Below are 115,343 nucleotides of genomic sequence, written 5' to 3'. Positions count from 1 at the left end.
CGCTTGTGCTGAGGGCCGCTGCGGAACCACCCCGTCAGGGTCGGCCCCCAGTCGGTCAGCAGCAGCGGGCCGGCCGGGTAGCCGCTGCGCGCCAGGAAGGCCCGCAGGGCCGCGGCCGTGTTCCACGCGCCGTTGGAGACGTAGAAGAACCCGGCGTCCGGGTGCGCCTCCTCCAGCGCACGGTACAGCGCCGCCATCCCCGGCACCGCGCGGCGCGACCCGGCCCGGCGCACGAACGTGTTCCAGGTGGCCAGCAGCGGGCGGGGGACACCGGTGACCAGGGTGGTGTCGTCGATGTCGCTGACGACGCCGAAGCGCGTCGTCCCGTCGAGCACGAGCAGCGGCGCCGGGAGCGAGGGCGCCTCCGCCGACTCCAGGCTCGACAGCACCGCCTCCTGACGACCGGGCGGCAGCGGGTCCTCCTCCGGCAGCGAGAGCTCGAGGTCGATGTACCCCGCCCGGTCGGTGACGCTGTCGACCTCGTGCGTGCCGACGCGGACCCGGACCGGGCTGTCGGGTGCCGGGACCGTGAGGAAGTGCCGGAACCCGCGCCGCAGCGGACGACGGTCGTCCCGCCGCGCCGCGCCGGCCGGACCCAGCAGCACGCGCGCCATCACCCGCACCTTCTCCGGCGTGCCGTACCCCGTGTACACGAGCAGTCGCGGGCGCCAGCCGAGCCGGCGCAGCATCCGTCCCACGACGTCGTAGAAGGCGTCCTCGACGACGGCGGCCAGGTGCGGCCGCTGGGACGGGTGCGCCGTCGGCGCCGCGCGCAGGTCGTGGTGCCGTTCGTGCCCCTCGGATCCGTCCATGGCGACATTCGACCAGGTCGGGAGCGACAGCGCGCGTTGCGCTGCGCCGTCGTCGTGCCGGTGGAACGATCGGCGCATGGATCTCGCCGAGCTCACGAAACCGACCTCCACCTCCCTGCCGCGGACGATCGCCCGGGTCTGGCTCGGGCTGACCCTCGCCGGCGCCGGCGTCTCGCACCTGACCGTCGCCCGGGAGGAGTTCCAGGCCCAGGTGCCGGGCTGGTTCCCCGTCGACGAGGACGTCACGGTGCTCGCCTCGGGCGTGGTGGAGATCGTCGTCGGCGGCTCGCTCGTGGCGCTGTCGCGCTGGAAGGTCGCGGTCGGCCTCGTCGCCGCGGCGTTCTTCGTCGTGATCTTCCCCGGCAACGTCGCCCAGTGGCTCGAGCACAAGGACGGGTTCGGGCTCGACACCGACGCCAAGCGGTTCGGCCGGCTCTTCTTCCAGCCGGTGCTCGTGGCGCTGGCCCTGTGGTCGACCGGCGCCTGGTCGGCGACGCGGCGGGCGCTGGACGACGGCGGTCGCTCCGACGGGTGAGCATCCGCCGCCGTGCCTAGCATGCAGCGATGAGCGACAGCGACCTGCCCGACGGCGAGCACACGACGCCTCCCGGCGTCTCCGACGCCACGGTCGAGGCTCTCGGCGCGCTGAGCGAGGCGTTGGAGACGGTCGAGCGCGCCCGTGGCCACCTGTACACGTTCCACCAGCTCACGGGCGAGGCGGACCTGGCGCTCGGCGCCGCCGTCGACCAGCTCCGCGAGGCCGGGCACGACGACGTCGCGCAGCGGATCGCGGAGGACCTCGTCGGCCGCAACGTGCTGCCGGGCCGGTGGACCTTCCAGATCGTCGAGGACTACGACGACGGGTACTGGGAGGTGTTCCGCGACCACGAGCGGCGTGCCCGCGAGGAGCTCGTCGGAGGCGTCCGGCACCTGGCCGAGGCACGGATGAAGCAGGACCGCCGGACCCCGGGGCGCCCGGGGCACGAGGTGTCACCGGCGGACGTCGAGCCCTAACGGCCGGACGCGACGTCCTGACCGGTGACGACGGGGCACGTGGCCAGGTGGTCGTCGACCAGGCCGCACGCCTGCATCGCGGCGTACGCCGTCGTCGGCCCGAAGAACCGGAAGCCCTCGGACTTCAGTGCCTTGGCCAGGGCCTTCGACTCCGGGGTGGTGGCCGGGACCTCGGAGGGGGACGCCGGCCGCCGGTCGCGCGGCGGCGGCGCGAACGACCAGAACAGCTCGTCCAGGCTCCGGCCGGCGTCGTGCAGCGCGAGGACCGCGCGCCCGTTGGCCACGGTCGCCTCGATCTTGGCACGGTTGCGCACGATCCGGGCGTCGTCCATCAGCCGCTCGACGTCGTCGGGCGTCATCGCGGCCACGGCCCGTGGCTCAAAACCGCCGAACACCTCCCGGAACGCCTCGCGCTTGCGCAGGATCGTCAGCCAGGACAGCCCCGACTGGAACCCCTCCAGCGCGATGCGCTCGAGCAGGGCGGCCTCCCCGTGGACCGGGTGGCCCCACTCGGTGTCGTGGTACGCGGCGTAGAGCGGGTCGTCGTCGCCGAAGCAGCGCGCGGCACGGGGGGCGGGGGAGGCCTCGGTCTCTGTCATGCCCCCAGGGTGCCGTACGCCTCCGACGGCTCGGGCAGGGCACCCCATCCCGCGCTGGCGGCGTGCCACCCCAGCTGGAACCGGGTGCGGACCCCGGCGCGTTCCATCAGGTCGCGCACCCGGCGCTGGACGGTGCGCAGCGACGTGCCGAGGAGGTTGGCGGCGGCCTCGTCGGTGTGCCCGGCCAGCAGCAGCGACAGCAGCCGGGCGTCGGTCTCGTCCACGGCGCCGGCGGCCGGGTGCGTCGCGTCGGCGTGCAGCACCACCGGCACCGCGGTCGCCCACCAGGCCTCGAAGAGCGCGACCAGCCCGGCGAGCAGAGCGCCCGAGCGCACCACGAGGGCGGCCACCGCGGCGCGCTCGCGATCGGCGAGCACGGGCAGGAAGGCGACCTCGCGGTCCACGACGATCATGCGCAGCGGCAGCGTCGTCGTCACCCGCGCCTGCTCGCCGGCGTCCAGCGACGCGGCGAACTCGTCGAGACCCCCCGGGAACTCGTCGAGCATCGCGCGTTCCAGCAGCACCTGGTAGCGCACCCCCCGGGCGACGAGCTGGGACTCGACGGCGTTCTCGTCGGCGCTGGTCACGGCCACGGGGTGCTGGACGAAGGCGAGGACCTCGGAGCGTGCGCCGGCCTGGACCCGTCCGAACCAGCGCGCCACCTCGTCCGGGCCGCGTACGACCTGGACGACGTCGTCCGAGCCGCCCTCGACCCCGGCCAGCCGGTACACCTCCTCGAGCGTGTGCAGCTCGGCCCGGGCCCGGCGGACGGCGCCCTCGTACCCGGCGATCCGTTCCCCGAGGGCCACGGACGGCGGCACGGCGACGAACCGGCGCGACCCCGCGCCGTGCGCACCTCCGGCGAGCCGGGTGGCGAACCCCCGCGACGCCAGCGCGTCCAGCCACGTGCGGACCGGGCCGACCGGGGAGTCCAGGACGGCCGCGAGTCCGCGGGCGTCCGAGGACGAGGTGGCCACCAGGGCCCGGTAGGTGCGCAGGAGGTCGGGGGTCAGCCCGACGGCGGCCTCCAGCAGGTCGGGACCGTGGCCGGGACGTGCGGTGTCGGGCTCCACGCGCCTCTCCGTTCGTCGCGTCGTCGTGCGTCGGCGGGTTCGTGTCATGGCGGGCACCCGCCAACCGGGAGTCATTGTGCCTGCTCCGGGCAACTGGCACTGTCCCGACCACCGATGCCAGACCACACGAAAGGCACCACGATGCGATCACTTGCCCGTGCCGGACTCGCCGCGACCGCGGCGGGCGCCGTGCTCGCGGCCGGAGCCTTCCCCGCCCTGGGTGCGGACGGACCCGGCGCTCCGGACGATCCGACCACGACGACCCTCGTCGACGAGACGACCACCGTCACGCTCGTCACCGGGGACGTCGTGCACGTCTCGCCGACCGGTGACGGCCAGCAGGCCGTCACCGTCGACCCCGCGCCCGGCGCGACCGGACCCGCGCGCACGATGGAGATCGGCGGCGACCTCTACGTGGTGCCCGCCGCGGCCGACCCGTACCTCGCCTCCGGGGCCCTCGACGAGGAGCTCTTCAACGTCACGGGCCTCCTCGAGGACGGGTACGACGACGCGAGCGTGGACGGCCTGCCGGTCATCGCGCAGTACGACACGCGCCTGCGCGGCAAGCCGACCGTGCCGCCGGGCGCGGCGAAGAAGCTCGACCTCGCCTCCGTCGACGGTGCCGCCCTCGTGACGGACAGCGACGAGGCCACCGCGTTCTGGGAGGCGGTCACCGCGGCACCGACCAGCCGCGCGGCGTCCGAGGGCCGCCTCCGTGGCGGCCTGTCGAAGCTCTGGCTCGACGGCCGCATGGAAGCCTCCCTCGACGTCAGCGTGCCGCTCGTCGGCGCTCCGGAGGCGTGGGACGACGGTCACGACGGCACCGGCGCCACGGTCGCCGTGCTGGACACCGGCGTCGACGCCGAGCACCCCGACCTGGCGGACGTCGTCACCCTCACCGAGTCGTTCGTGCCGGGTGAGACGGTCGTGGACGCGCACGGGCACGGGACGCACGTGGCCTCGACGGTCGCCGGGTCCGGCGCCGCGAGCGAGGGTGCGAACACCGGCGTCGCACCGGGTGCCGACGTCGCCGTGGGCAAGGTGCTCGGCGACGACGGCTACGGCCAGGACTCGTGGATCATCGCGGGCATGGAGTGGGCCGCGACGACGGCCGACGCCGACGTGGTCAACATGAGCCTCGGTGACTCCAGCCGGACGGACCAGACGGACCCGATCGCCCAGGCGGTCAACGCGCTGACGGCCGAGACGGACGCGCTGTTCGTCGTCTCCGCCGGCAACTCCGGTGCCGTGGGCACGGTGACCAGCCCGGGCACGGCGGACGCCGCGCTCACGGTCGCGGCGACCGACGACAGCGACCGCCTCGCGTACTTCTCCTCGCGCGGCCCCCGCGGGCTCGACGACGGCCTCAAGCCGGACGTCGCCGCACCGGGCGTCGGCATCAGTGCCGCGCGCTCGCAGTTCTCGTCCGGCTCCGGGGACTACCGTTCGATGAGCGGCACCTCGATGGCGTCCCCGCACGTCGCCGGCGCCGCCGCCATCCTCAAGGCGGCCAACCCCGGGTGGGGTGCGCAGCGGATCAAGGACGCGGTCATGTCGTCCGCCACGCCGCTGGACTACACGCTCTACGAGGTCGGCACCGGCCGGCTCGACGTGCCCGCCGCGCTCGACGGCGTCGACGCCACCGGGTCGGTGTACTTCGGCAAGGTCGCCTGGGGCGACGAGGACCCGGAGCCCCAGACCCGCACCCTCACCTACAGCAACGACACCGACACCGACGTCGAGCTCGACCTGACGTCGACCACCGACGGCGCCGCGGACCTCGTCCGGCTGTCGGAGGCCAGCGTCGTCGTGCCGGCTGGCGGGTCGGTCGACGTCGAGGCCTCGGCCGCGTTCGGCACCGTGCCGGACCCGGGCCACTACCTCGGCGAGGTCGTCGCCACCACCGCGGACGGCACCGTCGTCGCGCGCACCGGCACCGGCCTCACCCGCGAGGACGAGCGCTACGACCTGACGGTCAGCGTGCTCGGCCTCGACGGGGAGCCGCTCCCGGCCGAGGTCATGCTGTATCGGTACGGCACCACGGACTTCACCTACGTGACGCCTGACGAGGAGTCCGGCGAGGGCGTGGTGCGTGTCGCCCCGGGCATCTTCGCCGCGTCCGTCGAGCTGCGCTACGTCGACACCGACGGCACCGACCGCACCTACTGGCTCAACGCGCCGCACCTGGCGGTGACCGACGGCGACGTCGACCTCGTCCTCGACACCCGGGACACGAACCCGGTGCAGCTCGAGACGCCGCGGGCGAGCGCCGAGTACTCGGGTCGCGTCGAATGGTTCCACGACGCCGGTCTCGAGAACACGCCCTACACGACGTTCCTGACGTCGGTCTCCGTCACCCCGGGCGTGGAGGTGTGGACCAACCCCACGGGCGAGGTCGCCGGCGAGAAGTACTCGTTCACCAGCCGGTGGTCACGCACGGCGCCGCTGCTCGACCTGCGGGCCAAGACGCCCGGCTCGGTCGCGCTGGACCCCGTCTACCAGATCGGCAGCAGCCGGCTCGACGGCAAGGTCGACCTCGACGCCGTCGTGCTCTCCACGGGCACGTCCGAGGAGATCGAGGCCGCCGACGTCGAGGGCAAGGCCGTCGTGATCGAGGCCGGCGGGACGACCCCGCTGTACTCCGTGAACCGGGACGCCGCCGCGGCGGGCGCCGCCCTGCTCGTGGTCGTCAACGACGGGCCGGGCACGCTCTACACCTACGCCGGTGCCACCGCCCTGCCCGTGGTCTCGGTGTCGGCCGACGAGGGCGCCGAGCTCCTCGCCGCCGGGTCCGGTCCGCGCTTCCGGGGCACGGCCACGGCGTTCCCGGACTACTCGTACGAGATCGCCCACACCTGGGCCGACGAGCTCCCCGCGGACCTGACGGTCGCCCCGCAGGCCTCGGAGCTCGTGCAGGTCACCGACCGGCTCGCCGACCCGGAGTCGCGGCTCGCGTACATCGGCCGGTACGACTGCCCCGACTACGGGCGGTACTGCTTCGGCGGTGTCACGCCGCGGACCACGGGCGGCGAGACGCTCACGTATCTCTCGGCGCCGGGCGAGTCCTCGGCCTGGTACGCCGAGGTGTCCTCGACCAGCGGCTGGTCGGTGCGCGACGACACCCAGCAGTACGCCCCGGGGGAGCGCACGACGATCGACTGGTTCGGCGTCGCCGCGCCGCACCAGGGGCCGGGCTTCTGGAAGTCGCAGGCGTCCGGCGCCTACTTCCGACTCAACGTGCCGTACGCCAGCAGCAACGGCGACCTGACGGGGACCTTCTCCTCGTCGGGCCGCACGGTGACGACCCGGCTCTACCAGGACGACGAGCTCGTCCGGGAGCGGCCTTCGCAGGCCTTCCAGGGCTGGGTGCCGGAGGTCGAGGGGGCGCACACCTACCGGTACGAGATGGACACGACCCTCGCGCCGGAGACGTGGCCGTACTCGTCGTCGACGTCGACCGCGTGGACGTTCGTCCACGACCAGGCGTCGCCCGAGGGGCTCGTGCCGATCATCTCGCTCGGCTACGACGTGCCCACGGACCTGACCGGCACGATCCCGGCGGGCCACCCGGTGGAGATCGCCGTGACGGCGCACCACGAGGCCGAGGCCGTCGGGACCGGCACCCTCGGTGACGTCGCCGTCGAGGTCTCCTACGACGAGGGGGCGACGTGGTCGCCCGCCGTCACCTCGCCCGACGGCGAGGGCCGGTGGACGCTGGAGCTGGACGCCCCGCGCGGCGCCGACTCGGTGTCGCTGCGGGCCGAGATCCAGGACGACGCCGGCAACGGGGTCACCCAGGAGATCGTCCGGGCCGTCGGCCTGAGCTGATCCCCGCCCGCGCCTGACCTGCCGGCACCTGTCCCGCCGGGACCGAGCGAGCCGGTCCGGTGCACCGTCCCCAGGACGATGCACCGGACCGGCTCGCTCGTCGCCTCCCCGGGGTCACTGCCGTCGTTCGAGGTCAGGCGGCCGAGACCACGAGCGAGGCGCTGTGCCCGCCGAACCCGAAGGCGTCGACCAGGGCGTGCCGCGCCGTCGTCGGCCGCAGCGCGGTCACCACGTCCAGGTCGATCTGCGGGTCGGGCTCCTCGAGGTTGAGGGTCGGGGGCACGGCGCCGTCACGCATCGCGAGCAGTGCGACCAGCGCCCCGAGCGCACCCGAGGCACCCATGAGGTGACCGGTCGAGGCCTTGGTGGCCACCACCGGGGGCGGGGTGCCGAACACGCTGCCCAGCGCCAGCGCCTCGTTGAGGTCGCCCGACGGCGTGGAGGTGGCGTGGGCGTGCACGAGGCCGACGTCGCCCGGGTCCAGATCCGCCGACCGCAGGGCCATGCCGATCGTGCGGGCCTGGTTCCCCGGCTCGCCGCCGACGATGTCGTGGGCGTCGGAGGTCAGGGCGCCGCCGGCGACGGCACCGAGCACCGGTGCTCCGCGGGCCCGCGCGTGCCGCTCGGACTCCAGCACGAGCACGACGCACCCCTCGCCCATGACGAACCCGTCCCGGCCCTGGTCGAACGGGCGGGACGCCTGCTGCGGGGCCTCGTTGCGGGTCGACATCGCCCGTGCCCGGGCGAAGCCGGACAGGCACAGGTCGACGATGCTGGACTCGACCCCGCCGCAGACGACGACGTCGGCGTCCCCGGAGCGGATCATCGCCCGGGCCGTGAGGATGGCCTCGACCCCGGCGGCGCAGGCGCTCACGGGCGCCCGCGCACCGGCCCGGGCGCCGAGGTCGATCGAGGTCCAGGCGGCGGGGCCGTTCGGCATCACCATGGTGATCGCGTGCGGGCTGACCCGGCGGTGCCCGCCGGCGCGGAACAGGTCCTGCTGGGAGACGGTGGTCCCGAAGCCGCCGTTGGCCGTGCCGACGGCCACTCCGAGCCGTTCGGGCTCGACCTCGGGAAAGCCGGCGTGCTCCCACGCCTGGCGGGCCGCGACGACGGCGAGCTGCTCGCTGCGGTCCGTCCGGCGCCGCAGGGCGGTACCGAGGGGATCCGCGAAGGCGTCGTCGACCTCCGCGGCGATGCGCACCGGGATGTCCTGTGCCCAGTCGTACGTCAACCGTCCGACCCCGGAGGTCCCGGCCGTCAGTGCGTGCCACGTCTCCTTGGTGGTCAGGCCGACGGGGGTCACGGCCCCCAGCCCGGTGATCACCGTCTCGTGCACGCGCTCCCAGTCCTCCCTGCCCGTGTCGCGACCGCCGCCCGGCGCAACCTTCTGCCACTGTGCCGCATCCGGGCCGGTTCTGCGGGATGGGGCGTCGGCGCGCCGCTGACCTGCAGTTTTATGGAGGACTGGGCGGGGACGGTGCACCAGAGTCGGCACGCCTCGCCCGCTCCAGCGAGGGCTCAGCCTTCCGCGGTGCGGGCGAACGCCTCGCGGACGTCCTGGCTGAACAGCACGAACCGCACCTCGTCCAGCGCCGCCGGGTTCTCGTCGTCCCAGGCGCGGACGGTGTCGACAGCGATCCGCGCGACCTCGTCGGCGTCCCAGCCGTAGACGCCGGCGCTGACGGCCGGGAACGCGAGGGTGCGGGACTTGGCGTCGGCGGCCAGCCCGAGCGACGTGCGGAAGCACGAGGCGAGCAGCTCCGGGTCGGTCTCGCCCTGGTGACGGTTGGGCCCGACGGTGTGCACGACCCAGTCGGCCGGCAGGTCGAAGCCGGGAGTCACGACGGCGTCGCCCACCCCGAGGCCGTCGGGGAGCGTGGAGCGGCGCAGCGCGCGGCAGGCCTCCAGCAGCCGCGGCCCGGCCGCCGCGTGGATCGCGCCGTCCACCCCGCCGCCGCCCAGCAGCGAGGAGTTGGCGGCGTTGACGATCGCGTCGACCTCGACGGTGGTGATGTCGCCCTGCTCGATGGTGATCTGCACGGGTGCGCCTCCTCGGGTGGGGTCCGTCGTCGACACTCTCGACGGTACGCCCTCGGCCCGGCCCCGGTCAGCGGACGCCGGCCCCGGACCGTCCCTGCAACACCGCCGTGCTTCAATACGGCCATGCACGGGGACACGTCGACGACGGCGGTCCCGCGCCTCCACCTCTCGCTCCTCGGCGGCTTCGTGGCGACGCGAGCCGGAGGCGCCCCGGTGGTCGAACGCTGGCGCCGTCCCCGGGCGCAGACGGTGCTCAAGCTGCTCGCCCTCGCCGACGGACGGCGGATGCACCGGGACGCCGTCGCGGCCGCCTGCTGGCCCGACGCCGACGAGACCGCCGCCCGGCGCAACCTGCGCGTGGCCCTGCACGCCGCCCGCCACGCGGTCGAGCCCGAGCTGCCACCCCGCACGAACTCCTCCTACGTCGTCCAGGACGGCGAGCTCCTGGCGCTGCACCCCGACCTCGTGACCGTCGACGTGCACGACGCCGTCCGTGCGGCGCAGGACGGGCTGCGCGGGGACGCCGACGCCCTGGCCGAGGCCGCGGCGCTGCTGACCCGCGAGCTGCTGCCGGAGGACCGGCACGCCGAGTGGGCGGCGGCGGACCGCCTGCGGCTCTCCGACCTTCGCGACCGTGTCCTGCACGCCGTCGCCGAGGCCCGTCTCGACGCCGGACGGCCGGAGGCTGCCATCACGCCCCTGCTCGACGTGCTGGAGCACGCGCCGGCCGACGAGGCCGCGCACCTCGGTCTCATGCGTGCCCACCTCGCCCTGGGCCACCGCCGACGGGCGCTCGCGCAGTACCACCGGTGCGTGCAGGCCCTGCGCGACGACTTCGGGACCTCGCCCGGGGCCGAGATCGCCGCGCTCTACGCCCGGACGGTCGCCCGGCAGGCCCCGTCGGTGACACCGTCCCCGGGGGCGGAGCCCGACCTGCCGGACGCCGCCCGCGCTCCCGACGCCCGGAGAGGCGTCGACGAGGTGCGGGCGGCGTTGACCCCTGCGCAGCACCGGACGCTCAACCTGGTGCTGGCCCCCGGCCCGCGCGTCACGCTGCTGTCCGGCGAGGCCGGCGTCGGCAAGTCCCGGCTCGCCGCCGCGGCGTCGGACGCGGTGCGCGCGGACGGCGGCACCGTGCTGTGGGGGTCGACCGACGACGCCGTCGTCAAGAGTCCCTACGGGCCGGTCGTCGCCGCCCTCGACGCCCACGTCGCCGCTCTCGACGCCGGGTCCCGGACCGCGGTCGCGACGGAGTACCCCGAGCTGGTCACGCTGCTGCCGACCCTCGGCCCGGGGGCGGAGGCCGTGCCGCGCAGCCGACTGTTCCCGGCGGTGGGCGCTTTCCTCGACGACGTCGCCCGCGGGGTCTCGCTCGTCGTGCTCGAGGACCTGCACGCCGCGGACGTCGGCTCGCTCCACCTGCTGTACCACCTCGCCCGGCGGCCCGGGTCGCGCTGGCGCGTCCTGGCCACGCTGCGCGACGACGAGCCCGGCTCCGCCGAGGAGAGCCGCCAGGTGCTCGACGCGCTCGTCCGGCACGGGCACGGCCGGCGGCTGGAGCTGATGCGGCTCGCCCGCACCGAGTGCGACGCCCTGGTGCGCGAGACCCTCGGCGGGCGGGTCGCGGACCCGCGGACGCTCGACCAGGTCTGGGCGCTCTCGCTGGGCAACCCGATGTTCGCCCTCGAGGTGGCGCGGGCGCTCGCGGACGGTACCGCCGACGACGCCGGGAGCCCCGAGGCCGACGTCCCCGACGTCCCGGCGGGCGTGCTCGACCTCGTCGGTGCGCGGATCGACCGGCTCGACGAGACCGTCCGCAGCGTGCTCGCGGCGGTCGCTGCCCGGCCCGGCACGACCTCGCTGCCGGAGCTGGCGGACGTCGTGCGCGACGGCGTCCATCCCGCCCCCGGCCCCGCCGCGCTGGCCGCGGCGCTCGACCGCGCCGCCGACGCCCGGATGGTCGAGACGCGCAGGACGGTCGTGGCCGGACGCCAGGTGCTCGGCTACGCGATGGCCCACCCGATGACGAGGCTGGTGTGCGCCCGGCGCACGGGCGAGGCGACCCGCCGCGCGATCCACGCCGCCCACCTGGCGACGGTCCGTCACCACCGGCCCGACGCCCTCGACCTGATCGCCTGGCACGCGCTCGGCGCCGAGGACCCCGCCGCGGAGGAGGCGCTGGTGGCCGCCGCGCGCCACGCGTCGAGGGTCGGCGCCCACGACGCCGCGGCCGAGCACCTGCGCCGTGCGCTGTCGCTGCCCGTGCGCAGGCCCGCGGCGCGGCAGGCCGACCTGCTCCTCGAGCTCGCGGTCGAGCAGCGGCTGCTCGCCGAGTACACGGCCGCCGCGGCCACGCTGGAGAGCGCGCTCGACGTCGTCGGGGCCGACGACGGCACGACCCGGCTGCGCGCCGTCGCGATGCTCGCCGAGCTGCACGCCCGCGGTGGACGCCCCGAGGAGGCGGCAGCCCTGCTGGCCGACCACCCGGTCCCGGACCGGGCGGCCACCGGCTCCGCCGCGGAGACGGTCGCCGTCGCCGAGCACCACCTGTCCGCGGCGGTGCTCGCCTTCATGACCGGGCGGTACCCCGACGCCCTCGCGTCCGCACGGGCGGCGGGCGGCCTGGCCCGCCAGGTCGGGGAGACCGGGACGGTCGCCCGGTCCCGGGCGCTGAGCAACGAGGTCACCGCCCTGGTGATGCTCGGGGACCTCACCGCGGCGCGCGACGTCGGCCTCGAGGCGCTCGCGGCCGCCGAGGCCTCGGGCGACGCCGAGCAGCTCACCCGGGTGCTCTCCTCGCTCGCGGAGCTCTCGTCCGCGACCGGCTACCTCACCGAGGCGGTGGCCTACGCCGAGCGGGCCCTCGCCGCGGCCGAGCAGGTCGCCGACCCCACCTCCATCGCCTTCGAGCGGGGCAACCTGGCGCGACTCCTGCACCTGCGGGGACGGACCGCCGACGCCGAACGGCTCGCCCGGGCGGCCGTGGACCTCGTCCGACCGTTCGGGGCCACCTGGTGCCTGCGCTACGTCCTGCTCGGCCTGGCGCAGACGCGCCTGGACCAGGGGGACCCGGACGAGGCCGCGGAGCACCTGCGAGAGGTAGACGGGCTCGGCGTCGGCGGGGACCCGCAGGTGGTGGCCGGGGCGTGCCGGACGCGGGCGGAGCTCGAGCTCGCGCGGGGCAGGGCGGGCGCTGCGCAGGAGATCCTCGACGCCGCCGGGCCGGTCGCCGGCCTCCCCGTCCTGGCACCGGTGCGGGTGCGGGTGCTCGCCGGGCTCGGCCGGCACGACGAGGCGGCGACCGCGGGCGAGGCCGTGCTGTCGACCTGCGTCGACCACGCGGATCGGCTCCTGGAGCTCCGGGTGTCGCTGGCGCTCGCCGAGGCCCGCTGCGCGGCGGGCGACGCACGCGGGGCACGGCGCTACGCGACGGCGGCGCGACAGCTCGCCCGGGCGATGCCGAGTCCTCCGCTGCTCGCCCGTGCCGAGCGTCTGACCTGCGGTGATCGGCCGGGGAACGGCACGGTAACGGCCTCCTCCTAGCCTCCCACCACACGACGTGAGGAGGTGGCCGATGGCCACGCAGGACCACAGGACGACGGCGTGCGTCGTCGTCGAGGCGGGGGACGAGCCGTGGGGGCGGCTCATGCCCCTGCTCGCCCGTCGCCGTGCCGAGCTGCCGGACGACGGCGTGCTCGAGGTGCGGCTCAACGGCCTGGACGTCCTGACCGAGCTGGCGGCGTGGTGCGAGGAGCACCCGCCGCTGCATGCCGAGCTCGGTCCGGACGGCGCCGTCGTCCGCCTCCGCACGGCACCCCACCCCACCACCAGGAGAACCGCATGAGACGCCAGCACGCACGGGTCGCGGGCATCGCCCTCGCCCTCGCGCTCGCCGCTCCGGCCGTCACCGCCTCGGCGCAACCCGCCGAGCCGGCCGCGACCGACGCACCCGAGATCGTCAGCTCCGACACCGTCACGCTCCTCACGGGTGACCGAGTCACCGTGAACGTCGACGCCGACGGGCAGACCACCTACGTGGTCCGACCCGCGGACGGCACGGACCGGGAGGTCGTGTTCCTGCGGAGCGAGGTCGACGGCGACACCTATCTGGTGCCGAGCGACGTCGCCCCGCTCACCGGGTCCTTCCTCGACCGTGAGCTCTTCAACGTGACCGACCTGGTCGCCGACGGCTTCACCGACGAGGCGATGGACAGCCTGCCGCTGATCGTCCAGCGCGACGTGAGCGTCCGCTCGACGCGCGGCGCGGGCCTGCCGCTCGACGGCACGCTGTCGCTGCCGGCCGTCGACGGCGTCGCCGGCGACCTCGACAAGGAGGACACGACCCGGCTCGGCGCGCTGCTCGCCGCCCGGGCGGCGGGCGCGGCCGACTCCTCGGCACGCCGTCTGGACCCGCTCGCCGGCGTGGAGAAGATCTGGCTCGACGGCCGCGTCGAGGTCTCGGCCCTCGACACGAACCTCACGCAGGTGGGAGCACCCACCGCGTGGGAGGAGGGCCTGACCGGCGAGGGCGTCGACGTCGCCGTGCTGGACACCGGCATCGACCTCACCCACCCCGACATCGAGGGCCAGGTGGAGCTCTCCGCGGACTTCACCGGCTCCGGGTCGGTCGACGACGTGCACGGCCACGGCACCCACGTCGCCGCCACCGTCGCCGGGACCGGCGCGGGCGCCCCGGGCGTGCGGCAGGGCGTCGCACCCGAGGCCGACCTCCTCATCGGGCGCGTGCTCGACGACGAGGGCTACGGCAGCGACTCGGGTGTCATCGCCGGCATGGCCTGGGCGGTCGAGCAGGGCGCCGAGGTCGTCAACATGTCGCTCGGCGGGGGCGCCTCCGACGGCACCGACCCGGTGAGCGTGGCGCTCGACGCCCTCGCCGAGGACAGCGACACGCTGTTCGTCGTCGCGGCCGGCAACTCCGGCCCCGGCGTCTCCACCGTCGCGACCCCGGCCGTCGCGGACCGGGCGCTCGCCGTCGCGGCCGTCGACTCGGCCGGCAACATCGCCGGGTTCTCCAGCCGCGGTCCGCGCATCGGCGGTGGCATCAAGCCGGAGATCGCCGGCCCGGGCGTGTTCATCACCGCCGCCCGCGCCGCCGGTACCGGCAACGGCAGCGATCCGCTGTACCAGACGATGTCCGGCACCTCGATGGCGTCGCCGCACGTCGCCGGCGCCGCCGCGATCGTCGCGCAGGCGCACCCCGAGTGGACCGGTGAGCAGATCAAGAGCGCGCTCACCGCCTCGGCCACGCCGCAGGGTGCGGTGAACCACGTCGGCGCGGGCATCGTGGACGTCCCGGCCGCGACCGACCAGACGCTGCTGCCCGCGGAGTCGACGCTGGCCCTGGGCCGGATCGGCGCCGACGACGTGCAGCTCGAGCGCACGGTCACCGTCACCAACACGGGGACCGAGACCGTGGTGGCCGACGTCGAGGGCTGGCTCTCGACGATGTCCCACCGTGACGGCCCGGACGGCCTCTACGAGATCACGCCCTCGGTCGTCGAGATCGAGCCGGGCGGCGAGGCCGAGCTCACGGTGAGCGTGGACAGCACCGGTGTCCCCATCGGCATGTACGAGGGTTTCGTGGGGCTCACGCCGCGCGACGCCGACGTGCCCGGCATGCGGGTGCCGATGACGCTGGACCGTGCCGAGATCGTCACGGCCCGGGTGCTGTCCACGGACGGCATGCCGATGGCCTACGCCCCGGTGTCGCTGATCAACCTGGACACCGGTGAGCGCATGGGTGTGCGGACCGGTGAGGACGGCACGGCGAGCGTGCGGGTCAACCCGGGCCGCTTCGCCGCGGTCTCGACGGTCGCCGTCCCGAAGCCCGACGGCTCGCCGGCGGTCGCGATCCTCACGGCCGACGAGATCGACGACTCGGGCGTCGTCGTGCTGGACGCCCGCGACACGCGGGAGTACTCGCTGACGCTCGAGGGCCAGGAGACCCGGCCGGAGTTCCTCGTGGCCGGGCTGGCGCGCGAGGCGGCGAACGGCGCCACGATCGACACCGGGATCCTCGCGGGCGGCAGCTACGGCCAGTTCTCCACCGACGACATGCTCGTCTCGCCCACGGCGGGGCTCACGGAGGACACCGTCATCTTCTCCGAGCACTGGCGTCTGGCCGAGGCCGGCAGCGACAACCGCGCCGGCGACACCGCCACGATGTGGGACCTCGGGTACGTGCACGACGAGGTCGCCGACGAGCCCATGGTCCTGTCGACCCAGGACCAGGCCGAGCTGGCACGCGTCGAGCACCGGTGGGACGGCCCGGGCGTCGAGACGACGGTCCAGGAGCACACGCTCGCGCGGATCCCCGGCTCGGTCGGGATCGACTCGGCCTCGCCGTCGTTCGTCCCACTGCCCACGGACCGTGTGGACTACATGACGCCGGACATCGTGTGGCAGCGCCTGCTGTACCAGCGGATCGGCACGGTCGAGATGAACGTCGACCGCACCTACTCCCAGTACGAGCCGGGCGAGCGGACGTCCCAGGTGTGGAACGGCGGGCCGTTCACGACCCACGCGATCGCCGAGACCCTCGGGTCCGAGATGCGCCTGCGCCTCAACGACTTCGTGGACAACGGCGGCCACCTCGGGCGGTACGCCGACTGGAGCTGGCCGCCGCAGACCACGGCGTCGCTCTCGGTGCTGCGCGACGGTGAGAAGCTCACGACCCGGACCCTGTCGTACGACACCTACTCCGTGCAGCTCCCCGACGAGATACCGGCCCGCTTCGAGGTGCGCCGCACCTACGACGCCGGCTCGGCATTCCCGTCGGGCGGCCGGGTGGACACGACCTGGGGATTCACGGCCGAGGGCGGTTCCGCGGAGCCGGTCGAGTCGTCGGTGCTCAACGTGCGCTACGACGCGAACCTGGACCGCCTCGGGCACGCGGATTCCGGTCGTGCCCTGCAGGTCGACGTCGAGGTGCTCGACGCCGAGGGAGAGGCGACCGTGACGGCCGCCGCGTGGACGACGGACGGCGGGGAGACCTGGACGAAGGTCAACCCGAAAGCCGTGACGTCGTCCGGCAAGCTCGTCATCGGCGAGGAGCACCTCGCACCCGGTGACGTGGTCGGGTTCCGTCTCGCGGTGGAGGACACCGCGGGCAGCACGGTCGACCAGACCCTGCTGCGGGCGGTGCTCGTGGACTGAGCCCGAGGGCTCGTCCACGACGACGGGGCACGGCGGGTCACGACGCCGTGCCCCGTCGTCGTGCCCGCCGTACCGTGTGCCCATGATCGCCGCCTGGTTCACCCGCGCCCGGGAGTCGTTCTGGTTCCTGCCGACCGTCCTGGGCGTCGTCGCCCTGGTCGCCGCCAAGAGCCTCGTCGCCGTGGACCGCGTCCTGGCCGAGGCCGGGGTCACCGACGTGCCGATGCTCGACACCCTCAGCGCGGCCGGGAGCAGGGCGGTGCTCACGGCGATCTCGGGGTCGGTCCTGACCGTCGCCGCGACGTCGTTCTCGATCACGATCTCCGTGATGGCGACGACGTCGTCGGTGTACGGGCCGCGGCTGGTGCGCAACTTCATGGCCGACCGCGCCAACCAGGCGGTCCTGGCGGCCTTCACGGGCACCTTCCTCTACGCGCTGGTGGTGCTGGGAGACGTCCAGGACGACGCCGCGGCTCCCGTACCGACGCTCGCGGTGCACGTGGCGATCGTCCTCGCCGTCGTCAATGTCGCCGTGCTGGTGTTCTTCATCCACCACATCGCCCAGTCGGTGCAGGTCACGACCCACGAGCAACGGGTGCGGCGCGAGCTGGAGGCGGCGGTGGACGACGTGTTCCCGGCGGATCCCGCCGACCACCAGGTCGCCGCGGTCCCCGAGCTCGACGGCGGGCCGCAGGTGCGCGCGCGGAGCACCGGGTACGTCGAGCACGTCGACCTCGCCGCCCTGGTGCGCCGCGCGGGTGCCGGGGAGGGTCGGGTCGAGCTCGTCGTCGGGCTGGGGGACCACGTGATCGCGGGGGAGCCGGTCGCGCGGGTGCGCGGCGACGTCGACGACCTCGCCGAGGCCGTCCGCACCGCCGTGGTGCTCGGTCCGGCGCGCACGCCCCACCAGGACGTCGCCTACGCGGTGCAGGACCTCACCGAGATGGCGGTGCGCGCCCTGTCGCCGGGTACCAACGACCCCTACACGGCGTCCTCCGCGCTCGACGCGCTCGGCGACGGTCTGGTGCGCGTCGTCTCCCGCTCCCCGGCGCCGCGCGGCCGTGCCGACGCCGAGGGCACGGTGCGCCTGGTCGTGCCGTGGCCGACGGCGGAGGAGCTCGTCCGGTCGGTCGTCACCGCCCTGCGCACCTACGGGCTGGGAGCGCCCGTCGCGCTCGACGCGCTGCTCCGGCTGCTCGACCGGCTCGAGGGCGCGGCCCGGCGACCGGGTGTGCGCGCGGCGCTGCGCGACCAGGTGGAGGTGCTGCGGGCCGCCTACCTGGCGAGCGAGCCGTTGGACGCGGACGCCGCCGCGGTGCTGGACCGGCTGGACGCGTTGCGCGGACGCCTCACGACGGCGCCGGACCCGTCGACTCCCGCACGATGAGCTGCGGGCTGATGGCCACGCGGTGCACGGGCCGGGCGGGGTCGGCCAGGCGGCGTGCCACCAGGTCGACGGCGGCGCGGCCCACCCAGGCCCGCGGCGGCCGGACCGCCGTCAGGGCCGGGCTGAACAGCTCGGCCACCTCGTCGTCGTAGGAGGCGACGGACAGGTCGCCCGGGACGGAGAGACCGTGGTCCACGGCGCGCTGCACCACGGCCGAGGCCTCGGGGTCCGAGTGCACCAGCAGCGCCGTCGTACCGGAGGCGATGACGGTCTCGACGACCTCGTCGACGACGCCCGCGAACTCCGGGGTGCGGCGGTCGGGGGCGAGGCGTTCGAAGTGCTCGTCGGTGGTCAGCCCGAGCTCGGCGCAGGCCGCCCGCCACCCCGCGGCCACCTTGCGCGAGGTGGGGGACTGGCGCGACAGCACGAGGCCGACGCGGCGGTGGCCGAGGTCGGCCAGGTGGTGCACGGCCATCAGGGCGCCGAGGGCGTGGTCGGAGACGACCGACTCCAGGGCCTCCCGGTGCGGGGCCAGGGCGGCCTCGCGCTCGACGAGGACGTGCGGCAGCCCGCTGTCGACCAGCCACCGCGCCGCCTCGGTGCCGTGGCCGGCGTCGGTCCGCGGGGCCACGATCAGGGCGTCGGCCGCCACCGACCGGGCCAGCCGCTCCAGCGTGGGGCGTTCGTCCGTCGTGTCGTAGGAGGACCCGCGCAGGACGATCCGCAGGCCGTGGCGGCGGGCCTCGGCCTCCATGCCGCGCACGACTCCGGGCCAGTAGTAGTCGAGCGAGGGCACGAGGACACCGATCGTCCCCGTGCTCGAGGCCGGGCCGACCGTGCCGGGGGTGTCCGACGGCGTCGCCGACGGCGCGGGCCCGGTGCCCGGGGCCGCCGGCGGTCCGGGCGCTCGGCCCGTCGGCGCCCCCGGGGTGCCCACCGCCACCGCGCCGCCGTGCACGCGCCGCAGCAGGCCCTCGCTCTCGAGCTGGCCGATGTCCCGGCGGATCGTCACCGCGGTGACGTCGAGCTCGGCGGTCAGGTCGGCGACGCGGACGACGCCGTCGCGCTCCAGCGCCGCGAGCAGGTGTGCGCGGCGCTCCGCCGGGAGCGTGGAGCGGTGTTCGGTCCCGGAGCTCACACGTCCTCCTCGATCGACGGTCCCGGCCGGCGCGCACGGTGCTGGAGGTCAGGGTGCCACGACCGGGCAGCGAGGGAGACGAGCCCGCGCCGTGATCGGTTGTGATCACCCCCGTGTGATCCGTGGACAGTTGCCGGGAGCGCCCCTAATCTCACTCATGGAGTGCGCACTGACGACCTCAAACGATCAATAACGATCATACCAGGGGTGGCGCACGAGCGGCACCGCGGCCCTCGACGACGTGGCTCGCGGTGCCGGGACTTCAACGGGGAAGGAACGACCATGAGACGACCACGCGCGTCACGCGCCGCCGTGCCGGGTCTGCTCACGAGCAGCCTGCTGGCCGCCACGCTCACCGCGGCGGCTCTGCCGAGCGCGGCGGCCGAGCTGCCCGAGACCGTCGACGCCGCCGCCCACCTGGGTGCCGGCACGGTCGCCGGCACCTCGCTGCCCGCGACGCTGAGCGACGGCACCACGGACCACCCGGTGACCTGGGAGATCGACGACGACACGTTCGCCGTGCCGTACACGACCGTGCCCGTCACCGGCACCGTCGACGGCGGCACCGTGACCGCGCAGGTCGAGGTGCTGGCACCGGCAGCGAACCCGCTGGTCTACTTCGTCGACGCGGGCCGCAACGGCGACTCGCAGGACCGGCCCTACTCGACCGGGCTGACGCCGTCGCGCGCGTTCAGCGCCGTGACCACCCTGGACGACGGCACGCTCGTGAACGACGTGCCCGACCAGGAGTTCGTCGACGGCGAGACGACCTGGGGCTGGACCTCGGACGCCCAGGACAACTACAAGATCTCCGTCACCGGCGGTGACCCCGACCCGTACGACGTCGACACGCTCGCCGCCTACGACAAGTACGAGCTCGGCGCGCGCACCAACGGCGACGCGATCACCTTCCGCCTGGACCTCGACCCGGGGACGTACACGCTGTCCAGCGGCTTCTTCGAGTTCTACACCGGTGGCCAGGACCGCCTGCGCGGCATCACGCCCGTGATCACGTACACGGTCGACGGGTCCGAGCAGAGCACCACCCTCGACGAGGCCACGCTGAGCACCCCGGCCGGCACCGAGAGCCGGCTGCTCGAGACCGACGCCTTCGAGGTCCCCGCCGGTGCCACCGACGTCCGGCTCGCGTACACCCAGAGTGCCGGCGAGGCACCCTCGCTGAGCTGGTTCGCCGTCGCCGCCGGGGACGCCGAGGAGACGATCGACGAGGCCGCGCACGCCGTGCCCGCCGTGACCACCGACATCACCGTCGACGGCGCCGACATCGCCGCCGACAACGTCCACGGCCTCACCTTCAAGGGCTTCGGCGTCCTCAGCGCCAACTCCACCAGCGCCGTCCTGCTCGACTACAAGTCGGAGCACCCCGAGAAGTACGCCGAGATGCTGCGGATCCTCTTCGGCGGCGACCACCCGGTCATGCGCCACGTGAAGATCGAGATGGGCGACGACCGCAACAACTCCACCGGGTCGGACGTCGCCACGATGCGGACCCCCGACGAGCCCGCCAACGTGCGGCGGCACCCCGGCTTCCAGCTGGCCGCCGACGCGATCGCCGTGAACCCGGACGTCCAGGTGTCGATCCTGCGCTGGAACGCCGTGCCCTGGGCGGACACCGACGACAAGATCTACGACTGGTACAAGAACACGATCCTCGCCGCGTACCGCGAGTACGGATACATGGTCGACTACGTGAACCCGGGGGTGAACGAGCACGCCGCCGACCTGGGCTGGACGAAGGAGTACGCCGAGCGCGTGCGCACCGACAGCACGGGCTACGTCAGCGACGACGCCGGGCTCGCCGGCTTCCGTGACGGCGAGGCGGAGCTGTTCCACGAGATCCAGGTCGTCATCTCCGACGAGGTCGGCACCGGCACCTTCGGCGACGAGATGGTCGCCGACGCCGCGCTGCGCGAGGCCGTCGACGTCGCGGGCTTCCACTACAACACCAACGACGACGGCGGCGGGAACTTCACGCGGCTCGCCGAGGAGTTCGACACCGAGATCTGGAACTCCGAGGCGCAGGCGACCTTCAGCAACTCCTCCTTCCGCCAGAACAACAACGTCGCCGACCCGACCTCCGAGGGCACCGGCATCGGCGGCACCGGCAGCTCGCTGGAGATGGCGAACACGATCGTCAAGGGGTTCGTGAACTCGCGGCGCACGCACTTCGTGTACCAGCCGGCCATCGGCTCGTTCTACGAGGGCGGGCAGTACTCCTTCAAGGAGCTCGTCAGCGCCCGTGACCCGTGGTCGGGGTGGATGCACTACGACGCCGGCCTGGCCGTGCTGCAGCACTTCTCGAGCTTCGCGGTCACCGGGTGGGAGAACGCCGACAACACCGCCGGCGTCTGGCGCGCCGTGCCCGAGGCGAGCACCACGACCGCGTCGGGTACCAACCCGGTGAACGGCCGCAACGGCGGTCCGAACTACCTGACCCTGGCCGCCCCGGACGCGTCGGACTTCTCCACCGTGCTGGTCAACGACTCGGAGTTCCCGCGCGCCTACCGGATCACTCCGGAGAACCTCGACCTCGGCGCCGACCCGACGCTCGCCGTCTGGGAGACCCGGGCCGCCGAGGACGGCGAGGCGTTCGACTCCCGCTACAAGCAGCACGTCGCCGACCTGACGGCCGACGTCGACGGCGCGTACACCCTCACCGTCGAGCCGTTCTCCGTCGCCACGGTGACCTCGCTCGACGTCACCGGTGACGCGGGCTGGACCACGCCGCTGCCGGTCGAGGGCGAGCGCACCGTGCTCGACGCGCGCCCCGAGGAGGGCGTGCTCTGGTCCGACGACTTCGACTACACCGGCAAGACCGTGCCGGTCGTCGGGGCCGACGGCACGCTGACCGACGAGACGGAGGACTTCACCGCCTCCCGCGGCGGCGACACCGGCGCGATCCCGCTGTACACCTGGGACCGCAACGGTTCCTTCGAGGCGTTCCTGGCCGACGACGGCGAGCGGGTGCTGCGCCAGCAGGTCGACCGGGAGGGCACCGGCGTCGGCGGCGCGTGGAACGGCGGCGACCCGATCACCGCCGTCGGCGACCGCCGGTGGACGAACTACCGGGCCACCGTCGACGTCCGCTTCGACCGGGCCGCCGCGAGCGACAACTACGCCGTGCTGGGAGCACGCTCCAGCGGAGGCGGCAGCTCGAACAACCTGAACGGGACGCCGTACGCGCTCAAGCTCGTGTCCGACGGCACCTGGCAGCTCGTGCGGTACGGCACGGTGCTGGAGTCGGGCAGCCTCGACGGGTTCGACGCCGCGGCGTGGCACGAGCTGTCGGTCCGGGCCGCGGGCGACGAGATCACCGGCTGGATCGACGGCGACGAGGTGTTCTCCTGGACCGACCCGTCCCCGGTGCTGTCCGGCTGGGTCGACCTGGCCAGCGGGTTCCACTGGACGCAGTTCGACGACCTGACCGTCGAGCGCGTCGACGACGAGGTGCCGCACTACGGCGAGTACCTCGACGGCCTCGAGACGAACGACCTGGCCGACCCGCCTGCCACGGAGCTCGTCTACGACGGCGAGTGGCGGCACGCGAACGGCGGCTCCATGTACGAGTACATGCGGTCCACCTCGACCAGCCAGGGCGAGGGCGCGTCGCTGACGTACACCTTCACCGGCTCCGGCCTGGACGTGCTGGGGCCGAACGACGGCTCCGCCCGCCTCGACGTCACCGTCGACGGTGAGCCCGTGGTGGTCAACGCCGCGACGCGCGACGCCGGGCACTTCCAGCAGGCGTTCGAGCTGCGGGGACTGCCGTGGGGCGAGCACACCGTCACCCTCACGGTCACCTCGGGGACCCTCCTGGTCGACGCCGTCGGCGTGATCTCCTCCCCGGCGTCGGGCTCGACGGACGCCGAGGCGCTCGCCGAGGCGCTCGCGGCGGCCGAGGACGTGGAGCGCAGCGACGACTTCACCGACACCGACTGGGCCGTGCTGCAGCGCAACGTGGCCGACGCCCGGGCGGCCGTCGCGGACCCGGGGGCCTACCGGCTCACCGGCCACGGCGCCGACCAGCTCGTCGACCGGCTCCGGGCCGCCTCCGCGCCCGTCGCGGCACGGATCGTCGGGATCGAGCCGGTCTCGACCGCGACGTACGTCGGCGAGACCCCGTCGGGTCTGCCGGAGACGCTCGAGGCCGAGCTCACCGACGGCACCACGCGGGACGTCCCGATCACCTGGGACCTGGACTCCGTCTCCTTCGACGAGGAGTGGGCCACCGTCCTGGTGCCCGGCTCCTACGGGGTCGCGACCACGCAGGCACGGGTCGAGGTCGTCCCGACCGGGACCGTGGCGTTCGCCGACGTCAACGGCACCGCAGACGGGACCCTCGGGTACGACTCGCCGTCGTACCTCGCGATCGACGGTCTCGTCGGGGGGCTGCTCAACGAGTCGCCCGACCAGGTCCGCACAGACGGGGCGGACTGGGGCCACTGGGGCCAGAGCTCCGGCGGCAACCGCGCGATCAACTACAAGGGCATCGTCGCGGGCGACTACTCCAAGACGTCGACCACGGGGATGTACACCAGCAACCAGGTCGGGGCCGAGGTGTCGTACACCGTCACGCTCCCGGCCGGGTCGCACACGATCGTGGCCGAGTCGCACACCTGGTGGGCGGCCTGGTCCCGCAGCGCCGACGTGTTCCTCGACTACGACGGCGAGAGCCACGAGGTCGGGTCGTTCACCCTCGAGACGGGCAACCCGACCGAGCTGCTGAGCCACGACGTCGAGCTGGCCGAGGACGGGCCGGTGACGATCCGGCTGCGGGCGACGAACAACCAGTCGCCGATGCTGTCCTGGGCGGCGGTCGTCACGCCGCCGGTGGAGGTGACGCCCGAGCGTCCGACCTGGACCGACGAGTGCGGTCCGGCCAACGTCACGGGCGCCCCGCTGCCCGTCGTCGAGGGGGTCGAGTACGTCGAGACCCGCAAGAACGACGGCGGGGTCGAGGTGGTGGCGACGCCGCTGCCCGGCTACGTCCTGACGGACAAGCCCTCGCCGACGAAGAACCCGGACTCGTGGACCTGGACGAAGGGCGACTCCGGGGTGCCGTGCTGGGACGCCGGCACCCGCTACGCGGCGGGTGACCTGGTGGGTCTGGACGGATCGCTGTGGGAGGCCCTGCGGGATTCCGAGGCGAAGCGTCCGGGCGAGCACGCGAACGGCCCGTGGCAGGAGATCGTCGAGACCGCCGACGGCACGGCGGTCTGGACGGAGTCGCGGGTGTTCGTCGCCGGTGACGTGGTGGTGGCCGACGGCGAACGCTGGGTCGCCCTGCACCGCACCCGCGGGCAGGTGCCGGCCGAATCGCCGGACCACTGGGCACCCGTGGAGTGATCCCGGAGGGCCGCCTGCCCTGACCCCGTCGAGCGTCTCTGTTCCTCAGGAATCACCGCTGGATTCCTGAGGAACAGAGACGCTCGACGCGTCTCAGACGATGGGCGTCGGACCGAGCCGGAACCGGGTCAGAACAACGACGTGCCGGTGGCGAGCCTCCGCCGCACGTCACGCAGGCTCCGGGTGAACGGCCGTTCACGCAAACGGCGTGGGGCGAGGCGCATGAAGCGCGTCATGCGCCGGTTGAACCGCGCGAACCTCGCCTCGTCGTCCGGGGTCCACTCGAGGTGCATCAGCTCGCGGAAGCGGGGCTCGAGGTAGCCCGTGACCAGGCGTACGCGCCACCGCATCAGCCACGGCGGGATCTCGCGATCGAGGTACTCCAGGTGGACGACGCGCATCAGGTACTGCCGCGTCGCGTCGTCCATCTCGAGCTCGTCGAGCGAGGCGGACCAGTACGCGTCGAAGTCCTCGCGGGTCGCGGGCCACGCCTCGGCCGGGAGCTGCAGGGTGGTCCCGAACACCATGCCCTGGCGGTAGAAACGCTCCGCGAAGTCACCGGTCAGGGGGCCGTGCACCCGCTGGTAGGCGTGCTCCGCGCCCTTGTACAGGCACGCGGCGACCCAGAGCTGCAGCGCCGGGTCGAAGGCGTCGTAGGTCACCTCGGCACCCTCGGGCGAGCGCACCCGGGCGTGCGAACTGTTCGTGGCGCGGCGGTAGGCCGCGCGTTCCTCCGCGTCGCCGAACATCGCCACCGCGATGTAGCCGATCGTCGTGCGGCGTCGGCGCGCGGGGTTGAGGAACAGGTTGCCCTCGTCGACCGTGCTGTCCTTCACGCCGTGGCCCACGGGTCGTGCCGCGAGCTGCATGACGACGTTCGACGTGCCGGCCAGGAGCTGGAACCAGTTGGCCGACTCGCGCAGCGCCGTCGTCTCGATCGCGTCGAGCGCGTGGCGCCGGTCCGCCTTGGAGAGTCCCACTTCGTCGTCGAGGGCCATGCGGCCCACGATAGCGCACACGTGAATGATTGTTCACTTAGCGAGCGTCCGCCGGGTGCCGGACACCGAGCGACCCCGCTCGACGCGCGTCCGGGCAGGACGGCGACGAGCGGGGTCGCTCGCGGCGCGGTGGTGCCGCCGGTCACGGAGCGGCGACCACCTCCACGGCGTCCGTCGGCGCGACGGTCGTCTTCTTGCCGGACAGCGTGACGTCGAACGTCACCGTCTCGGCGGCGGTCCACGCAGCAGCGGCGGCGTCCGGCAGGGAGAAGGACACCGACGTGCCGGAGTCCGTCACCCGCAGGCTGCGCGCACCGAACGTCTCGCCGTCGTACGCGGCCTCCAGCCGGCCGGAGCAGGCACCGGCACCCGTGCAGTCCACGGCGAAGGTGACCTTGGCCGGTGCCCGGCCCTTCGCCTTGGTGGCGACCGTCGCCGTGGTGTCCAGCACGAAGGCCGGACGCTCGGCCACCGCCTGCGGCAGCGCGGGCAGCGGGTCGACGACCTGGGCCGGAGCGTCGGCGTCGTGCGCGAGCGCCGGCGTGATCTCCGGCAGCACGCGACCGTCCGTGGCCTGGTCGAAGGCGTACGCCATGCCCAGCAGCTCGGCGTCCTGGAACTCCTTGCCCTGGAGCTGGAACCCGATCGGGTTGCCGTGGGCGTTGACGCCGGCCGGGAAGATCGCCGTGGGCACCCCGGCGTACGACGACTCCGGGTTGATCCGTCCGAAGCTCGGGATGATCGAGTCGTTCAGGTGGATGTCGCTGAGCTCGGCCGCGTAGAGCACGGCGTCGACCCCGTGGTCGTCCATCCAGTCACCGAGGTCGGCCCGCCAGTCGGCGCGCCACTGCTCGAACGCCCGCTGGTCCTCGTCGGTCATGCGGCCCGCCCCGGTGTACTCCGAGGTGTTGATGCGGGTCGGGATCCGCAGCGGGCTGCGGGTGATCTCCTCGGGCGAGGTGTAGGGGTTGTCCGGGTGCGCCTCGATCCACTGCGCCCAGCCCTCGTAGTTGGTGTCCCCGCCGAACTCCCGCGGGCCGGCGTCCGGACCCTCCGGGATCTCGATCACGGTCGCGCCGAGGTCCTCGAACACGGAGAACTGGGCGCGCAGCGCGTCGCTGACCACGGTCGTGCCGAACGGGTCGTCGAACGCGCCCTCGGGGACGCCGATGACCTTGCCGTCGAGCACGTCGGGCGAGAAGTACTCGGTCCAGTCGTCCGGGCGGTGGCCGTTGGCGACGTCGTCGAGCACGTCGTCCGGGTTGTCCACCGCGGTGGCCTCCAGCAGGAGCGCCAGGTCCTCGGTGGACTGGCTGATGAAGCCGACGTAGTCCTGGATGATCGTCAGCGGCATGGTGCCCGCGCTGCTCTGCATCCCGTCGGTGCCGCGCAGCGAGAACAGGCTCGCCGCGCCGGCGGGGCCCCACAGCGAGTCACCGGTCTGGGTGCCGAAGCCGGCGGCCGCGAAGCTCGAGGCGACCGCGACGGAGGTGCCGCCGCTGGACCCGATCGGGCTGCGCGACGGGTCGTAGGCGTTCCACACCTGGCCGTAGGCGCTCGGGCTGTAGTGACCGTCGTTCGCGAACTCCGCGAGGTTCGCCTTGCCGAGGATGATGGCGCCGGCCTCGCGCAGCTTCTTCACCTGCCAGGCGTCCTCGGTCGGCTGGTAGCCGTCGAAGACCAGGGAACCGCCCGTGGTGGGCATGTCCTTGGTGTCGATGATGTCCTTGACCAGGATCGGCACGCCGAGCAGCGGCAGCTCCGAGCCGTCCGCCCGGGCGGCGTCGGCCTCCTCCGCCTGCTCGACGGCGGTCGGCGCGACGGCGATGACCGAGTGCAGCCCGAACGGGCCGCGGTCGTAGGCCGCGATGCGGTCGAGGTAGGCCTGGGTGATCTCCGCGGCCGTGGTCTCGCCGGACTCCATGTCGGTGATCAGGTCCGTGATCGTCTTGCCCACGACGTCGTACGAGGTGCTGGTCGTCAGGGTCACCGGGGCGGCGACCTCGTCGATCCCGCCCTGGACCTCGCCCGAGGGCGTCGAGCAGTCGGTGACGCCGAGCGCCACGAGGTCGAAGTTCGCCAGGGAGCAGACCTCGGCGGGGGTGAGTCCCGCGAGGTCGGGGTCCGTGCTCAGCGCGGCGGCCTTCGCCTCCACCAGCTCCACCTGGGAGCCGGGCTCGGGCACCTCGGCGCCGTCCACGACGGCGGACGTCTCGGAGAGGCCCGTGACCACGAAGTGCGCCAGCGAGACGGTCTCGCCCGGGGCGATCGTCAGGCTGTTCACGAAGGCCGGGTGGTTCGCCTCGTCGCCCTCGGTCGGCAGGTCGTTCGTGAACGGGTCGCGGAGGAAGTTGCCCATGCGCTCCAGGGCGGGGCCGAAGCCGGGGCTGCCGAACGCGGTGGCCGAGGGGCCGTTCCGGCTCGCCGACCCCGGACCGTCGCTGGGGGTGTACCAGCTGGCCCACCCGTCGGCGTCGGAGATGGCGGCGTCGCCGTCGGAGGTGCCGGCGATCGCGCTCTGGTTGGTGCCGGTGTCGTACCCGAGCTGGCCGCCGAAGGCGGTCTCGACGGTCACCGGGGCGTCGGTGGTGTTGGTGAAGGAGTCGAGGAACCGGCCGTAGCTCGCGGCCTGGTCGACGCGCAGCTCGCGCTGCACGACGACGCCGTCGACGTCGACGCCCTGCGTGGTGGAGAAGGTGTCCTGCTCGTCGTAGGTGAGCTCGAAACCGCGCAGGAGGATCCCGCCGAGCGGCGAGGTGCCGCCCTCGACCTGGACCCGCAGGCCGCCGTAGCCCATCAGGGCCCGGCTCTCGGTGTCCATCACGCTGCCGGTGTCGACGCCGGGGCTGGCGGCGTCGTGGACGTTCCAGGCGTCCCCGGTGACGACGGGGACGGGGTTGTAGGCGGAGGCGGGGGCGAGACAGAACGCGGCGAGCGTCGCTGTCGTGACCGCGACGCCCGAGGCCTTCCGGCGGACGCGGTGCCGCCGACGGGACTGCTGGTTCATGGGTTCTCCTGCCCGGTCGGCTCACGGAGCGGCCCCGCCGACCGAGCGGCTGGTGGTGTCGAGTGTGCCGCCCGCCGGAGAAACTAAGGTCGTAACGTTTCGATTGCTCGCACGAATTGTTGCGGCGACGTTTCGGATAAGCGCTTTACCTTCCGGGCGCTCTTCCGGTGGCGCCATGCCCACCGCTGCGTTATCGAGTTTCTCCGGGCAGGGTGGAATCCGCAGGAAACCGGGCCGATCGGCCCGTGGTGAGGCGGAGAGATCGTTCGTCCACAGCGATCGACGGCCCGAAATTCTCACACCCTGAGATGGCGTACGGATTTCTTTCTGCCGCGCGTTCTCCCCGCATTGCCCGCTTTCTCCTCCGGGGTGTCGTGGACGAGCGGCTACCGCGGCACCGGGCCGGTGGACTCCCGCACCATGAGCCGCGGGCTGATCGCCTCGCGGTGCACGGGCCGGGACGGGTCGGCGAGCCGCTTGACCAGCAGGTCCACGGCGGCGTGCCCGACGGCGTCCCGCGGGGGGTGCACCGCGGTCATGGCGGGGCTGAACAGGCTCGCCACCTCGTCGTCGTAGGCGACGACCGACAGGTCGCCGGGGACGGACAGCCCCCGGTCCATGGCGCGCTGCGCGATGGCGGAGGCCTCGGGGTCCGAGTGCACCAGCAGTCCCGTGGTGCCGGAGCCGAGCGCCGTGCTGACGACGTCGTCCACCACGCCGGCGAACTCGGGGCGCTTGCGGTCCGGGGCGAGCCGCTCGAAGTGCTCCGCGCTCGTCAGCCCCAGCTCGTGGCAGGCGGCCCGCCACCCGGCGGCGATCTTGCGCGACGTCGGCGACTCGCGGGACAGCACCAGCCCGACGCGTCGGTGCCCGAGGTCGGCCAGGTGGTGCACGGCCATGAGCGCCCCGAGCGCGTGGTCGGAGACGACGGACTCGAGCGCCGCCCGGTGCGGGCCGCGCGCCGCCTCGCGCTCGACGAGCACGTGCGGCACCCCGGAGGCGGCCAGCCACTCGACGACGTCGGGGGCGGTGCGGCCGTCCATCCGCGGCGCGCAGACGAGGCCCCGGACCTCCTCGGACTCGACCAGGCGTCGCAGCGCCGGGCGTTCGTCCGTCGTGTCGTAGGAGGACCCGCGCAGGACGATCCGCAGTCCGTGCCGCCGGGCCTCGGCCTCCATGCCGCGCACGACCTCGGGCCAGTAGTAGTCCAGGGACGGCACCAGCACGCCGATGGAACCGGTGGTCCGCGGGTCGGCGTCCGGGGTCTCGGCGGGGGTGTCCTCGCGGCGGTCCGCCGTCCGCTCCGCCCGGACGGCGACGGCGCCGCCGTGCACCCGGGCCAGCCGGCCCTCGCGCTCCAGGCGCGCGATGTCGCGGCGCACCGTGACGGCGGTGACCCCGAGCTCGGCGGTGAGGTCGGCGACGCGCACGACGCCGTCGCGCTCGAGCACCCCGAGCAGGTGGGCGTCGCGCTCGGCGGGCAGCGGGGCCCGTGCGGTGTCCTGGGTCACGAGCCCTCCCGGGGCGTCAGGGCCACGACCGTGCGCAGGTCGTGTCGGTCGGTGACGTCGAGGTCGAGCCGGGTGAGCCGGTCGCCCCAGACGTCGCGGAGCAGGGGGTCGTCCAGCGGCCGGTCCACGAGCGCGGCCGGCACCTCGGCGGGCCAGGTCAGCTCCACGGGCGCCGCGTCCTCGAGCGGCCGGACGACGGCGCGTCCCGGGGCGAGCGTGACGTCCCCGGCGAGCAGGAACCGCACGGTCGTCGGTCCGTCGCCCGCGTCCGGGGCGAGGTCCCAGGAGTCGGCCACCACGACCCGCGCGGCGCCGTCGGACGGCTCCAGGCGGGCGCTGCGCCGCCAGGACGCGAGCCCCGGTACGGGGTAGGCGCCGGCGAGGTCGAGGGAGAGCCCCTCGACGCGGTCGTCGGTCAGGACCGCGACGTCGCGGGCCGCGAACGCGGGGCCGACACCCTGGGCGGTACCCGCCACCTCGGGCACGCCGTGCCAGGAGGACTGCATCGTCCAGATGTCGTAGCGGTCGGGCCCGAACGTCTGCGCGGTGTACGTGGGGCGGCCGGCGTCCACCACGACCGGGACGCCGTCGGACGCGACGACGACGGAGCCGACGTCGTTGTGGTTGTGCGCCTCGCCGTTGTGGCCGCCCTTGGCGGCCAGCGCCAGCCCGTCGGGCGTGCCGGGGCGCTCGCGGACGAGCAGCACCTGGGTGGACCCCCACCAGGTGCGGCGCGGCAGCGGCGGGTCCGCCCCGGCGGCGACGGCGTCGTGCCAGGCGGTGTCGGTCAGGCCGCGCAGCAGCCGCCCGAGTCCGGCCCCGGGGTCGGCGACGGGGTCGCGGGGACCCACCTGGGCCGCGGCGTAGGCGGCGGCGTCGGCGTCCCCGACGGCGCGGGCGGCGCGGTGCAGCGCGTGCCAGGGGTGGACGTCGGTGGGCCGCGCCTGGGAGTCCGCGACGGACAGGTACCAGGACCCGCCGAGCTGCATGCGGTGCGGGAACGCGACGGTCTCGCGCAGGGCGGGCGGCACGACGGCGGGGTCGAGGGCGTCGAGCGCGCCGCCGGTGGCGTGCCGGAGCACGTCGAGCGCCTCCAGCGTGCGGCACGCGCCGTTCCACCAGTAGCCGTAGCCCTCGTCGATGGCGCCGTCGGCGGGCAGGGAGGCGACGTACCGGTCGATGCCCTGCAGGCACAGGTCGACGACGACGGCGCGGTCGGCGGCGTCGTCGGGGCCGTCGAGGAGGCGCAGGGCGGCGAGCAGCACGTTGCCGTGGATCCACGGGTTCCAGTTGTGCACGTGCCCGTCCAGGCCGAGCCAGTGCCAGTCGCGACGGCGCAGGAACGGCTCGACCACACGGGAGCGGGCCTCGTGGCGCAGGCGGGTGCGCAGGCCGGGGTAGCGGGCGTCGAGGGCCGCGCCGAGCAGGTGGTCGGTCCAGGCGAGCTGGCCGACGACCTCACCGGCCCCGAGGTCGAGGAACGGGTCGGTGACGGTGGGCAGCACGGCGCCGTGGACGGCCCGGGTGTCGTCGTGGGCGGGCCAGCACCACGAGCTCTGCTCGCACAGCATCCACAGGCCGTCGGCGACCTCGTCGGTCCAGGCGTCGTCGCCGGTCACGGCGGCGGCGACCACGGCCCGCGACAGCCGGCGCTGGCGGGTGAAGACGAGCTGTTCGTGGGTGTCGCGGTCGCCGTCGCGGTGCACCCGCACGGCGGTGCTGGCCAGCGGCTGCGGCCACGGGGTGCCGAGGTCGGAGCGGGCATGGTCGACGACGGCCGCGGCGGACGCGCGGTGCACGGCACCGGTGCCGGGTCCCCACACGTCGCGGTCGGTGGCCGGGGCGAGCGGGAGCGCGGTCTCGGGGGAGCGCAGCAGCTCCCGGAGCGCGGTGTGGTGAGACCCGTCGGCGCCGACGGCCGCGGCCAGGGGTCCGGTGAAGCGTTCTGCGGTAGCCATCTCTCCTCGTTGAGATCAGTTCAGCAGCCAAACGATCGGAAACGATCATCACAGTACAGCAACACGGTTGACATGGCGAGAACGTGCCCGATTTACTTCGAACGTGTTCGGTCAGGGATGACCGCATCTGATCGCTTCGGCGACCAGTCCATCGACGAAGAAGGACGAGATGCTCGAGTCGACGACGCTCGCCGCAGGGTCCGCCGCCGCGGACGCCTGGGACCGGGACCGGTGGGCCGCCCACGCGGACCGGATGCTCGCGGCCGTCGTCCCGTTCACCTCTCCCGGTGGCTCGCTGGTCACCCTGCCCGGTGCCGAGGGCGGCTACGGCCGGTCGATCGACGGCCTCGAGGGTTTCGCCCGCACCTTCCTGCTCGGCGGCTTCCGCCTCGCGGGGGAGCGGGGCGCGGACCCCCACGGGTACGCCGACCGGTTCGCCGCGGGCCTGGACGCCGGCACCGACCCGCACCACCCGGAGCGCTGGCAGCGCCTGTCCGAGCACGCCCAGGCCAAGGTCGAGGCCGCCTCCGTCGCGCTGGTGCTCGACATGACGCGCCCCTGGATCTGGGACCGGCTCGACGCCAGGGTGCAGGAGCAGGTCGTCGACTACCTCGCCGAGGCCGTCGGCGACGACACCTACCCCCGCATCAACTGGGTCTGGTTCCGCCTCGTGGTGCAGACGTTCCTGCGCGGCGTCGGCGGGCCGCACTCCGTGGCCGAGATGCGCGAGGACCTCGCCACCCACGACACCTTCGCCCGTCGCGACGGCTGGCTCGCCGACGGCGCGGAGCGGTCCTTCGACCACTACAACGGCTGGGCCCTGCACCTGTACCCGACGCTCTGGGCGCGGATGGCCGGTGCCGCCGACCTGGCCGCCGCGCGACGCGCGGACGACGTCGCCCGGCTCGACCGGTTCCTCACCGACGCCCTGGCGCTGGTCGGCGGGGACGGCTCCCCGCTGGTCCAGGGCCGGTCGCTCGCCTACCGCTTCGCCGCCGCCGCGCCGTTCTGGGTCGGTGCGATCGCCGAGGTCCCCTCGCACGCGCCGGGCCGGCTGCGCCGTGCCGCCTCCGCCGTCGTCGGCCACTTCGCCGACCACGGCGCCCCCGACGACGACGGGCTGCTCACGCTGGGCTGGCACCACGCCTGGCCCCGGATCGCCCAGGCCTACTCCGGTCCCGGCTCGCCGTACTGGGCGAGCAAGGGGATGCTCGGCCTCGCGCTGCCCGCCGACCACCCCGCCTGGACGGCCCCCGCCGAGCCGCTGCCCGTCGAGTCCGGCGACGTGCTGCGCACCGTCGCCGCCCCCGGCTGGATCGTCTCGGGCACCCGCGCCGACGGGATCGTGCGGGTCGTCAACCACGGCACCGACCACGCCCTGCCCGGCGCCGACGTCGGCGACTCGCCGCTGTACGCGCGGCTCGGCTACTCGACGGCCACCAGCCCGTGGCTCGACGAGGCGAGCTGGGCCTCCCCGGCCGAGCAGTCCGTGACCCTGCTGGACGCCGCGGGACGGGCCAGCCACCGCGCCGGGTTCGAGACCCTCCGCGCACCGGACCTCGCCGCCGACGGCGGTACCCCGGTCGCGGTCGCCGCCTCCCGCGCCGCCGCGCACTGGCTCGACGTCGCCCCCGGGCAGCGCGACCACGGCTCCGGACGCCACGGCACGACGGCGCCGGCCGGCACGATCACGACCGTCTCGCTGGTCCGCGGCCCCTGGGAGGTGCGCTGCGTCCGCGTCGAGGAGGTGCCCGACGGCGCCTCCCCGGTCGCGCTGCGGGTCTCCGGCTGGCCCACGGTCGCCGGCGACGGGCTCGACTCCCGCGTCGACCCGCTCCTCGGCGACTGGCAGCCGGTCGTCACCGAACGTGCCGACGCCAGCCCGATGGGCGACGACGCCCGCGTCCCGGCCCTGGACACGCACGTCCAGGTCGGGCGGTGGCTCGCGGCGCTGGTGACCCTGCGCGGCGCCGTCCCCGACCGACCCGACCCCCCGGCGGACGATCCCGCCGCCCTCACGCTCGACGGCACCGACGCCGTCGTCCGATGGCCCGACGGCGTCACCACGACGACCCGGCTGGTCTGACCACCGAACCGATCCCAACACCTGTCACGACGGTCTGACGAGGGACCGTCCACTCGAAGGAGAGAGCACAGATGAAGCGCACGATCCCCACCGCGGCCGGTGCGGCCGCCGCGGTCGTCCTGGCCCTGACCGCGTGCAGCGGCGGCACCGCCGACGAGGCCGGTGGCGGCGGCGGTGACGACACCGCGGCGCCCGCCGAGGACGAGGCCGTCACGTTGTCCCTGGCCGGGTGGAGCCTGTCGACCACGCCGGAGTTCCAGACCCTCGCGGACGCGTTCCACGAGGAGAACCCGGACGTGACCGTCGAGCTCCAGGAGTACGACGCCTCGGAGTACGACACCCAGATGACCGCCGACCTGGCGGCCGGCAGCGCCCCCGACATGTACGTGCTGAAGAACCTCAAGAACTTCTGGACGTACTACGACGGCGCGCAGCTCCTCGACGTCTCCGACGTCACCGCGGAGCTCGACCCGGCCACCGGCGGCGCCGACTTCTACGAGGTCGACGGCGCGAGCTGGGCGGTGCCCTACCGCCAGGACTCCTGGTTCCTCTACTACAACCAGGACCTGTTCGACGAGGCCGGCGTGGACGCGCCGGACGGCTCGTGGACCTGGGACGACTACGTCACCGCGGCGAAGGACGTCACCGAGGGGCTCGGGGACAGCGACGCGCTCGGCGCCTACCAGCACTCCTGGCAGTCCGTGGTGCAGGGCTTCGCCCTGGCCCAGAGCGAGGGGGCCGAGCTCACCAGCGGCGACTTCGGCTACCTCGAGCCGTTCTACGACCGTGCCGTCGAGCTGCAGGACAGCGGCGCCCAGGTCGACTTCGGCACCGTGACCACGAACCAGCTCACCTACCAGGCGCAGTTCGGCACCCAGCAGGCCGCCATGATGCCGATGGGCTCCTGGTACGTGGCCACGCTGCTGGCGCAGCAGGAGTCCGGCGACGCCGACGAGTTCAACTGGGGCATGGCCCCGATCCCGCAGGTCGACTCCTCGACCACCGGCATGGACGCCACCCCGGTGACGTTCGGCGACCCGACCGGTCTGGGCATCAACCCGGCCATCGACGAGGCCAAGGTCGACGCCGCGAAGGAGTTCCTGGCCTTCGCCGCCGGTGAGGGCGGCGCGGACGCGCTCGCCGCGATCGGCATCACCCCGGCCCTGCTGAGCGACGGCGTCGTGGACACCTACTTCGGCCTCGACGGGGTCCCGGGCGACGAGCTGTCGCAGTTCGCGTTCGCCACGCACGACACCCGCCCGGAGAACCCGGTCGACCCGGACACCGCCGCCCTGCAGAACATCCTGGGCGACACCCACTCGGAGATCATGTCCGAGTCGTCGTCCGTGGCCGACGCGATCGCCGGCGCCGAGGACCGCGCCGCCTCCGAGGTCGGCTGACCCGGAAGCGGAACCGCAGGGTCGGCCGAGAGAGCACAGGCTGACCCACAGGCTCCCGGGGGCACCGCGACGACCGCGGTGCCCCCGGGCCACCACACCGCCCAGACACAGGAGTCACCATGGCGACGATCGCCGTCGACGACCGCAGCAGCGGGGCGTCCGGCCCGAGCCCCGCGGCCCCGCCCGGCCCCCGCCGGCGCCGGCCGGGCAGCCGGCTCAAGCTGCGCAACACCCTCATCGGGTGGAGCTTCATCCTGCCGAACTTCCTCGGCTTCGGTCTGCTGACCCTCATCCCCGTCGTCACGCTGTTCTACCTGTCGCTGACGGAGTGGAACGTGTTCGGCGGCGCCGAGTTCATCGGCCTGGACAACTACACGCGGATGATCGGCGACACCAGCTATCACACCGCGCTGTTCAACACGATCTACTACTCCGCCGTCCACATCCCCGCCACGCTGGTGGCGTCGCTGGGCCTGGCGCTGCTGCTCAACCGCAAGCTGCGCGGCGTGGCGTTCTTCCGCACGGTGGCGTTCTTCCCGTACATCACCTCGATCGTCGCCATCGCGGTCGTGTGGAACATGCTGTTCAGCCCGGAGTACGGCCCGATCAACCAGTTCCTGACGTTCCTCGGTGTGGACGACCCGCCCGGGTGGACGACGTCCGCGGACTCCTCGATGCCCGCCGTGATCATCGTCGGCGTGTGGCGCGAGATGGGCTACTACATGCTGCTGCTGCTCGCCGGTCTGCAGACCGTGCCGGGCGAGCTCTACGAGGCCGCCCGCGTCGACGGCGCCGGCGCCTGGGGCCGCTTCTGGAACGTCACGCTGCCGTGCCTGCGCCCCACGATGTTCTTCGTCACCGTGATCCTGACGATCAACAGCCTCAAGGTCTTCGACCTCATCCTCGTCATGACCGACGGCGGGCCCGGCCAGTCGACGCTGGTGCTGAGCCAGTTCATCTACTCCAAGGGCTTCGAGGAGAACCAGTTCGGGTACGCCTCCGCGGTGGCCGTGACCCTGTTCTTCATCTGCATCGCCGTGACGATCTTCCAGTTCTTCTGGAACCGCAGGAAGGACGCCTGATGACCACCGTCTCCCCGACGACCTCCGTCGACGCGTCGACCTCGCCGCTGCGGCCCGCCCAGGTGCGCGCCCGGTGGAAGCGCCAGGCGTCCCGCGCCGTCGGCTACGCCGCGCTGCTCGTGGCCGCCGCCGGCATCCTGCTGCCGTTCGTGTGGATGGTCATCTCCTCGCTGAAGGAGAACAACCAGGTCTTCACCGTGCCGCTGCAGTGGATCCCGGATCCCGTGGTCTGGCAGAACTACGTCGAGATCTGGGCCAAGTCCGACATGGTCACCTGGATCAAGAACACGCTGATCCTGTCCGTGAGCGTGACGTTCCTGCAGGTGCTGACCGGCAGCTTCGCCGCCTACGGGTTCTCCAAGATGCGGTTCCCCGGCCGCGACGCGCTGTTCCTGCTGTACGTGGCGACCATCGCGGTGCCGTGGCAGGCGTACATGATCCCGCAGTTCGTCATGCTCTCGAACATCGGGCTGTCGAACACCCTGTGGTCGATCCTGGCGCTGCAGACCTTCAGCGCGTTCGGCGTGTTCCTCATGAAGCAGTACTACGAGTCGATCCCGGAGTCGCTGTCCGAGGCGGCCCGGATCGACGGCATGAGCGAGTACGGCATCTGGCGGCGCATCATCCTGCCGCTGTCCACGCCGGCGATCGCCAGCCTGACGCTGCTGACCTTCGTCAACACCTGGAACGACTACCTCGGGCCGCTGATCTACCTGCGCAGCCCGGAGCTGTGGACGCTGCAGCTCGGTCTGCAGACGTTCGTCGGGCAGTACAACGCCGAGCACGCGCTCATCATGGCCGGCTCGGTGATCTCGGTGCTGCCGATCGCCGTCATCTTCCTGCTCGGGCAGAAGTTCTTCGTCCGCGGGATCGCCACCACGGGGGTCAAGGGATGAGTGCGAGCACCCGCCACCGGGGCCGCCGCCGGCTCGTCAGCCAGGAGATGTACGAGACGGTGTTCGGCACCGTGTACATCGGGCTGGCCACCAACGTCCTGCTCGTCGCGGCCACGCTGCCGCTGCTGGTGGTGCTGCTGGCCACCGACCCGACCGTGTCGTGGCCGGCGCTCGCGCTGCTCGCCCCGCTGCTGGCCCCGGCCCTGGTCGCCGCCTTCGCGGTGTTCACGGCGTTCTCCACCGACGGCTCGACCGCCGCGGTGCGGACCTTCTGGCGCGCCTACCGCCGGCACGCACGCCGGGCGCTGGCGATCGGTGCGCTGACGAGCGCCGTCGTCGTCGTCCTGGCCGTGGACGTCGTCGCCGTCTGGGGCGCACGGATCGGCGCCGCCGCCATCCCGGTGTTCGCCACGCTGCTGGTGCTGGCCGTGCTCACGGCCCTGGTCGCGCTCGCCGCGACCCCGGTGCTGCCCGGGGTGCGGCTGCGGGACCTGCTGCGCACCAGCCTCTACCTCGCGGTGCGCCGCTGGTACCTCAGCGTCACCGCGCTGGCGGTGCTCGGCCTGCTCGCCGGCGTGGTGGTCACCAGCCCGGCCATCGGGCTCGGGTTCGCCACCGCACCCCTGCTGTTCGTCGTCTGGGGCGGCTGCCGCGTCGCGCTGCGGTCCGTCGTGCCCGACGGCGCCACCCCGGCCGCGCACGGCACCGCCGTCCCCTCCTGAACCTCCCCACGGTGCCCCGGCGCCGGAAAGCGAGACCCACCGATGTCCTCCACCGACGTGCGCGACTCCGCGCCGGGTGCCGACCCCCGACCCGCCGACCGCCCCGGGGCGCTCGCGGCCGCCGTCGACGCCGCCGTGGCCACCGTGCGCCGCAACGCGGCCGCGTTCGGGTCGCTGTACCCCGACTCCACGACCCGCGACGACCGCTACCCGCTGCGCCCGGCCACCGACCGGTTCGCCGAGGGCGCCAACCGCGACTGGACCACCAGCTTCTGGCCCGGCATGCAGTGGCGTGCCGTCGAGCTCACCGGTGACGCCGACCTGCGGGCCGCCGCCCTGGCGCACGCCGCCGACTTCGCCCGCCGCGTGCACGCCGGGGAGGACCTCGACACCCACGACCTCGGGTTCCTGTACACGCTGTCGTGCGTCGACGCGTGGCGGCTGGCGGGCGACGAGGCCGCCCGGGACGCGGCGCTCGCGGCGGCGGACCACCTCATGACGCGGTTCCTGCCCTCGGCGGGGATCATCCAGGCGTGGGGCGACCTGTCCGACCCGGCCCAGCGCGGCCGGACCATCGTCGACAGCCTCATGAACATGCCGCTGCTGACCTGGGCCACGGAGATCACCGGCGACCAGCGGTACGCCGACGTCGTGGCCCGGCACGTGGTGCAGGTGCGCACCCACCTGCTGCGCGACGACGACTCGACCTTCCACACCTTCTACTGGGACCCGGAGACCGGTGAGCCGCTGCGCGGCGGCACCGAGCAGGGTGCCGGCGACGACTCCTGCTGGGCGCGCGGGCAGGCGTGGGGCATCTTCGGGTTCGCCCTGCACCACCGCACCTCGGGCGACCCGGAGTCGCTGCGGGCCTCGGAGCGGTGCGCCGAGTACTTCCTCGCCCACCTGCCCGCCGACGGCGTGCCGTTCTGGGACCTGGTGTACTCCGACGGCGCGGACGCGCCGCGCGACTCGTCCTCCGGGGCGATCGCGGCCTGCGGCCTGCTGGAGCTCGCCTCGGTGTCGCCCGACGCCGACCGCGCGGCCCGGTACGCCGCCGCCGCGCGGCGGATGGTCGCCGACCTCATCGCCGGGTACACCCCGGCCGCGCCCGAGGACGCCGACGCGCTGCTGCTGCACTCGGTCTACGACGCCCCGAAGAACAAGGGTGTGGACGAGGGCTGCCTGTGGGGCGACTACTACTACCTGGAGGCGCTGACCCGCCTCACGCTGCCCGGCTGGGTCTCGCCCTGGTGGCCGGCCGCCGCAGCCGTGCCCACACACGCCACGCTCACCGACACCGCCACCGAACCCGACGGAGGGACCGCATGATCCTCGACCAGTTCCGGCTCGACGGGAAGGTCGCGCTCGTGACGGGCACGAGCCGCGGCCTCGGCCAGGGCGCCGCGGTGGCGCTCGCCGAGGCGGGGGCCGACGTCGCGCTCCTGGACCGCAGCGAGCCCACCGAGACGATCTCCCGCATCAAGGCCCTGGGCCGGCGCGTGCACAGCGTGCAGCGGGACCTCGCCACGGCGACGGCGGAGGAGCTCGACGCCGCCGTCGCGGAGGTCGAGGACGTGCTCGGCCCGGTCGACGTGCTCGTCAACAACGCCGGCACCATCCGTCGGGCGCCGGCCGCCGAGCACCCGGCCGAGGACTGGGACACGGTGCTGGCCGTCAACCTCGACGCCGTGTTCCACCTGTCCCGCGCCGTCGGGCGGGGCATGCTCGAGCGCGGCTCGGGGAGCATCGTCAACGTCGCCTCGATGCTGTCCTTCCAGGGCGGCATCCTCGTCCCCGGCTACGCGGCATCCAAGCACGCCGTCGTCGGCCTGACCAAGGCGCTCGCCAACGAGTGGGCCGGGCGCGGCGTCAACGTCAACGCCGTCGCCCCCGGCTACATGGCCACCGACAACACCGCCCCCATCCGGGCGGACGCCGAGCGGGAGCAGTCCATCTCGGCGCGCATCCCCGCCGGACGGTGGGGCACCCCGGAGGACCTCGCCGGGATCTTCGTCTACCTCGCCTCGCCCGCCTCCGCCTACGTGCACGGTGCCGTCGTCCCCGTCGACGGCGGCTGGCTCGTGCGCTGAGCACCGACCGAAGGAGCATCATGGAACAGCGTTACGCCACCAACCCGGAGCAGATCCCCGGCCTGACGACGCAGGAGCTGCGCGACAAGTTCCTCGTCGAGGACCTCTTCGTGCCCGGCGAGGTCCGGACCGTCTACACCCACCACGACCGCATCGTCCTGGGCGGGGCCTTGCCCGGCGCCGAGCCGGTCGCCCTGCCGAACCCGGAGGAGCTGCGTGCCGAGTACTTCCTGCAGCGCCGCGAGGTGGGGATCGTCAACGTCGGCTCGCCGGGCACGGTCGTGGCCGACGGCGAGACCTACGAGCTGCCGACCCGCGCCCTGCTGTACATCGGCAGCGGAACCCAGGACGTGACGTTCGCGGGGGAGGGCGCGGCGTTCTACCTGTTCTCCGCCCCGGCTCACACCTCGTACCCGACCGTGCTCACGCTGCCCGGGGAGGGCAACACGCTCGAGCTGGGCGACCAGGTCACGTCGAACCGGCGCTCGCTGGAGCAGGTCGTGCACGCCAAGGGCGTGCAGTCCTGCCAGGTCGTCATGGGCGTCACGCGGCTGCACGAGGGCTCGATGTGGAACACGATGCCGGCGCACACCCACGACCGGCGCACCGAGTGCTACCTGTACTTCGACCTGCCCGAGGACGCCCGGGTGCTGCACCTGTGCGGCGAGCCCACCGAGACGCGGCACCTGACCGTGGCCGACCGGCAGGCGATCATCTCGCCGTCGTGGTCGGTGCACTCCGGGGTCGGCACGGCCAACTACTCGTTCGTCTGGGCGATGGCGGGGGAGAACCAGGACTTCACCGACATGGACGCGGTGCCGCCGACCGAGATCCGCTGACGTCGTCGCCCGCCGCGGTGCGTCGTCTCAGGCGGCCACCGCGGCGAGGCCGAGGGCCGCGCCGAGGATCATGGCGGGCCCGAAGGGCAGGTCGTCGCGCAGCGAGGTGCGACGCGCGGCCAGGAGCATCAGCGCGCCGACGGCGAAGACGACGAACGCCGCCAGCGTCCCGTACGCGACGGCCTGCCACCCCCACCAGCCGAGCAGCAGGCCCAGCACGCCGGCGAGCTTGACGTCGCCGAACCCGAGGCTGCTGGGCGAGATCATCGCGAGCACGAGGTAGACGGCGAACAGGGCGACGCCGCCGAGCACGGCCGTGAGCAGCCGGGACCAGTCGTCGCCGAGCGCCGCGGCGACGACGAGCCCGGCCAGGAGCCCGAGAGCGGCCGACCCGACGACGACGTCGGGCAGGCGGTAGGTCACCAGGTCGATCGGGATCAGCAGGCCGGCCGCGACGGCCACGACGGCGACGGCGACCAGCTCCGCCCAGGACGACGTGACGAGCGCGGCGCCGACGCCTCCCAGGCCGGCGAGCGGGCCCGTGACCCATCCGCGGAGCAGCCGGGACTCGCTGACGACGAACCGGCGCGCCCAGGGCGTGAGGAGGGCGGCGAGGAGGGCGCAGCACAGCGCCGTGGCGACCGCGGCGGCAGGGAGGGGGAGAGTCACTGGAGATTCAAGCCTCGGGCAATCATTTGATCGATCTATTAACGATGTTCTGTCCTGTTTTGTCCGCTCTATCCGACCAGAGGGACGGAAGGGGAGCGGGTGAAAACGCGGGAATCAGAGATTGTTCACCCGCTCATCGGTTGATCGATGTGAGTGCATCTACTTAGCGTCTTCACCAACACCTGGGTGACCCGTGGTCCGCAGCATCGAACCAGAATTGGACGAATCATGCACCTCCTGAACCTCATCTCTGACCGTTTCATGACCGTGGCGGCGCGTCGCAGCGACCGCGGCGCCACCGCCGTCGAGTACGGCCTGCTGGTCGGCCTGATCGCCGTGGCGATCATCGCCACCGTGCTGCTGCTGGGCAACCAGCTGGAGCAGCTGTTCGGCCTCGTCACGGACGAGCTTGCAGACGTCGACGGCGTCGTCGCTCCCTGATCTTTCAGCGCGGCGTCCGGCACTAGGGCCGGACGCCGCGTTTGGTTGCCTGTGCTCCTATCCGTTCGGTGGGGGCGAAGACAGTCTCTCGGAAGGGCCATGACCAGCATTCGTATTCGCCCGGCGGATGACCGCGGCGCCGCCGCTGTCGAGTTCGCGCTCGTGGCGCCGGTGCTGATCGCGCTCCTCCTCGGCATCGTGAGCTTCGGGTACGCCTACCACGTCCAGACGGTGCTCGGGAACGCCGCCCGCGACGGGGTGCGCGTGCTCGCGCTCTCCGACGGTGCCGATCCGGCGGCCGAGGCCCGTAGCGCGGCGATCTCCTCAGCCGCGCCCTCGGTGGCTCTGACGACCGGGCAGATCAGCGTCACGCCCGCCGCGGGATGCGACGCGGACGGTGCCCCGGAGAACGCCACCGTGGACATCACCGTGGCCGACGTGTCACTTCTCGGCGGCTTCCTCGCCGTCGACCTCACCGGATCGGGGACCATGCGATGCAACGGCTGACCGACCGACTCCGTCGGCTCCGCGCGACGGCCGACCGCGGGGCCTCCGCAGTCTTGGTAGGCCTGCTGGCCATCCCGCTCTTCGCCGTGGCCGCGATCGCGGTCGATGTCGCCGCGATGCACGCGGACAAGCAGATCCTGCAGACCGGTGCCGACGCCGCGGCCCTGGCCGTCGCCCAGGACTGCGCTCGCGACGAGTGCACGGACACCGCCGCCACGGCCGAGGAGCTGGCCGACGCCAACACCCCCTTCGGTGGTGACCCGACGGCGACGATCACCACGCTCGACACCGCAGCCGGTGTGGTCACCGTGCGGACGGACTCGTCGCGGAACCACTTCTTCGCGCCGGTGATCGGCCAGGACGAGGGCGACATCGCCGCCGTGGCCACTGCGCAGTGGGGATACCCCACGACCGGCGCCGGCATGCTGCCCTACATCCTGTCGTACTGCGAGGTCGTGCATCAGGCCGGGGCCGTCGAGGTGTACGACGACGGCGTCCTGGTCGGGGTCGACTTCCCGCAGGATGCCGATCCCGTGACCTTCGAGTTCACCAAGACCAGCGACTCGGACTGCACCGGGCCGTCCGGGAACGTGCTGCCGGGCGGTTTCGGGTGGCTCGAGGGGTCGGACGACTGCACCGGCCCGGTGGGGTCGGTCGGCGACTGGGTGCCGTCGTCCCCTGGAGCGTCTCCTCCCAACGAGTGCGACCCGAGCGACTTCGACGACATGCTCGGCGAGACGATCCTCATCCCGATCTTCTCCGAGGAGAACGACGCGGGCGGGTCGAACGGCGAGTACCGCCTCCTCGGTTTCGCGGCCTTCACCCTGCTCGGGTACGACTTCACCGGCCAGTACCACAGCGAGGGTGACTCGAAGCTGTGCAAGGACGAGGGCCTCGACCCCTCGGCCCGGTGCCTGCAGGGCACCTTCGAGCACTTCGTGGACGCGACCGGTGGGTTCGATCTCGGCACTGACGGACCCCAGCTCGGCGCCGCCGTCGTCGAGCTCACCCTGACTGAAGACTAGGAAGACCCCTGTGAACCGTCGCATCATCGCGGCCGTCGTGGCCGCACTCCTGGCGCTCGCCGGGGGCGTGCTCACCTACACCTACGCCGCCGGCGCCGACAGCCGGGCCATGGCGGACCTGGAGCCCACCGCGGTGCTGACCGTCGTGGAGACCGTCTCCGAGGGCACCCCGGCCGACGCGTTGACGCTCGACGAGGACGTCGTGAGCACGGAGGTGCCGGCCGGGACGGTCGTCCCGGGGGCGGTCAGCGACCTGGCCGACCTCGAGGGTCTCGTCGCCACCGCCGACCTGCTTCCCGGCGAGCAGGTCGTGGCCGAGCGGTTCGTCGACCCCGAGGACCTCGACGGCCCCGTCGAGGTCCCGGAGGGTTTCCACACGCTGAGCCTCCAGCTCACCACGGAGCGTGTCGTCGGCGGGGCCGTGCAGCCCGGCGACACGGTCGGCGTCTTCGTCTCGATGGAGAGCACAGGGGACGGTGACGACGGGAGCGAGGACGGTGAGGACACGACGTCGTCGACGCACCTCGTCTTCCACAAGGTGCTCGTCACCGACGTCCGGGGCGGGATCCAGCAGCAGCGCACCGAGGACGGCGAGGAGACCGAGACGGCTCCTGAGGACGCCATCATGGTCACCATCGCGCTGTCCCCGCCGGACGCCGAGAAGTTCGTGTTCTCGGCCGAGTACGCCAGCATCTGGCTCTCCCTCGAACCCGAGGAGGCGAAGGAGGGGCAGACGCGGGTGGTCGACCCGGAGGTGATCTTCGAGTGAACAACGTCCTGCTCGCCACCGACTCCCGGGCGCTCCTCGACCGCGTGCACGCGGCGGCCGACGGCGCCTGCATCGGGGTGCACGCCAGCCCGCTGCCCACCGACCCGGCCGTGTTCCTCGGCCAGGTCCGTCGCACCGAGCTGCCGGACATCGTCGTCCTCGACGCCACCCAGGCTCGTCCGCAGGCGGTGGCCCTCGCCGGCAGCTTCGACCGGCTCTTCCCGGGTATCGGGCTCGTGCTGGTCGCCGAGCCGGACGACAGCCTCGTCATCGAGGCCCTACGGGCGGGCGTGCGCGACGTCGTGCCTCCGGACGTCACCGTCGAGCAGATGCGCGAGGTGCTGGCCCGCGTCGGGGACGCCACGCGCGTGCGGCGGGGGGCTGGGCACTCGGGCGAGATGGCGCTCGGCGCGGCGAGCTGGGACCCGGTGGTCGACGCCTCCGGTCCCAGCCGGGTCATCTCCGTCCTGTCCCCCAAGGGGGGCGTCGGCAAGACCACGGTCGCGACCAACCTCGCCGTGGGCCTGGCTGCCGCGCAGCCCGGGTCGACGGTGCTCGTCGACCTCGATCTGCAGTTCGGGGACGTCGCCACCGCCCTCGGGCTCGAACCGGAGTCGACCCTCGGGGACATCGTCACCCACGGCGGCCACCAGGACCCGATCGCGCTGAAGACGCGGCTCACCCAGCACTCGTCGGGTCTGCTCGTCGCCGGGGCGCCCAGCGACCCGGCCTCCGCCGACGTCGTCACGCCCGAGCACGTCGGGGCGCTGCTGGACCAGCTCACCGAGCTGTTCCCCTACGTCGTCATCGACACCGCCGCCGGCCTCGGCGCCCACACGCTCGCCGCCGGGGACCACACGACCGACCCGCTGCTCGTGACGAGCATGGACGTACCGGGCGTGCGGGGACTGCGCAAGGAGCTCGACGCCCTCAACGACCTGGGGATGATGACCGACTCGCGGCGCATCCTGCTCAACTTCGCGGATCCGCGGGCCGGTCTGAGCCTCGGGGACGTCGAGGCGACGCTCGGGGTCCGCGTCGACCTGTCGATGCCGCACACGCGCGCCGCGGTCGTGTCCATGAACATGGGCGAACCGCTGACGACCCGCCAGCCCCGCGACGCCGCAGCGAAGGTGCTCCGCAAGCTTCAGGCGACCTACCAGGGCGCCAACGCCCCGCGGGGCCGCAAGTCCGGCAAGAAGGTGAGGTCCTGATGGATCTGGCATCCCGCCTGGCCGCCGCCAAGCGCGTCTCCGGCCAGACGCCCGTCGACCCCGCTGGCCGCCACCGGCTCGACGAGCAGCCGCCCGCCGACGCCGAGCTGACCGTCCCGCTGCCCCCGCAGCAGACCCCGCAGCCGGCGATCCCGGAACGTCCCGAGCGTCCGGCCGTCGAGACCGGCGCCCGGCCGACCCGTCCGGCGTCCCCGGACGAGCGCGACCCGCTGACGCAGCTCAAGGAGCGGGCCACCAAGGAGCTCTACTCGCGGTTGGGCTCCCGGCTCACCGACCCGCGGCTGGACGAGGAGCAGCTCCACCAGCTCGTACGCTCCGAGCTCGCCTCCGTCGTCGAGGCGCAGCGGTCCCCCTTGTCGAGCGAGGAGCGTCAGCGCCTCATCGAGGAGGTGCGCAACGACGTCCTGGGGCTGGGGCCCCTGCAGGTCCTGCTCGACGACCCGGAGATCAGCGAGATCATGGTCAACGGCCACGACTCCGTGTATGTCGAGCGCGCCGGCCGCCTGCACCGGTCCACGGCCCGGTTCAGCTCGGAGGAGCACCTCCGGCAGATCATCGAGCGCATCGTCTCCCGCATGGGCCGCCGTGTGGACGAGGCCTCGCCGCTCGTGGACGCGCGCCTCGACGACGGGTCGCGTGTCAACGCGATCATCCCGCCGCTGGCCTTCCACGGTTCCGCGCTGACCATCCGCAAGTTCGCGCAGAACCCCTACACCGTCGAGGACCTGCTGCGGTTCAACACGATGACCTCGGAGATGGCCGACCTGCTGCGCGCCTGCGTCGAGGCCAAGCTGAACGTCATCGTCTCGGGCGGGACCGGTACCGGAAAGACGACGTTGCTCAACGTCCTGTCCGCGTTCATCCCGGGCGACGAGCGCATCATCACGATCGAGGACGCGATCGAGCTCCAGCTCCAGCAGGAGCACGTGGTGCGGCTCGAGTCCCGCCCGCCGAACCTCGAGGGCCGGGGCGAGATCACGATCCGCGACCTGGTGCGCAACTCCCTGCGCATGCGCCCCGACCGCATCGTCGTCGGTGAGGTCCGTGGCGGGGAGACCCTGGACATGCTGCAGGCCATGAACACCGGTCATGACGGGTCCCTGTCCACCGTGCACGCCAACTCGCCGCGCGACGCCATGTCCCGCCTGGAGACGCTCGTGCTGATGGCCGGGATGGACCTTCCGCTGCGAGCCGTCCGTGAGCAGATCTCGTCGGCCGTCGACGTCGTCATCCAGCTCAGCCGGTTGCGCGACGGCACCCGCCGGATCACCTCGGTCACCGAGGTGCACGGCATGGAGGGCCAGACGGTCACGCTGCAGGACATCTTCACCTTCGACTACGCCGCCGGGACCGACACGGCGACGGGCCGGTTCCTCGGCCGCGCCCGGCCGACCGGCGTGCGCCCGCGGTTCTCCGACCACATCCAGGAGCTGGGCATTCCGCTGTCGCCCACGATCTTCGGCGCCGACGCGGTCAGGGCGCTGTGAGCCCGGCATTGTGGGGGCCGCTCGCCGTCGGCCTCGCTCTCGTCCTCGGCGGGTTCGTGCTGGTCGCACCCCACCGGGCACACCTGCCGAAGTCTCGGCGTCGCCCGGAGGCCGCCCCTGAGGACGGCGCGCTCGCCGAGGCCGCGGCGACCGCGACCCGGCTCGTCGCCAAGGCGATGCGTCGTCGCGAGGGCAGCGTGGCGATCGCGCTCGACCTGGCCGGCGTCCGCCGCCGGCCCCAGGACGTGGTGTTCCTCGTCCTGGTGGCGTTCGTGGTGCTCGGCGCGTTGGGCCTGCTCCTCGGCGGGCCGTGGCTGATGATCCTCTTCGCGATCGTGGCGCCGGTCGCCACCGTGCTCTGGGTGCGCGTGCGGACCAGTCGGCGGCGGGCGGCCTTCGCCGACCAGCTCGACGACACCCTCCAGCTCATCGCGGGCAGCCTGCGGGCCGGGCACAGCCTGCTCCAGGCGCTGGCCGGCGTCGCGCAGCAGGCCGACGACCCGACCAGCTCCGAGCTCGCGCGGATCGTCAACGAGACGCGCGTCGGCCGGCCGCTGTCGGTGGCGCTGGAGGAGGCGGCGATCCGCATGGCGAACGAGGACTTCAGCTGGGTCTCCCAGGCCATCACCATCAACCGCGAGGTCGGCGGCAACCTCGCCGACGTGCTCGAGGGTGTCGGCGTCACCATCCGGGAACGGAACCAGATCCGTCGGCACGTCGAGGCGCTCTCCGCCGACGGACGCCTCTCCGGCATCATCCTCGTCGCCCTGCCCTTCCTCGTCGCCGGGTTCCTGCTGCTGACGAACCCCACCTACCTGGCCCCGTTCATCCAGAACCCCCTGGGGATCGCCGCGCTCGTCGTCTGCGCGATCCTGCTCGTCATCGGGACGCTCTGGATGCGCAAGGTCGTGACGATCAGGTTCTGACATGACGACACCCGTGATTCTTGCCGTCCTCACCGTCTCGCTGGCCGTCGGGCTGGGCATCTGGCTCGTCTTCGGTGCGTTCGCTCCTGAGCGTCGCCGTGCGGTGGAGAACCTGCACCGTGGCCACGTCGCGACACCCGTGGCCCGGTCGCTGACCGCGCCCACCGCGACCCGTCCCGCGCAGGCGTCGCTCGGCCGCCGACTGACCGCCGCGCCGCTGGTCGGCCTGCTCGAACGGCAGTACGTCCGGGCCGGTCGTCCGCCGGACTGGCCCGTCGACCGCCTGCTGACGGTCAAGCTGCTCTGGGCGCCCGTCGGCATCCTGCTCGTGCTGTGGGCGGTGGCGAGCAACGCGTCGCCCCTGCTCACCGGGACGGTCTTCGTGGTCGCCGTCGTCACGTACTTCCTGCCGGAGCTGCTGCTCCTCAGCCGGGCGCAGAACCGGGAACAGCAGATCCAGATCGAGCTCGCCGACACCCTCGACCAGCTCACCATCGTCGTCGAGGCCGGCGTCGGGTTCGAGTCGGCCCTGTCCCGCGTGGCGCAGAACGGCCGCGGGGTGCTCGCCGAGGAGCTGACGCGCACCCTGCAGGACATGCGCATGGGGCTCTCGCGGCGACAGGCGCTGGAGGACCTGGCCGAACGCACCGCCGTCGTCGACCTGCGCCGGTTCGTGCGCTCGCTGCTGCAGGCGGACGCCCACGGCGTGTCCATCGGCGACGTGCTGCGCACCCAGGCGGCCGAGATGCGGGTGCGGCGGCGTCAGCGCGCTGAGGAGAAGGCGCAGCGGGTGCCCGTGCTCGTGCTGATGCCGCTGATGCTGTGCATCCTGCCGGTGCTGTTCATCGTCATCATGACGCCGGTAGTGCTCGACATCATCAGCGCCTTCATGTACGTCTGACCTGTAGGAGTCCTGACTCAGGCGGCAAACGCCTTGCGCTCGTCCGGCATGAGGATCCAGAAGACGATGTACGCCAACACCTGCGGGCCGGGGATGAACACGGACGCGACGGTCAGGACGCGGACCAGCGTCCGGTCCCAGCCGAGGTAGTCCGCGATGCCGGCGCACACGCCGCCGAACACACGGCCGTGGCTCGGGCGGTACAGCTTGCGGGGTCGGGCTGCGGGGACTGCTTGAGGGGTGCTCATGCCTCGACGATAGGCATGACGACGGTCCCGCGGAATCGGGGGATACCCCGACTTCACCCCGGAGTCCGTTCCGGGGGCGGGAGTGACGAGCGGGGAACGGTGCGGCACACAGGAGGTCAAGGACCTCTCGACACCCTTGAATCTCCGTCCGAATTGGCCGTAATGTTGCCGCCATCACCCGATGTTGGGTCATGGGACGGGGTCGAGACGGTGGCTCCTGTACGGATCGACGAGGAGCTTGCATGGTGTTGCCCCCTTCCCCGGTGTCCGGTCGGCCTGGTCGCTCGGGGGTGGTCGCGGCGAGCGCTGCCCTGGCACTGACCGGCGGGATGCTGGTGCCGGCGAGCGCGGTGGCCGCCGAGGTGGAACCGTCGGCCTCGCCGTCGAGCTCGGCGTCTCCGTCGCCCAGCGCTGAGCCGGAGCCGGCGAGCACGCCCTCGGTGGACCCGTCCCCGACGTCGCCCCCGTCCGCGTCGCCTTCTCCGGAGCCGTCGGCCACGGCGTCGGCCGACGAGGCGACGGGGACGAAGATCTGGGTCGACGGACAGCTCTGCGGCGAGGCGATGCCCGAGGTGGGGCTCGACGGCCGCGACTACTTCGAGATGTCGATCGCGGCGACGCTTGCGGACGCGGGTGCATCCGAGGCGAAGGTGGCGATCTGGCTGCCGGACGGCACGGTCAAGGAGCAGTGGAGGACGGAGGTCGTCGACGGCCAGATCGCCGACAAGACCTGGGGTACCTGGCGCTACGGCGGGGACGGCATCCACACTGTCGCCGTCGCGGCGGTCCAGGAAGACGGCACGTACGGTGACCCGGCGAGCTGTGAGGTCGACGTCACCTGGGGGCCGCAGGGCGTGGTGCGGCCCGCACCGGTGCTGGTCGCCGACGCGGTCTACGCCACCGGGCGGTCCCGCGGCGGCGTCGGCGTCCCCGGTGCGTTCGTCGTCGCGGAACCGAGCGAGGCGAACGTCGTCGCCTACGAGTACGCGTTCACCGACGGCCCCGTCGACGACTCGTTCACCGGGTGGACCAGGATCGAGGCCGAGCCGAACACGGTCATTCCCTTCACTCCGACGCACGCCGGGGAACAGCGGCTGACGATCTCCGAGGTGAACGACGCCGGCCTGCACGGGTGGCAGTTCACACATGGCATCGAGGTCGCCGACGGCGACCCGGAGCCGACGCCACCGGTGTTCACCGTTGCCGAGCCGGCGGACGAGGAGCCCGACGACGGCCGGATCCCGGTCGAGGCGGTGCTCTCCCGGGAGATCGGGACGCGGGCGATGGGGGAGGTCGTCGTCCGCCAGAACGACAGGCAGGTCGGCCGGGCCGAGGTGGAGCTGCGGACGCAGGAGATCGTGCTGGAGCAGGAGGAGGTCGGGAGCGGGTTCCAGACGCTCGAGGTCGAGTACCGTCAGTTCCCGGACGCCGAGCCGGCGACAGTGACCCAGCAGATCTGCGCCGCGGCGTGCGACTTCTCCGGGGGTGACGTCACGATCTCGCGGATCCGCGGCGAGCTCCGCGCCGAGCCGGCCGGGTTCTCCCCGGAGCCGGCGGCCTACACCTACCAGTGGCTCCGGGACGGGGACCCGATCCCCGGGGAGACCGACGAGAGGTACCTCACCGTCCCCACCGATGCCGGGCACCGCATCACCGTGCAGGCCACCGCGACCGGTCCACGGATGAACGGACGGACACTCGAGTCGGCGCCGGCCGACCTGCCCGGCTACGACGTCGGCGCCCGTTACGGGGTGGTCACGACCGGCGACGACGACCTCCCCCAGATCTTCCTCGACTTCGCCGACGGGCAGACGGCCGGCGACCCCGGGGAGCGGCGGGAACTCGCGGCCGTCGCGGTGGAGCCCACCTCCGACACCTACCGGGTGTGCCGCGGCGGGAGCCCGTCGGACGGGTGCGACCTGTGGTTCGAGATGGAGGGCTTCGTCCAGGGCCTGGGATGGCAGGGCTGGAAGCGTTACGGCCAGTGGGGGAACTACTACGTCGGTTCGGTCGGCGAGAACAGGATGCTGAAGGCCTTCCGGATCGATGCCGCTGGTCCGGTCTCGGAGTACTACGACGTGTACTACAAGGCCTTCGTGCCGCAGCTGGGCGGCTGGCTGGGCTGGGCGAAGAACGGTGAGCGTGCGGGCGCCCGCGGTCACGGCTACCGCGTCGAGGCGGTGAAGATCAAGGTGCTTCCCCGGGGCCAGGAGCCTGGAGCGTCGTGGACCGGCAACGCAGCCTTCTACGACCGGTGGGAGCAGTCTCAGCTGACGGTGCGGCCGTACCTGGAGCCGGTGGGCAAGTGGTGGAAGGGGCAGTGGAAGTCTGCTCAGATCGGCGGTCACACGGCGGGATGGCCGAAGACGCACAAGCGCCTGGACGCCCTGCGGGTGTCGGTCGACGGGCACCGGTACTCGGGAGGCATCAAGGTCAAGGCTCGCGTCAAGGGCGACGGGTGGCGGTCGTTCTCCTGGAACGGCAGGACGGCGGGCTCGACGGGCCGGCCCGTCACGTCGGCGTACAAGATGACGCTGACCGGGCAGATGGCCGAGCACTACGACGTGTACTACCGGGTACGGGTCGACGGCCACGGCTGGCTGGGCTGGGCGAAGAACGGGGGCAAGGCCGGCACGCGGAGCTACGGTGAGCGTCCGACGTCGGTGCAGGTCCTGCTGGTCGACAAGGGCGGTCCTCGTCCGGTCAGCCCGTTGCGCAGCACGGCGTCCTTCATCCGCTGAGGTCCGGCGTCACCGAGCGCGGGACACCAGGTGCTCGGGAACGAGCTCCTCGCCGTGGATCCCCTCCAGCAGCGCGGCGTCGATCGGCGTGCCGCGGCGGAGCACGCTGATCGACCCGGTGGACTCGAGCAGGGCCACCGCGACGTCGTCGTACCGGTGGACCCCGGCGAGCCGGAGCGTCGAGCGCAGCTCGCTCAGGGTGACGTGGGCGCGGCGGAGCTGGGCGGGCAGCACCGTCCCGTCGGCCATGAGCAGGACTGGCTGGGACGTGATCGCCCGGGCGCCGAACGGCCGCACGATGAGCGCCCCCGCGATCGACTGCAGCGCGATGAGCGTCAGCATGGCGACCAGCCCGCCGCCGAGGACGGCGACGTCACCGAGGGCCGCGCGGCCCAGGATCGCGCCGAACGCGATGATGGCGACGAGGTCGTAGTTCGACATCGCGCCGAGCATGCGCTGCCCGATCACCCGCACCAGCAGCATCATCGCCAGGTACATGCCGGTGGTCGCGAGCACGACGGCGACCGCCTCGGTCGGGGAGAGCCAGAGCAGGTCGCTCAGGGACTGGTCGAACATGGCAGACGCTTTCCTCTTCTCGGCGGGGGCTTCCCACCGAGAATGCCACGGCGAGTCCCTCCGGACCGCCGCCGGCCCATGACCAGGTTCAGACCAGGGACACCTTGCGCTTCCACGAGTGCAGGGTCCACCCGAGGCACACGGCACCGAGGAGCAGCAGCGCCGGCACGAACCCGACCGGCACGGCGACCAGGGACGCGAACGTGAGGATCTGACCGGCGATGTACAAGCCGACCCAGACGAGGATCGGGCCGCCGACGCCGAGCCGGGTGACACACGCGCCGGACGTCGTCAAGCGGCGTGGCTCGCGCAAGGAACCCCGGGCACGCGACACAGTCAGGGCATGAGACGCGCGGTGGCGGCCCTGGCCTGCACGATCGCCGGCACGACGACGGTGCTCGCGGCGGGGTGCGCCGGTCTCGGTGCGCCCGGCGCGTCGGGCGGCGCTGCGAACGACGTCGTCTACACGTGCTGGGGTCAACCCGTGCCGGCGTCCGCGCTGGACGAGCAGCGGTCCGCCGAGACGCTCGGCGACGACGGTCGGGCGGCGCTCGACGGCATGGAGGTGCCCGCCGTCGACCCCGCCGACTGGTGGGTCGTCACCGAGACCCCGGAGCGGCTCGCGCTCGTCCGTGAGCTCGACGCCGTCGACGACCGGGGCGCCGGGGACGTGCGTACCCACGAGATGCTGACCGTCGACAACCTCGAGGCTGCCGCCGTCGACCCCGTCGAGGACTGGATGCTGGACAGCTACGGGTCGTGCGCCCTGCACCGCGACGTCGGCGGCGACGTCGCGATCGTGACCCTCGACCCGGACCGGCCGCCGGACCCGACCTCGCGCGAGCTGAACCTGCTGGTCACGGAGATGGCGTGCAACTCCGGCCAGGACGCCGCGGGCCGCGTGCGGGTGGCCGAGCAGCGCGAGACGACGACGGCGGTGCACCTGGCGGTCGTCGTCGACCCGCACGGTGGTGCGCACGACTGCCAGTCGAACCCGGCGACCCCCTACGCCGTCGAGCTGGACGAGGCGTTGGGGGAGCGGGTGGTGCTGGACGTGGGTGTGGCGCCGCCGCGTGAGCTCAGGATGCCGGACGCGGCGGCGCCGTAGGGCGACGGGCGCTCGGTCCTGAACCCGCCCTCCGGTACCGTAGATAGACGTCCAGCGGTATAGTAGAAAGCTGGCGAACGGTACAGTAGAGGTCTGCGAACAGGAAGGCGTCGATGGCTGACCAGCGAGTTCCTGTCAGGCCGTACCGGCGTCGGGTGGTCGACGACTTTCTGGACGATTTCCAGCCGGAATCCCCCGCGATCACCATCGCCGGCCCCAAGGGGGTGGGCAAGACGGCGACGGCGCTGCGTCGGGCGGCGTCCGTGATGTCGTTCGACCTCCCGGCGGACCGTGCCCGTCTGGACGCGGACCCGACGCTCCTGACCGCTCTTGACTACCCCGTGCTCGTCGACGAATGGCAACGCAAGCCGGAATCGTGGGACTACGTGCGCCGCGCTGTCGATGCCGGTGCACCCGCGGGTGCCTACCTGCTGACGTGCAGTGCGACGGCCCCCCGGGGCGTGACCGTCCACTCGGGCGCCGGGCGATTCATCGACGTGCGCATGCGCCCGCTGAGCTTCTTCGAACGCGACGTCGAGTTCCCCACGGTCAGCATGTCGGCGCTGCTGCGCGGATCCTCCGAGATCGGCGGCGAGACCGACGTGGGACTGGCGGAGTACGTCGAGGAGATGACGGCTTCGGGGTTCCCGGACATCAGACGCCTGTCGCCGCGGGTGCGCCGCCGGCGGCTCGAGGCGTACGTGGACAACATCGTGCAGCGGGAGTTCGCCGAGCACGGCTACCCCGTGCGTCGTCCGGCGACGCTACGGGCCTGGCTCCGTGCCTACGCCGCGGCGACATCGACCACCACGAGCTACAACGACATCCTCGACGCCGCGACGGCGGGGGAGAACGACAAGCCGAGTCGGACGACGACGACGGTGTACCGCGATGTGCTCGCTCAGCTGTGGCAGCTCGATCCGGTCGAGGCGTGGCTGCCGAGCCGAAACCACCTTGATCGCCTCACCCAGGCGCCGAAGCATCACCTCGCGGACCCGGCGTTGGCGGCTGTGCTCCTTGGACTGGACGCCGAACAGCTGATGCGTGGCACGGCCTCTGCCGCAGATCTGCGCGACGGAGCCGTTCTGGGGCACCTGTTCGAACACCTGGTGACCCTCAGCGTCCTGGTGTATGCGGAGGCAGCGGAGGCCCAGGTCCGGCATCTGAGGACCAAGGGAGGTGACCACGAGGTCGACCTCATCGTCGAACGGCGCGACGGGCGTGTCCTGGCGTTGGAGGTCAAGCTCAAGGCGACGCCTGCCGAGAAGGACTTCCGGCATCTGCGGTGGCTGAAGGAACAGCTCGGCGACGATCTCGTCGATGCGGCCGTCGTCACGACCGGACAGCATGCCTACCGGCGCAACCAGGACGGAATCGCGGTCGTCCCCCTGGCGTTGTTGGGCCCGTGACGGGAGCGCCCGTGAGCCCGGCGTCGCGCTACCAGCCGCCGGGCCGGAGCACCTTGCGGATCCGCTTCTCGCTGACCGACCCGTCCGTGCCGAGCTGCTGGGCGAACAGCGACACCCGCAGCTCCTCGAGCAGCCACCGGACCTCGGCGAGCTCGGCCGCGCGGGCCGGGTCGGGCGCCCCGGCGGCGTAGGCCTCGCGGGCCTGGTCGTAGACCCCGGTGACGTCGTGGATCTTCCAGGCGAGCTCGGCGTCGCGGTGCGGGTTCGACTCCGCCTTCTCCAGCCGGTACGACGCCGCCCGCAGGTAGCGCACGAGGTGCGGCACCCGCCGCGGTGGCGTCGCGGCGACGAACCCGTCGTGGACCAGCCCGGCGACGTGCTCGCGGATGTCCTGCAGGGTGTTGAGCAGGGCGAGCGAGGACGACGCCTTCACCGCGGTCTCGACGGTCCGCCACGCGGTGAGGGCCGCGACGACGTGCCCGACGATCCGGTGGACCTCGTCCTCCAGGTGCTGGCGCACGAACCCGAGCGCCGACTCGTACGAGTCGGCATCACAGATCTGTACCGCCACCGGCCCGCCGGTCGGCGTCCCCGGCGCCTTGTCCGCGTCCGTGCTGGTCAGCGCGATGACGGCAGCCAGCTGCAGGTCGGCGACCAACGCGTCGGTGTTCCGGTACGGCGCGGCCGCCAGCGTCAGCGACTGCTTCGCCGACCACCGTGACGTCACCCGGCCGGTCTGCAGCGCCGTCTGCGACAGCAGCAGCCGCCGCACACCGGCCGCGTGAGCGGCGTCCCGACCCGCGGCGTCGGCCAGCACCCGCAGCGCCACGCTCGGAGCGGCACCCTTCGCACCGGCCTCCTCGACCAGCGCCGGGTACCCCTGCACCACGACACCCCCACCGAGATCCGTCGACACCGACCCGGGCAGCACCCCGCCCGGCAGCCCCTCCGGCCACGTCGTCAGTCCCGTCTGCTCGGCCACGACGGCTCCGGCGACGGACGTCCCGACGCCGGGACCGCCGTCGGGCCGCCCGGACCCGGACGAGTCCGCGGAGCCCGGGGTCGCGGTGTCGGACGCGCCGCCGTCCAGCCGTAGCGGAGGGCCCCCCGGGGCCCGTGAGCGAGGCGGCGCGTCCGACGCCTCGACGCCGGGCGTGCCCGAGTGACCCGAGGTGGCCCGGGCAGCCTCCTCGAGCGCGACCCCGACCGCCCCCTTGACGGCCGACCGCACCGCGGCCTCCGCCTGGGGCGCCAGCTTCTTCTGCAGCGACAGCAGGTCCTTGGACTCGTCGAGCACGACGGGACCGGCCGGCCGCGTCGCACCCTGGCGGCGGCCCTTCGTCGGACCGGACTTCCGCCGTCGTCCACCCCCGGCGGGTCCGCCGCGACCGGCGGACCCGGAGCTGTCCGCGGCACCGGAGGCGTCCTCGACCCGGAACGTCATGCGCAGGTGCGCGGGCAGCCGTTCGACGCGCTCGGCGTCCCACACGTCGTCCGGGATGACGACGTCGCGCAGCGCGCGCACGGCGCGGGTGAACTCGACGTGGAACGGCGTGGCCATGTCACCGGCGCGCGTGAGGTCCTCCCACGCCGGCACGTTCGCCCGCATCCACTCGGCGACGGCGGCGCCGACGTCGGGCGCGGGGACGAGCTCGCGGCGCACCGTCTTGGGCAGCGACCGGATGGTGGCGACGCACAGCTCGTCGAGCAGGCCGGGGACCATCCAGTCGAACCCGTCGGGGGTGACGCGGTTGAGGATCGACAGCGGCACGTGGACGGTGACGCCGTCGGCGTCGGTCCCGGGCTGGAACTGGTAGGTCAGGGGCAGCGTGACCTCGCCCTGGGTCCAGGTCTCCGGGAACTCGGAGGTGTCCACGGACTCGGCGTCGACGAGCTGGTCGAGCGTGAAGGTGAGCAGGTCCGGGTCGTCGCGGCGGGCCTTCTTCCACCAGGAGTCGAAGTGGCGCGCGCTGACGACGTGCTCGGGGACGCGCTCGTCGTAGAACGCGAAGAGGTCGTCCTCGGACGCCACGAGACCCCGCTGGCGCGACCGTGCCTCGAGTTCCTCCGCCTCGGCGAGCAGCCGGCGGTTCTCGGCGAAGAACGCGTGGTGGGTGGTCCACTGCCCCTCGACGAGGGCGTGCCGGATGAACAGGTCGCGCGCGCCCTCCGGGTCGATCTTCCCGAAGAGGACGGGCCGGTCGGCGACGATCGGCACGCCGTAGAGCAGCACCTTCTCGACCGCCACGGCCGCACCCTGCTTGGTGGACCAGTGCGGGTCGGAGTAGGTGCGCTTGGCCAGGTCTCCGGCGAGGTCCTCGGCCCACTCGGGCTGGATCTTCGCGACGTCGCGCGCCCACAGCCGGGAGGTCTCGACGAGCTCGCCAGCCATGATCCACGCCGGCGGCTTCTTGCTCAGCGGCGAGCCGGGGAAGATCGCGAAGCGGGCGCCGCGTGCCCCGAGGTACTCGTTGCGGGCCCGCTTGGCGGCCTGGCGCAGGGCGCGTGCCCGGGCCTCGCCGCGCAGGTGCGCCACGGAGGACGCCTTGATCTCGCCGGTGTCCTGCATGCCGATCTGGGACAGCATCCCGGACAGCAGGGCGCGGTGGATGGTGTCGCCGTCCCAGGGGCGCCGCCAGTCCGTCTCGTCCGGTGCGTCGTCGTCGGCCGATCCCGTGGTCGCGGGCCGGTAGCGCATGTCCACGCCGAGCGGCTTGGCCATCTGCCGCAGCTGGGCGACGACGTCCTGCCACTCGCGCACGCGCAGGAAGTTGATGTACTCGCTCTTGCACAGCCGCCGGAAGGCCGAGGAGCCCATCTGGTGCTGCTGCTCGCGCAGGTACTCCCAGAGGTTGAGGTAGGTGAGGAAGTCCGACGTCGGGTCGGTGAAGCGGGCGTGCGACTGGTCGGCCTGCGCACGCGACTCGGCGGGGCGTTCGCGCGGGTCCTGGATGGACAGGGCGGCGGCCACGATGGCGACCTCGCGGGCGACGCCGAGCCGGGAGCCCTCGACGACCATGCGGGCCAGCCGCGGGTCCATGGGCAGCCGGGCGAGCGTCCGTCCGACGTCGGTGAGACGGGTCGTGCCGTCCCGCAGCGTCAGCGCGCCGAGCTCGGACAGCAGGTTCACGCCGTCGCGCACGGCCCGGGTGTCCGGCGGCTCGACGAAGGGGAACCGTGCGACGTCGTCGGGGGAGCCGACCACGCCGACGGAGATCATCTGCAGCAGCACCGAGGCGAGCGAGGTGCGCAGGATCTCGGGCTCGGTGAACTCCGGCCGTCCCTCGAAGTCCTCCGGGGAGTACAGCCGGATCGCGACGCCGTCCGCGACACGTCCGGAGCGCCCGGCACGCTGGTTCGCCGAGGCCTGGCTGATCGCCTCGATCGGTAGGCGCTGCACCTTGGTCGCCTTGGAGTACCGCGAGATGCGGGCGGTGCCGGGGTCGACGACGTAGTGGATGCCGGGCACCGTCAGCGACGTCTCGGCGACGTTCGTGGACAGCACGATGCGCCGGCCGGGGTGGGACTGGAACACGCGGTGCTGCTCGGCGGACGACAGTCGCGAGTACAGGGGCAGGATCTCGACGTGGTCGGGGCGCTTCGGGTCGCGGACCCGTTCCTTGAGATGTCCTTCGAGGGCGTCGGCGGCGTCGTGGATCTCGCGCTCGCCGGAGAGGAACACGAGGATGTCGCCGGACCCCTCGCGCATCAGCTCGTCGCACGCCTCGACGATGCCGGTCACGAGGTCCTTCTCGTCACCGCTCTTCTTCTTCCCGGACCCGGCGTCGGCGTCCGGGGCCAGCGGGCGGTACCGGATCTCCACGGGGTAGGTGCGTCCGGAGACCTCGACGACGGGGGCGGCGTCGGGCAGCACGTCGACGACAGCGTCCGGTGCGCCGCCGACCTCGGCCAGGTGGGCGGGGGAGAAGTGGGCGGCGAACCGCTCGGAGTCGATCGTCGCCGAGGTGATGACGAGCTTGAGGTCCGGGCGCCGCGGCAGCAGCCGGGACAGGTAGCCCAGGAGGAAGTCGATGTTCAGCGACCGCTCGTGCGCCTCGTCGATGACGATCGTGTCGTAGGCGAGCAGGTCCGGGTCCCGCTGGATCTGGGCCAGCAGGATGCCGTCGGTCATCACCTTGACGAGCGTGGAGTCGGAGGAGGTGTCGGTGAACCGCACCTGGTAGCCGACGACGCCGCCGGGGGTCAGCGGTCCAGCTCCACAGAGTTCTTCATGCACGCGCTCGGCCACCGACCGCGCCGCGATCCGGCGCGGCTGCGTGTGCCCGATCTGTCCGGCGCGGCCCCGGCCGAGCTCGAGGAGGATCTTCGGCAGCTGCGTCGTCTTGCCCGAGCCGGTCTCGCCGGCGACGACGACGACCTGGTGCTCGCGGATCGCCTCGGCGATGTCCTCGCGCCGCGCAGAGACGGGCAGCTGCTCGGGGTAGGTGATCTCGGGCACGACGACGGCGGCCCGGAGCTCCGCGGCACGGTCCAGCTCCGCACGGCTCACCCGCGACGGGCCGGTGCGCTGGGCGCCGGGACCGCGTCCCTTCCCGCGTCCGCGCCGCCGTCGTCGGCTACCGCCCGAGGAGCCCGTGGGACGAGCGGGGTCGTCGACGGGCTGCGGGGCGGAGGAGGACTCGGTGCTCACGACCTCTCATTGTCGCAAGAGACGCAAGCTGATAGTTCAGACGGAGGTCGACCACTCCGTCGACGTGCTCATCACGCCGAACATCGAGATGAAGAACACCAGGTAGGCCACGAGGATCAGCAGGCCGATCGCGGTGAAGACGATCGACAGCCACAGGCCCCACTTGCCGAGCACGTTGTCGTAGCCGACCTTCTTCGAGTCGGACAGCGCCAGGGCCGACACGACGATGCCGGCCGGGGCGAAGACGAAGGCGAGCACGAACCCGATGATGCCCATGATCTTGCCGGGCGGGTCCGGCGCGTACGCCGGCGGGTAGGCGCCCTGCGGGTAGCCGGGCTGCTGCGGCGGGTAGCCCGGCTGCTGGGGGTAGCCCTGCTGCTGCTGCGGATAGCCCTGCTGGGGATAACCCGGCTGCTGCGGGCCGGGCTGCTGACCGTGCCCGGGCGGCGGGGTGCCTCCCGGCGGCGGTGTCGGGTCCTCGGGCTGGTTCACCTGGTACGGGTCGCTCACCAGCCCAGTCTCGCCGACGGGGCTCCGGCACGCCAGATCCCGGCCCTCCGGGTACCGGCGGCGCTGCCACGGGCGGGCGTGATGGAATCGAGAGATGTTCTCCCGCCCTCGGACATCGTTCGACCTCGTCCCCCGCCGGGTCCGCGTGCACGCCGTGCGCGAGCTGACCGGCTCGCTGGTCCGGACCACCGTCCGCGACGTGCCCGGCGCGGACCCCGACGCGCCGTCGTCCCTCGTCGCGCTGCGGGCCCCCGGCCCGGAGGACCACGTCACCGTCTTCCTGCCGGACCCGGCCACCGGGGAGCTGCACGCCCCGACGCTCGCCCCCGACGGCGGGCTGCAGCGCACCAGCTCGGGCGTGTCGATCTCGCGGGACCTCACGGTCCGGGACGTGCGCACGGTCGACGGCGTCGCCGAGGTCGACCTGGACTGGGTGGTGCACGACGGCGGCGGGCAGGCCGCGGCGTGGGCGTCCCGCGCCGCCGCCGGCGACGAGATCGTGCTCGCCGGGCCGCGGCACAGCGTCGGCGTCCCCGACGGCGTCGGGCGGCTCACCGTCGCCGTGGACGAGACCGGCCTGCCCGCCGCCGCCCGCTGGACCGCCGCCGTCGGCCCCGACGTCCGGGTGACCGCGATCGTCGAGATCGGCGACGACGTCGCCGAGGACGTGGTCGAGTCCGAGCTCGGCCACGCCGACGTCGAGATCCTGTACCGCACCGACGGGCCGGGCCAGCTCGCCGAGGCGGTCCGCTCCCTGGGGATGCCGGAGGACGGCGAGTTCGTCGTCGCGCTGGGCGAGGCCGGCGACCTGGTGCCCGTGCGGCGGCACCTGCGGCGCGAGCTCGGTCTGGACGCGGACCGGATGTCGGTCGCGGGCTACTGGCGGCGCGGCACGGTCAACCACGACCACGAGCAGCCGCTGGACCCCGCCGACCCCGACTGAGCGCCGGGCATCCTCCGGGGCCGGACGGGAGGGTCAGAAGTCCCGGGCGGTCTCGGCGTGCGGCGACCCGAGCCGTTGCAGGTGCAGGCGGCGCCGGAGCCGGATGGCGGGGCGCAGGAGCATCTGCACGCTGCCGAGGAGGAACAGCCACGTGCCGGCGGTGGCCGTGGACTCGGAGAAGAACAGGGCCGAGCCGACCACGAACCACACGCCGATGAGGATGTCGTTGACGATGCTGAGGGTCTCGTAGCGCTGCCGCACCACGAGCTCCTCGTGGCCGATGCGCAGGGTGAGGTCGTCGTCCTGGGGCACGGTGCCATGGTGGCCCCGTCGGTCGGCAGCCGCACCCGCGGCACGGCATCATGCGCGCATGACTGCGCTGACCACCGCCGAGCTGACGGCCGTCTACACCGACCTGCACGCCCACCCCGAGCTCGCCTTCGCCGAGCACCGCACCGCAGGCGTCGTCGCGGACCGGCTGCGCCGCGACGGCTTCACGGTGCACACGGGGATCGGCGGCACCGGCGTCGTCGGCGTGCTGGCCGACGGCGAGGGTCCGACGGTGCTGCTGCGCGCCGACATGGACGGGCTCCCGGTCACCGAGGACACCGGGCTGCCGTACGCCTCGCGCGAGGCCGGCACCATGCACGCCTGCGGACACGACGTGCACGTCACCTGCCTGCTGGGCGCGGCCACCGAGCTGGCCGGACGCCGGGCGGAGTGGTCGGGCACGCTGCAGGTGCTGTTCCAGCCCGCCGAGGAGGTCGGGGCCGGCGCCCGGGCGATGCTCGCCGACGGCCTGTACGACCGCGTCGGGACCCCCGACGTCGTGCTCGGCCAGCACGTCATGCCGTTCCCCGTGGGCACGGTGAGCCTCACGCCGGGGCCCGCGATGGCCGCCGCGGACTCGCTGCGCATCACGTTGCACGGCAAGGGCGGGCACGGCTCGTCCCCGGAGGGCACCGTCGACCCGGTGCTGATGGCCGCCGCGACGGTGCAGCGGCTGCAGGGCATCGTGTCCCGCGAGGTCGGGGCGGGGGAGAAGGCGGTGGTCACCGTCGGGTCGCTGCGGGCGGGGACCCGGGCGAACATCATCCCCGACCGGGCCGAGCTGCTGGTCAACGTCCGCTCCTTCGACGAGGGCGTGCGCGAGCGGGTGCTCGCGGCGGTCCGCCGGATCGTCGACGCCGAGGCCGCGGCCTCCGGCGCCCCGCGGGCCCCGGAGTACGAGGAGATCGCCACGTTCCACCTGCTGGTCAACGACCCCGCGGCGTCGGAGCGCACCGGAGCGGTCCTGGCCTCGGCCCTCGGGGCGCACCGCGAGGCGATCCAGGAGGCCGGCAACGTGCCCACCGTCGTCGCGCTGCCGCCGCTGGCGGGGTCGGAGGACGTCGGCGACTTGGCCACCGCCGCGGGAGCGCCGCTCGTCTACTGGCACCTGGGCGGGTTCGACCCGGCCCTGTTCGCCGGCTTCGACCCCGGGGCGGCGACCGGGATGGGATCCCTGCCCGACGGCGTCGCCCCGAACCACTCCCCGCAGTTCGCGCCCGTGGCGGAACCCACGCTCGGGCTCGGCGTCGCGCTGCTGGTGGCCGCGGCGACCGAGTGGCTGGACTGAGCCCGGCCGCCGGACCGGTCAGGCCGCGGCGTCCTCGGTCTCGCCGCGCAGGTCGTCGATCTGGGTCTGCAGCTGCGCCAGCAGGTCCGCCACCTGGTCGGCGCCGGCGGTGCGGGCCTCCTCGGTGACGTGCTTGACCTCGGCCGAGGCGGCCTCGAGCGCCACCTGGGCGTCCTGCAGCGCCACCATCGCGCCGTCCTCGGACTCGGTGGCCTGCTCGAGAGCGCCGCGCGCCTCGTCGGTCGCGGCCTGCGCCGAGGCGACGGCGTCGGTCACGGACCCCTGCAGCTCGTCGGGGACACCGGTCACCTGCTCCTCGAGCTCGCGCAGGTCGCCCTCGATGGCCTCGGCCTGGCTCTGCGCGTCGTCGATGAACTGCTGCACGTCCGTCGGGGCGGAGCAGGCGCCGAGCATCATCGCCAGGGCGACGAGACTGGCGGCGGCGAACCGGGTGGTGGCCCCGCGCTGCCTCGTCGGGGCGGTCTGAGTGGTCGGCACTGACGTCATGGACCGATTCTGCCTGGTCAGGGCCGGGATCCCCAGCCGTTCTGCGGTGCGATTCGTGGAGATCCTGCGTACAGGTCAGGCGGAGGTCGTCACGCCTCGACCAGCCGGCAGCGGATCCGTGCTCCCGGCGGGACCTGCCCGAGCAGCCACCGGTGCGACGCCGCGACCGTGGCGATCACCGGGTAGCCGCCGGTCAGGGGGTGGTCGGGACCGAACAGCACCGGCTGCCCGTCGGGTGGGACCTGGAACGCGCCGGTCACGGCGGCCTCGCTGGGCAGCTCGGCGTCCCACGCGGCGGCCGTCCGCGTCAGCGGGCGCTCCCCGTGCAGCCGTAGCCCGATGCGGTCCGACCGCGGCGTGACCTCCCACTCCTGGCTCGTGAGCAGCGCGAGGGCGTCGGCCGGGAACCAGTCGGCGCGCGGGCCCGGCACGACGGGCAGGGTGACGACCTCACCGGGGGCCGGCAGGCGGTCCGGGTCCGGGGCGCCCGGGTCCGCGGTCGCGACGGCGCCGACGTCGTCCGGTGCCGCGCCCAGGACGTCCCCGGTGGCCAGGGCGGCCGGACCCAGACCGGCGAGGAGGTCCGCCGAGCGCGATCCCAGCACCGGCGCCACGTCCAGGCCGCCGCGCACCGCCACGTAGGTGCGCAGCCCCCGGCGGGGCGACCTCAGCGACAGCTCCTGACCGGCGCCCAGCACGAACGGCCGGCCGAGGGGCGGCACCCGCGGGGGCGCGTCGTCGGACACCACCTCGAGGTCGGCCGGGGCGCCCGTGACCGCGACGACGACGGTCCGCAGGGCCCGCAGGCGGAGCCCGCCGAGCGTCTCCAGCGCGGCGGCGTCGGTGCGGTTGCCGACGGCCCGCTGCGCGGCCCGGGCGCTGCGGGGGTCGGCCGCCCCGGAGGCGGACACGCCCAGGTCGACGCTCCCGGGACGGCCGAGGTCCTGCACCAGGGTCTGCAGGCCCGGGGACACCACCTCGAGCACCGGGTCGGCGGGCGAGGGGGTCGACGGCGGGGCGGACGCCGCGGGCCGGGACATCGTGACGAGCTCGCGGGCCGGCCGGAAGCGGACGGCGTCGCCGGGTGCCCACAGCGCCGGTGCCTCGCGGGCGACGTCCCAGACGACGGCGTCGGTCCGGCCCAGGAGCTGCCACCCGCCCGGGCTCTCCCGCGGGTAGACGCCGCTGTAGCCGCCCGCCATCGCGACCGCCCCGACGGGGACCCGCGTGCGCGGCGAGGAGCGGCGCGGGAGCTCCAGCGCCGGGTCGTCCCCGCTCAGGTAGCCGAACCCCGGGGCGAACCCCATGAAGGCCACCCGCCAGGTGGCCGCGGCGTGCCGGCGGACGAGCTCGTCGACCGACCAGCCGAGCAGCTCGGCCGCGGCGGCGAGGTCCTCGCCGTCGTACACCACCGCGATCTCGTGCCGGCGGACCTGTGCGGCCCCCGCGGAGGCGGGCTCCGTGACGCGGGCCCGCAGCTCCCGGGCGAGCCGGGCGGGGTCGGCGCGTCCCGGGGTGAACGGGACGAGCAGCGTGCGCGCCCCCGGCACGGTGGGGCCGACGCCGGGCACCGGACGCTCGCGCAGGGACCGGTGCAGTGCCACGGCGGCCTCGGCGGTGTCCAGCGTGACCAGCAGCGCGTCGTCGCCGACGGGGCGGACCTGCGTCGTCATGGCGCGACGAAGGGCCGCAGGCTCACCCCGGCCCCGGTCAGCACCTCGCGCAGGCGGGCCGCCATCGCGGCGGCGCCGAGCGTGTCGCCGTGCACGCAGATGGAGTCGGCGACGACCTGCACGTCGGTGCCCTCGATCGAGCGGACGACACCCTCGTGGACGAGCCGCAGCATGCGGGCGGCGACCTCCTCGGGGTCGTGCAGGACGGCGCCCTCGACGCTGCGGGGCACGAGCCGGCCCTCGGCGGTGTAGGCCCGGTCGGCGAACGCCTCGCTCGCCGTGACCAGGCCGGCCGCGCGGGCGGCGTCGAGCGCGACGCTGCCGGGCAGGCCCAGCAGGACGAGCTCGGGATCCACCGTGACGATCGCGGCGGCGACGTCCTCGGCGACCTGCGGGTCGACGGCCGCCGTGTTGTAGAGGGCGCCGTGCGGTTTCACGTAGCGGACCGAGGTGCCGGCGGTGCGGGCGATCTCGCGGATCGCGCCGAGCTGGTAGACGAGGTCCGCGCGCAGCTCGTCGCTGGGGACGGCGAGGTCCCGGCGCCCGAACCCCTCGCGGTCGTTGTAGGCGACGTGGGCGCCGACGGCCACCCCGCGCCGGACGGCGGCGTGCACGGTGCGGTGGATCGTCGCCGGGTCGCCGGCGTGGAAGGCGCAGGCGACGTTGGCGCTCGAGACGATCTCGAGCATGCGGGCGTCCCCGGCGTGCTCCGCGGGGTCGGTGCCCTCGCCGAGGTCGCTGTTCAGGTCGATGCTCCGCGGGGCGGTCGCGTCGGACGTCCTCATGACGCCAGTGTGCCCCGTCCGGCGGGAGGAGAAACTTCGCCCGCTCCCCGGGCGCGACCGGGTGGCGTACGTCACAGCCGTCCACGAGAGTGGGTGGTGGAATGTGACAGCGGCCACGTATCCTCGGGATCCTGTGCGAGGATGCGACCAGCCAGAACGGGCGGCGGGCGAGAAGGGTAGACGTGGCGGACGAGGGTGAATCGACGGAGATCGACGGCGGGCACGCGGTGCGGGCGGAAGCACCCCGCGGCGCCCGCGGCGTCGCCTCGCGTCCAGGTGCCCCGCGCCGGGGCTGGCGCGTCGTCGGTGCCGGTGCCGGTGCACTCGTCCTCGCGACCGGCTTCATGGTCGGATCCGTGGCCAGCACGCCCTGGAACGACTTCTCCCAGCACCCCACCTTCACCGCGCCGGTCGAGACGGAACCGCTCGAGCTCGGCGTGGTCGGCGGCGCCTCCCCGACGGGTCCGACGTCGATCGACCAGCTCCTCGGCGTGATCGAGGAGGCCGAGCTCGCCGCTCTCGAGAGCGGCCGTGAGCTCGGTCCCGAGGTGCAGCAGGCGGCCGCCGAGCTGGGGGGCCTCCTGACCACCTACGTCGCCCAGCAGCAGGCCGACCACGTCCCGGGTCTCGGCGACCTGGACCTGCCGCAGGCTCCCGACCCGGCGACCCCCGCGGTGCCGGACGAGATCCCGCCGGCCGGACCGCCGTCGTCGGACGACCAGCACCTCGACCCGCCCGAGAGCACGCCCGGAGACTCGCTGCGCCCCCCGGCCGAGGCCACGCCGGAGCCGTCCCCCTCACCGTCGCACGCACCGGCACCCTCAGCATCTGCGGCCCCGTCCGCGTCGCCGCAGCCGTCGGCGTCGCCCGAGCCGTCCGTCGCCCCGGACCCGTCGGCCGCGCCCGACGACGACGCGGACGTGCTGCAGGCCGGCGGCCCTCGCGGACCGGTCGACGACGCACCCGCCGAGGTGGACGACCTGGCCCCGCTGCCGCAGGAGGTCGGGACGTTCCAGGGCGCCGGGCTGCAGCTGCCCACCTGGGAGGGTCTCGTCGGGGGCGACGGCACGTTCCAGGTCGGCAACGGGTTCGACCAGGACGTCGCCACCGACGACGAGACGACGTCCGACGCCGGGCTGGAGCTCGCGCACGCCGAGGACGGCGAGGAGCACGACCACGCGCACGGCGACGAGCGCGTCACCTTCGACGACATCGTCGTGGCGGCGACCCACCTGGCCTCGCTGTTGAACCCCGCCACCGCCTCCGTCGTCGTCGACGTCCGACCCGCGGTCACCCAGCTGCCCGACGGCAGCTTCGTGTCGGACGACGGCGTGGCCGTGGCCTCGAACGGCCTGCCGCTGGCGAGCGGTGCCGTCGGCAGCGGCTCGCTGTCCGCGACCCTGCAGGCGGTCGTGGACCAGCACGCCTCGTCCACCGCCGGCTACAGCAACGGACGGATCCCGGCTTCGGTGCTGTGCAGCATCACCACGGCCCCCTGGCACATGCTCCGGTGCGACGCCGCGGCCCAGTTCGCCGCGCTCAACGCGGAGTACCGGGACCGCTTCGGCGTGAACATCCCGATCACCGACTCCTACCGGTCGTACGACGCGCAGGTCGCGGTCCGCGCCGCGAAGCCGCACCTGGCGGCCGTGCCCGGCACGTCGAACCACGGCTGGGGCCTGGCCCTGGACCTGAGCACACCGATCTCCGGCGGGTACTCCGCCGAGTACGTCTGGCTGCGGGTGCACGCCCCGGACTTCGGGTGGGACAACCCCGTCTGGGCCCGTCCGAACGGGAGCAAGCCCGAGCCGTGGCACTGGGAGTTCTTCGCCGCGGGCCCGGTCCCCGACCGCGCCACGTCGCACGCCGACGTCACCACCGCCAGCGGCTCGTCGAACGGGTCCGGCTCGTCGAAGGGTTCCGGCGCGAAGGCCCCCAGCGGGAAGGGCGACGGCGGCGCGAAGGGAACGTCGCAGGGCGACACGGCGGGCAAGGGCTCGAAGGGCGACAAGAGCGACAAGAGCGACAAGAGCGACGGTGAGAAGCCGAAGCCGACGCCGAAGCCGTCCACGAGCCCGAGCCCGAAGCCCTCGGCGAGCCCGTCGCCGAAGCCGTCGGCCGAGCCGGAGCCGTCCACGAGCCCGAGCCCGAAGCCGTCGGCCAGCCCGAACCCCTCGGCGAGCCCGTCGCCGGCGCCGGAGCCGTCCACGAGCCCGAGCCCGGAGCCGTCGGCCAGCCCGTCCCCGGGGACGGACTCCTCGCCGGAGCCGTCCTCGGAGCCGTCCTCGGAGCCGTCGCCGACGGCGGGGCCCGGTGACGAGGGCAGCACGGAGCTGTCGGACCCGGAGTCGTCGAGCACGGAGACCTCGAGCACGGAGTCGTCGAGCACGGAGACCTCAAGCACGGAGTCCTCGGGCACGGAGTCCTCGAGTTCGGCCACGTCGAGCACGGAGTCCTCGACCTCGGGTGAGGACGCGACGGCGCCGACCGACGACAGCGAGGTGGCGCAGCGCGAGGACGAGACGCTCGGCTCGCGGACCGACGGCAGCGGTGACGAGGGCGACGCGGTTCCCTCCGGGGACGGCGACGACTCGTCCGGCGACGGGTCCGTGGACAGCACCGACGACGGTGCCGTGGCGGACGGGGCCGACGGGACCGAGTGAGCCGGATGGGCCATGCCGACGACCCGCGGCGGTTCCTCGTCGACGGACGCCTCGACCGCAGCCCGCGCCGGTGGCGCGACAAGGTGGCGGTGACCCGGTACCTGGCGACCGTGGCGATGCCGCGGCTGCTCGAGCCGATCTCCGAGCGGGACCTGACCGACCGCTTGGCCGAGCTGGCGCGCGACCCGGTCGCGCTGCGCCGCGCCATGGTCGACCTGGGGCTCGTGAGCCGGACCCGTGACGGTGCCGAGTACTGGCGCACGGAGCGGACCGAGCACGACCCGGAACCCGACGCGGTGGAGATCGTCGACCGCGCGCTCGGCGAGTCACCGTGACCGGGGGCGAGTCGGAGCCGGAGCGCCGTGCGCGGGAAGCTCTCGAGGCGTCCGGCGCGGAGTTCGTCATCACGCGCCACGGACGCGTGGGTTCCCTGGCCGAGGCGGCGGCCGCGCGCGGCGTCGCACCGGACCGCCTGCTCAAGACGATCGTGGTGCGCCGGGCCGCCGACGACTACCTCTTCGTCCTCGTCCCCGGGGGCCGGACGATCTCCTGGCCACGGCTGCGGGCGCTGCTGGGGGTGAACCGGCTCTCCCTGCCGGACGCCGAGGTGGCCCGCGAGGTCACGGGGTACGAACGCGGCACGATCACGCCGTTCGGGTCGTGGCACCGCTGGCCGGTCGTGGCCGATGCGAACATCCCGGCAGGGGGTACCGTGTCTGTCGGGGCCGGCGGTCACGGTGTCGGGGCGACGCTGGACGCGGACGTCCTGCTGCGGGTGCTCGACGCACAGGTGGCGGACGTGACCGACCCCGAGGCATCACCCGCGTGAACTTCTTCCACTTCCTGACCGTGTTCCACTGGACGCATCGGCGCGGGGGGTGAACACTCGATCCGTGGTCCGGGCGGTGGGGGCACCCCGGTCACGTGGCCACCGTTGGCACGACAGGAGTACGACACCCCGATGGATATCGACAGCGCGACGGATCTGGACCCTGACGCAGGGTCCGGTATCTCCTGCCAGCACGATGAGAACGGGACCCTGCTGACGCTGTGGGGCGAGGTCGACGCCGCCCTGCGCGAGTCGGCCAGCGACGCCATGGCCTCGGTGGCGGCCCGGCCCGGGGCGGCCCCGATCGTGCTCGACGCCCGCGACGTGAGCTTCATCGACTCCTCGGGCGTCGCCTTCGTCCTGCAGATCTACATGTTCGGCCAGGAGATGGGTGCTCCGGTCCAGCTCCTCGCACCGTCGGAGGCCGTGACCGAGGTGCTCGAGATGGTCGGGATGGCGGGGCGGATCCCCGTGATCCCCGAGGAGCAGCCCGCCGGCACCTGACGCGCGGCCGGCGGTTCACGGCGACGGGGCCGCCCGCGATGCGCGCGACGTCCCCCGCTCGACCAGGTGCACCGGGCTGACGAGATGCTGGGGCGCGCTGTCCCGGTCGGCGATCCGACGGTCGAGCGCTGCCACCGCGTTCTCGACGATCCAGGCGTTGCTGGGGTCGATCGTCGTCAGGCCCGGCATCGTGAACTCCCCGAGCGCGAGGTTGTCGAAGCCGACGACCTGGACGTCGTCCGGGACGCGGAGGCCCGCGTCGTGGATGCCGGCCAGCACGCCCATCGCGACCTGGTCCGTGATGGCGAAGAACGCGTCGATCGACGGGTCGCGGGCGAGGAGCGCCCGCACCGCGATCCGGGCGCTCGACATCTCGAAGCGGTCGAGGGGGAGGACCGCGGCGTCGTCCACGGGTACGCCCCGCTCCTGCTGCGCGAGCTCCCATCCCCGCGTCCTGAGCGTGACCATCGAGGCGTGGCCCTCGTCGCCCCCGCCGACCATGACGATCCGTCGTGCGCCGCGGTCGAGCAGGTGCTCCGTCGCGAGCCGGGCGCCGGTGATGTTGTCGATGTGGATCTGGTCGAAGCGCGGCGGCATGTGCTGCTCACCCAGGAGCACCACCGGGAACGACGGGCGGATCCGGTCGATGTCGGCGTAGCCCAGGCCGACGACGCTGAGGATGACGCCGTCGTAGGTCTGCAGGCGCGCGAGCGAGAGCGCGGCGAGCTCGCCCTCCTTGCTCGCGTCGCTCTGCTCGACGGCGAGGTGGCGTCCTGTGGACGCGAGCGCCGACGACAGCCGCGCGGCGAGATCGCCGAAGTACGGGTGGTCGAACCGCGGGACGACGAGCCCGATCGCCCCCGTGCGTCCTGAGCGCAGCCGCCGCGCGCTGAGGTTGATCTCGTAGCCCAGCTCGTCGACCACCTCCAGCACGCGCAGACGCGTCTCGGCCCCCACCCGCGGCTTGCCGTTCAGCACGTTCGAGACGGTCATGACGGAGACGCCGGCGGCACGGGCGACGTCGCTCATCGTGGGCATGGCTCCCCTTCTCCAGCGGGTGTTGGCGCCTTGGACGCTGTGGGGTTACAGTGTCTCATCACTGGGGTATAACGATAAACCTCAGCCGTTCAGGGCACAGCCGCCCGATCGAAGGAGTTCGAAGATGAAGTCACCCATGCGGATGGTGGTCGCAGGTATCGCCGTGACGGCGCTCGCAGGCTCGCTCGGTGCCTGCAGCGGCGACTCCGGCGAGGCCGACGGCACCACCACGGTCTCGTTCCTCTCCTGGACCGGTCAGGAGCAGATGGAGCCGATGATCGAGGCGTTCGAGGCGGAGAACCCCGACGTCACGATCGAAGCCTCCTACTCGCCCCCGGTGGCCGAGTACATCCAGACCCTCCAGACGCGGGTGCTGTCCGGCACCGCGCCGGACGTGTTCGTCGTGGCGGCCGAGAACAAGACCAACCTCATCGAGGCCGGCGCCGTGGTGGACCTGAGCGGCGAGCCCTTCATGGAGGGCATCCAGCAGTTCAACCTCGACACCTACGGCAGGGACGGAGCCGAGTACGGGCTGTCCCTGTCCTCCTGGGCGGCGGGCTACGCCTACAACAAGGAGATGCTCGCCGACGTCGGGTACGACGGCATCCCCGAGACCTGGGACGAGTTCCTCGTCATGCTCCAGGACCTCCAGGACGCCGGCTACACGCCGTTCCTCGAGAGCGTCGACCAGATGCCGACCACCGTCTCGGCGATGCTCGGCGCCAAGACCTCGCAGAGCGACCCGAGCGTGGACGACCAGATCTTCGACGGCTCGTCGACCTTCGCGGAGCAGTGGACGCCCATCCTCGAGGAGTACAACCGCCTCTACACCGAGGGGCTCGTCTCCGCGGACGTCGTCGCGCTCGACGGCGACCAGGTGCGCGACGAGTTCGCCAACGAGCGGGTCGCCGTCATCAACGCCGGTCCGTGGATCATCAACGCCGTCCAGGAGGCCAACCCCGAGCTGGACTGGGAGTTCGGGCAGGTCCCCGGGCTGCCCGACGGGATGCCGTTCCAGGCGGGAGCGGCGGCCCCCGGCTACGCGATCAGCGCGAGCTCGGACGAGGAGACGCAGGAGGCGGCCAAGACGTTCCTGACCTGGCTCGCCTCCGAGCAGGGCGTGGAGATGTTCCACGAGGCGACGAACGACGTGACGGTGACCGAGAACTTCACCCCGGAGGTCGACCCGGTCTTCGAGCCCATGGTGGAGCCGATCCGGGACGGTGACCTCTACCTGCCGATGATCGCCTGGCAGCGTGACGAGGACGTCCTGAACGTCGAGGCGGTGGCGCAGGTCCAGCGCATGATCCAGGGGCAGATCGGCCCCGAGGACGTCGCGGCCGCGCTCGACGCGAAGCTCTCGAGCTGAGTCGATCGGATCCACGAGCGCCCGGGGCCGACGGCCCCGGGCGCTCGCCGAGAGAGGTCACCCCATGACGACACTGACGACTCCGACGTCGAGCGGCGCGCCCGCGCCCACCGCCAGGCAGCGCCGACGCCGATCCGTAGAGGGCGGCTGGAAGCAGATCACGATCAACAGGGCGTTCCTGATCCCTGCGATCGTCGTCTTCGTCTTCCTGTTCGTGGTCCCGCTGCTCCAGGGCCTGTACTGGAGCTTCACGGACTTCACCGGCTACAGCCCCGAGGCGAACTTCATCGGCTGGGACAACTACGTCCAGATCCTCAACGACCCCTCGATGCTCTCGGGGCTGACCTTCACGCTGCTGTTCGCCGTCGGCACCACCCTGCTGGTCACCTGCCTGGCCATCCCCCTCGCGGTGCAGCTCAACAAGGCCTTCGTCGGGCGCAACGTCGTGCGCTCGCTCTGGTTCTTCCCGGCCGTGCCCAGCATGGCCATCCTGGGCCTGGTCTGGAGCTACATCCTGTCCCCGCTGCCGTCCGGGGTGCTCAACACCCTGCTGTCCAACTGGTTCGGCATCGAGGCGGTCTCGTGGCTGTCGGACAACACCCTGGCGCGGTTCTCGGTGATCATGGTCGGCGTGTGGGCGCAGACCGGCTGGCACGCCGTGCTCTACCTCGCCTACCTCCAGTCGATCCCGCAGGAGTACTACGAGGTCGCGAAGATCGACGGTGCGTCGCCGCGCCAGCAGTTCTTCGCCATCACCCTGCCGCTGCTGATGCCGGCGATGGTGGTCAGCTCCTTCCTGCTGCTCACCAACGGTCTGAAGGTCTTCGACCTGCCGTACACGCTGACCAACGGCGGACCCGGGTTCGCGACGTACACCATCACCCAGTCGCTCGTCGTCACCGGCGTCGGCCAGGGGGAGTACGGGCTGTCGTCGGCGCTCGCCGTGATGTTCACCGTGGCGGTCGGCGTCATCGGGTTCACCCAGCTCCGCATCACGAGCCGCATCGGGAGGCGATTCGCATGACCACGGCCCTCTGGCGGCGCACGCTGCTGAGCATCGGGATGATCGCGCTCGCGCTGATCATCGGTGTGCCGCTCTACTACATCGTCATCAACACGTTCAAGACCCAGGCCGACATGGTGTCCTCACCGCTCGGTCTGCCGGAGACCTGGTCGTTCGCGAACTGGTCGTCCGCCCTGGGCGACATGTCGATCTACCAGGCCTTCGGCAACACGCTGTACGTAACGGTCCTGGCGGTGCTGGCGCAGCTCCTCGTGGGGGCGATGGCCGCGTACGCCATGATCATCGCGCGCAACCGGACGACCAGGATCCTCGGCAGCCTGCTGCTCGTCGGGTTCATCATCCCGCCGCAGTCCACGATGATCCCGCTCTACCGGACCCTCGTCGGCTTCGAGCTGGTCGACAGCCTGAACGGCCTGGTCATCATGTACATGGGCGGGGCGATCTTCTGCTTCTTCCTCATCCAGGGCTACATGCGCACCCTGCCGTACGAGGTGATCGAGGCCGCGCGGATCGACGGGGCCGGGACCAACCAGATCTTCTGGCGGATCGTCCTGCCCCTCATCAAGCCGATCCTGGTGACCGTGGGCGTGTTCCAGACCATGTGGGTCTGGAACGACTTCCTCCTGCCGACGGTCTTCCTGTCCTCGCCGCAGAAGGAGACCATCGTGCTCCAGGTGTACAGCGCCGTCTCGGAGTTCACGACCGACTGGCCGGCCTTCATGACGATCACGGTGATCGCCCTGGTCCCGATGGTGATCTTCTTCGTCTTCACCCAGCGACACATCGTCAGCGGACTGCTCGCGGGAAGCGTCAAGGGCTGACGAGCACGCACCACCCACACCAGAACTCCAGGAGCACCATGCCGCAGGACCAGTCCACCGCCATCATCGACCTCGACGTCCCGGGCCCGCGCATCTCCCGGCACGTCTACGGCCACTTCGCCGAGCACCTCGGCCGCTGCATCTACGACGGCTTCTACGTCGGGGAGGATGCCGACGTCCCGCACGTCCGGGGGATCCGGACCGACGTCGTCGAGGCGCTGCGGGCCCTGCAGATCCCCAACCTGCGGTGGCCCGGCGGCTGCTTCGCCGACGACTACCACTGGCGCGACGGCATCGGCCCGCGCGACCAGCGTCCCCGCATGGTCAACTCCCACTGGGGCGACGTCGTCGAGGACAACTCGTTCGGCACGCACGAGTTCATGGACCTGTGCGAGCTGCTCGGTGCCGACGCCTACATCAGCGGCAACGTCGGGTCGGGATCCGTCGCCGAGATGAGCGAGTGGATCGAGTACCTCACCCGCGCCGACGACTCGCCGATGGCGGCCCTGCGCCGCGAGAACGGGCGCGACGAGCCGTGGAAGGTGCCGTTCTTCGGCATCGGCAACGAGGCGTGGGGCTGCGGCGGCAACCTGCGGGTCGAGCAGTTCGCCTCGCTGGCCCGCCAGTACTCCACCTACGTGCGCAACCACGGCGAGAACACGACGTACCGGATCGCCGCGGGCGCCTCCGACGCCGACCTGCACTGGACCGAGGTCCTCATGCGGTCGTTCGACGCCCTGGACGACCCCGCGGACGCGGACAAGCCGGGCGACCCGTTCCAGGCGATCTCGCTGCACTACTACACGATGACCGGGCCGTGGCAGGACAAGGGCAGCGCGACCGAGTTCAGCGAGGACGAGTGGTACCTCGCCCTGCAGCGCGCCGCCTTCATGGAGCGCCTGCTCACCCGCCACGGCCAGGTGATGGACCGCTACGACCCGCACCGGCGCATCGGGCTGGTCGTGGACGAGTGGGGCACCTGGTGGAACGTCGAGCCGGGGACCAACCCCGGGTTCCTGTACCAGCAGAACACCCTGCGCGACGCGCTCGTCGCGTCGGTGCACTTCGACGCCTTCCACCGGCACGCCGACCGCGTGGTGATGACCAACATCGCCCAGACGGTCAACGTGCTGCAGGCGATGCTGCTCACCGACCCCGAGACGGGCGCCCTCGTGCGCACGCCGAGCTACCACGTCTTCGCGATGAACACCCCGCACCACGACGCGGACTCGCTCGCCGTCCACCTGCAGGGGGTGCCCACGCGGACGACGGACGGCGCGGAGCTGCCGCTGGTCTCGGCGTCGGCCTCGGTCTCGGGGGACCGTGCGCACGTGTCGCTGACCAACCTGGACGCCGAGGCCGAGCGCACGATCGTGCTCGACCTGCGCGGTCGTGAGGTCACGGGGCACGAGGGTCGGGTCCTCACCGCGCCGGAGCTGGCCACGCACAACAGCCCGGACGCGCCCGACGCCGTCGCCCCGGTGGCCCTGGAGTCGGTCCGTCCGCACGAGCGTGGGCTCGAGGTGACGCTCCCGGCGCACTCCTACGCCACCGTGTCGCTCACGCTCGCCTGACCCAGACAAGCCCAGCCGAGCCCCGTCCCGCCCCGCCCGGCCCTTCCCCCGCCCGTCCCCGACGCTCCCCGGCGCTGTGGGCATGAAATCTGCAGACTCACCTCCCTGAGGACCTGCAGATTTCATGCCCACAGCGCGGGGCGGGGGCGGCCGGTCCGCCGGGCGCCTCGTGCGGCCGTCGGGCCGACGGACTTCCTGCGCGCTCCCTGACCAGCCATGGCACCCTGGGGCCCATGCGGAACTGGGCCGGGAACCTCGCCTACGCCGCGCACGACCTCGTGCGCCCGACATCCCTGGAGGAGCTCGCCGACGTACTGGCCGTCGGCGGGCCCGTGCGCGCGCTGGGCTCGCGCCACTCGTTCAACGACCTGGCCGACACGACCGGGACGCACGTCCAGGTCGACGGGCTGGACGACGGCCGGCCGGCCGTGGACCTGGACACCGGCACCGGCGTCGTCTCCGTCAACGCGGGACTGCGCTACGGCGAGCTGTCGCGCGCCCTGGAGGCCGAGGGGCGGGCGGTGACCCAGCTGGCCTCCCTGCCGCACATCTCCGTGGCCGGGGCGGTCGCCACGGCCACGCACGGGTCCGGGGACTCCAACCGGTCGCTGGCGAGCGCCGTCGTCGGGCTCGAGCTGATGACCACCGCCGGGGAGCTGCGCCGGATCACCCGGGACACCGACCCGGAGGTCTTCGCCGGCACGGTCGTGTCCCTCGGTGCGCTCGGCATCGTCACGCGCCTGGAGCTCGCCACGGTGCCCGCGTTCCAGGTGCGCCAGGACGTCGCCCTCGACCTGCCGTGGCAGACGGTGCTCGAGCACTTCGACGCCGTGACCGGGTCGGCCTACTCCGTCAGCCTCTTCACGAGCTGGGACGAGCCCACCGTCCGGGCGGCCTGGTTCAAGTCCGTCGTGTCCGACGGCGGTGGTCGCCGTCCCGAGCCTGTGCCCGGTCTGCCATGGGCCGAGCACGACGTGCACCCGGTGCCCGGCGTCGACCCGGCCGCCTGCACCGCGCAGCACGGCGTACCGGGGCCCTCGCACGAGCGGCTCAGCCACTTCCGGCTCGACCACACGCCGTCGGCCGGGGAGGAGCTGCAGAGCGAGTACCTGCTGCCGCGGCGGCACGCCGCCGAGGCGATCGAGGCGATGCGCGCCCTCGGGCCCCGGGTCGCGCCGCTGCTGCTGACCGGGGAGATCCGCACGATCGCCGCCGACGACCTCTGGCTCAGCCCCTTCGGCGAGGACTCGATCGGCCTGCACTTCACCTGGCACCCCCGGGGTGCCGAGGTCGCTGCGCTGCTGCCGGTGATCGAGGACGCCCTGGCACCGTTCGGCGCCCGGCCGCACTGGGGCAAGGTGTTCGCCGCGGACCCCGTCGCGCTGCGCGCGGCGTACCCGCGGTTCGAGGACTTCCGCGCGCTGGCCGACCGGTTCGACCCGCAGGGCCGGCTGCGCGGCGGGTACGTCGCGCGACTGCTCGGCTGACCGGCGCCGACGCACCTGTCGCCTCGACATGCCGGGGACCGCGATGTCGCGCATGATCACCAGGAGAGAACGGTTTGACGAAGCGGCGACCAGCGCGGAAGGTGTGTGACCCGTGAGTGCACAACACAAGTCCGCCCCGCGGGAGCAGTTCACCGGGCAGGTGGGATTCATCCTGTCGGCGATCGGCTCGGCCGTGGGTCTCGGCAACATCTGGCGGTTCCCCGGCGTGGCCTACGAGAACGGTGGCGGCGCGTTCCTCGTGCCGTACCTCATCGCGCTGCTGACGGCGGGCATCCCGATCCTCTTCCTCGACTACGCGATCGGCCACCGGTTCCGCGGCGGCGCCCCGCAGGCGTTCCGCCGGATCAAGGGCTGGCTGGAGACCCTGGGCTGGTTCCAGGTGATGATCTGCATCGTCATCGCCGTCTACTACGCCGCGGTCGTGGCCTGGGCGGCGAGCTTCTTCGTCTACTCCTTCGGCCTCGACTGGGGCGACGACCCGCAGGGCTTCTTCTTCGGCGAGCACCTGCAGCTCGCCGACGTCGGCGGTGCCGACCCGTGGCTCACCTTCGACTTCGTGGCCGCCGTGCTGATCCCGCTGGTGCTCGTCTGGCTGGTCGTCGTCGCGGTGCTCGCCGCCGGCGTGGTCAAGGGCGTCCAGCGCGCCAACATCGTCTTCATCCCGCTGCTGCTGGTGGCGTTCGGTGCCCTCGTGGTCCGTGCCCTCACGCTCGACGGGGCCGCGGACGGGCTGAACGCGCTGTTCACCCCGCAGTGGGACGCCCTCGGCGACCCGGACGTGTGGATCGCCGCCTACGGCCAGATCTTCTTCTCGCTGTCCGTGGCGTTCGGCATCATGATCACCTACGCCTCGTACCGGCGCCGTCGGTCGAACATGACCGGCCCCGGCCTGGTGGTGGCGTTCTCCAACTCCGGCTTCGAGATGCTGGCCGGTCTCGGCGTGTTCTCCGCCCTCGGGTTCCTCGCGCTGGAGTCCGGCGGCACCGTGGACGAGCTGGGCATCGCCGGCGTCGGGCTGGCCTTCGTCACCTTCCCCGCGATCGTGTCCGAGATGCCGGCCGGCGCCCTGTTCGGTGCGCTGTTCTTCGGCTCGCTGGTGATGGCCGGGTTCACGTCGCTGGTCTCGATCCTCCAGGTCGTCTCCGCGGCCCTGCAGGAGAAGTTCGCCCTGTCACGCACGGCGGCGGTGCTGTGGCTCGGCGGTGTCCTGGGTGTCGTCTCGGTGGTCGGCTTCAGCACCACGACGGGCCTGATCCTGCTCGACACGGTCGACTACTGGGTCAACAACATGGGCATCGTCGCCTCGGCGATCCTCATGTGCGTCTTCGTCGTGTGGGTCTACCGCCGGGCGCCCGAGCTGCGCTACCACCTCAACGCCGTCTCGACGACGCAGCTCGGCGCGTGGTGGTACGCGTGCGTCGGCGCCATCATCCCGGTGATGCTGGGGATCATGCTGGTGCAGACGATCCTCATCCGCATCGACGAGCCCTACGGCGGATACGATGAGACGTACCTGCTCTATGCAGGCTGGGGCACCGTGGCGCTGCTGGTGGTCGGGTCGCTCGTCTTCTGGGCGTTCCGTTGGCGCGGACCGGGTCTGTACCGCGCCTGGCCGCCGTACCCGCCGGTCGAGGACCCCGCCGTGCGGAAGGAGGCGTCGCGATGAGCACCACCGCGATCATCATGATGGCGGTCGCCCTGATCGTCGTCTGGGGCGGCCTGATCCTCGCGATCGTGGCCCTGCGCAGCCGGCCGGAGCGGACGGAGTTCCCGCCCGGCGGCGAGGACGACCACCGCGAGGACATGGGGATCATCGAGCACGACACGTAGGTCTCGCTCCGGTTCCGAGGCCCGTTCGAGGTCCGGGTCCTTCCGTGGCGCCGCCGCGCTCACGGGCGCTGTGCGCCCTGCGCTTCCCGTCCGACGACGGCGCCACGGAAGGACCCGGACCTCTGTCGTCCGTCCCCGTGTTTCGTCCCTGAACCGCGTTGCGTGCTCGCCTCGGGACGCGGGCTGGGCGGGAGGTGACGGAGGTGCGTGATCGATGTCATGGGGCTCGGGTTTGGGAACGCGATGTATAGGTATGCATACTGCCGCATAGACGCTCCGAGGTCCGGACCGGGCGCGGGCGTCGTCCCCCCTCCACGCGATCCCTGGAGCCGTCATGCGCGCCCGTACCGTCCTGCCCCTGTCCGCCGTCGCCGTCGTCGCCCTGCTCGCCGGCTGCACCACCGCCTCGGAGGACCTCGGGTCCGCCACCGGCGAAGCCGCGTCGGACGGCTCCTCGGCCGCGCCGGCCGCGGCGTTCGACGCCTCGACGGTCGAGGCCGACGACGAGCTGGCCGCGCTGGTCCCCGCCGCGGTGGCCGAGGACGGCGTGCTCACCGTCGGCGCCGAGCTGTCCTACGCCCCGGCCGAGTTCCTCGCGTCCGACGGCGTCACCCCGGTCGGGTTCGACGTCGACATCGCCCACGCGGTCGCCGCCACCCTCGGCCTGGAGGCCGAGATCGAGCCGTCGACGTTCGACGCGATCATCCCGGCCGTCGGCACCAAGTACGACGTCGGCATCTCCGGCTTCACCATCGACGCCGAGCGGCTGCAGGTCGCCCACATGGTCAGCTACTTCGACGCCGGCTCCCAGCTCGCCGTCGCCACCGGCAACCCGGACGGCGTGGACCCCGCCGACCTGTGCGGCGTCACCGTGGGCGTCCAGACCGGCACCGTCCAGCAGGGCGCGCTCGAGGACGTCTCGGCGAGCTGCGAGGCCGACGGCGCGGAGCCGGTCGAGGTGCTGCCCTACGACTCCCAGGCCGACGTGACCACCAACCTCGTCGGCGGCAAGGTGCAGGCCATCTACGCCGACTCCCCGGTGACGGCCTACGCCGTGGAGCAGACCGAGGGCTCGATCGAGACGCTCGGCGAGATCGCCGACGCCGCGCCGTACGGGGTCGTCGTGGCCCAGGACGACGACGCGCTCGCCGAGGCGATCCAGGGCGCGCTGCAGCAGCTCATGGACGACGGCACCCTGACCGAGATCCTCGCCGGCTGGGGCAACGCCGAGGGCGCGCTGGCCACCGCCGAGCTCGACCCCGGCGTCTGACGATGACCACGCACGTCACGGGCTCCCCGCACACCGGGGCGCCGTCGTCGGACCTGCCCGCGCCCCTGCGCGCCCGGCCCGTCCCGCGCCCCGGGCGCTGGCTGTCGGCCGCCGTGCTGCTCGTGCTCGCCGCGATGGTGGTGCACGCGCTGGTCACCAACCCGAACTTCCGCTGGGACACCGTCTGGCTGTACCTGCGCGACGTCAACGTCGTGCGCGGGGTGGGCTGGACGCTCGTGCTGACCTTCGGCTCCATGGCGATCGCCGTCGTGCTCGCGGTGCTGCTCGCGATCATGCGGCGCAGCGACAACCCGGTGATGCGCGCGGTCTCCTGGGCCTACATCTGGTTCTTCCGCGGCACCCCGATCTACACCCAGCTCGTGTTCTGGGGACTGGTCTCGGTGCTGTACCCGCGCCTCAGCCTCGGCATCCCGTTCGGGCCCGAGTTCTTCGTGTTCGACACCCGCGACGTCATCACCGCCTTCTGGGCGGCGCTGATCGGGCTGGCCCTCAACGAGGCCGCCTACCTCGCCGAGATCGTGCGCGCGGGGCTCGGCTCGGTCGACCCCGGCCAGGCCGAGGCGGCCCGCGCCCTGGGGATGAAGGAGCCGCGGATCCTGCGTCGCATCGTGCTGCCGCAGGCGATGCGCGTCATCGTGCCGCCCACCGGCAACGAGACGATCTCCATGCTCAAGACGACGTCCCTGGTGGTCGCCGTGCCGTTCACGCTGGAGATCACCTACGCCACGTCCGCGATCGGCACCCGCACCTTCCAGCCCATCCCGCTGCTCATCGTGGCGGCGCTGTGGTACCTGCTCATCACGTCGGTGCTCATGGTCGGCCAGTACTACGTCGAGCGGTACTACGGGCGCGGGTTCGACGGCGGCGCCACCGGACCGCGGCGCGCCACCGGACCGCGGCGCGCTGCCGGACGGCGCGGCCCCGGCAGCGCCGGCGGCTCCGGCAGCTCCGGTCGGCGTGCCGGGCGACTGAGCCGGCAGGCGGCGATCCGCGGTGCCGGCACCACGAAGGACGACCCGTTCGCGGAGGTGACCCCATGAGCGCGACGACCGTTCCGTCGTCGGACGCGACGCCGATGGCCGAGACGCCGATGGTCGAGGCACGCGGCGTCCACAAGGTGTTCGGCCAGGGCGCCGACGCGCTGCACGTGCTGCGGGGCGTCGACCTCGTGGTGCCGCCGGGGTCGGTGACCGTGGTGCTCGGTCCGTCCGGCTCCGGCAAGTCCACCCTGCTGCGCTGCCTCAACGAGCTGGAGCAGATCACCGCCGGCTCCGTGCACGTCGACGGTGAGCTGCTCGGCTACCGGACCGACGCGAAGGGCGTCCTGCACCGGCTGCACCCCCACCGCATCGCCGCGCAGCGCTCGCGGATCGGGATGGTGTTCCAGCGGTTCCACCTGTTCGGGCACATGACCGCGCTGGAGAACGTGGCCGAGGCGCCGGTGCAGGTCCGCGGGCTGTCGAAGGCCGCGGCGCGCGAGCGGGCGGCCGAGCTGCTCGACCGGGTGGGACTGTCCGACCGGGTCGACCACTACCCGGCCCAGCTCTCCGGCGGCCAGCAGCAGCGGGTCGCCATCGCCCGGGCGCTGGCGATGGAGCCCGAGCTGATGCTCTTCGACGAGCCCACCTCGGCGCTGGACCCCGAGCTCGTCGGCGAGGTGCTGGCCGTCATGCAGGACCTCGCCCGGTCCGGGATGACGATGGTCGTCGTGACGCACGAGATCGGGTTCGCCCGCGAGGTCGCCGACCACGTCGTCTTCATGGACGACGGCGTCGTCGTCGAGCAGGGCCCGCCCGGCGCGGTGCTGGAGAACCCGAGCGAGCCGCGGCTGCAGGAGTTCCTCGCCCACGTCCTCTGAGCCGACCCCGGCCGCCCACCCCCGCCGCGAGATCGACCCTCCCGGCTCGAGATCGACGCACTGTCGGTCGATCTCGGACGGGAAGGTCGATCTCGCGGGGCTCGCGGGGCTTGCGGGCTCGGAGGTGCCGGGGGCTCCGTGGTGGCGGGGCTCAGAGCCTCGAGCAGGTGCTGCCCCAGTCGGTGTGCCCGTGCCACACCTTCTTCCAGATGTGCGCCGAATAGCCCGAGTACGTCGTGCGCGTCTTGGAGATGCTGCGCGTCATGCCGCTGCTCCACGTCCGCGACGGGCCCGTGAGCCACGTGCTGCCGCGGTAGCAGCTCGAGGCCGACGTCGAGATCTGGTAGATCCGCAGGAACCCCGAGACGCTGCCCGACCCGCGGTACTTCCACGAGGAGTAGATCCGCCCGCTGGACTTGTAGATGCAGATGGTGCCCGGGCCCTTCGTGCTGTCGCAGTCGCTGCCGGACCCGATCGCGGTCGTGCTCGCCGTACCGTCCCCGGTCTCGAGCGTCATCCCGCCCGACTCGGCCGGGCCCTCGCAGCTCTCCACCATCTCGACCCGGTGCGTGGCCAGGTCGGCCGGGGCGCCCATCGCCTCGTTGTAGGCGGCGTCGACCTCGTCGACGATCGAGACCTCCACCAGCTCGCACCCGCGGGCGGCCGAGTCGGCCTCCCAGTCGGTGGCTTCGGCCTCGGCGCGCTCCGCGGCGGCCCAGGCGGCCCACTCGTCCGCGGCGCTGCCGGGCTCGGGCACGCCGGGCAGGTTCCCGTCGGGCAGGTTCTCGCCGTCGGACGACCCCTCGCCGATCGTGCCGATCGGTTCGCCGATGTCCGCCGTCGCCGGTGCCGTGGCGACCAGGCCCGTCCCCAGGGCCAGCACCGTCGCGCCGACGCCGGCAGCCACGGTCCGGGAAAGTCTCGTGCGCATCCTGACGCTCCTCACGTCGTCGTCGAGGACGCGCGTCGGCGTCCGCCGTCCTGCACGAGGGTAGCGAGGGCGTCGAGAGGGGCAACCGTTTCCCAGTACGGTGTAGCAGCACCGGCCCTGCCGGCCATGAACGGGACGAGGGATCGAGAGGACGACCGTGGACGACGCCTCGGCCCGCGAGCGCCTGACGCGCCTGTGGGTGGACCATCGCGAGCAGGTGGTGCGGTTCGTCGCGCGCCGGGCCGCGCCGGAGATCGTCGACGACGTCGTCTCGGAGACCTACCTGGTCGCCTGGCGGAGGGTGGAGGACGTGCCGACCGAAGCGCGCGCGTGGCTGTTCGGCGTCGCGCGCAAGGTCCTGTCCACCCAGGTCCGCACACGGGGCCGCTGGCAGGCCCTCGGGGTGCGGCTGGAGCGGGAGCCGACGGCGCAGGTGCCGGGGGCGGACGACACCGCGGCCGAGCGCGCCGACCTGCGCCGCGCCTGGGACCTGCTCAGCGACGCCGACCGGGAGGTCCTGGCGCTGGTGGCCTGGGACGGACTCTCCGCGCGGGAGGCCGCCCAGGTGCTGGAGTGCCGCCCCTCCACGTTCTCGGTGCGGCTCACCCGCGCCCGCAAGCGGCTGCTGGCGTACTCCGAGGTGCGCCGCGACACCGCGACCGTGCTGCGCAGACTGCAGGAGGAGAGGCCATGAGGTCACCGCTGCTGGACGACCTGAGCGGCCTGGACCCGGCACGGCACCTGCGTGCCCCGGGACACCCCGACGACCCCGCCCTGGCACGGGTGCTGGCCGCCGACCGGACCGTGCCGGACCGGTACCGCGCCCCGGTGCGGCGCTCGCGGACCGCGGTGGCCACCGGCGCCGTCGCGGGGGTCGCGGTGGCCGTGGCCGCGGGGGTCGTGGTGACGACGACGTTCGGGGGCCCCGAGGCGTACGCGTCGTGGACGCCGACCCCGCAGGTCGTCGACCCTGCCGCCGCGGTGCAGGACGCGGCCTCGTGCCCGACGGCGGCCCACGCCATCGACGAGGACGCCGCCGACCAGGGGTCGCCGATCACCGAGATCCCGGTGGACCCGGTGCTGGCCGAGGTGCGCGGCGACTACACCTACGTGCTGCTGTCCGGGGACGGGGCGCTGGCGGAGTGCTTCGTGACGACGACGGACGGTTCCTCCCAGGTGTACTCCTCGGAGTCCGTCGGCGGTACGCCCGTCCCGCAGCCGGGACCGCGCGAGCTGGTCGTGGCGGAGTCCGGGACGGCGTCCTGGTCGGACGGTCCCAACGGGGAGGGCGCGGTGACCGCCGCGTTCGGCCGCGTCGGCGACGAGATCGAGGCGGTCACGGTCGCCACGGCCGACGGCGAGCAGGTCGCGGCGTCGGTGGACGACGGCTGGTTCGCGCTGTGGGCGCCGGGGGAGGAGACCTTCTCCGCGCTCGCGCAGGTCACCTACGCCGACGGCACGACGGAGGAGGTCCCGCTGGAGGTCAGGCCGGCAGGGTGAGGGTGAAGCGGCAGCCGCCTCCGCCGTCGGCCCGCTCGACGTTGTGGACCTCGACGCCGCCGCCGTGCGTCGCGGCGACCGACCGCACGATGGACAGCCCGATGCCCGCCCCGCCCGAGCCGGGGGTGCGCGCGGCGGTGCCGCGCCAGCCGGCCTCGAACACGCGCGGCAGGTCGTCGGCGGGGATGCCGCCGCAGCCGTCGGTGACCTCGACGACGGCGGCGGGGCCGTCGGTGTCGCGGGTGGACACCCGCACGTGGACGGTGCCGCCGGCCGGGGTGTGCCGCACCGCGTTGGACAGCAGGTTGCCGAGCGCCCGGGCGACCTCGCGGGCGTCCACGGGTACGACGACGGGGGCAGCCACCTCCCCGGTGAGGCGCACCCCGGCGGCCTCGGCGGCCGGTCCGGCGGCCGCGAGCGCGTCGGAGGCGAGGTCGCCGACGTCGGTCGGGGTGCGGGTCAGTTCGAACCCGGGCGACTGCAGCCGGGACAGGGCGAGCAGGTCGTCGACCATGTCGCTCATGCGGCGGTTCTCCGCCAGGATGCCGGTCGCGGCGTCGGCGGGGCGGGTCACCTCGTCCTCCATCGCCTCGGCCAGCGCGCGCACGGCGGCCAGCGGGGTGCGCAGGTCGTGGGACACCCACGCCACCAGCTCGCGGCGTCGGGCCTCCACCTCCCGGTCCCGGTCGCGGGCGGCGACCGCCGCGGCCCGCTCGGTGGCGAGGTGGTGGGTGCGCCGTGCGAGCGCGAGGCCGATGACGAGCGCGACCGGCACCGTGGCCAGCAGCAGCCACAGCACGGTGGTGGAGTCCTGCTCGGACAGGAACATCGCCCGCGCGCTGGCGTAGACGCCGGCCGCGACCGAGGCGACCACCACGAGCGGGGCCAGCACGGCGGCCGCCGAGGGGCGCCGTCGTCCCAGCGCCAGCACCCCGGCCGCCCCGGCGAGCCCGACGGCGGCGGCGACCCCGGCCGAGAGGGCGACACCCTCGAGCGGGGTCACGAGACGCTCCCGGCGTCCGCGGGCGGGGCCGGGACGGACGGTTCGCGGGCGTCCCAGCGGTAGCCGACCCCGAACACGGTCACCAGCCGCGTCGGGGCCGACGGGTCGGCCTCGACCTTCTCGCGCAGGCGCCGCACGTGCACCGTCACCGTGGACCGGTCGCCGTACTCCCAGCCCCACACCTCGCGCAGCAGCGCCTCGCGGTCGTGCACCTGGCCGGGGTGGGCGAGGAACCAGGCCAGCAGGTCGAACTCGCGGGCCGTGAGCGCCAGCTCGTCGCCGCCGCGCAGCACCCGGTGGGCGGCGACGTCCAGGGTCAGGTCGCCGTCGCGCAGGGTGCCCGACGGCGCGGCGGGCGCCGGGTGGGTGGCGCCCGGTCCGGCGGTGGCCGGGGTGCCGCCCGCCGGGGTGCCGTCGTCGGGCCGCGTGCCGCCGTCGGCCGGGGTGCCCCGGTCGGCCGGGGTGCCCGCGCGCCGCAGCACCGACTGCACCCGCAGGGTCAGCTCGCGGGGGCTGAACGGCTTGGTCACGTAGTCGTCCGCGCCGACCTCCAGACCGGTGATGCGGTCGTCCTCCTCGCCGCGGGCGGTGAGCATGAGCACCGGCAGCCGGGGGCGGTCCGCGCGCAGCCGCCGGCACACCTCGATGCCGTCCAGGCCCGGCAGCATGAGGTCCAGGACGACGGCGTCCGGCGGGCGCTCGCGGGCGGCGACGAGGGCGTCGACGCCGTCGGCCACGTGCTCGGCCGTCATCCCGGCGCGCTCCAGGTAGGCGACCACCACGTCGGCGACGGTGGTGTCGTCGTCGACCACGAGGACCCGGACCATGCGTTCAGCCTAGGCCGCGCACCCGGCCTCAGGGGCTCGTGACCGGCCGCGTCAGGACCCCGTGAGGACCCCGTAAGACCCCCGTCATGGACCTGGGCCACCCTGCGCGGTGGGCTGGAGGCAGCGGGTCGGCCACCGGGGCTCGGCCCCTCACGAGGAGGACGATCATGCACCGCAACCGCACGCTCGCCGTCGCCGGGTCCGTGGCGCTCGCCGCCGGAGCCGTCCTGGTGCCGGCCGCGGCCGCCCAGGCCGGGGTCAGCGAGGGCACTGCGTTCTACGTCGACGGGGTGGCGTACCGCACCGTCGCGACGCCGAACGACCTGTCCGGCACGGGGGCGCCGGACCACTCGTTCGACGTCATCTACGCCCTGGGCACCGACACCCAGGCCAACGTCGCCGAGGCCGCCCCGGGCGACACCGACTACAACGGCGGCCGGTGGCAGGTCCACGCCCTGGTGTACGACGACTTCGACGCCGTGCTGGCCGCCGGGGACACCGACGGGGACGGCATCCTCGGATCCGTCGAGGAGGTCCACGCCGCGATCGACGCCGGGGTGGCGTCCGACGGCGGCGTCGTCGCGTCGTTCACCTGCCCGGTCATCCCGTTCCCCGGCGGGCGCTGAGCCGGGGCCGGCGCCTCGGCGTCTCCGGTCGGCAGTTCGTCGTCGGGGGCGGCATGCCAAAGTGCCGCCCCCGACGACGAACTGCCGACCGGATCGCTACGCGGTCGGCCTACTCCCCGCCCTCGCAGGCGATGCCGTTGCCGTTCGGGTCGAGACCGCCGCGGTAGCCGGGCTCGCCCTGCCGGATCGGGGCCGCGCCGTCCTGCCGCGCGTCGTCGCAGCTCCAGTACCACCACTGGCCCTCGCCGCCGCCGTCGTCGTCGCGCTGCTCCTGCTGCTCGCGCTGGCGCTGATCCTCCTCGGCCTGGGCCGCCTGCTCGTCGAGCTCGTTCTGGCGGCTGACGAGCTGGGACTCCTTCTCGGCGACGGCCGACTCGCGGTCCTTGAGCTCGTTCTCCCGCTCGTCCAGGGAGGCGGCCCGCTCGTCGAGCGCCGCCTTGTCCTCGGTGACCTCGGCCTCCAGCGCCGCGGCGGCCTCCACCTCGCGCTCGGCGTCGGCGACGGCCTGCCGGGCGTCGGAGGTCTGCACCATGGAGAACATCACGCCGAGGATGACGCCGAGCGCGAGGCAGGCGACCGCCACGCCGGCGACGAACACGTTGGACGGGCGGCGCGACCGGGTGCCGCGCGACTCGGTGCGGGTCGCCGCGGGCTGCTGCGGGGCGGCCCCGGGTGCGGGTCGGGCCGCCTGCTGCGGCGGGGGCACGGGAGCCGTCCCGCGGAGCGTCGGGTGCGCGTCGCCGCCCGACGGCGGACCGGGCGGCGGCGGTGTGGCGGCCGCCGGCGTCGGCCCGGAGGGCACGGGCGCCATCACGGTCGTCGCCGACGGGTCCGGCGCGCTCGCGGGGCGGATCGTCGAGGTGCGGGCAGGCTGCGGCGCGGGGGCGGCGTCCTCCACCCAGTACTGCCATCCCGGGGGCGCCGGCGGCCACGCAGGGTCGGGCGTCCAGCCGGCGTCGGGCCGGAATCCCGGGGGGACCTGCCAGCCGGGCGGGGGGTTGAATCGCACGGTCATGGCTCTCCTTCGGCGTCGTGCGGCCCCACTATGGCCGAAACATCCCCCTGAGGTCCATGTCGGCGGCCGCTGGTAGACCTGGGACATGTTCCTCCTGGACGGTCCGGACGGGTCCCGGCTCGTGCACTCGGCCAGCGACCTGGTGGTCGCCGCGGAGTGCGAGCACGCGCTGCTGCGACGGCTCGACGAGGTCCTCGGGCGCGCTCCGCAGCGGCCGCGCGAGACCGACGAGATGCTGGCGCGCACCGTCGCCCTCGGGGAGGCGCACGAGCAGGCCGTCCTGGAGGACTTCCGGTCGCGGTACGGCACGGCGCCCGACGACGGCGGCCCGGGCGGGGTGCTGGAGGTCCCGCCGCCGCAGCACCTGACGTACGAGGGGCTGGTCGCGGCGCACTCGGCGACGCTGGCCGCGCTCGAGCAGGGGGCCGACGTCGTCTACCAGGCGGCGTTCTTCGACGGGCGGTTCCACGGTCGGGCGGACTTCCTGGTGCGTGACCCCGGTGCGGCCGGGGACGGGCGGCCGCGCTACGCCGTGTGGGACACGAAGCTCGCCAAGCGGGAGAAGGTGCGCGCGGTGCTGCAGCTCGCGGCGTACGCCGACCAGCTCCTCGCCGCCGGGATCGACCCGACCGAGCACGCCCACCTGGTGCTCGGCACGGGCGAGCTGACCGAGCACGCCCTGGCCGAGGTGCTGCCGGTGTTCCGGGCTCGGCGCGACCGGCTGCTCGACGTCGTCGCCCGGCACGTCGACGCCGAGGCACCGGTGGCGTGGGACGCCCCGGGGCACGCGGCCTGCCAGCGGCTCGGAGCCTGCCCGGACTGCGCCGAGTCCGCGGCGACGCACGACGACGTGCTGCTCGTGGCCGGGGTGTACGCCCCGCAGCGGGCGCGGCTGGCGGCGTCCGGCCTGACGACGATGAAGGACCTGGCCGGCGCGGAGCAGCCGCCGGCGGGGATGACGGCGGACCGGTTCGCCGGCCTGCAGCGGCAGGCCGCGCTGCAGCTGGGCACCGACCCGGGTGACGGCTCGGTGCTGCTGGAGACACCTGAGGGCCCCCGCGAGCTGCGCTGGGCGTTGACCGACCCCGCACCGGTGGAGCGGCTGCCGCCGCCGAGCGAGGGTGACGTGTTCTTCGACTTCGAGGGCGACCCGCTGTGGACGCCCGACGACGCCCTGACACCGGGGGAGTCGGGGATCGACTACCTGTTCGGCTGGGTCACCCGCGACCTCGACGCCGAGGGTCGGCCCGCCTTCCACGCCCTGTGGGCGGACACCTGGGCCGAGGAGGCCGAGGCGCTGGTGCGGTTCGTCGACGACATGGCCGAGCGCCGTCGTCGGTGGCCCGACATGCACGTCTACCACTACGCCGCCTACGAGCGGACGCACCTGCTGTCCATCGCCGCCCGGCACGGGGTCTACGAGGACGAGGTCGACGAGCTCCTGCGCTCCGGGGTGCTCGTCGACCTGTACGCGACGGTCCGGTCGGCCATCCGGATCTCGGAACGGTCCCGCTCGATCAAGAAGCTCGAGCCGCTGTACATGGGCGACGAGGCGGCGCGCTCCGGGGTGACCGACGCCGCGACGTCGGTGGTCGAGTACGCGGAGTACTGCGACCTGCTCGCCGCGGGGGACCAGGAGGAGGCGGCCCAGCGTCGCGAGGAGATCCTCGACTACAACCGCTACGACTGCCTGTCCACGCTGCGGCTGCTGGACTGGCTGCGCTGGGCGTACGACGAGGTCGTCGGGCCGGTCGAGCGTCCCGTCGCCGAGCCGCTGCCCCTCGAGGAGGAGCCGCCGGAGAACCCCGAGCGGGCCGCCCGGGAGGCGCTCGAGGCCGAGATCCGTGACGCCGTCGCGCACGCCCACCCCCACGAGCCCGCCGACCGGGCGGCCGCACGCGCGCTGAGCCTGCTCGGTGCCGCCGTCGGCTACCACCGGCGCGAGAGCAAGCAGTTCTGGCAGGCGCACTTCTCCCGCATGCAGCTCCCGCCCGCCGAGTGGCCGGGTCGCCGCGCCGCCGTCGTCGTCGAGAGCGGTCGGGTGCTGAGCGACTGGGAGAAGGAGCCCGGACGCCGGGCGCCGTCGCGGATGCTGGCCCTGCGGTGCGCGGCCGTCGAGGGCAGCGAGCTGCGCGCCGGGGCGAGCGCCTTCCTGCTCTACGACGTGCCGTGCCCGCCGGTGATCCCCGCGACCGACGTCGGGTCGCTCGCCCAGCGCTGGTTCCACAGCAAGATGGCGATCACCGAGGTCGAGCGGGTCGCCGACGGCGAGCAGGAGTGGGACGTGTTCACGGTGCGCGAGCACGTGGGGCGGGGGCAGGACACGCACGACGACCTGCCCTGCGCCGTGGGCGTCAACAGCCACGTGCCCGCCGGCCCGTTGGAGACGGCGACGGCCGAGGCCGGCCGCACCGCCCTGGAGGCGTGGCGGTCCGGGGAGGCGGCAGGTGTACCGATGGCGGACCGGCTGCCGGCCGGGCCGATGACGGACCTGCTGCAGCGACGTCCCGCCCGGGTGGCCGGTGGCCTGCCCGCGGCGCCCGTCGGGCCCGACGGCGAACCCGACGTCGTCGCCGCCGTCGAGCGGGCGGTGCGGGCGCTCGACCGGTCCTACCTCGCCGTGCAGGGACCGCCCGGGACCGGCAAGACGTACCTGGCCTCGCACGTCATCGCTGCGCTCGTCGCCGACGGCTGGCGCGTCGGAGTGGTCGCGCAGTCCCACGCCGTGGTGGAGAACCTCCTGCACGGCGTGCTGGGCGCGCAGGTGCCGCCCGAGCAGGTCGCCAAGAAGGTGCCCTCCGGAATCTCCCCGGCCCGGGCCGACTCCCCCTGGCAGGACGTGAGCGCCGACGGGCTCGAGACGTTCGCGGCCGAGGCCGACGACGCCGGGCGCGGCTGCGTCGTCGGTGGCACGGCCTGGGACTTCGCGCACGAGCGCTGGGCGCCCGACGGGCTCGACCTGCTCGTCATCGACGAGGCGGGCCAGTTCGCGATCGCCAACACCGTCGCCGTCGCGCGGGCGGCGTCGCGGCTGCTGCTCCTGGGAGACCCGCAGCAGCTCCCGCAGGTCTCCCAGGGCGCGCACCCCGACCCCGGGGTCGCGGGGTCGGCGCTCGGGTGGCTGGCCGACGGCCACGAGACGCTGCCCGAGGAGTTCGGCTACTTCCTGCCGGCGTCGCGGCGCATGCACCCCGACCTGTGCTCCGCGGTCTCCGAGCTCGCCTACTCCGGGAAGCTGCACGCCCACGCCACGGTCCACGGCCGGACCCTGGACCCGGTGCTGCCCGGCGTGCACGAGGTACTGGTCGACCATGCGGGTCGCGCGGTGTCGTCTCTCGAGGAGGCGGACGAGGTGGTCCGGCAGGTCCGGGCGGTGCTCGGGCGGCCCTGGGTCCGGTCCGCCGGGGCGGAGCCGCGCGCGCTCGGGCCCGCGGACGTCATCGTCGTGGCGGCCTACAACGCGCAGGTCCACACGATCCGGCGTGCGCTGGCCGCGGCCGGGCTGGAGGACGTCCGGGTCGGCACGGTCGACAAGTTCCAGGGGCAGGAGGCGCCGGTCGCGGTGCTGTCCATGGCGGCGTCGTCACCGGACGAGGTGCCGCGCGGCATGGGGTTCCTGCTCAGCCGGAACCGGCTCAACGTGGCGGTCTCGCGGGGCCAGTGGTGCGCCGTCGTCGTCCGCTCACCGCGGCTGACGGACTACCTGCCGACGTCGGTCACGGACCTGGAGCAGCTGGGCGCGTTCCTGCGCCTCACCTCCCCGCCGAGGTAGGCAATGTTCAGCCGAGGTAGGCAACTCTCCCGCGAGGTAGGCAAGTTTTCGTCGAGGTAGGCAAGTTTCGGCCGAGGTAGGCAACTTCCCTGCGAGGTAGCACGGGCTCAGAAGTCGAACCCGCCTCCGCCGTCGCCTCCGAAGAAGTCCCCGAGGCCACCGCCGCCGTCGTCGCCGCCGAAGAAGCCACCGAACATGCCGCCGTCGCCGGCCGCGTCGGCTCCACCGGCGTCGGCCCCGCCGTCCGCGAAGGCCCCGCCGTCGCCGCCGTCGGCCCCAGGATCTCCGGCCCCAGGATCGCCTTCGCCGCCGGCGTCACCGCCGGCCGCCGCGTCCTCCGCGACAGGCGTCGTCGGGTCGCCGAACGCCGGGCCGAACATCGCGTTGGCCACGGCGGACCCGATGACCACACCGGCGACGGTCCCGAGCAGGCTGGACCCCATCATCGACCCGAAGCTCGGGCCGCCGGCGCCCGCCATCGCACCGGGGCCGCCGGAGCGGAACGTGTTCTCCAGGGTGCCGGGGCTGCGCATCTCGGCACGCGTGGCCATCCGGGCCAGCGACTGCGGGTCGTCGGAGGTGGCGCGCTCGGACGCGGGCACCGTGGCGCCGACCTCCGAGAGGACCTGGCGCCGCTGCTCCGGGGTGAGCTGGGCGAACGCCTCGGCGTGCGCCTGCTCGACGGCGTCCGGGGGAGCGGTGCGCAGCAGGTAGCGGTAGCGGTCGATCGCCACGTCGTCCGGCGAGCGGTGCGTCGACGCCGCGGGCGCGGCGCCCGGCCCGGAGCCGGAGGGTGTGGGCGGGCCGTACCCGCGCGGAGTGCCTCCGCCGGTCATGCCGGGGATGGAGCGCTCGTCACGTGACCTGCCGAGGAGTCGGTCGAGGAATCCCATGGTGGAGGAACGATCTGCCGTGCCCGCGGGTTCCCGGCGGCACGCCCGGCGGCACGCCCGGCGGCCCGTCCGACGGCAGGCCCGGCGTCGACCCGGGCCCGTGCGGAGACGACGACGGCCCGCACCCCCTGCCGTGAGGCAGCGAGTGCGGGCCGTGCGAGTCTCAGGTGCGGGCCGCCGTCAGGCGGCCCGCCGACGAGATCAGAGCGGGCGGACGTTCTCCGCCTGCGGGCCCTTCGGGCCCTGCGTGACGTCGAACTCGACCTTCTGCTCCTCGTCCAGGGTGCGGTAGCCCTGCGTCTGGATGGCGGAGAAGTGGACGAACACGTCAGCGGTGCCGTCCTCGGGGGCGATGAAGCCGTAGCCCTTCTCGCTGTTGAACCACTTCACGGTACCGGTGGCCATGGGTACTCCTTCAAGAGCTCGCGGGCCCCGCCTGTCGGGGACCGCGCATCACGGTGTTCGTCGTCAAACTCTTGTGGAACCAAGGTCCGCCGGTGTGCGTGGTCAATCCTGAACGACCCCGCCTCCCGACGCAGGACGGGGGTCCGTCCGGTACGAGCAAGACACTGCAACGCCCTTACGGTACGCGAGGGGATGACGTCGCACCAGCACAACGGCAAGATTGCTGGCATGAGTGTCCCCAACATCACCCTCGACAACGATGTGAAGATCCCTCAGGTCGGTCTCGGCGTCTTCCAGGTGCCCGACGACGGCACCCAGCGGTGCGTCGAGAGCGCCCTGGAGCTCGGGTACCGGCACATCGACACGGCGGCCGGCTACGGCAACGAGGCCGGCGTCGGTGCGGCGCTGCGCGCCTCGGGCCTGCCGCGCGAGGAGGTCTTCGTGACCACGAAGCTCCGCAACGGCGACCAGGGGTACGACAACGCCTTGCAGGCGTTCGAGCACTCCCGCCGCGAGCTCGGGCTCGACCAGGTCGACCTGTACCTCGTGCACTGGCCGGTGCCGAGCCTCGACCGCTACGTGGAGACGTGGAAGGCCTTCGAGAAGCTGCTCGCCGACGGCGCGGTCCGGTCGATCGGCGTGTCGAACTTCCTGCCCGAGCACCTCGAACGCCTGGTCAGCGAGACGGACGTGGTCCCGGCGGTCAACCAGATCGAGATCCACCCGCGGTTCCAGCAGGTCGCGGTGCAGGCCGCGTGCCGCGAGCACGGGATCGCCGTCGAGGCGTACTCGCCGCTCGGCCGCGGCGCCGACCTCGACGCGCCGGCGGTGACCTCGATCGCCGCCGAGCTGGGCGTCACGCCGGCCCAGGTGGTGCTGCGGTGGGAGGTGCAGCAGGGGATCGTCGTCATCCCCAAGTCGGTCTCGGCGCACCGCCAGGAGACCAACCTCGACCTGTTCTCGTTCGAGCTGAGCGACGAGCAGATGGCCGCCCTGACGGCTCTCGAGGCGGGCACGGAGGGCCGCACCGGAGCCGACCCCGCGACGATGGCGGCCATGTAGCTCGGCGCGTGATCCGGGTGGGCGTCTCATGATGCGGCCCGGAGGATGAGACAGATCACAGGTTCGTCACGATCTTTCCGGAGTGACGCATCTGACACATGAACGTCACACAACCGGACTAGTTTCAGCGCCACTACATGCGGCATTGAGTGCCGTGGCACGTCCGACCCCGAAAGGGAAACTGATGACTCGACGCATGACGGCCGCCAAGGGCCTCGCCCTCGCTGCGGCTCTCAGCCTGGGCCTCACGGCCTGCGGCTCCGACGAACCGGCCGAGGAGACCTCCTCGGACGAGTCGACCGAGGAGTCGATGGACGAAGGCTCAGCCGAGCCTCTGACCATCGGCACGATCCTGCCGGTCACCGGCACGCTGTCCTTCCTCGGGCCCCCCGAGATCGCCGGCGTCGGTCTGGCGATCGACGACATCAACGAGGCCGGGGGCGTGCTCGGCAACGACGTCGTGGTCGAGTGGGGCGACTCGGGTGACAACACCGACATGACGGTGGCCAACTCGACCGTGACGGACCTCGTGAACAAGGGTGCCGACGCGGTCATCGGTGCGGCCTCCTCGTCGGTGTCGCTCGGTGTCGTCGACGCCTTCGCCGAGGCCCAGATCATGCAGATCTCCCCGGCGAACACCGCCGCGGACCTGTCGGGCTACGGAGACTTCTACACCCGCACCGCGCCGCCGGACACCGTCCAGGGCGCCGCCCTCGGCTCGCTGATCCTCGACGGCGGTCACCAGAGCGTCGCGATGATCGTCCTCAACGACGCCTACGGCACCGGCCTGCGCGACCACACGCAGGACGCGATCGAGGCCGGCGGCGGCGAGGTCGTCTACGGCGCCAACGGCGCCGGCGAGGAGTTCCCTCCCGGTGAGACGAACTTCGGCTCGCAGGTCTCGGCCGCTCTGGCGACCGAGCCCGACGCCCTCGTCATCATCGCCTTCGAGGAGACGGTGGCCGCGGTGAACGAGCTCGTTGCCCAGGGCTGGGACTTCGACGGCACCACGTACTTCACGGACGGCAACCTGTCCGACTACTCCGAGGACTTCGACGAGGGCACCCTCGCCGGCATCCAGGGCACCCTGCCGGGCGCTCAGGCCGACGACGACTTCAAGGAGCGCCTGAACACCTGGCACTCCGAGAACGAGGGCGCGGAGCTCGACGGGTTCTCCTACTCCGCCGAGTCGTACGACGCCACGATCCTCGCGGCTCTGGCCGCCGTGCGTGGCGAGGGTACCGACGGTGTGACCATCTCCGAGAACATCCGCGCCGTCTCCGGCTCGGAGGGTGGCACCGAGGTCACCACGTTCGCCGAGGGCGTCGAGGCGCTCGAGGCCGGCGAGGAGATCAACTACACCGGTCCGTCCGGCACGGGCCCGCTGAACGAGGACAACGACCCGTCGTCCGCGTTCATCGGCATCTACGAGTACGACGGCAGCAACGCGTACTCCTACGTGCGGCAGATCGAGGGCCAGATCGGCGGCTGACGCCGGTCGAGCCCGCTGAGAGGCATCGCCTCTCGGTCTGACCCACGACGGCCCGGTCCCCTCCGCGGAGGGGGCCGGGCCGTCGCCGTGCCCGCGAGGTAGGCAACCTTCCGCCGAGGTAGGCAGATCTTCCACGACGTAGGCCGGTCCGCGCCGAGGTAGGCGCCCCTCCGCCGAGGTAGGCAACTTTCTTGCCAGGTAGGCGAGGTCGGTACGACGGCGTCGGGCCGTCCGGCGCTCGTCCACAGGGTGGTGTTGTCCACAGGACGCGTCCGACGGCGGTCCCTGCCCGGCGCGGTTCGGCCAGAGTCGCCCCATGGCCCCTCGCGAACCCGCCCACGCACCCGCCGTCCGCCGTCTGACGACGATCCTCGCGCAGATGCGAGCACCGGACTCGCCGCTGCGCGGGATGCTCTCGGCCGACCGGCTGCCGCCGCTGGTGCCGTTGACCGTCGAGCCGGCGCTGGCGGACGTGGCCGCGATCCGACGACGTCTCGAGACCGGGCACCTGGCGGCCGTCCGCGGGTCGCTCGTCCCGACCTCGCCCGACGACGGGCACGAGGGGCTCATCCTGCGCGAGGTGCGTGGCCTCGCCGCCTCGGCGCGCGGCGAGCACTGGTTCAGCCACTCCACGGCGGCCCTGCTGCACGGCGCCTGGACCTACGCGACGCCGCCGCTCGTGCACGTCACGCACGAGGCCAATCCGCACGTCCGACGGCGGCTCGAGCCTGACGTGCGGCGTCACCACACGCGGCTCCTGCCCCGCGATCGCGACGTCGTCGACGGGATCCCCGTCACGTCGAAGGAGCGGACGCTCGTCGACTGCCTACGGACGATGTGGCCCGCGGCGGCACTGGTCGTCGCCGACTCCCTGTTCCGGCTGCGAGCCGACCCGGCCGAGGTGAGCCGGATCATGGCCGACTCGGTCGGCAAGCGTGGCATGGTGCAGGCTCGCCGGCTCCTCGAGCTGTGCGACCCGCGCTCCGGGTCCCCCGGCGAGACGGTGGCCCGCCTGGCGGCCGTCGACGACGGTCTGCCCCGCCCGGTGTGCCAGATGCCGGTGGAGACCCGCTCGGGCACCCGGTACGTGGACTTCGGATGGCCGGAGGTCGGGGCCGGGGTGGAGTTCGACGGCGACGTGAAGTACTCCGGGGGCGAGTACGGCCTGCCCGACGACGTGCTTCGTCGGCAGCAGCAGCGGCACGAGGACATCGAGGCTGCCGGCGTCGACCTCGTGCGCGTGCGGTGGCCGGCACTGCGCGACACCGCGCAGCTGGGGCTGGAGATCCGGGGCCTCTACGAGAGGGCGTTCTTCCGCGCGCAGAAGGGCCGCCGTCGTCCCGCGTGATCCTGGTGGACTGCTGGACAGCGCTCGCGCCCGAAGATGCCTACCTCGACCGGATGTTGCCTACCTGGGCGAGAGGTTGCCTCCCTCGGCAACGACGGCGGCGGCCCGCGGTCGAAACCGCGGGCCGCCGCCGTGCTACCTCGCCGGAGGGTTGCCTACCTCGCCGGAGGGTTGCCTACTTCGCGGGGGTGTCGCCCGGGTCGCGGGACTCGGCGTCCGCCTCCGCAGCGGCCTCGGCCTCCTCGACGTCGTCGGCCAGCGTGCCCAGGTAGAGCGAGATGACCTTCGGGTCGTTGAGCAGCTCGCGGCCCGGACCGGAGTAGGCGTCCGTGCCCTGGTCGAGCACGTACCCCCGGTCGCAGATCTGCAGGCAGCGGCGCGCGTTCTGCTCGACCATGATGACCGAGACGCCCGCCTTGTTGATCATCCGCGTGCGCAGGAACGTCTCGTCCTGACGCACCGGCGACAGACCGGCCGACGGCTCGTCGAGCAGCAGCACCGACGGGTTCATCATGAGCGCCCGGGCCATGGCGACCATCTGACGCTCACCGCCCGACATGGCGCCCGCCCGCTGCGACCGGCGGTCGTGCAGCACGGGGAACAGGTCCCCGATGAACTGCCAGCGCTCGGCGAAGATCTTCGGCTTGAGGAACGTGCCCATCCGCATGTTCTCCTCGACGGTCAGCGAGGGGAACACGTTGTTGTTCTGCGGCACGAACCCGACACCCTGGGCGACCAGCTTGTTGGCCTTCATCCCGGTGATGTCCTTGCCCTGCAGCGTCACGGTGCCGGAGTGGATCTTCACCAGCCCGAAGAGCGCCTTGAGCAGGGTCGACTTGCCGGCGCCGTTGGGACCGATGATCCCCACGAGCTCGCCCTGGCGGACCTTGAGCGAGCACTCGTTGAGGATGTTCACCCCGGGCAGGTAGCCGGCCACGAGGTTGTCGGCGTGGAGCAGCAGCTCGTCCGCGGGCACGTCGTCGATCGACGTCTCCTGCGGCGCGGTGGTGGTCTGGCTCATCGCTTCTCCTCCTCGGCCTCGAGCCGGGCGAGGACCTCGGGATCGAGCAGGGCGTCGTCCCCGAGGTCGGTGTCGTGGTGCGCGCCGAGGTAGGCGTCCACCACGGCCTGGTCCTTCATCACGGTGCTGGGCGGGCCCTCGGCCACGATGCGGCCCTCGGCCATCACCACGACCCAGTCCGAGATGTGCCGCACGGCGTGCATGTCGTGCTCGACGAAGAGCACGGTCATGCCCTCGTCGCGCAGCGCCTGGACGTGTCCCAGCAGGGACTGCACCAGCGCCGGGTTCACACCGGCCATCGGCTCGTCCAGCATGATCATCGTGGGGTCGGTCATCAGGGCGCGGGCCATCTCGAGCAGCTTGCGCTGACCGCCGGAGAGCGAGCCGGCGTAGTCGGCCGCCTTCGCGTCCAGCTTGAACCGAGCCAGGATCTCCATGGCCTTCTCGGTGGCCTCGGCCTCGTGCTTCTTCCACAGGAACGGCAGCCACGACAGCCCGAGCTTCTCGCCCGGGTTGTTCGGCGAGGCCAGCAGCATGTTCTGCAGCACCGTCAGGCGGCCCAGCGCCTTGGTGAGCTGGAAGGTGCGCACGACGCCGGCCTTGGCCACGGCCGCGCCGCTCTTGCCGCTCAGCGAGTGGCCCTGGAAGCTCCACTCGCCGGTGTTCGGGGTGTCGAACCCGGTGAGCAGGTTGAACAGCGTCGTCTTGCCGGCACCGTTCGGCCCGATGAGGGCGGTGATGACGCCCTCCTGGACCTCCAGGTGGTCGACGTCGACCGCGGTCATGCCGCCGAACCGGCGCACGACGTGGTCGGCCTTGAGGATGGGGTCGTTCTTGGCGGCGCCGGGCTTGTGGGCGACGTGCGCCAGAGCCTCGCTCCGGGCCGCCGTCGTCGTCTCGTCAACGGACATTGAACGCCAGCTCCTTCTTGTTCCCGAGGATGCCCTGAGGTCGGAAGATCACCAGGCACATCAGGGTGATGCCGACCAGCATGCCGCCGATGAACTCCACCTGGGTGGTCGAGATGAAGTTCCCGAGCGCCGTGTCCTCGGACAGGGTGCGCATGCCGGTGCGCATGAACATGTAGGCGGTGAAGAAGATCATCGACCCGAGGACCGGACCGAACACGGTCGCGGCGCCACCGAGCAGCAGGATCGTCCACACGAAGAAGGTCATCGTGCGGCCGCCCATCGCGTCCGGCGAGATCGCCGTCGGGATCGCGTAGACGACGCCGCCGAGGGCGCCGATCGCGCCACCGATGACCAGGGCCTGCAGCTTGTACGAGTAGACGTTCTTGCCCAGCGCGCGCACGGCGTCCTCGTCCTCACGGATGCCCTTGAGGACACGGCCCCACGGGCTGCGCGTGATGAGCCAGACGAACAGCAGCAGCAGCGCGACCAGGCCCCAGGCGAAGATCCGGGTGAACCAGGAGTCCGAGCCGGTGTTGATGTACTCGAACGGTCCGAGGGCGAACCGGCCCTCCGGCAGGAACGACAGGGCGTGGAACGGGTCCTTGAAGTAGCGGCCCTGGAGGCCCGACGCGCCGCCGGTCCACTCCTGCCAGAGGGTGGAGCGGCCGAACCAGCGGACGATCTCCGCGGCGGAGATCGTCACGATCGCCAGGTAGTCGCCGCGCAGCTGCAGCGTGGGCATGCCCAGCAGCAGCGCGAACATGACGCCGGCGGCGACGGCGATGAGGAAGGCGAGCCAGATCGGTCCGCCGAGGGTCAGCGTGATGCCGAAGCCGTAGGCGCCGAGCAGCATGAACCCGGCCTGACCCATGTTGAGCAGTCCGGTGTACCCGAAGTGCAGGTTGAGCCCGATCGCCGCGATGGCCATCGCGGCCGTCGTCGGGGCGAGGATCTCGCCGAGCGACTGGGTGAGGATGCGCAGGAACTCGTCCATGATGTGTCTCCCTTCAGCCGATCCGCTCGCGGCGGCCGAGGATGCCCTGGGGCCGGAACAGGAGCACCAGGATGAGGATCACCAGCGCCGAGGCGTACCGCAGGTCGCTGGGGATGAAGAGGTTCGACAGCTCGACGACCTGGCCGATGAGCAGCGACCCGACGAACGCGCCGAGCGCGGTGCCGAGGCCGCCCAGGGTGACGGCGGCGAACATGAGCAGCAGGAGCTGGACGCCGAGCTGCCAGTTGAAGGACCCGAACGAGGCGCCCCACATCAGGCCGGCCAGAGCGGCGAAGCCGGTCGCCATGACCCACACGATGCGGATGATCTTGTCGGGGTCGATGCCGGTCGCGGAGGCCAGCGCCGGGTTGTCCGACACGGCGCGCGTGGCGCGGCCGATACGGGTCCGGGTGAGGAACCAGGCGATGCCGAGCACGCACACCAGCGCGACGACCATGGAGATCCACGACGCGGCGCTCAGCGTGACACCCGCGATCGTGAGCGGCCGCGGGTTCGACGAGAGGATCCGCTCGGACCCGCCGCCGATCAGCAGCTGGATCACGTACTGCAGCGTGATCGACAGACCGATCGAGACGATCATCAGCTGCATCACCGGCACGTTGCGCTTGCGCAGCGGCCGCCAGATGCCGGCGTCCTGGGCGTAGCCGCTCAGCCCGCAGACGGCGATCGTGACGATCCCGCCGAGCCACAGCGGCATGCCCATCTGGTTGATGGTGATGAACCCGAGCGCGGCGCCGAGCGCGAACTGCTCGCCGTGGGCGAAGTTCGACAACCCGGTCGTGCCGAACACGAGGTTCAGTCCGATGGAGGCCAGTGCCAGCAGGAGCCCGAACCGGAGTCCGGAGCCCATCTGCTGCCACACCTGGCCCCAGTTGACGTCCACCAGGGAGGCGTCGCCCTCGGGGGCGGCTCCCACGCCGTCGTCGCCACCCGTGGTGCCGGCTCCGGCGGTCTCGCCGTCCTCGGCCGTCTCCGACGGAGCGGCCGGGGCCTCGACGCCGGCACCGACGCGGAAGGCCGCGCGGGCCGTGGCGCCGGTCTGGGCGACGACCTCGATCTCGGTCTCGGCGCCCTCCGGCAGCGGCTGGTCGTCCGGGAGCGTCGAGGCGTCGATGGCGACGACGTACCTGCCGACGTCGGGCACGGCGACCGCGACGGGGCGTTCGTCCGTGGTGACCAGGTCCGCGGTGAAGCCCTCGCCGGTGACGGTGAGGTCCACACCCCCGACCTGGTCGTTGTCCTCGTTGAGCACCATGCCGGCCACGCAGGCCGTCTCGGCGTCGGGCTGGCAGGTGGCGTCGTCGGTGCTCGCCGTCGCAGGTGGTGCGACGAGCATCGCCGGTAGCAACGCGAGGGCGACGGCGGTGATGGCGCGCCGCGTCCTCCTCGCGAGGTCGAGTCGGTCCGCTGTCATCGGACGAGTCCTCCGGTGGGTCAGGTCGTGCGCCCGGGGGCAACCCGGGTCTGCGCTGCACCGACGTCCGCCATACAGCGCCGCTGAAGGCCCTGTTGACGATTTCGTGGTGCCAACGTGCCGGGCAGTGTAGCGGCGTGTTGTGACCTGGATGACACGCGCAGATCACACCGTCGAGTCGGACAGGGCCGACGGGGCGGACAGAACGGTCGGGACGGGCCTTCTGCGGCTCTCGGGGCGCCGAAACCGTTGCTGAGCCGTAATCAACCCGGGCCGCGTGGCGTCGGCGCGGCACAGCACCGCTGTGACGCCACGCACAGCAGCGGTCGTCCACCGCGCGGTCCGACGGCGGTCCGACGGCGGTCCGCGCCCGGCGCTCGACCCGTACGCTGGCGGGGTGCACGACGACGCCGCCACCGCGAGCCCGCACGAGCTCGCCGCCCCGCCGACCGCCGACCGCCGACCGATCTCCCGGACCCACCACGGCCACACGGTCGTCGACGACTACGAGTGGCTGCGTGCCAAGGAGGACCCCGAGGTGCTGGCGCACCTGGAGGCCGAGAACTCCTGGACGCAGGACCAGCTCGCCGGGCTGCGACCGCTGCGCGAGCGGATCTTCACCGAGATCAAGGACCGGACCCAGGAGACCGACCTGTCGGTCCCGACCCGTCTCGGCGACCACTGGTACTACGGGCGGTTCACCGAGGGGCAGCAGTACCCGGTGCACGCCCGCGTCCCGGTGACCGACCCCGACGACTGGACGCCGCCCGCGCTCGAGCCGGGGGAGGTCCCCGCCGGCGAGCAGGTGCTGCTCGACCAGAACGAGGCCGCGGCGGGTCACGACTTCTTCTCCCTGGGTTCGTTCTCCGTGGCCCCGCAGGGGGAGCGGCTCGCCTACGCCGTCGACACCACGGGCGACGAGCGCTACACGCTGCGCGTCCGCGACCTGAGCACCGGTGCCGACCTGGCGGACGAGGTCGTCGGCACGTTCCCCGGCGCCGTGATCACCCCCGACGGCCGGTACGTCTTCTACCCGACCGTCGACGAGGCGTGGCGGCCGTGCACGATCTGGCGGCACGAGGTCGGTACGCCCGTCGCCGACGACGTGCAGGTCTTCCACGAGCCGGACGAGCGGTTCTGGGTGGGGGTGGGTCTGTCCCGCTCCCAGCAGTACCTGCACGTGGAGCTCGGCTCGAAGATGACCAGCGAGTGCTGGGTGCTGGAGACCACCGACCCGACCGGGGAGTTCCGGCCCGTGTGGCGCCGCCGCGAGGGGGTCGAGTACACCGTCGAGCACGCCGTCCTGCCCGGACACGGCGACGCGCTGCTCGTGCTGCACAACGACGGCGCTCAGAACTTCGAGCTCGCCGTGACCGATGTTCCCCCGCGCCCGGCCGCGGGCGACGCCGGGGCGGCCGACGCGCTCGACCCGGGCGCGGCGCGCGTCGCCGTGGCTCACGACCCGCAGGTGCGGCTGGAGTCCGTGGACGCCTTCGCCGACCACGTCGTGCTCGGTGTGCGGCGGGACGCCACCCCTCGCGTCGCCGTGGTCACGCTGGCGACCCTCGCCCCGGACGCCCCCTGGACGCCGCGCGAGCTCGACTTCCCCGAGGCGCTCTACAGCGCGGTGCCGGGCGAGACGCCGGAGTTCGCGGCCCCGCAGGTGCGCGTCGAGTACACCTCGTTCGTCACGCCCGCCACCGTCCTGGACGTGGACGTGGCCACCGGCGAGCGCACGGTGCGCCGCCAGCAGCCCGTGCTGGGCGGCTACGACCCCGCCGACTACGTGCAGCAGCGGGAGTGGGCGACGGCCGAGGACGGCACCCGCATCCCCGTCTCGCTGGTGTGGAAGCGCGACGCCGTGACGCTGGACTCGGCCGGGACCGGCGCCGACCCCGCGCCCCTGCTGCTGTACGGGTACGGCGCCTACGAGATCAGCGTGGACCCGTACTTCACGGTGCCGCGGCTGTCGCTGCTGGACCGTGGCGTCGTCTTCGCCGTCGCGCACGTCCGCGGCGGCGGCGAGATGGGCCGGGCCTGGTACGAGGGCGGCCGGCTGGAGCACAAGCGCAACACGTTCACCGACTTCGTCGCGTGCGCGCACCACCTGGTCGACGCCGGCTGGACCACGCCGCAGCGCATGGTGGCCGACGGCGGCAGCGCGGGCGGGCTGCTCATGGGCGCGGTGACGAACCTGGCGCCGGAGATGTTCGCCGGGGTGCTCGCCGGCGTGCCGTTCGTCGACGCGCTGACGTCCATCCTCGACCCCTCCCTGCCGCTGACGGTCGTCGAGTGGGAGGAGTGGGGGAACCCGCTGGCAGATCCCGAGGTGTACGCGTACATGCGCTCGTACAGCCCGTACGAGAACGTGCCCGACGACGCCTCGCACTACCCACGCATCCTCGCGGTGACCTCGCTGCACGACACGCGCGTGCTGTACGTCGAACCGGCCAAGTGGGTCGCGCGGCTGCGGGCCGCGGGGGCTCCCGCGCTGCTGAAGATCGAGATGTCGGCCGGCCACGGCGGCGTCTCGGGACGGTACGCCCGCTGGGAGGAGATCGCCTTCGAGCACGCCTGGACGCTGGACGTGCTGGGGCTGGCCCAGGAGGACTGAGCCGCCCGGTGCTCAGCCGTCGAGGTCGGCCTTGACGGCGAGGACGCGCTCGACGGCGGCGTCGACCTGTGCCGCGAACTCCGGGTCGTCCTGCGCACGCGCCACCAGGGCGTCGGCCATCTCCGGGACGACGGACGGGTCGGCGGAGGCCAGCACGAGGTCGACCCCGGCCTCGACGGCCGACACCGCACGGTCGGCCGGCTGCCGGTCGTCGACCGCGGCGGCTGCCGAGACGTCGTCGGTGATGATCACGCCGTCGAACCCGAGGTCGTCGCGCAGGATCGCGACCACCGCCGGGGAGAACGTCGCGGGGCGGTCCGGGTCGATCTGCGTGTAGACGGCGTTGGACAGCATGACGAACCGGGCTCCGGCGTCGATCCCGGCGCCGAACACCTCGACGTCCTCCGATCCCGCGGTGATGGTGTCGTCGACGACGTCCTCGGTGGTGTCGGTGTTCTCGGTGACCCGGCCGAGCCCGGGGAAGTGCTTGATCACCGGCTCGACGCCGGCGGCCTGCATACCGGCCGAGAACGCCGTGGCGGAGTCGACCACCGAGCGGGCCGTGGTGCCGTAGTTGCGCGAGAAGTAGCCGATCGGCGCGTTCGCGGACTGGTTGGCCGCCGGGACGAGATCCATCACGGGGGCGAGGTTGAGGTTGATGCCCGCGTCGGCGAGCTCGGTGCCCCAGGTGGTCGCCTCGCGCTCGAGCCGCGCGGGCCGCCAGGTCGCCTGCTCGGTCGCGCGGGGGAGCTCGGAGAACCCGGGCCCGCGCAGCACCTGGACCAGGCCGCCCTCCTGGTCGGTCGCGACCAGCATCGGCGGGGCCGACGGCGGAGCGAGCGCCGTGGCGGCGTCCACCAGCTCGCGCGTGGCGTCGAGGCCCGCCTCGCTGCGTCCGTGCAGGAACACGTTGCCGACGTGGTGGTCGACGACGGCGGTCCGTGTCGCCGGGCTGACGGCGTCGTCCGCGGCGGGCGTGCCCGCGACGAGCAGCTGGCCGACCTTCTCCTCCAGCGACAGGGCTGCGGCGGGGTCGTCGGGTTCCGGGGCGGCGCCGTCGGACGGGGCGGGCGTGGGCGACGGCGCCGGGCTCGGCGCAGCGGACGGCGACGCCGACGGTCCGGGCGTGCGCGACGGGCCCGCGCTGGGTTCCGGCGTCGTGCCCGGGGTGCTGCAGGCCGCCAGCGCGAGCACGGCCGTCGTGAGCAGGACCGTCGCGCGCCGGCGCGCGCCCGTCATGACCCCGGGGTCGGGGCGGCGTCGCGGTGGGCGAGCGTCGCGAGCGCCTCGCACCAGTGCTGCTCGGACCGCGTGGCGTGCTCGGCGGTGTCGATGTTCTGCTGGACCACCGAGACCCGGGTGCCGCCGTCGTCGGGCTCGAGGGTGATGCGGATCTCGTGGTAGTTCTCCGGCACGTCCGGCAGGTCGCCGAGCGGGGCGAAGTGCGTGAAGTGCAGCAGGCGGGGCCGCTCGACGGCGATGACCTGACCCTTGTCGGCGAACTGCCGGCCGAAGAAGTGCCCCTCGAAGGTGACCGGGCTGCCGGGCCGGAAGTCGGTCTCGATGTTGGCACCCAGCATCCAGCGGGCCCCGGGGTGCATGAGCTCGGCCCAGACCCGCTCCGGGGGCTCGGCGATGTGCGTGGACGCGGTGGCGGTGTGTCCGGTGGTGCCTGCGTCGGTCATGGCGCCTCCTCGGCCGGTGGTGCGGTCCGGACCGCACCGTCGCGACCCGTCGGCACGACGTTAACCCTGCTCGGCAGAGACCGCCGAATCAGCCGGCCCCGGTCAGCGCGGCAGTTCGTCGTCGGGTCGGCAGTTGATGGTGCCGACCCGACGACGAACTGCCGACGTGACATGGCGGCCCAGCGCCACCCACAGCGGGCGTCGTCCACAGGTGGCGGTGGGCGGGTCGCCGAGGCTCTGCTCGAGCCGGCCCGTCGGCGGCAGGCTGGCGCGGTGACGTCCGACCGAAGAGTCCTCATCGCGCGTGAGCACGACCCCACGCGCCTGCAGCGTGCTGTCGCCCGTGGCGAGATCCGACGCATCCGCCGGGGCGCGTACCGACCGGCGGGACAGGGGTCCGCCGGGGACGCCGGCGCCGACCGGACGCTGGCGCTCGACCGGCTCCGTGCCGTCGACCGACAGCTGCGCAGCCCGCACGTCTTCAGCCATGCCAGTGCGGCGCTGCTGCACGGCGCGCCCGTGTGGCGGACGCCGCGGCGCGTGCACGTCCTCGTGCGCTCGCGACCGAGCGCTCGGTCGGCTCTGGACATCGTGCGTCGACGTGGGCTGCCGGACCGAGCCGGTTCCGTGGACGGGCTGCCGGTCACGGACCTGGACCGCACGGTGGTCGACTGCGCCCTGACGATGCATCCCCTGGACGCCCTGGTCATCGCCGACTGGGCGCTCTCCCAGGGCCTGCACCGTGCCGGGACGCTCGACCGTCTCGCCGCGGTGCGCCGTCGCAACGGCACGGCCCGGGCGCGCTGGGTGATCGAGCACGCCGACGACGGCGCCGAGTCACCCTGGGAGACCTGGGTGCGCTACCTGGCTCTGCGGTCCGGCCTCCCGCGCCCGCGCACGCAGCTGCCGGTCGTCGTCGACGGGCGGCGCTACCGCGTGGACGTCGGCTGGCCCGAGCATCGCGTCCTGGTCGAGTTCGACGGCCGGGTCAAGTACGTCGACGGCGCGTTCGGCGCTGGCTACGACGCCGACCGGGCACGGTTCGCCGAGAAGCTGCGGGACGACGCGATCGCCGGGAGTCTCGGCGTCCGACCGTTGCGGTTCACGGCGCGGGACCGCGCGGCGCCGCTGTGGGTGACGTCGAGGTTGCTGTCGCAGTTCCCGCGGTCCGTGCGCGAGGAGGCGCGAGTGCTGCGCCTGCTCCCTCTCCCCGACGAGGCGTGGTGAGTCGATCATGTCGGCAGTTCGTCGTCGGGTCGGCAGTTGATAGTGCCGACCCGACGACGAACTGCCGACAAGATCGGGGAGGGTCACGCCAGCTCGGCGGCGACGGCCGCGACGAACGCGTCGACGGCGTCGGCCGGGGTGTCCCACGAGCACATCCACCGCACCTCGACGCGGTCGGGGGTCTCCCCGGGCGCCCAGTCGTAGAACCGCGCCCGCTCCCGCAGCCGGTCGGCGGCCTCGCGCGGCAGCGTGGCGAAGACGGCGTTGGCCTCGACCGGCCGGGTGACGCGCACCCCGCGGGGGACGACGACGTCACCGGGCTCGGTCGACGACGGTCCGGTCAGCGTGGGGTCGAGCACGCCGGCCGTCTCGAGCCCGTCGCGGAGCCGATGGGCCATCGCGTTGGCGTGGGCGGCGTTGCGGTGCCACAGCGGCGCCGTCGCACCGTCGGCGCTCGCGGCCTCGGCGCTCGCGGCGTCCACCGGGCCTCCCGGCTCGCCGAGCAGGGCCAGGAGCTGGGCCGAGACGTACCGCGTCTTCGACACGAGCTGCATCGTCGCCTTGCGCAGGTACGGCACCGCCGCGGCCGCGGCGGGCCGCAGCCGGGCGCCGTCGTACCCGGACCCCGGCACGTGCGGGGCGTCCTCGGGGGCGAGGACGACGACGGCCTCGCCGAGCATCCCGCCGTTCTTCGCGGCGCCGAGGGAGACGACGTCGACGCCGAGGTCGCGGGTCAGGGCGCCCAGCGAGCAGCCGAGGAAGGCGGCGGCGTTGGCCAGGCGGGAGCCGTCGACGTGCACGGCCATGCCGAGCCCGTGCGCGGCCTCGACGAGGGCGCGGGTGGCGTCGATCGAGTAGACGGTGCCGAGCTCGGTCGACTGCGTCAGCGTCAGCACGCCGGGGTGGGCGCGGTGCACGTCGTGGCGCTGCCCGGCCCAGCGGGCGACGTCGTCGGGCACGATCCGTCCGTCGCGCGACGGGCAGGCGAGGATCTTCAGCCCGCCGACCCGCTCGGGCGCCCCGTTCTCGTCGGTGTTGGCGTGCGCGAGGTCGGAGGCGACGACGCCGCCCCACCGCTCGGACAGCGCCATGAGGGAGACGACGTTGGCCCCGGTTCCGTTGACCAGCGGGAACGCCAGCGCCCCGGGGCCGAACACCTCGGCCACGCGCGCGTCGAGGCGCGCGGTCCACGGGTCGTCGCCGTAGGCGACGGCGAACCCGTCGTTGGCGGCGGCGACGGCCGCGAGCACCTCGGGGTGGGTGCCGGCGTAGTTGTCGGAGGCGAACGGGGGCAGCGCGGTCGGTGTCTCGGGCACGCGTCCAGACTACGGGCGGCGGACGGTCCGGCCGCTCCTCGGACTCGTCCCGGTCTGCGCCGGTTCGCCCCCGTTCCCGAGCGCCGTGGTGGGTGACACAACAGCCGGACGGAACAGCGGGCGGCCCTCGAGCGTCCTACTCTCAAGGGCGGGTGTCCTTGCGCCCGCGAAACCGACCGCCACGTGACGGTCCGGTGACATGTCGTCGTTCCGGCGCCGCACGGGCGTCCGGATGTCTGGAGCTCGTGTGTCTGGAAACGCCACCACCCGGTTCGGCAACGTCGCGCTGCTGTCCGTGACGCGCCGACTGCCGTCGCGGGTCACGTCGTCGTCCGAGATCCAGCAGCGGCTCGCTCCCGCGCTGAAGCGGTTGCGGCTGCCGCGCAACCTGCTCGAACGGGTCGCGGGCGTCGAGGAGAGGCGCAACTGGGGACCCGACGAGGACGCCGACTCGGCCACGATCGCGGCCGGCCTGGACGCCCTCGACCGGGCCGGCGTCGAGCCGGACGAGGTGGGGCTGCTCATCAACACCTCCGTGACGCGCAAGCACCTCGAGCCCTCGGTCGCCGTCGGTCTGCACCACGGGCTGGGGCTGCCGAGCTCGGCCGTGAACTTCGACGTCGCCAACGCCTGCCTCGGGTTCATCAACGGCATGACGCTGGCCGCCGGCATGATCGAGTCCGGGCAGATCCGCTACGCGGTGATCGTCAACGGTGAGGACGCCGACGACATCCAGCACCACACCGTCGACCGGCTGCTCTCCCAGGACGTCGGCCGCGAGGGCTTCATGGAGGAGTTCGCGTCGCTGACCCTGGGCTCCGGGTCCGCGGCCGCCGTGCTCGGCCCGGCCGACGCCCACCCCGAGGGCCACCGGGTGCTCGGCGGCGTGACCCGCGCCGGCACCCAGCACCACCGGTTGTGCGTCGGCAGCCCGGAGGGCATGTTCACCGACGCCGAGGGGCTGCTCGAGGGTGGCCTGGAGCTGGTCGTGGACGCCTGGAAGGACGCCATCGCCGAGTGGGACTGGGAGGCGATGGACCGCTACGTGACCCACCAGGTCTCCCGGGTGCACACCAACGCGATCGTCGAGGCCGTCGGCCTGGACCGCGCCAAGGTCCCCACGACGTACCCGACGCTCGGCAACGTCGGCCCGGCGTCGGTGCCCATCACCCTCGTCCAGGAGGCCGAGACCCTCAGCCGCGGCGACCGCGTGCTGCTCATGGGGGTCGGCTCCGGCATCAACACCGCCATGCTGGAGCTGGCCTGGTGACGCTGCGCCCCGCGAGCACCGTCCCGCCGGACCTGCCCGGCCTCGAGTCCCGCTTCAGCCACGTCCGTGGCGACTGGCACTACCTGGACAACGGCGCCGAGCTGTCCGCTCACGGCATCGAGCCGGTCGGCACCGTGCTGGCCGTGCACGGCAACCCCACATGGTCCTACCTGTGGCGGGACCTGATCGAGACGGTCACGGAGCGGGCGATCGAGGCCTCGGCCGCGCTCGGCGAGTACCCGGACGGCGTCCGGGGCGCCTGGCGCGTCGTCGCCGTCGACCAGCTCGAGATGGGGCTGTCCGCCCGCACGGGACGACGCCGCACCCTGGCCGACCGCGTCGCCGACCTGTCCGCCTTCACCGCCGACCTCGGCCTGGACGGGCCGGTCGTCACGCTCGGGCACGACTGGGGCGGCGTCGTCTCGCTCGGCTGGGCCGTCGACCACCCCGACCGGCTCGCCGGGGTCGCGCTGCTCAACACCGCCGTGCACCAGCCCGACGACGCCGCGATCCCTGCCCCGCTGCGCCTCGCCCTGGCCCGGGGCGTCCACCGCTGGGGCACACGCACCACGCGCGCCTTCCTGGAGACGACGCTCGGCCTCGCGCGCCCGCGGCTGGACCGCGACGTCGCCGACGCCTACCGGCTGCCCTACCGCGCCGCCGACGACCGCGACGGCATCGAGCAGTTCGTCGCCGACATCCCCGCCGCGCCGGACCACGTCAGCCGCCCCGAGCTGGACCGCATCGCCGACGGCGTGGCCGCGCTCGACGTCCCGGCGCTGCTGCTGTGGGGAGCGCACGACCCGGTGTTCTCCGACCGCTACCTCGACGACCTGCTGCGTCGGCTCCCGCACGCCCGGGTGCACCGGTTCGAGGACGCCGGGCACCTGATCGCCGAGGACGTCGACTACGCGCCCGCCGTCCTGCGCTGGTTGGGCTCGGCGGTCTCGGGGGACGACGCCCGCGCGGACGGTGTACGCAGCGAGCCGGTTCGGTCGGAGGACCCGCGCGCGGAGGTCAGTCCCGAAGTGGAGGGCCCCCCGGGGCCCGTGAACGCCTCCGCGCGCGGGTCCTCCGACCGGGCCGCGCCCGAGACGACGTTTCGGCCGATCTGGGCGGGGCTGGACGAGCGCGCCGCCGACCCCGTGTCGCGCACCGACCAGGCCGTCCTGGACCTCACCGCCACGGGCGCCGGACGCGTCGTGAGCTGGGGAGCGCTGGACCGGCAGGTGCGGCGCCTCGCCGCCGGCCTGCACGAGATCGGGGTGCGCCGCGGCGACCGGGTGTCGCTGCTGGTCCGGCCCGGGCCCACGCTGACCGCCCTGGTGTACGCCTGCCTGCGGATCGGCGCGGTCGTCGTCGTGGCCGACGCCGGTCTGGGCCTGCGCGGGCTGACCCGCGCCCAGCGGGGGGCGTGGCCGCAATACCTGATCGGGCAGACGACGGCGCTCGCGGCCGCCCGTACGGCCGGCTGGCCCGGCGTGCGGATCGCCGTCGACCCCCTCGACCCGGTCCGACGCCGGGCGCTGGGTGTGGACCACGAGCTGATCGACGTCGCGCGCGCCGGTGAGGGCCTCGAGCTGCCGCCCGAGCCCGGGCCGGACGACGACGCGGTCGTGCTGTTCACCTCCGGGTCGACGGGTCCCGCCAAGGGGGTGCTGTACACGCACCGCCGGCTGTCCGCGCTGCGCGACGTCCTGGCCGAGCACTTCGCCGTCGGCCCGGACACCGGGCTGGTCACCGGGTTCGCGCCGTTCGCGCTGCTCGGTCCGGCGCTCGGCACCCGCTCGGTGACCCCCGACATGGACGTCTCCGCGCCGCGCACGCTGACGGCTCGCGCGGTGGCCGACGCCGTGAAGGCCACCGACGCGCGCATGGTGTTCCTGTCCCCGGCGGCGATCCTCCACGTGGTCGACACGGCGGACCGGCTCACCGCCGTCGACCGGGATGCGCTCGGGCGCGTCGAGACGTTCCTGTCCACGGGTGCGCCGATCGGCGCCGCGCTGCTCCAGGCCGCGCAGTCGCTCATGCCGGCGGCCGAGGCGCACACCCCGTACGGGATGACCGAGTGCCTGCTGGTCACCGACATCACGCTGGACGGCATCCGCGACGCCGCCGGCGCGCCCGACACCGGCGTCTGCGTGGGCCGGCCGATCGTCGACCCGGCCGACGGCGGCGTCCTGATCAGCGCGCTGGACGACGACGGCGCGGCCACCGGGCCGCCGTCGGCCGACCCCGGGGCGCTGGGCGAGGTGCTGGTCAGCGCGCCGCACCTCAAGGAGCGGTACGACCGGCGGTGGCTCACCGACGTCGCGGCCGAGCGGGACACCCCGCCGGGACACTGGCACCGCACGGGCGACGTCGGCCACCTGGACGACGCCGGGCGGCTGTGGATCGAGGGGCGGCTCGCCCACGTGCTGACGACGTCGGCGGGTCCGCTGGCCCCGGTCGGCCCGGAGCAGTCGATCGAGCGGGTCGACGGCGTGCGCCGCGCCGCCGTCGTCGGTGTCGGACCGGCCGGGGTCCAGCAGGCCGTGGCCGTCGTCGAGCCGGAGCGCGGGAGCGGTCGGGTGCGGCCGGGGCTGGCGCCCGAGGAGCTCGACGCCGCGGTGCGGGAGTCCTCGTCCGTGCCGCCGGCCGCGGTGCTCGTGGTGCCGGAGATGCCGACCGACGTCCGCCACAACTCCAAGATCGACCGGGCCCGGCTCGCGGACTGGGCGTCCGGCGTCCTGGCGGGCGGCCGGGTGACCGCGCCGTGACCGTGCTGGTGACGGGCGCGTCCGGGATGCTCGGCACGGGCGTGGCGCGCGCGTTGGTCGCGCGCGGCGAGTCCGTGCGCACCCTGCAGCGCCGTCCCTCCGGGGTGCCGGGCGTCGAGGACGTCGCGGGGTCGCTGACCGACCCGGCCGCGGTGGCCGACGCCGTCGACGGGGCCGACGCCGTCGTGCACCTGGCCGCGAAGGTGTCGCTGGCCGGGGACCCGGACGAGTTCACCGCGGTGAACGTCGACGGCACGCGCACCCTGCTGGACGCCGCCGAGCGGGCCGGGGTGCGGCGGTTCGTGCAGGTGTCCTCGCCGTCGGTGGCGCACGCCGGGACGTCGCTGGTGGGCGTCGGGGCGGGACCGGCCGACCCCGAGCGGGCGCGCGGCGAGTACGCCCGGACCAAGGCGGTCTCCGAGCTGCTGGCCCTGGCACGGGACGGCGCGGGGTCCGACGGCGGGCTGCGGGTCGTGGCCGTCCGCCCGCACATCGTGTGGGGCCCGGGAGACACCCAGCTCGTGGAGCGGGTCGTCGACCGGGCGTCGTCGGGGCGCCTCCCGCTGCTGGGCCACGGGGCGGCACTCATCGACACCACGTTCCTGGACAACGCGGCCGACGGGATCGTCGCCGCGCTCGACCGCCTCGGCGACACACCGGGGGCCGTCCACGGTCGGTCGTACGTGATCACCAACGGGGAGCCGCGCCCGGTGGCCGACCTGTTGGCCGGCATCTGCCGTGCCGCCGGGGTGGAGCCGCCGCGGTGGCGGGTGCCTGCCGGCCTGGCGCGGGTCGCGGGCGGGGCCGTCGAGGCCGTGTGGCGGGTGCGCCCCGGTGCCGACGAGCCGCCGATGACACGGTTCCTGGCCGAGCAGCTCTCCACGGCGCACTGGTTCGACCAGCGCGAGACGTGGGCCGACCTGCGGTGGCGTCCCGCCGTCAGCATCGACGAGGGATTCCGGCGGCTGGCGGCCTACTACGGAGGCACGGCGCCCTGAGCGCCGGGGCTGCGGCGGCGTCCGGAAATCCCGTGCGCACCGCGGCCCCCGCTCGGCAGACTGCCCGCATGCCGATGGTCCTGCGCCCGCCCCGCTCCGACGACGAGTCCACCCTGCGCCGCATCCACGCCGAGATGCTGGACGAGGGATTCTCCTTCCTGCTCGCCGAGGGCACGTGGGACGAGATCCTCGAGAGCGTCGCCCGGGACGCGGCCGGAGAGGACCTCCCGCCGGGGTGGGTGCGCGCGGACTGGCTCGTCGCCGAGGTCGACGGCGTCCCGGTCGGGCGGGTCTCGATCCGCCACTCGCTCGGTACCGGGTTCCTGCGGGAGATCGGCGGGCACGTGGGCTACGGCGTCGCGCCGGAGCACCGTCGCCGCGGGTACGCCACCGCGATGCTGCGGCTCGCCGTCGAGCGGCTGGCCGGCCTGGGCGTCGAGGAGGTGCTGGTCACGTGCGACGACGACAACGTCGGCTCCGCCGCCGTCATCGAGGCCTGCGGCGGCGTGCTCGAGGGCCTGCGCCCGGTCGCGGGGGAGTCGCCCAAGCGGCGCTACTGGATCACCGCGCGGTGACCTGCCGGGTGCCGCCCCGCGCCCGCAGCGCGGGACGGCACCCCCGGGGCCGGTCCTCAGAGGGCCAGGTCGACCCAGACCAACCGGTGGTCGCTGCTCGGGAACGGGTAGGTGCCGGTCAGCGCGGACAGCGGGTCGGCCTGCACCGGCCAGAAGACGCCCGCGTCCTGGACGCGCAGCCGGTGCTGTGAGGGCAGCACGTAGTCGACGCGCAGGTTGCCGGGTGCCCCGTCCGCGAAGTCCGCGGTGTCGTACGCCGGGTCGCCGGTGTGGTCGTCGTTCGCTCCGCCCTGCAGCGCCGCGGCCTCGACGGCTCCCTCCGACGTCGGCTGCGGGTCGGTGATCCGCGGGTGCTCCAGGAGCTGGTCGATCGCGGCGTCGTACGAGTCGCCGTCCTCCGGGTCGGCGTTCTGGTCGCCGAGGATCACGAACGGTGCGCCGGGCTGCAGACCGCCGCGACCGCCGTCGTCGTCGTAGATGTAGCGCGAGGCCTGGCCCGGGGTGACGTAGTCCGCCCAGAACCGGATCTCGTCGTGGTTGCGGCGACCGTTGCGGTCCTCCGGACCGTCGAACGTGGGCGGCGTGGGGTGCGAGGCGAGCACGTGCACCGTCGTGCCGTCGACCTGCACCGGCACGTCCCAGTGCGACTTGCTGGACAGCCGCACCACCTCGAGCTCCTCCGCGCTGAACCAGTCGGCCGGCTCCGGGGTGTCGAGGTCGTCGGGCAGCAGGGCGCCCGGCATGTCCTTCCACAGGAAGTTCTGGAAGGTGCGCACCTCGTCCGTCGCGATCGGGTGCTTCGACAGCACCGCCATGCCGTACTGGCCCGGGAAGAACCCGAAGCCGAACGCGTCGTCCGGCCCGCCGACCGAGCCGTCGTTGTTCAGGTCGTACCCGCTGGCCACGCCCGTGTTCGACGGCGCGGTGTAGGCGTACGGGTACTCCACCGGGTCGGCGCCGCCCTGGTAGACCTCCAGGTAGTGCTCGCGGAACAGGTCGACGGCCTCGCCCGCGGCGTCGACGTCGAACTCGTTGAGGAGCACGACGTCCGGGTCCGTGCGCTGGATGATCTCCGCTACCGTGCGGGCCTGCGGGTTCGTCGGGGTCGAGAGGTCGGTGACCAGCTCGCCCTCGGTGCTGCGGTTCAGCGACAGGTTGTAGGTCGCCACGCGCAGGGACTGCTGCCCGGGGGCGTCGCCGGAGCGGCCGTGGTCGGCGGCGTGCGCGGCGGCCGGGACGAGACAGGCGGTCAGGGCCACGGCGGTGGCCGTGGCGGCGGACAGGGTGCGGCGTCGCATCGTCATGACGCCACGCTAGACATCACCGCAGCGCCCGGGAAGGGCCTCGGGGCGACGGCTGCGTGAACAACCGGTCCGCCGTCGGTGCGGGGCACCGCCGGGACTACTCGCCGTCGGCGGGGATCGCGCCCTTGCCGCTGGGGCAGTTCAGGTGCGGCACAGCGAAGGTGACGGGGTAGGAGACGTCGTCGCCCGCGCGGACGAAGACCGAGGCCGTGGTGGCCGGGGTGTTCTTCTTGCCGGAGAAGATGCGCATCACGGTGGACTCTCCGGACGAGAAGGCGGGGATGAACCCGGAGTCG

The 115,343-nt window shown here is 73.3% G+C and carries 93 protein-coding genes (1 of these 93 running past the window's edge); 56 read left to right on the top strand and 37 right to left on the bottom strand.

All coding sequences use genetic code 11. The features are described from left to right. Positions 1 to 812, bottom strand: partial view of an App1 family protein gene (locus V5O49_RS02495; RefSeq protein ID WP_332900849.1) — the 5' portion only. 313 nt of this gene lie to the left of the window's left edge; 812 of the gene's 1,125 nt are visible here — the first part of the coding sequence; its start codon is at positions 810 to 812; the stop codon falls past the left edge of the window. 76 nt (positions 813 to 888) lie between these two features. On the opposite strand from V5O49_RS02495, the gene V5O49_RS02490 reads away from it, so the two are divergent. Both V5O49_RS02490 and V5O49_RS02485 read left to right on the top strand, forming a co-directional pair. Then, entirely contained in the window at positions 889 to 1,347 is a 459-nt protein-coding gene (locus V5O49_RS02490; protein ID WP_332900848.1) for a DoxX family protein, read from the top strand. A gap of 29 nt (positions 1,348 to 1,376) precedes the next feature. Further along, entirely contained in the window at positions 1,377 to 1,826 is a 450-nt protein-coding gene (locus V5O49_RS02485) for a hypothetical protein (RefSeq protein ID WP_332900847.1), read from the top strand. Here the strand turns inward: V5O49_RS02485 and V5O49_RS02480 are convergent. Both V5O49_RS02480 and V5O49_RS02475 read right to left on the bottom strand, forming a co-directional pair. After that, a complete protein-coding gene (locus tag V5O49_RS02480; RefSeq protein ID WP_332900846.1) occupies positions 1,823 to 2,425 on the bottom strand; it encodes a DNA-3-methyladenine glycosylase I in 603 nt (200 codons plus the stop codon). The genes V5O49_RS02485 and V5O49_RS02480 overlap by 4 nt on opposite strands. Then, on the bottom strand, positions 2,422 to 3,498 hold the full coding sequence (locus tag V5O49_RS02475; protein ID WP_332900845.1) for a hypothetical protein: 1,077 nt from the start codon (positions 3,496 to 3,498) through the stop codon (positions 2,422 to 2,424). Before V5O49_RS02475 ends, V5O49_RS02480 begins: the two co-directional genes overlap by 4 nt. Positions 3,499 to 3,639: 141 nt before the next feature. On the opposite strand from V5O49_RS02475, the gene V5O49_RS02470 reads away from it, so the two are divergent. Continuing rightward, positions 3,640 to 7,326 (top strand): S8 family serine peptidase, encoded by a 3,687-nt coding sequence (locus tag V5O49_RS02470; protein WP_332900844.1) that lies wholly within the window; start codon positions 3,640 to 3,642, stop codon positions 7,324 to 7,326. A gap of 133 nt (positions 7,327 to 7,459) precedes the next feature. Here the strand turns inward: V5O49_RS02470 and V5O49_RS02465 are convergent, their stop codons facing one another. Beyond that, complete coding sequence (locus V5O49_RS02465; RefSeq protein WP_332900843.1) at positions 7,460 to 8,665, bottom strand: beta-ketoacyl-[acyl-carrier-protein] synthase family protein; 1,206 nt, start codon at positions 8,663 to 8,665, stop codon at positions 7,460 to 7,462. A 182-nt stretch (positions 8,666 to 8,847) separates the two neighbouring features. After that, entirely contained in the window at positions 8,848 to 9,369 is a 522-nt protein-coding gene (locus V5O49_RS02460; RefSeq protein WP_278235975.1) for an O-acetyl-ADP-ribose deacetylase, read from the bottom strand. Positions 9,370 to 9,492: 123 nt separating this feature from the next. Between V5O49_RS02460 and V5O49_RS02455 the strand changes: the two genes are divergently transcribed. The 4 genes from V5O49_RS02455 (at position 9,493) to V5O49_RS02440 (ending at position 17,932) form a co-directional block, all read left to right on the top strand. After that, positions 9,493 to 12,912: an ATP-binding protein gene (locus V5O49_RS02455; protein ID WP_332900842.1), complete on the top strand. Its 3,420-nt coding sequence runs from the start codon at positions 9,493 to 9,495 to the stop codon at positions 12,910 to 12,912. A gap of 31 nt (positions 12,913 to 12,943) precedes the next feature. Beyond that, complete coding sequence (locus V5O49_RS02450; protein ID WP_332900841.1) at positions 12,944 to 13,213, top strand: hypothetical protein; 270 nt, start codon at positions 12,944 to 12,946, stop codon at positions 13,211 to 13,213. After that, positions 13,210 to 16,545 carry a S8 family peptidase gene (locus V5O49_RS02445; protein ID WP_332900840.1) on the top strand — a complete coding sequence of 1,112 codons (3,336 nt, stop codon included), beginning with the start codon at positions 13,210 to 13,212 and terminating at the stop codon, positions 16,543 to 16,545. The genes V5O49_RS02450 and V5O49_RS02445 overlap by 4 nt, the downstream gene beginning before the upstream one ends. A gap of 82 nt (positions 16,546 to 16,627) precedes the next feature. After that, positions 16,628 to 17,932 carry a DUF2254 domain-containing protein gene (locus tag V5O49_RS02440; RefSeq protein WP_332900839.1) on the top strand — a complete coding sequence of 435 codons (1,305 nt, stop codon included), beginning with the start codon at positions 16,628 to 16,630 and terminating at the stop codon, positions 17,930 to 17,932. On the opposite strand, the gene V5O49_RS02435 is transcribed toward V5O49_RS02440, so the two are convergent. Then, complete coding sequence (locus V5O49_RS02435) at positions 17,895 to 19,070, bottom strand: substrate-binding domain-containing protein (RefSeq protein ID WP_332900838.1); 1,176 nt, start codon at positions 19,068 to 19,070, stop codon at positions 17,895 to 17,897. The genes V5O49_RS02440 and V5O49_RS02435 overlap by 38 nt on opposite strands. Positions 19,071 to 19,352: 282 nt before the next feature. Between V5O49_RS02435 and V5O49_RS02430 the strand changes: the two genes are divergently transcribed. Next, positions 19,353 to 24,437, top strand: a complete 5,085-nt coding sequence (locus V5O49_RS02430) for an Ig-like domain-containing protein (RefSeq protein WP_332900837.1) — start codon at positions 19,353 to 19,355, stop codon at positions 24,435 to 24,437. 128 nt (positions 24,438 to 24,565) lie between these two features. Here V5O49_RS02430 and V5O49_RS02425 read toward each other — a convergent pair whose 3' ends face one another. From V5O49_RS02425 to V5O49_RS02410, 4 genes are all read right to left on the bottom strand, one after another. After that, positions 24,566 to 25,435, bottom strand: coding sequence for an oxygenase MpaB family protein (locus V5O49_RS02425; RefSeq protein ID WP_332900836.1), 870 nt, complete (start codon positions 25,433 to 25,435; stop codon positions 24,566 to 24,568). A gap of 142 nt (positions 25,436 to 25,577) precedes the next feature. Then, the gene (locus V5O49_RS02420; protein ID WP_332900835.1) at positions 25,578 to 28,442 is read right to left on the bottom strand and encodes an amidase; all 2,865 of its coding nucleotides are present in this window, start codon (positions 28,440 to 28,442) and stop codon (positions 25,578 to 25,580) included. Between the two features lie 386 nt (positions 28,443 to 28,828). Further along, the gene (locus tag V5O49_RS02415; protein ID WP_332900834.1) at positions 28,829 to 29,953 is read right to left on the bottom strand and encodes a substrate-binding domain-containing protein; all 1,125 of its coding nucleotides are present in this window, start codon (positions 29,951 to 29,953) and stop codon (positions 28,829 to 28,831) included. Beyond that, on the bottom strand, positions 29,950 to 31,911 hold the full coding sequence (locus V5O49_RS02410; protein WP_332900833.1) for a heparinase II/III domain-containing protein: 1,962 nt from the start codon (positions 31,909 to 31,911) through the stop codon (positions 29,950 to 29,952). Before V5O49_RS02410 ends, V5O49_RS02415 begins: the two co-directional genes overlap by 4 nt. A gap of 169 nt (positions 31,912 to 32,080) precedes the next feature. Here V5O49_RS02410 and V5O49_RS02405 point away from each other — a divergent pair, with 169 nt between their 5' ends. The 8 genes from V5O49_RS02405 (at position 32,081) to kduI (ending at position 41,026) form a co-directional block, all read left to right on the top strand. Next, positions 32,081 to 33,997 (top strand): DUF2264 domain-containing protein, encoded by a 1,917-nt coding sequence (locus tag V5O49_RS02405; RefSeq protein WP_332900832.1) that lies wholly within the window; start codon positions 32,081 to 32,083, stop codon positions 33,995 to 33,997. Positions 33,998 to 34,068: 71 nt separating this feature from the next. After that, on the top strand, positions 34,069 to 35,397 hold the full coding sequence (locus V5O49_RS02400) for an ABC transporter substrate-binding protein (protein ID WP_332900831.1): 1,329 nt from the start codon (positions 34,069 to 34,071) through the stop codon (positions 35,395 to 35,397). 119 nt (positions 35,398 to 35,516) lie between these two features. Next, complete coding sequence (locus V5O49_RS02395) at positions 35,517 to 36,479, top strand: carbohydrate ABC transporter permease (protein ID WP_278235985.1); 963 nt, start codon at positions 35,517 to 35,519, stop codon at positions 36,477 to 36,479. Next, positions 36,479 to 37,375, top strand: coding sequence for a carbohydrate ABC transporter permease (locus V5O49_RS02390; protein WP_332900830.1), 897 nt, complete (start codon positions 36,479 to 36,481; stop codon positions 37,373 to 37,375). Before V5O49_RS02395 ends, V5O49_RS02390 begins: the two co-directional genes overlap by 1 nt. Further along, entirely contained in the window at positions 37,372 to 38,097 is a 726-nt protein-coding gene (locus V5O49_RS02385; RefSeq protein WP_332900829.1) for a DUF624 domain-containing protein, read from the top strand. Before V5O49_RS02390 ends, V5O49_RS02385 begins: the two co-directional genes overlap by 4 nt. A gap of 42 nt (positions 38,098 to 38,139) precedes the next feature. Next, entirely contained in the window at positions 38,140 to 39,426 is a 1,287-nt protein-coding gene (locus tag V5O49_RS02380; RefSeq protein WP_332900828.1) for a glycoside hydrolase family 88 protein, read from the top strand. Further along, the gene (gene kduD / locus V5O49_RS02375) at positions 39,423 to 40,187 is read left to right on the top strand and encodes a 2-dehydro-3-deoxy-D-gluconate 5-dehydrogenase KduD (RefSeq protein ID WP_332900827.1); all 765 of its coding nucleotides are present in this window, start codon (positions 39,423 to 39,425) and stop codon (positions 40,185 to 40,187) included. The genes V5O49_RS02380 and kduD overlap by 4 nt, the downstream gene beginning before the upstream one ends. Before the next feature lie 20 nt (positions 40,188 to 40,207). Then, on the top strand, positions 40,208 to 41,026 hold the full coding sequence (gene kduI, locus V5O49_RS02370) for a 5-dehydro-4-deoxy-D-glucuronate isomerase (protein WP_332900826.1): 819 nt from the start codon (positions 40,208 to 40,210) through the stop codon (positions 41,024 to 41,026). A gap of 27 nt (positions 41,027 to 41,053) precedes the next feature. Here kduI and V5O49_RS02365 read toward each other — a convergent pair whose 3' ends face one another. Beyond that, positions 41,054 to 41,695 carry a prepilin peptidase gene (locus tag V5O49_RS02365; protein ID WP_332900825.1) on the bottom strand — a complete coding sequence of 214 codons (642 nt, stop codon included), beginning with the start codon at positions 41,693 to 41,695 and terminating at the stop codon, positions 41,054 to 41,056. 228 nt (positions 41,696 to 41,923) lie between these two features. Here V5O49_RS02365 and V5O49_RS02360 point away from each other — a divergent pair, with 228 nt between their 5' ends. The 8 genes from V5O49_RS02360 to V5O49_RS02325 all read left to right on the top strand — a co-directional run bounded on the left by V5O49_RS02360 (position 41,924) and on the right by V5O49_RS02325 (position 48,986). After that, entirely contained in the window at positions 41,924 to 42,136 is a 213-nt protein-coding gene (locus tag V5O49_RS02360; RefSeq protein WP_332900824.1) for a Flp family type IVb pilin, read from the top strand. Positions 42,137 to 42,235: 99 nt separating this feature from the next. Next, positions 42,236 to 42,643 carry a TadE/TadG family type IV pilus assembly protein gene (locus V5O49_RS02355; protein WP_332900823.1) on the top strand — a complete coding sequence of 136 codons (408 nt, stop codon included), beginning with the start codon at positions 42,236 to 42,238 and terminating at the stop codon, positions 42,641 to 42,643. Continuing rightward, a complete protein-coding gene (locus V5O49_RS02350; protein ID WP_332900822.1) occupies positions 42,631 to 43,668 on the top strand; it encodes a pilus assembly protein TadG-related protein in 1,038 nt (345 codons plus the stop codon). The genes V5O49_RS02355 and V5O49_RS02350 overlap by 13 nt, the downstream gene beginning before the upstream one ends. Before the next feature lie 10 nt (positions 43,669 to 43,678). After that, the gene (gene cpaB / locus V5O49_RS02345; RefSeq protein WP_332900821.1) at positions 43,679 to 44,437 is read left to right on the top strand and encodes a Flp pilus assembly protein CpaB; all 759 of its coding nucleotides are present in this window, start codon (positions 43,679 to 43,681) and stop codon (positions 44,435 to 44,437) included. After that, positions 44,434 to 45,651 carry a CpaE/TadZ family protein gene (locus V5O49_RS02340; RefSeq protein WP_332900820.1) on the top strand — a complete coding sequence of 406 codons (1,218 nt, stop codon included), beginning with the start codon at positions 44,434 to 44,436 and terminating at the stop codon, positions 45,649 to 45,651. Before cpaB ends, V5O49_RS02340 begins: the two co-directional genes overlap by 4 nt. Further along, positions 45,651 to 47,159 (top strand): TadA family conjugal transfer-associated ATPase, encoded by a 1,509-nt coding sequence (locus V5O49_RS02335; RefSeq protein ID WP_332900819.1) that lies wholly within the window; start codon positions 45,651 to 45,653, stop codon positions 47,157 to 47,159. Before V5O49_RS02340 ends, V5O49_RS02335 begins: the two co-directional genes overlap by 1 nt. Beyond that, the gene (locus V5O49_RS02330; RefSeq protein ID WP_332900818.1) at positions 47,156 to 48,085 is read left to right on the top strand and encodes a type II secretion system F family protein; all 930 of its coding nucleotides are present in this window, start codon (positions 47,156 to 47,158) and stop codon (positions 48,083 to 48,085) included. Before V5O49_RS02335 ends, V5O49_RS02330 begins: the two co-directional genes overlap by 4 nt. 1 nt (position 48,086) lies before the next feature. After that, on the top strand, positions 48,087 to 48,986 hold the full coding sequence (locus V5O49_RS02325; protein WP_332900817.1) for a type II secretion system F family protein: 900 nt from the start codon (positions 48,087 to 48,089) through the stop codon (positions 48,984 to 48,986). 17 nt (positions 48,987 to 49,003) lie between these two features. On the opposite strand, the gene V5O49_RS02320 is transcribed toward V5O49_RS02325, so the two are convergent. Continuing rightward, positions 49,004 to 49,234, bottom strand: a complete 231-nt coding sequence (locus tag V5O49_RS02320; protein WP_332900816.1) for a PspC domain-containing protein — start codon at positions 49,232 to 49,234, stop codon at positions 49,004 to 49,006. 242 nt (positions 49,235 to 49,476) lie between these two features. On the opposite strand from V5O49_RS02320, the gene V5O49_RS02315 reads away from it, so the two are divergent. Continuing rightward, positions 49,477 to 51,975: a hypothetical protein gene (locus V5O49_RS02315; protein ID WP_332900815.1), complete on the top strand. Its 2,499-nt coding sequence runs from the start codon at positions 49,477 to 49,479 to the stop codon at positions 51,973 to 51,975. 9 nt (positions 51,976 to 51,984) lie between these two features. Here V5O49_RS02315 and V5O49_RS02310 read toward each other — a convergent pair whose 3' ends face one another. Both V5O49_RS02310 and V5O49_RS02305 read right to left on the bottom strand, forming a co-directional pair. Beyond that, on the bottom strand, positions 51,985 to 52,551 hold the full coding sequence (locus V5O49_RS02310) for a DUF421 domain-containing protein (RefSeq protein ID WP_332900814.1): 567 nt from the start codon (positions 52,549 to 52,551) through the stop codon (positions 51,985 to 51,987). Between the two features lie 88 nt (positions 52,552 to 52,639). Beyond that, the gene (locus V5O49_RS02305; protein WP_332900813.1) at positions 52,640 to 52,846 is read right to left on the bottom strand and encodes a hypothetical protein; all 207 of its coding nucleotides are present in this window, start codon (positions 52,844 to 52,846) and stop codon (positions 52,640 to 52,642) included. Between the two features lie 48 nt (positions 52,847 to 52,894). On the opposite strand from V5O49_RS02305, the gene V5O49_RS02300 reads away from it, so the two are divergent. Next, positions 52,895 to 53,659, top strand: coding sequence for a hypothetical protein (locus tag V5O49_RS02300; protein ID WP_332900812.1), 765 nt, complete (start codon positions 52,895 to 52,897; stop codon positions 53,657 to 53,659). A gap of 113 nt (positions 53,660 to 53,772) precedes the next feature. Further along, on the top strand, positions 53,773 to 55,068 hold the full coding sequence (locus V5O49_RS02295) for an ATP-binding protein (RefSeq protein WP_332900811.1): 1,296 nt from the start codon (positions 53,773 to 53,775) through the stop codon (positions 55,066 to 55,068). A 28-nt stretch (positions 55,069 to 55,096) separates the two neighbouring features. On the opposite strand, the gene hrpA is transcribed toward V5O49_RS02295, so the two are convergent. After that, positions 55,097 to 59,719 (bottom strand): ATP-dependent RNA helicase HrpA, encoded by a 4,623-nt coding sequence (gene hrpA / locus V5O49_RS02290; RefSeq protein ID WP_405001128.1) that lies wholly within the window; start codon positions 59,717 to 59,719, stop codon positions 55,097 to 55,099. Between the two features lie 36 nt (positions 59,720 to 59,755). Next, complete coding sequence (locus V5O49_RS02285) at positions 59,756 to 60,229, bottom strand: hypothetical protein (RefSeq protein ID WP_332900810.1); 474 nt, start codon at positions 60,227 to 60,229, stop codon at positions 59,756 to 59,758. A gap of 94 nt (positions 60,230 to 60,323) precedes the next feature. Between V5O49_RS02285 and V5O49_RS02280 the strand changes: the two genes are divergently transcribed. After that, on the top strand, positions 60,324 to 61,172 hold the full coding sequence (locus tag V5O49_RS02280; RefSeq protein ID WP_332900809.1) for a siderophore-interacting protein: 849 nt from the start codon (positions 60,324 to 60,326) through the stop codon (positions 61,170 to 61,172). A gap of 33 nt (positions 61,173 to 61,205) precedes the next feature. Here V5O49_RS02280 and V5O49_RS02275 read toward each other — a convergent pair whose 3' ends face one another. Further along, positions 61,206 to 61,484 carry a YrhK family protein gene (locus tag V5O49_RS02275; RefSeq protein WP_332900808.1) on the bottom strand — a complete coding sequence of 93 codons (279 nt, stop codon included), beginning with the start codon at positions 61,482 to 61,484 and terminating at the stop codon, positions 61,206 to 61,208. 58 nt (positions 61,485 to 61,542) lie between these two features. Between V5O49_RS02275 and V5O49_RS02270 the strand changes: the two genes are divergently transcribed. After that, on the top strand, positions 61,543 to 62,790 hold the full coding sequence (locus V5O49_RS02270; RefSeq protein WP_332900807.1) for an amidohydrolase: 1,248 nt from the start codon (positions 61,543 to 61,545) through the stop codon (positions 62,788 to 62,790). Between the two features lie 18 nt (positions 62,791 to 62,808). On the opposite strand, the gene V5O49_RS02265 is transcribed toward V5O49_RS02270, so the two are convergent. From V5O49_RS02265 to V5O49_RS02255, 3 genes are all read right to left on the bottom strand, one after another. Then, positions 62,809 to 63,297: a hypothetical protein gene (locus V5O49_RS02265; RefSeq protein ID WP_332900806.1), complete on the bottom strand. Its 489-nt coding sequence runs from the start codon at positions 63,295 to 63,297 to the stop codon at positions 62,809 to 62,811. 89 nt (positions 63,298 to 63,386) lie between these two features. Next, positions 63,387 to 64,970, bottom strand: coding sequence for a 5-oxoprolinase subunit B/C family protein (locus V5O49_RS02260; protein WP_332900805.1), 1,584 nt, complete (start codon positions 64,968 to 64,970; stop codon positions 63,387 to 63,389). Beyond that, on the bottom strand, positions 64,967 to 65,755 hold the full coding sequence (locus tag V5O49_RS02255) for a LamB/YcsF family protein (protein WP_332900804.1): 789 nt from the start codon (positions 65,753 to 65,755) through the stop codon (positions 64,967 to 64,969). The genes V5O49_RS02260 and V5O49_RS02255 overlap by 4 nt, the downstream gene beginning before the upstream one ends. A 356-nt stretch (positions 65,756 to 66,111) precedes the next feature. On the opposite strand from V5O49_RS02255, the gene V5O49_RS02250 reads away from it, so the two are divergent. The 4 genes from V5O49_RS02250 (at position 66,112) to V5O49_RS02235 (ending at position 69,751) form a co-directional block, all read left to right on the top strand. Next, complete coding sequence (locus V5O49_RS02250) at positions 66,112 to 68,418, top strand: M15 family metallopeptidase (protein ID WP_332900803.1); 2,307 nt, start codon at positions 66,112 to 66,114, stop codon at positions 68,416 to 68,418. 5 nt (positions 68,419 to 68,423) lie between these two features. After that, positions 68,424 to 68,753 (top strand): DUF2087 domain-containing protein, encoded by a 330-nt coding sequence (locus V5O49_RS02245; protein ID WP_332900802.1) that lies wholly within the window; start codon positions 68,424 to 68,426, stop codon positions 68,751 to 68,753. Continuing rightward, positions 68,750 to 69,247 (top strand): aminoacyl-tRNA deacylase, encoded by a 498-nt coding sequence (locus tag V5O49_RS02240; protein ID WP_332900801.1) that lies wholly within the window; start codon positions 68,750 to 68,752, stop codon positions 69,245 to 69,247. The genes V5O49_RS02245 and V5O49_RS02240 overlap by 4 nt, the downstream gene beginning before the upstream one ends. Positions 69,248 to 69,379: 132 nt before the next feature. Next, on the top strand, positions 69,380 to 69,751 hold the full coding sequence (locus V5O49_RS02235) for an STAS domain-containing protein (protein ID WP_278236012.1): 372 nt from the start codon (positions 69,380 to 69,382) through the stop codon (positions 69,749 to 69,751). Positions 69,752 to 69,766: 15 nt separating this feature from the next. On the opposite strand, the gene V5O49_RS02230 is transcribed toward V5O49_RS02235, so the two are convergent. Further along, the gene (locus tag V5O49_RS02230; RefSeq protein ID WP_332900800.1) at positions 69,767 to 70,789 is read right to left on the bottom strand and encodes a LacI family DNA-binding transcriptional regulator; all 1,023 of its coding nucleotides are present in this window, start codon (positions 70,787 to 70,789) and stop codon (positions 69,767 to 69,769) included. Positions 70,790 to 70,913: 124 nt separating this feature from the next. Between V5O49_RS02230 and V5O49_RS02225 the strand changes: the two genes are divergently transcribed. From V5O49_RS02225 to V5O49_RS02180, 10 genes are all read left to right on the top strand, one after another. Beyond that, entirely contained in the window at positions 70,914 to 72,158 is a 1,245-nt protein-coding gene (locus V5O49_RS02225) for an ABC transporter substrate-binding protein (RefSeq protein ID WP_278236014.1), read from the top strand. Between the two features lie 64 nt (positions 72,159 to 72,222). Further along, entirely contained in the window at positions 72,223 to 73,182 is a 960-nt protein-coding gene (locus tag V5O49_RS02220) for a carbohydrate ABC transporter permease (protein ID WP_332900799.1), read from the top strand. Beyond that, positions 73,179 to 74,003: a carbohydrate ABC transporter permease gene (locus tag V5O49_RS02215; RefSeq protein ID WP_332900798.1), complete on the top strand. Its 825-nt coding sequence runs from the start codon at positions 73,179 to 73,181 to the stop codon at positions 74,001 to 74,003. Before V5O49_RS02220 ends, V5O49_RS02215 begins: the two co-directional genes overlap by 4 nt. A 38-nt stretch (positions 74,004 to 74,041) precedes the next feature. Beyond that, entirely contained in the window at positions 74,042 to 75,577 is a 1,536-nt protein-coding gene (locus V5O49_RS02210; RefSeq protein WP_332900797.1) for an alpha-N-arabinofuranosidase, read from the top strand. Between the two features lie 233 nt (positions 75,578 to 75,810). Continuing rightward, positions 75,811 to 77,064, top strand: coding sequence for an FAD-binding protein (locus V5O49_RS02205; protein WP_332900796.1), 1,254 nt, complete (start codon positions 75,811 to 75,813; stop codon positions 77,062 to 77,064). A gap of 112 nt (positions 77,065 to 77,176) precedes the next feature. After that, positions 77,177 to 78,751 carry a sodium-dependent transporter gene (locus V5O49_RS02200; protein ID WP_332900795.1) on the top strand — a complete coding sequence of 525 codons (1,575 nt, stop codon included), beginning with the start codon at positions 77,177 to 77,179 and terminating at the stop codon, positions 78,749 to 78,751. Then, complete coding sequence (locus V5O49_RS02195) at positions 78,748 to 78,915, top strand: methionine/alanine import family NSS transporter small subunit (protein ID WP_278236020.1); 168 nt, start codon at positions 78,748 to 78,750, stop codon at positions 78,913 to 78,915. The genes V5O49_RS02200 and V5O49_RS02195 overlap by 4 nt, the downstream gene beginning before the upstream one ends. Before the next feature lie 334 nt (positions 78,916 to 79,249). Next, the gene (locus V5O49_RS02190) at positions 79,250 to 80,185 is read left to right on the top strand and encodes an ABC transporter substrate-binding protein (protein ID WP_332900794.1); all 936 of its coding nucleotides are present in this window, start codon (positions 79,250 to 79,252) and stop codon (positions 80,183 to 80,185) included. A gap of 2 nt (positions 80,186 to 80,187) precedes the next feature. Next, the gene (locus V5O49_RS02185) at positions 80,188 to 81,246 is read left to right on the top strand and encodes an amino acid ABC transporter permease (RefSeq protein WP_332900793.1); all 1,059 of its coding nucleotides are present in this window, start codon (positions 80,188 to 80,190) and stop codon (positions 81,244 to 81,246) included. Then, the gene (locus tag V5O49_RS02180; protein ID WP_332900792.1) at positions 81,243 to 82,064 is read left to right on the top strand and encodes an amino acid ABC transporter ATP-binding protein; all 822 of its coding nucleotides are present in this window, start codon (positions 81,243 to 81,245) and stop codon (positions 82,062 to 82,064) included. The genes V5O49_RS02185 and V5O49_RS02180 overlap by 4 nt, the downstream gene beginning before the upstream one ends. A 151-nt stretch (positions 82,065 to 82,215) precedes the next feature. On the opposite strand, the gene V5O49_RS02175 is transcribed toward V5O49_RS02180, so the two are convergent. Next, positions 82,216 to 82,995, bottom strand: coding sequence for a hypothetical protein (locus V5O49_RS02175; protein ID WP_332900791.1), 780 nt, complete (start codon positions 82,993 to 82,995; stop codon positions 82,216 to 82,218). Between the two features lie 157 nt (positions 82,996 to 83,152). Here V5O49_RS02175 and V5O49_RS02170 point away from each other — a divergent pair, with 157 nt between their 5' ends. Continuing rightward, positions 83,153 to 83,689, top strand: a complete 537-nt coding sequence (locus V5O49_RS02170) for an RNA polymerase sigma factor (protein ID WP_278236025.1) — start codon at positions 83,153 to 83,155, stop codon at positions 83,687 to 83,689. Beyond that, positions 83,686 to 84,495 carry a hypothetical protein gene (locus tag V5O49_RS02165; protein ID WP_332900790.1) on the top strand — a complete coding sequence of 270 codons (810 nt, stop codon included), beginning with the start codon at positions 83,686 to 83,688 and terminating at the stop codon, positions 84,493 to 84,495. Before V5O49_RS02170 ends, V5O49_RS02165 begins: the two co-directional genes overlap by 4 nt. Here the strand turns inward: V5O49_RS02165 and V5O49_RS02160 are convergent. Continuing rightward, on the bottom strand, positions 84,479 to 85,498 hold the full coding sequence (locus V5O49_RS02160) for a sensor histidine kinase (protein ID WP_332900789.1): 1,020 nt from the start codon (positions 85,496 to 85,498) through the stop codon (positions 84,479 to 84,481). The two genes, V5O49_RS02165 and V5O49_RS02160, sit on opposite strands and share 17 nt — an antisense overlap. After that, positions 85,495 to 86,325, bottom strand: a complete 831-nt coding sequence (locus tag V5O49_RS02155) for a response regulator transcription factor (RefSeq protein WP_332900788.1) — start codon at positions 86,323 to 86,325, stop codon at positions 85,495 to 85,497. The genes V5O49_RS02160 and V5O49_RS02155 overlap by 4 nt, the downstream gene beginning before the upstream one ends. Positions 86,326 to 86,492: 167 nt before the next feature. Here V5O49_RS02155 and V5O49_RS02150 point away from each other — a divergent pair, with 167 nt between their 5' ends. Then, positions 86,493 to 86,951 carry a hypothetical protein gene (locus tag V5O49_RS02150; RefSeq protein WP_278236029.1) on the top strand — a complete coding sequence of 153 codons (459 nt, stop codon included), beginning with the start codon at positions 86,493 to 86,495 and terminating at the stop codon, positions 86,949 to 86,951. 109 nt (positions 86,952 to 87,060) lie between these two features. On the opposite strand, the gene V5O49_RS02145 is transcribed toward V5O49_RS02150, so the two are convergent. Beyond that, the gene (locus tag V5O49_RS02145) at positions 87,061 to 87,966 is read right to left on the bottom strand and encodes an excalibur calcium-binding domain-containing protein (RefSeq protein ID WP_332900787.1); all 906 of its coding nucleotides are present in this window, start codon (positions 87,964 to 87,966) and stop codon (positions 87,061 to 87,063) included. 85 nt (positions 87,967 to 88,051) lie between these two features. On the opposite strand from V5O49_RS02145, the gene V5O49_RS02140 reads away from it, so the two are divergent. After that, positions 88,052 to 91,738, top strand: coding sequence for a TM0106 family RecB-like putative nuclease (locus V5O49_RS02140; RefSeq protein WP_332900786.1), 3,687 nt, complete (start codon positions 88,052 to 88,054; stop codon positions 91,736 to 91,738). A 107-nt stretch (positions 91,739 to 91,845) separates the two neighbouring features. On the opposite strand, the gene V5O49_RS02135 is transcribed toward V5O49_RS02140, so the two are convergent. Further along, positions 91,846 to 92,631, bottom strand: a complete 786-nt coding sequence (locus V5O49_RS02135) for a hypothetical protein (protein ID WP_332900785.1) — start codon at positions 92,629 to 92,631, stop codon at positions 91,846 to 91,848. A gap of 201 nt (positions 92,632 to 92,832) precedes the next feature. Continuing rightward, positions 92,833 to 93,036: a transcription antiterminator/RNA stability regulator CspE gene (cspE, locus tag V5O49_RS02130; protein WP_278236033.1), complete on the bottom strand. Its 204-nt coding sequence runs from the start codon at positions 93,034 to 93,036 to the stop codon at positions 92,833 to 92,835. Positions 93,037 to 93,264: 228 nt separating this feature from the next. On the opposite strand from cspE, the gene V5O49_RS02125 reads away from it, so the two are divergent. From V5O49_RS02125 to V5O49_RS02115, 3 genes are all read left to right on the top strand, one after another. Beyond that, on the top strand, positions 93,265 to 94,098 hold the full coding sequence (locus tag V5O49_RS02125) for an aldo/keto reductase (RefSeq protein ID WP_332900784.1): 834 nt from the start codon (positions 93,265 to 93,267) through the stop codon (positions 94,096 to 94,098). 184 nt (positions 94,099 to 94,282) lie between these two features. Beyond that, entirely contained in the window at positions 94,283 to 95,590 is a 1,308-nt protein-coding gene (locus V5O49_RS02120; RefSeq protein ID WP_278236035.1) for an ABC transporter substrate-binding protein, read from the top strand. Between the two features lie 316 nt (positions 95,591 to 95,906). Beyond that, a complete protein-coding gene (locus V5O49_RS02115) occupies positions 95,907 to 96,938 on the top strand; it encodes a hypothetical protein (protein ID WP_332900783.1) in 1,032 nt (343 codons plus the stop codon). A gap of 175 nt (positions 96,939 to 97,113) precedes the next feature. Here the strand turns inward: V5O49_RS02115 and V5O49_RS02110 are convergent, their stop codons facing one another. From V5O49_RS02110 to V5O49_RS02095, 4 genes are read right to left on the bottom strand one after another with little or no spacing between them, the layout of a single operon-like run. Next, positions 97,114 to 97,959 (bottom strand): ABC transporter ATP-binding protein, encoded by an 846-nt coding sequence (locus V5O49_RS02110; protein WP_332900782.1) that lies wholly within the window; start codon positions 97,957 to 97,959, stop codon positions 97,114 to 97,116. After that, positions 97,956 to 98,870 (bottom strand): ABC transporter ATP-binding protein, encoded by a 915-nt coding sequence (locus tag V5O49_RS02105; RefSeq protein ID WP_332900781.1) that lies wholly within the window; start codon positions 98,868 to 98,870, stop codon positions 97,956 to 97,958. The genes V5O49_RS02110 and V5O49_RS02105 overlap by 4 nt, the downstream gene beginning before the upstream one ends. Further along, complete coding sequence (locus V5O49_RS02100) at positions 98,860 to 99,864, bottom strand: branched-chain amino acid ABC transporter permease (RefSeq protein ID WP_278236039.1); 1,005 nt, start codon at positions 99,862 to 99,864, stop codon at positions 98,860 to 98,862. Before V5O49_RS02100 ends, V5O49_RS02105 begins: the two co-directional genes overlap by 11 nt. Positions 99,865 to 99,877: 13 nt before the next feature. Further along, a complete protein-coding gene (locus V5O49_RS02095) occupies positions 99,878 to 101,299 on the bottom strand; it encodes a branched-chain amino acid ABC transporter permease (protein ID WP_332900780.1) in 1,422 nt (473 codons plus the stop codon). Positions 101,300 to 101,696: 397 nt separating this feature from the next. On the opposite strand from V5O49_RS02095, the gene V5O49_RS02090 reads away from it, so the two are divergent. Further along, a complete protein-coding gene (locus V5O49_RS02090; RefSeq protein ID WP_332900779.1) occupies positions 101,697 to 103,913 on the top strand; it encodes a S9 family peptidase in 2,217 nt (738 codons plus the stop codon). Positions 103,914 to 103,925: 12 nt separating this feature from the next. Here the strand turns inward: V5O49_RS02090 and V5O49_RS02085 are convergent, their stop codons facing one another. The 3 genes from V5O49_RS02085 to V5O49_RS02075 all read right to left on the bottom strand — a co-directional run bounded on the left by V5O49_RS02085 (position 103,926) and on the right by V5O49_RS02075 (position 106,108). Then, positions 103,926 to 105,152 (bottom strand): glycoside hydrolase family 3 N-terminal domain-containing protein, encoded by a 1,227-nt coding sequence (locus V5O49_RS02085; protein WP_332900778.1) that lies wholly within the window; start codon positions 105,150 to 105,152, stop codon positions 103,926 to 103,928. Further along, positions 105,149 to 105,598, bottom strand: a complete 450-nt coding sequence (locus V5O49_RS02080; protein WP_332900777.1) for an SRPBCC family protein — start codon at positions 105,596 to 105,598, stop codon at positions 105,149 to 105,151. Before V5O49_RS02080 ends, V5O49_RS02085 begins: the two co-directional genes overlap by 4 nt. Positions 105,599 to 105,700: 102 nt before the next feature. Then, entirely contained in the window at positions 105,701 to 106,108 is a 408-nt protein-coding gene (locus V5O49_RS02075; protein ID WP_332900776.1) for a hypothetical protein, read from the bottom strand. Positions 106,109 to 106,225: 117 nt separating this feature from the next. Here V5O49_RS02075 and V5O49_RS02070 point away from each other — a divergent pair, with 117 nt between their 5' ends. Further along, positions 106,226 to 106,825 (top strand): hypothetical protein, encoded by a 600-nt coding sequence (locus tag V5O49_RS02070; RefSeq protein WP_332900775.1) that lies wholly within the window; start codon positions 106,226 to 106,228, stop codon positions 106,823 to 106,825. Between the two features lie 83 nt (positions 106,826 to 106,908). Here V5O49_RS02070 and V5O49_RS02065 read toward each other — a convergent pair whose 3' ends face one another. Beyond that, positions 106,909 to 108,141 (bottom strand): threonine aldolase family protein, encoded by a 1,233-nt coding sequence (locus tag V5O49_RS02065; protein ID WP_332900774.1) that lies wholly within the window; start codon positions 108,139 to 108,141, stop codon positions 106,909 to 106,911. Positions 108,142 to 108,388: 247 nt separating this feature from the next. Here V5O49_RS02065 and V5O49_RS02060 point away from each other — a divergent pair, with 247 nt between their 5' ends. The 4 genes from V5O49_RS02060 (at position 108,389) to V5O49_RS02045 (ending at position 113,743) form a co-directional block, all read left to right on the top strand. Then, positions 108,389 to 109,411, top strand: a complete 1,023-nt coding sequence (locus V5O49_RS02060; protein WP_332900773.1) for a 3-oxoacyl-ACP synthase III — start codon at positions 108,389 to 108,391, stop codon at positions 109,409 to 109,411. Beyond that, on the top strand, positions 109,408 to 112,170 hold the full coding sequence (locus V5O49_RS02055; RefSeq protein ID WP_332900772.1) for an alpha/beta fold hydrolase: 2,763 nt from the start codon (positions 109,408 to 109,410) through the stop codon (positions 112,168 to 112,170). The genes V5O49_RS02060 and V5O49_RS02055 overlap by 4 nt, the downstream gene beginning before the upstream one ends. After that, positions 112,167 to 113,168 (top strand): NAD-dependent epimerase/dehydratase family protein, encoded by a 1,002-nt coding sequence (locus tag V5O49_RS02050; protein ID WP_332900771.1) that lies wholly within the window; start codon positions 112,167 to 112,169, stop codon positions 113,166 to 113,168. Before V5O49_RS02055 ends, V5O49_RS02050 begins: the two co-directional genes overlap by 4 nt. A 68-nt stretch (positions 113,169 to 113,236) precedes the next feature. Beyond that, positions 113,237 to 113,743 (top strand): GNAT family N-acetyltransferase, encoded by a 507-nt coding sequence (locus V5O49_RS02045; RefSeq protein ID WP_332900770.1) that lies wholly within the window; start codon positions 113,237 to 113,239, stop codon positions 113,741 to 113,743. Between the two features lie 56 nt (positions 113,744 to 113,799). On the opposite strand, the gene V5O49_RS02040 is transcribed toward V5O49_RS02045, so the two are convergent. Both V5O49_RS02040 and V5O49_RS02035 read right to left on the bottom strand, forming a co-directional pair. Further along, on the bottom strand, positions 113,800 to 115,047 hold the full coding sequence (locus V5O49_RS02040; RefSeq protein WP_332900769.1) for an endonuclease/exonuclease/phosphatase family protein: 1,248 nt from the start codon (positions 115,045 to 115,047) through the stop codon (positions 113,800 to 113,802). Positions 115,048 to 115,144: 97 nt separating this feature from the next. Continuing rightward, positions 115,145 to 115,343, bottom strand: a 199-nt coding sequence (locus V5O49_RS02035; RefSeq protein WP_332900768.1) for a hypothetical protein, incomplete at its 5' end; no start/stop codon positions are given.

The organism is Isoptericola haloaureus, assembly GCF_036689775.1.
GTDB lineage: Bacteria > Actinomycetota > Actinomycetes > Actinomycetales > Cellulomonadaceae > Isoptericola > Isoptericola haloaureus.
The sequence above is the reverse complement of the archived record's forward strand: the minus strand, read 5'-3'. Positions and strand labels throughout refer to the sequence as shown.

Coding starts and splice junctions, on each gene's coding strand:
- V5O49_RS02490 (WP_332900848.1), top strand. CDS start 889: ATGGATCTCGCCGAGCTCACGAAACCGACCTCCACCTCCCTGCCGCGG.
- V5O49_RS02485 (WP_332900847.1), top strand. CDS start 1,377: ATGAGCGACAGCGACCTGCCCGACGGCGAGCACACGACGCCTCCCGGC.
- V5O49_RS02480 (WP_332900846.1), bottom strand. CDS start 2,425: ATGACAGAGACCGAGGCCTCCCCCGCCCCCCGTGCCGCGCGCTGCTTC.
- V5O49_RS02470 (WP_332900844.1), top strand. CDS start 3,640: ATGCGATCACTTGCCCGTGCCGGACTCGCCGCGACCGCGGCGGGCGCC.
- V5O49_RS02455 (WP_332900842.1), top strand. CDS start 9,493: ATGCACGGGGACACGTCGACGACGGCGGTCCCGCGCCTCCACCTCTCG.
- V5O49_RS02450 (WP_332900841.1), top strand. CDS start 12,944: ATGGCCACGCAGGACCACAGGACGACGGCGTGCGTCGTCGTCGAGGCG.
- V5O49_RS02445 (WP_332900840.1), top strand. CDS start 13,210: ATGAGACGCCAGCACGCACGGGTCGCGGGCATCGCCCTCGCCCTCGCG.
- V5O49_RS02440 (WP_332900839.1), top strand. CDS start 16,628: ATGATCGCCGCCTGGTTCACCCGCGCCCGGGAGTCGTTCTGGTTCCTG.
- V5O49_RS02430 (WP_332900837.1), top strand. CDS start 19,353: ATGAGACGACCACGCGCGTCACGCGCCGCCGTGCCGGGTCTGCTCACG.
- V5O49_RS02425 (WP_332900836.1), bottom strand. CDS start 25,435: ATGGCCCTCGACGACGAAGTGGGACTCTCCAAGGCGGACCGGCGCCAC.
- V5O49_RS02420 (WP_332900835.1), bottom strand. CDS start 28,442: ATGAACCAGCAGTCCCGTCGGCGGCACCGCGTCCGCCGGAAGGCCTCG.
- V5O49_RS02410 (WP_332900833.1), bottom strand. CDS start 31,911: ATGGCTACCGCAGAACGCTTCACCGGACCCCTGGCCGCGGCCGTCGGC.
- V5O49_RS02405 (WP_332900832.1), top strand. CDS start 32,081: ATGCTCGAGTCGACGACGCTCGCCGCAGGGTCCGCCGCCGCGGACGCC.
- V5O49_RS02400 (WP_332900831.1), top strand. CDS start 34,069: ATGAAGCGCACGATCCCCACCGCGGCCGGTGCGGCCGCCGCGGTCGTC.
- V5O49_RS02395 (WP_278235985.1), top strand. CDS start 35,517: ATGGCGACGATCGCCGTCGACGACCGCAGCAGCGGGGCGTCCGGCCCG.
- V5O49_RS02390 (WP_332900830.1), top strand. CDS start 36,479: ATGACCACCGTCTCCCCGACGACCTCCGTCGACGCGTCGACCTCGCCG.
- V5O49_RS02385 (WP_332900829.1), top strand. CDS start 37,372: ATGAGTGCGAGCACCCGCCACCGGGGCCGCCGCCGGCTCGTCAGCCAG.
- V5O49_RS02380 (WP_332900828.1), top strand. CDS start 38,140: ATGTCCTCCACCGACGTGCGCGACTCCGCGCCGGGTGCCGACCCCCGA.
- kduD (WP_332900827.1), top strand. CDS start 39,423: ATGATCCTCGACCAGTTCCGGCTCGACGGGAAGGTCGCGCTCGTGACG.
- kduI (WP_332900826.1), top strand. CDS start 40,208: ATGGAACAGCGTTACGCCACCAACCCGGAGCAGATCCCCGGCCTGACG.
- V5O49_RS02360 (WP_332900824.1), top strand. CDS start 41,924: ATGCACCTCCTGAACCTCATCTCTGACCGTTTCATGACCGTGGCGGCG.
- V5O49_RS02355 (WP_332900823.1), top strand. CDS start 42,236: ATGACCAGCATTCGTATTCGCCCGGCGGATGACCGCGGCGCCGCCGCT.
- V5O49_RS02350 (WP_332900822.1), top strand. CDS start 42,631: ATGCAACGGCTGACCGACCGACTCCGTCGGCTCCGCGCGACGGCCGAC.
- V5O49_RS02335 (WP_332900819.1), top strand. CDS start 45,651: ATGGATCTGGCATCCCGCCTGGCCGCCGCCAAGCGCGTCTCCGGCCAG.
- V5O49_RS02325 (WP_332900817.1), top strand. CDS start 48,087: ATGACGACACCCGTGATTCTTGCCGTCCTCACCGTCTCGCTGGCCGTC.
- V5O49_RS02320 (WP_332900816.1), bottom strand. CDS start 49,234: ATGAGCACCCCTCAAGCAGTCCCCGCAGCCCGACCCCGCAAGCTGTAC.
- V5O49_RS02315 (WP_332900815.1), top strand. CDS start 49,477: ATGGTGTTGCCCCCTTCCCCGGTGTCCGGTCGGCCTGGTCGCTCGGGG.
- V5O49_RS02310 (WP_332900814.1), bottom strand. CDS start 52,551: ATGTTCGACCAGTCCCTGAGCGACCTGCTCTGGCTCTCCCCGACCGAG.
- V5O49_RS02300 (WP_332900812.1), top strand. CDS start 52,895: ATGAGACGCGCGGTGGCGGCCCTGGCCTGCACGATCGCCGGCACGACG.
- V5O49_RS02295 (WP_332900811.1), top strand. CDS start 53,773: ATGGCTGACCAGCGAGTTCCTGTCAGGCCGTACCGGCGTCGGGTGGTC.
- V5O49_RS02280 (WP_332900809.1), top strand. CDS start 60,324: ATGTTCTCCCGCCCTCGGACATCGTTCGACCTCGTCCCCCGCCGGGTC.
- V5O49_RS02270 (WP_332900807.1), top strand. CDS start 61,543: ATGACTGCGCTGACCACCGCCGAGCTGACGGCCGTCTACACCGACCTG.
- V5O49_RS02265 (WP_332900806.1), bottom strand. CDS start 63,297: ATGACGTCAGTGCCGACCACTCAGACCGCCCCGACGAGGCAGCGCGGG.
- V5O49_RS02260 (WP_332900805.1), bottom strand. CDS start 64,970: ATGACGACGCAGGTCCGCCCCGTCGGCGACGACGCGCTGCTGGTCACG.
- V5O49_RS02255 (WP_332900804.1), bottom strand. CDS start 65,755: ATGAGGACGTCCGACGCGACCGCCCCGCGGAGCATCGACCTGAACAGC.
- V5O49_RS02245 (WP_332900802.1), top strand. CDS start 68,424: ATGGGCCATGCCGACGACCCGCGGCGGTTCCTCGTCGACGGACGCCTC.
- V5O49_RS02235 (WP_278236012.1), top strand. CDS start 69,380: ATGGATATCGACAGCGCGACGGATCTGGACCCTGACGCAGGGTCCGGT.
- V5O49_RS02230 (WP_332900800.1), bottom strand. CDS start 70,789: ATGCCCACGATGAGCGACGTCGCCCGTGCCGCCGGCGTCTCCGTCATG.
- V5O49_RS02225 (WP_278236014.1), top strand. CDS start 70,914: ATGAAGTCACCCATGCGGATGGTGGTCGCAGGTATCGCCGTGACGGCG.
- V5O49_RS02220 (WP_332900799.1), top strand. CDS start 72,223: ATGACGACACTGACGACTCCGACGTCGAGCGGCGCGCCCGCGCCCACC.
- V5O49_RS02215 (WP_332900798.1), top strand. CDS start 73,179: ATGACCACGGCCCTCTGGCGGCGCACGCTGCTGAGCATCGGGATGATC.
- V5O49_RS02210 (WP_332900797.1), top strand. CDS start 74,042: ATGCCGCAGGACCAGTCCACCGCCATCATCGACCTCGACGTCCCGGGC.
- V5O49_RS02205 (WP_332900796.1), top strand. CDS start 75,811: ATGCGGAACTGGGCCGGGAACCTCGCCTACGCCGCGCACGACCTCGTG.
- V5O49_RS02195 (WP_278236020.1), top strand. CDS start 78,748: ATGAGCACCACCGCGATCATCATGATGGCGGTCGCCCTGATCGTCGTC.
- V5O49_RS02190 (WP_332900794.1), top strand. CDS start 79,250: ATGCGCGCCCGTACCGTCCTGCCCCTGTCCGCCGTCGCCGTCGTCGCC.
- V5O49_RS02185 (WP_332900793.1), top strand. CDS start 80,188: ATGACCACGCACGTCACGGGCTCCCCGCACACCGGGGCGCCGTCGTCG.
- V5O49_RS02180 (WP_332900792.1), top strand. CDS start 81,243: ATGAGCGCGACGACCGTTCCGTCGTCGGACGCGACGCCGATGGCCGAG.
- V5O49_RS02175 (WP_332900791.1), bottom strand. CDS start 82,995: ATGCGCACGAGACTTTCCCGGACCGTGGCTGCCGGCGTCGGCGCGACG.
- V5O49_RS02165 (WP_332900790.1), top strand. CDS start 83,686: ATGAGGTCACCGCTGCTGGACGACCTGAGCGGCCTGGACCCGGCACGG.
- V5O49_RS02155 (WP_332900788.1), bottom strand. CDS start 86,325: ATGGTCCGGGTCCTCGTGGTCGACGACGACACCACCGTCGCCGACGTG.
- V5O49_RS02150 (WP_278236029.1), top strand. CDS start 86,493: ATGCACCGCAACCGCACGCTCGCCGTCGCCGGGTCCGTGGCGCTCGCC.
- V5O49_RS02145 (WP_332900787.1), bottom strand. CDS start 87,966: ATGACCGTGCGATTCAACCCCCCGCCCGGCTGGCAGGTCCCCCCGGGA.
- V5O49_RS02140 (WP_332900786.1), top strand. CDS start 88,052: ATGTTCCTCCTGGACGGTCCGGACGGGTCCCGGCTCGTGCACTCGGCC.
- V5O49_RS02135 (WP_332900785.1), bottom strand. CDS start 92,631: ATGGGATTCCTCGACCGACTCCTCGGCAGGTCACGTGACGAGCGCTCC.
- cspE (WP_278236033.1), bottom strand. CDS start 93,036: ATGGCCACCGGTACCGTGAAGTGGTTCAACAGCGAGAAGGGCTACGGC.
- V5O49_RS02125 (WP_332900784.1), top strand. CDS start 93,265: ATGAGTGTCCCCAACATCACCCTCGACAACGATGTGAAGATCCCTCAG.
- V5O49_RS02120 (WP_278236035.1), top strand. CDS start 94,283: ATGACTCGACGCATGACGGCCGCCAAGGGCCTCGCCCTCGCTGCGGCT.
- V5O49_RS02115 (WP_332900783.1), top strand. CDS start 95,907: ATGGCCCCTCGCGAACCCGCCCACGCACCCGCCGTCCGCCGTCTGACG.
- V5O49_RS02110 (WP_332900782.1), bottom strand. CDS start 97,959: ATGAGCCAGACCACCACCGCGCCGCAGGAGACGTCGATCGACGACGTG.
- V5O49_RS02105 (WP_332900781.1), bottom strand. CDS start 98,870: ATGTCCGTTGACGAGACGACGACGGCGGCCCGGAGCGAGGCTCTGGCG.
- V5O49_RS02100 (WP_278236039.1), bottom strand. CDS start 99,864: ATGGACGAGTTCCTGCGCATCCTCACCCAGTCGCTCGGCGAGATCCTC.
- V5O49_RS02095 (WP_332900780.1), bottom strand. CDS start 101,299: ATGACAGCGGACCGACTCGACCTCGCGAGGAGGACGCGGCGCGCCATC.
- V5O49_RS02085 (WP_332900778.1), bottom strand. CDS start 105,152: ATGACGGGCGCGCGCCGGCGCGCGACGGTCCTGCTCACGACGGCCGTG.
- V5O49_RS02080 (WP_332900777.1), bottom strand. CDS start 105,598: ATGACCGACGCAGGCACCACCGGACACACCGCCACCGCGTCCACGCAC.
- V5O49_RS02045 (WP_332900770.1), top strand. CDS start 113,237: ATGCCGATGGTCCTGCGCCCGCCCCGCTCCGACGACGAGTCCACCCTG.
- V5O49_RS02040 (WP_332900769.1), bottom strand. CDS start 115,047: ATGACGATGCGACGCCGCACCCTGTCCGCCGCCACGGCCACCGCCGTG.